Below are 113577 nucleotides of genomic sequence, written 5' to 3'. Positions count from 1 at the left end.
GGCAGGTTCACCTCGACCGACCCGATGCCCCAGGGCGGGGCGGCCACCTCGGCCTACACGTACGGGGACAACAACCCGACCTCGTACGCCGACCCGACCGGGGCGACGCCGGAAGCGGCGGCCACCGCGGCGGGAGAGGCCGGCCCGAGTCCAGAGGAAGTGGCCAAGGCCCAGCAGTTGCAGAGCAAGAGTGTGTTGGACATCGTCCTGGAGGCCGGTGGCCAGATCCTGATGGAGTTCCTCGGGATCAACGACATTCTCAACTGCATCAAGGGTGACCTGGGCGCCTGCGTATCGATGGTGATCGGCGCGTTGCCCTGGGGCAAGATCTTCAAGGCGAAGAAGATCGCCGAAGCCATCTTCCGGGCCGGCAAGGCCGTCGTCACCTTCTTCCAGGAACTCAAGTGGGCCCGCGCCATTCTTCAGGGCGCGGAGCAGGCGGCTCAGGCCGCAAAAGCGGCTGCGGCGAGGGCGGCGGCAGAGGCTGCGGCGAAGGCGGCAGCGGCCAAGGCTGCCGCTGAGACGGCAGCCAGACGAGCCGCCGCAGCCGCAGCGGCCAAGGCAAAAGCAGCGGCGGCGAAGGCCAAGGCCGCGACGAAGAAAAAGCCGGACTGCAAGGACAGCTTCCTCGCCGGCACACCCGTCGTGCTCGCCGACGGCAGCCGCGTGCCGATCGAGCGGGTGCGGCCTGGCGACACCGTGCTCGCCACCGACCCGGGGACCGGCCGAACCGAGGCGCGGCAGGTGACCCACACCATCCGTACCGACGACGACAAGGCGTACGTCGAGGTCACCGTCAAGGGCGAGGACGGCAAGGGGCAGGCGCTCACCACCACCGACCACCATCCGTTCTGGTCGGTGAACCAGGGCCGCTGGGTGGAGGCCGGAGATCTCCAACCCGGGGATCTCCTGCGTACCTCCGCCGGCACCTACGCGCAGGTCGGTGCGGTCCGGCATTACCAGGCAGACCAGGTCACCTACAACCTGACCGTCGACGGCATCCACACGTACTACGTGGTCGCGGGCGACACGTCGGTCCTGGTGCACAACGTCGGCGGCCTGCCGTCCGTGCCAGGGCTCATCGACGTGGGCGTGAGTGGGCCGTCCTGCCCGGTGTCGACCCGCGGTGAGTACTACAACATGAGCACGGCACAGAAAAAGGGAAAGCCCGCCTTGACGTCGGACGAGGTCCAGAACCTGCACGACTACGCGCGAGGTTCGAATGCGTGGTTGGAGGCGAACGGCCCGCAGGTCGTGCAGTCGACCAGGTTGCTCCAGGCGGATATGCGCGCTGCCATCGAGGCGGAGCGGAGGGCCAACCCTGGGAAGTATCCGGCGGGATGGGTGCCGGGCCACATGCCGGACACGGGTGTGACCGGTATGGCGAATCCGCCGTCGTGGTTGCCCTCCCCGTCGAGGGCAAATAGCATCGCTGGCGGCGGCCTCAGTTCTCGGATCGGGAAGACCATTCGAGGCTTCCTCGTCGACGGCGTATACATTACGTGATGTGGTGAGAGGGATGCGATGAGCGGAAACGATCTCCGGCGTCTGCGTGAGTTGGATCTCGCAGACGTGGGACAGGCTCTGGACGAGTCTGATCGAACGGAGAAGCTCCTGGGAGAGCTGCCGAGTGCTTACGCAGCAGCTCTCCGCATCGCAAACGGGTTCACGGTTCACAGTGGCATGAACCGCGTCTTCGGGATTCGGGAGGACCGACACATGGATCTCCGGTCCTGGAACGAGGAGGAAGGATGGCGATTCGCCTGGAACGGAAAGGCGGATCCCTCCTTTCTCATGTTCGGCGAGACCGCGTTCGGAGATCAGTACGCGCTGCGTTGGACTGGAGGTTCCTACGAGGACACTGTCTACCTTCTCGACGTGAACCTCCTGAGTGTGCGGCCCATCTTCGATTCATTCGAACGCTTCTTGGACCAAGAGATCGTGCAGAATGCGCTAAGTCCATCGCACCCGGTGGCGGTGGCCTGCGTCGACAAATTCGGCCGCCTGTCTCCTCGCGAGAATGTGGTCCTCACTCCTTCCCTCCTGTTGGGCGGATACGAGGATGTCTCGAACATGGTGAAGATCGAGAGTTACACCGCGATGATCTATGGAGGCGACATCTACACGGCGGTGGTGTCGACGCCCGACGAGGCCGCTGTCGTGGGTGTGGAGCCCTGGGTCGACGACGTCGGCCGGCAGAGATTGCGTGTCGTGTTCGCGGAGTAAGGCGGAGGCAGGCGAGGGGTGCCGCGGCGGGTTGGTGCTGCGGGTCGGTCAGTCGAGCTTCCACGGCTTGAACCCGGCCTCAGCGCCGACCCGCTCGATTTCGTCGGCCGGGTACGGCGTGGTCCGGCTCTCCCCGTGCATGCTCCAGTAGAAGTCGTTGAGCACGGCCGCGACCGGCGCGTACCGCATGATGACCGACGCGACGGCCGGCGGTACGTTGACCGGCTCCTCGCCCTTCGCGCAGCGGCGGATGTACTCGTTGCGCTCCCGGGGGCGCAACGGCACCCGGGAGGCCAGATTGGCCACCAGCCAGTTGACCAGCAGTGTCACCGCGTAACACGGGTCGTGGCTCCGGTTCGTCCGCAGAAAGTCCCGCTCGACCGGCGACAGGTCGAACCGGGGCGAGGTCGCCAGGCCCAGATCCGCGTAGTAGAGCCGGCGACCGTCGGTGAGGATGTTCCGGAAGTGCGCGTCGAAGTGCAGCAGCCCGTTCGCGTTCATGAAGGCGACGTCGGTGGTGATGCTCCGCTCCACCATCGCACACGCCGCCTCGACCGCCTCGGGACCGGCCGACACCCGTTCGGTCAGCCAGACGTCGAGCGTCTGCGGCAGGTGTTCGAGGAAGAGCACGACGGTGGCGGTCGACCGGGCGACCGCCCTGAGCCGTTCCCGTACGGCCGGCGAACCGTCCCAGTACGCGACCGCGCTTTCCACGTCCGCGTGCTCCTCCGGTGTCGGCAACACCCCCGGCAGCACCCGCCAGTGGTACATCAGCGGGAAGCTCTCGTTGCGCCCGCTCAGCACCCAGTTGGTGGTCATCACGTTCGCGGCCAGCTCCCGCCACGCCCCGAAGCCCGGACCGCCGACGCCGTACTGACACTCGGTCGGGAGCTGGAACAGGTTCGCCGTCGACCGTACGTTCTCCGGGCGGCGTTCCAGGTCGGTCAGGGGCACCCGCTTGGCGAAGACGCGTACGCCCTCGATCTCCAGCGAGACCGCCGAGCCCCCGATGCCGGTGGCGATCGGCGGCGCGGTCTCCACCAGCCGGCCGAGTTGCCGGTCACTGTGCAGGGCCAGGGCGGTGGAGACGACGGCGTGATCGCGCGAGCGAGTGGCATGGGACATGCCGGCAGCATATGAATCCCAGCCGTCCGCCGCGCACCGCCGTTGGTGTAAGGAAGGGCCCCTTGTTAACGCTATGCGTTAACAAGGGGCCCTTCCTTACCTGAGTGTGGCCTTGCGTGTCCGGGCGCCGGAGGAGTGGAGGCGGGTTAGCCTGCGGGTGTAAGTCCAGGTCACGGCCCGAGGAGGAGTCGATGGTCTCCCGTCTCAACCCGTACATCAGCTTCGACGGCAACGCGCGGCAGGCGATGGAGTTCTACCAGAGCGTCTTCGGCGGCGAGTTGAACCTGACCACCTTCGGACAGTTCGACGCGGCCCCGCCCGAGTACGCCGACAAGATCATGCACGGCCAGTTGGAGACGCCCAGCGGTTACACCATCATGGGCGCCGACACCCCGCCGGGGATGGCCCACAACCTGGGCGACAACATCGTGGTGAGCCTGAGTGGCGACGACTCCGCCGAACTGCACGGCTACTGGGAGCAGCTCTCCGCCAGTGGCACCGTGTCGGTGCCACTGGAGAAGCAGATGTGGGGCGACGAGTACGGCGCCTGCAAGGACAGCTTCGGTGTCGCGTGGATGGTCAACATCGGCCAGGAATCCGGCTGACCGGCTGCTCAATCCGGCGGCGGAGAGCGGTCAGCGGGTCTTGACGGTGGCGACGAACGTCTGCCACGCCCGGGGCGCGAAGGTCAGGACCGGACCCTGGCGGTCCTTGCTGTCGCGTACGCCGACGATGCCGGAGACGTTGTCGGCCACCTCGACGCAGGTGTCCCCGCCGTTGGACGAGCGGGTGGACTTGCGCCAGATCGCGCCGGTCAGCTCCATGTCTGCGCCACTTCCTTGATCAGGTCGATGGACTGCCGGTGGGGCAACGCCTCACTCCGAATACGCTCCCATGTCTCCTGCAGAGTCGCAATGTCCCCGTGGTGGCTGACGACCTGACCACGAAGCTGGTTGTCCAGGTAGGCCACCCAGCCGCCGCCGTCGAATCCGGCGAGCACGAAGGGGCCGTTCAAGCCGACGTGTACGCCGACCTCGAACGGCACCACGTGGATGTCGACGTGCGGCAGCTCGGCGAGCGCGACCAGGTGTTCGAGTTGCTCGACCATCACGGCCGCGCTGCCGACCCGTCGGCGCAGGGTCGCCTCGTCCAGCACGGCGATGAGCTGCGCGGGCTCCTCGCGGGTGAGTATGGACTGCCGGTCCAGCCGCTCGGCAACCCGGCGGTCCACCTCCTCCGGGCTCAGCCGGCGGCCGGAGAGGATGACGGCACGGGCGTACGCCTCGGTCTGGAGCAGGCCGGGCACCAGGCTCGGCTCGAACGTCCGGAAGAGTTTTGCCTCCTGCTCGGCCTCCCGCCAGGGGCGGAACCACCTCCACCGAGCTGACCAGTGATCCGGAATAATTGATCTTCTTGCCGAAGTCCTCCTGGTTCAATCCGGCGGCGGTCCGCAGGCGGCGTACCTGGAATCGGATCAGGTCCATCATCGGGGTACCGGTCATGACATTGCCTCCTGTGATTGTTTGTGGAGGAGCCCGACCCTAATGAATCGGTGTTTGTGTGGCGGGCTGACTGGCCGGTGGTTGACCGGGAATGTGGTGGGTTGTGGAGGTGGGCGGCCGGACCCTGGCGTGGTTGTGGGGGCGGGCGGCCGGACCCTGGCGTGGTTGTGGGGGTGGGCGGCCGGACCCTGGCGTGGTTGTGGAACGCCGGCCCTGGACTCGGTTGGCGGTGGCACGATCCAGGGGGCGGCACCACACCCCGGTGAACCTGACTCACGTTTGGTCCACGCCCGCGCTGGGCAAAGCTGGCCGGACCAAACGTGAAGGAAAGGTGGCCCGGTGGTGTCCAAGGAGACCGAGAAGCAGCGCTGGCAACGCAACTTCGCCGATCTGCTCCAGGAGCTGCGGGTCGCGCAGACCGGTGTACAGATCCTCTTCGCGTTCCTGCTCACGCTCCCGTTCAGCAACGGCTTCCCGGACACCAGCCAGTTCCAAAAGGACGTGTACGTGGTGGCGCTGCTCGCCGCCGCCGCCGCGACCGCGCTGATCATCTCGCCGGTCGCGTTCCACCGGGCGCTGTTCCGCCAGGGCCGCAAGCCCGAGTTGGTGCTCTTCGCACACAGCATGGCCACCGGCGGGCTCGCTTTCATGCTGATCGCGATGGTCAGCTCGGTGCTCCTGATCACCGACTTCGTGCTGCCACGCCCGATCGCGTTTGTCCTCAGCGGGCTGACGGCGGTCTGGTTCCTGACCTTCTGGGCCGGGCTGCCGTACCTGCGTCGCAAGTGGGGCGAGGACGACGACGACGAGGACGTGGAGACGGACGCCGCCGAGGACGGCGTGCCACCGGTGATCCCGGGTAGCTGAGGCGGGGACGGAGGGCGGCCGGTCGGAGAGGCCGATCGGAAGGAGTGGCTGGTCGGGAAGTTGACGCGGGATCGGGCGTGGTCGAGGCTACCGCTGGGTAACAGGGCGCAGTAGCGTTGTCCGGGCAGGGCATCGCGGACTTTCGCCGTACCTCGTCCAGGGGGTTGCCGTGACCACGACGCAGAATGACCGGCCCGGGGCGGACGACGCCGACGGACCCGGGCCCACCACCTCCACCGAGGGCATCGGGCCGCTGCCGATGGAGGCCGGTCAGGTCTCCGAGCGGGAGGCGCGCCAGGTTGCCGAGGCCGCCCGGGAGACGAGCTGGGGCAAACCGAGCTTCGGCAAGGAACTTTTCCTCGGCCGGCTCCGGCTCGACCTGATCGACCCGTGGCCGCGCACCGACCCGGTCGCGGCGAGCAGGGCGGGGGAGTGGCTCGGCCGGCTCGACACCTACCTCCGAACCGAGGTCGACGGGGCACTGATCGAACGTGACGCGCGGATCCCGGACGAGGTGTTCCACGGCCTGGCCCGGCTCGGCGCCTTCGGCATGAAGATCGACCGGAAGTACGGCGGCCTCGGCCTGTCGAATCTGCACTACTGCCGGGCGCTGATGCTCGCCGGTTCGGCCAGCCCGGCGATCGGCGCGCTGCTCTCCGCGCACCAGTCGATCGGCGTGCCACAACCGCTGAAGATGTTCGGCACCGACGAGCAGAAGCAGCGGTTCCTGCCCCGGCTCGCCGCCGGTGAGGTCTCCGCGTTCCTGCTCACCGAGCCGGACGTCGGCTCCGACCCGGCCCGGCTCGCGACCAGCGCCGAGCCGACCGAGGACGGCACCGGCTACCGGCTCAACGGGATCAAGCTCTGGGCCACCAACGGCACCGTGGCCACCCTGCTGGTGGTGATGGCCCGGGTGCCGGCCGGCGACGGGCGGCGCGGTGGGATCACCGCGTTCGTGGTGGAGGGCGACTCGCCCGGGATCACGGTGGAGCGGCGCAACGCCTTCCTCGGCCTGCGCGGGCTGGAGAACAGCGTCACCCGGTTCCACGACGTGGTGGTGCCGGCGGAGAACGTGATCGGGGGCGAGGGCAAGGGACTGAAGATCGCCCTGAGCACGCTGAACACCGGTCGGCTCTCGCTGCCCGCGATGTGCGTCGGCGCGGCCAAGTGGTCGCTGAACGTGGCCCGCGAATGGTCCGCCGAGCGGGTCCAGTGGGGGCGGCCGGTCGGCGAGCACGAGGCGGTGGCGACCAAGCTCTCGTTCATCGCCGCGACCACGTACGGCATGGAGACCATGCTCGAACTCTGCTGCCTGCTCGCCGACGACGACCGCAACGATATCCGGATCGAGGCCGCGCTGGTCAAGCTCTACGCCAGCGAGATGGCCTGGAAGGTCGCCGACGAACTGGTACAGATCAGGGGTGGGCGCGGCTACGAGACCGCCGACTCGCTCGCCGCCCGGGGCGAACGCCCGGCCGCCGTCGAACAGCTCCTGCGCGACCTGCGGATCAACCGGATCTTCGAGGGTTCCACCGAGATCATGCACCTGCTGATCGCCCGGGAGGCGGTCGACGCCCACCTCTCCGTCGCCGGTGACATCGTCGACCCCGACGTGCGCCTGAGTCGCAAGGCCCGCGCCGCCGCCGCGGCGAGCGCCTTCTACGCCAAGTGGCTGCCGACGCTCGCCGTCGGTCGGGGACAACAACCCGGGGCGTACGGCGAGTTCGGCCCGTTGGCCCAGCACCTGCGCTACGTGGAGCGCTCCTCCCGCAAGCTCGCCCGCTCGACCTTCTACGCGATGTCCCGCTGGCAGGGCAAACTCGAACGCAAGCAGGCGTTTCTCGGCCGGATCGTGGACATCGGTGCGGAACTCTTCGCGATGGCGGCGGTCTCGGTCCGGGCCCAGGCCGAGCGGGACGGCCGCCCCGAGGGGGTGGAGTTGGCCGACCTGTTCTGCCGGCAGTCCCGCAACCGGGTCGAGGCGCTGTTCCAGGCGCTCTGGGAGAACACCGACCCGATCGACGTGACCGCAGCCCGGCGAATCCTGGCCGGACGGTACGCGTTTGTCGAGGAGGGCGTGCTCACCCCGGCCGGTGAGCAGGAGTGGGTGGCCGCCTGGGAACCGGGTCCGGCGACCGTGCCGGACGTACGCCGCCGGATCCCGCCCGATCCCCAGCGCGGGACGGAGAACGCGGACCGGCGGCTACCAGACGACCAGGATGACCAGGATGAGCACGGCCAGGTTGAGCGGGATCAGCAGCAGGTACGCCGGCCGGGGGATGCCCCGACCCCGCTGGGCCGCCCAGAGCAGGAAGGCCGCGTAGAGGAGCAGGAGGACGCTCAGTAGGCCCAGCAGGATACGCACAGTGGCGACTCTATCGACTCACGCGCAGTCCCAGGCGCCGTAACTCCAGCGCGGCCAGGGCGTCCACGGTGGAATCGTCGCCGCGCCGCCACGCCTGGGCCACGTCCGGGCCGATCCGGTCGAGCTGGCGCAGCGGCTGGTTCGCCAGCGCCCGCAGGGCGAGCAGGTCACGCCCGGCCGGGGCGGCCCGCATCGCCCGCGCCGCGCTGGCCCGACGGATCCAGCGCAGCCGCAGCGGCAGCCACCCGACCAGCACCAGGCCCAGCGGGAGGACCAGCGCCAGCAGGGCCAGCGCGAGGGCCAGGTCACCGACCTGCTCCTGCTGGTTCTGGCCCGCCTCGGCAAGCGACCGGGCGGCGTCGGCGGCCCGGTCGAACGGAGCGGTCAGCTCGTCACCGACCAGCGGCGTACGCCCGATCTTGTCGCTCGTCTCGGCGAAGTTCCGGGCGAGATCGTTCCCCGCGCCCTCCAGTTTCTGCCCCGGTACGGCGAGTTTCTCGATCAGGTCGTGGAGCCACATCGAGAACCGGATCGACAGGTACACCCAGGCGACGACGAGTAGGTCGGTGAGAACCTGTCGGGCGGCTCTCGGAAAACGGTCGGCGTAAATTCTCACGCCGGACAGGGTTGCACGTCCGGGCCGAGCGCACGAGGCCCGTCAGGACCCGTGAGATCTTCGAACCGTCGCCCGTTCAGCGGGCGCAGTCGGGGCAGGTGCCGAAGATCTCCAGGGTGTGGCTGACGTCGGCGTAGCCGTGCTTGGCCGCGACCCGGTCGGCCCAGCTCTCCACCGCCGGCCCCTCGATCTCCACCGTACGGCCGCAGCCCCGGCAGACCAGGTGGTGGTGGTGCCCGTCGCTGCACCGGCGGTAGAGGTGCTCGCCGCCGGCCGGGCGCATCACGTCGATCTCGCCCGCGTCGGCGAGCGCCTGGAGGGTCCGGTAGACCGTGGTCAGCCCGACCCGTTCGCCCCGGTCACGCAACATGCCGTGCAGATCCTGGGCGCTGTGGAAGCCGGCCACCTCGGCCAGCAGGGCGCTGACCGCGCCGCGCTGCCGGGTGTGGCGTACGGCGCCGCCGCTCTCCGTCTCCGCGTTGGTCATCTCGCCTCCTCGCCGGTCAGCTCGCGTTGAGCCGGGCCGGGGCCGCCTCGCCCGCGTGGCTGACCGCGTCCGCGACGATGTGCGCGATGTGCTCGTCAACCAGCGCGTACGCGATCTCGCGGCCACGGCGGGAGCCCCGGACCACTCCCGCGCCCCGCAGCACCCGCAGGTGCTGGGAGACCAGCGGCTGCGCCGCGCCGAGCTTCTCGACCAGCTCGTGCACGCAGCGCTCGCCGTCGGCCAGCTCGGTGACGATGGCGACCCGGATCGGAGCGGAGAGCGCCCGCAGGAGTTCACCGGCACTCTCGTAGACCTCGTACCCGCTTCCGCTCGTCACCCCGTAACGGTAACCACTATCGCCGGGGTTCGACCAACGGGGCGACGTGTTCCAGGGGTGACCCGGACGACTCCGCGGCCGTGGCGGAGGCGGACCGGCGCCGGAACCCCCGCCACCCGGCGCCGCCGAGGGCGACGAGCAGGAAGCCGGCGATCGAGACCACCACGATCGTCGCACCGGGGGCGGTGTCGGCCGTTCCGGCCAGCCAGACCCCGACCGCCGCGGCGAGCACGCCCAGCGCCATGGCCGCCGCCATGGTGCTCCGGAAGCCCCGGGTGACCTGCTGGGCGGTGGCGACCGGAATCACCATCAGCGCGCTGATCAACAGGAGTCCGACCGTACGCATGGCGATGGTGACCGTCATCGCGGTGGTCGCGGCGAGCAGCAGGTTGAGCGCGCGGACCGGCAGACCGGAGACGCGGGCGTACTCCTCGTCATGACAGATCGCGAAGAGCGCCGGGCGCAGGCCGAGCATGGCGACCAGCACCACCGCCGCGATCACCACGATCACCACCAGGTCCTCCGGCGCCGTCGTGGTCAGCGCGCCGAAGAGGTACGAGGTCAGGTTCGCGTTGCCCCGGTTCGAGGAGAGGCCGACCAGCATCACCCCACCGGCGATGCCGCCGTAGAACAGCAGTGCCAGCGCCAGGTCGCCGGAGGTGCGGCCCCGTTCCCGGACTAGTTCGATGGCGACCGCGCCGACCGCCGAGACGATCACGGCGGTGAGCACGGGTGAGGTGTTCAGCAGCAGGCCGATCCCGACCCCGGTCAAGGCGACGTGCCCGACCCCGTCACCGATCAGCGACATCCGCCGCTGCACCAGGTAGATGCCGAGAGCCGGGGCGGAGAGCCCGATCACCAGCGCGCCGGCCAGCGCGCGGAGCATGAAATCGTACTGGAAGAGGCTCATTTGATACACAAACCCGGTAGCTCCTCGGGACCGTGCGGATGGACGTGGTCGTGGTCGTCGTCGGCGTGGTGCCCCGCCGGCTCCGGCACCGCGCCGTCGTGCACGATCCCGCCCTCCGCCACCACCACGGCCCGGCTGATCAGCGGCGCCAGCGGGCCGAGTTCGTGGGCGACCAGCAGCACCGTGCCGCCGTCGGCGACAAAATCGCGCAGCGCCCCGGCGAACGCCTCCTGGCTGGCCGCGTCGACGCCCGCCGTCGGCTCGTCCAGGATCAGCAGCTCCGGCTGACCGGCCAGGGCGCGGGCGATCAGGGTCCGCTGCTGCTGCCCGCCGGAGAGGGTGGCGACCGGGTCGCCGGCACGGTCGCTCAGCCCGACCGCGCGCAGCGCGTTCGCCACCGCCGTACGGTCGGCCGCCCGCGCCGGACGCAGGAAGCCCCGCCGGGCCAACCTGCCGGCGGCGACCACCTCGGCCACGGTGGCCGGTACGCCGCTGCCGGCTCCGAGCCGCTGCGGCACGTAACCGAGCCGGGCCCACTGCCGGAACCGGCGTTGCGGGGTGCCGAAGAGCTCGACCGATCCGCCACTGAGCGGAACCAGCCCGAGTACGGCCCGGATCAGTGTCGACTTGCCCGAACCGTTCGCCCCGAGTACGGCGACCACCTCACCGGCGCGCACCCGCAGCGAAACTCCCCGCAGCACCGGCCGGTCCCCGTAGTTGACCTTCACCTGGTCGACCCCGACCACCACCCGGTCGGACCGGTCGCCGGCCGACGCCTGCTCGGTCGTCGATGCCTGTTCGGCCGACGCCCGAGGGGCCGTGCCGGTGTCGGCACGGCCCTCATCGGTCGACGTCTGGCGGTCCGTCCCGACCAGCGTCGGACGTTCTGCTCCGCTCACCAGTAGATGTTCGCTCATGAGCAGCTCAACGCGGCCTTCAGGGCGGTGAGGTTGGTACGCATCACCGAAAGGTAGTCCCCGCCCCCGCCCTCGGGCAGCCCCTCGATCGGGTCGAGGACCGCCGTCTTCGCCCCCACCTCGCGGGCGATCGTCTCGGCGACCTTGGGGCTGACCAGGGTCTCGAAGAAGATCGTGGTGGCGCCGTGCTCCCGCGCCTCGTCGGCCACCTCGGCGAGCCGCTTGGGCGAGGGCTCGTCCTCCGGGGTGATGCCGGCGATGCCCACCTGCTCGAGCTGGTAGCGGGCGGCCAGGTAGCCGAAGGCGGAGTGCGCGGTCACCAGTTCCCGGCGCTGGCAGGTGGCCAGCCCCTGGGCGTACTCCTGGTCGAGCGTGGTCAGCTCGGTCCGCAGCGCCTGGGCGCGGGCGGTGTAGTCGTCGCCCCGCTCCGGGTCGGCCTTGCCGAACCGCTCGGCGACCTTGTCCGCGATGGTGGCGAGCCGGGTGGGGTCCAGCCAGACATGCGGGTCCTTACCGGACGACTCCTCTGCCGCCGCCTCCTCGCCCTCGTGTGCGTGCGCGTCGGCGGCGGCGTCGCGCAGCGGCTCCACCCCGGCCACGTCGAAGGCCCGGTCACCGCCGGACTGCTCGACCGCCTCGTCCACGGCCGGCTGGAAGCCGTTCAGGTAGACGATCACGTCGGCCTCGCTGATCCGGCCGACCTGACCCGGGTTCAGCTCCAGGTCGTGCGGCTCGGCGCCGGGCTTGGCCAGGTTGGTCACCCGGACGGCGTCCCCGCCGATTCGCTCGGCGACGTACTGCAACGGGTAGAAGGCCGCGACCACGTCCAGCTTCCCGTCCGCACCGCCGCCTCCGCCGGAGTCGGCGCCGCAGGCGGCGGTGAGGCCGACGGCCAGGAGAGCGGTCGACGTGACGGCCAGGGTACGGGCGGCGGAGCGGATCACCATGCCGTCTACTCTCCGCGCGAATGAGAATGATTGTCAAAAACGCATGCTTGCATGTGAGCAAGACGGCTGCCCACGCCCCGCCGGACGGCGCTCGCCGTGCCCCTTCGAGGCGGTGGGGCCGGTCAGAGGATCTTGACCAGGGCTACGGTCACCAGCAGGACCAGCATCAACAGCCGGAACAGCCGGGTCGCTGCGGGCTGCACCGGCCAGGTGAGCCGGAGCAGCCAGACCAGCCCGGCGGCGAGCGCCAGCAGCACCGCCCCGCCGACGATCCCCGGCGCGAGAAGTCCCACCAGTGTCACGGCCACCGTGGCGAGCAACACCACAATCGGGTTCACCCGGGCCAGTCGGGTCAGCACAACGCTCTGCGTACGCTGCATCCCACAGACTCTACGAGGAGGCACCGGGTGCTGGTGACAAACCGGTTCGTGGTCGACGAGGACGCCGCCGGGTCCTTCACCGAACGGGCGCACGCCGCGCTGGTGGCGCTGGCCGCCCGGCCGGGCTACCTGCGCGGGCAACTCCTCCGGGCGCTGGACGACCCCCGGCACTGGTCGCTGGTCACCGAGTGGGAGTCCGTCGGGACCTACCGCCGGGCGCTCGGCGCGTTCGACGTGAAGGTGTACGCGACCCCGCTGCTAGCCGAGTCGCTGGACGAGCCGTCGGCGTACGAGGCGTTGGCCAGCGCCGAACCGGGCGGCCAGGTCGAGATCACGGCGAGTGACCGGGCCACTGATCCGCGACGATGAGATCGCGGGCACTACCCTTGCGTCCATGACCACTCCGGGGCCGGCCGGCCCGCCGCTGCCGTACCCGGTGACGCCCGGATCGGAGGGCACCCCGGTGCCCTTGCCAGCGCCCGCTCCGGCCCTGCTGCCCGGCGCGGTGCCGGCGCCGCCGCCGGGACCGGGGGTGACGCCCCCGTTCGCCGCACCGCCGACCGAGGGCCGGACCATCCGGATGTGGCTCGGCCTGGGCGCGGCCGGGCTGGCGGTGCTGCTCTGCTGCGGCGGCGGCGCGGTGGCCGTGGTCGGTCTGGGGGTGGCCGGCGGGCAGGCGATCAACGAGCAGGCCCGGGTGGTGGCCGGGGACTACTTCGAGGCGATCGCCGACAAGGAGTACGGCAAGGCGTACGACGTGCTCTGCGACGCCGCCCAGCGACGCGAGTCGCCGCGCGAGTTCGAGGAGCGGGTGGCCGAGGAGCCAGAGATCGATTCGTACCGGATCGGCGAGGTGAGCACCACCGTCGACCTGGTCGTCCCGGTGGGCGTGACCTACGCCAGCGGCAACTCCGACGACCTGCGGGTACGCCTGGCACAGGACGGCCGGACCGGTCAGCTCGAGGTCTGCGGCATCAGTTGACCAGGCGGCTCCGGACGCCGGGGGCGGAACATCGGGCTCGGAAGGCTGGGGTCGGACGCCTGGCTCGGAGGGCCGGTGTCGGAAGACCGGGATTGGACGAGCGGTCGGAGGCGCCGGTCGGGTCGGCGGACCGGCGGAGTAATCTGCTGGGCTCGAACCATCGGTGCCCGTACCGTTGTCCCGCCGTCGTCCCGTTCCGGACACGTCTCCGCCGGATACGTCTCCGCCGAACACGTCCCCGCCGACCGCCAGTCGGCGTAGGAGGAGAGAAATGCCTGCCGACCGTATCGATGCCGTGGTCAGTCTCGCCAAGCGTCGAGGCTTCGTCTTTCCCTCGAGTGAGATCTACGGGGGCACCCGGTCGGCGTGGGACTACGGTCCGCTCGGCGTCGAGCTGAAGGAGAACGTCCGGCGCCAGTGGTGGCGCACCATGGTCCAGCAGCGCGACGACATTGTCGGCCTCGACTCCGCCGTGATTCTCTCCCGGGACGTCTGGACGGCATCCGGGCACATCGAGGCGTTCGTCGACCCGCTGACCGAGTGCCAGTCCTGCCACAAGCGGTTCCGCGCAGACCACCTGGAGGAGGCGTTCGAGGCCCGCAACGGCCGCCCGCCGACCTCGCTGGCCGAGATCAACTGCTCGAACTGCGGCAACAAGGGCACCTTCACCGAGCCGAGGATGTTCAACGGCCTGATGAAGACCTACCTCGGCCCGGTGGAGAGCGACGAGGGCCTGCACTACCTGCGCCCCGAGACGGCCCAGGGCATCTTCGTCAATTTTGCCAACGTGATGACCTCGGCGCGGAAGAAGCCGCCGTTCGGCATCGCCCAGGTCGGCAAGTCATTCCGAAACGAGATCACCCCGGGCAACTTCATCTTCCGTACGCGGGAGTTCGAGCAGATGGAGATGGAGTTCTTCGTCGAGCCGGGCCAGGACGAGCAGTGGCACGAGTACTGGCTCCAGGAGCGCTGGAACTGGTACCGCGACCTCGGGCTCAGTGAGGCGAACCTGCGCCTGTTCGAGCACCCTCGGGAGAAGCTCTCGCACTACTCGAAGCGAACCGTGGACATCGAGTACAAGTTCATGTTCGGCGGGACCGAGTTCTCCGAGTTGGAGGGCATCGCCAACCGGACCGACTTCGACCTCACCACGCACAGCAAGCACTCCGGCGTCGACCTCTCCTACTTCGACCAGGAGCGGGGCGAGCGCTGGATGCCGTACGTGATCGAGCCGGCCGCCGGCCTCACCCGGGCGGTGCTGGCCTTCCTGCTCGAGGCGTACGACGAGGACGAGGCGCCGAACACCAAGGGCGGGGTGGACAAGCGGACCGTGCTCCGCTTCGACCCCCGGCTCTCGCCGGTGAAGGTGGCCGTGCTGCCGTTGTCGCGCAACCCGGAACTCTCCCCGAAGGCGCGGGACCTGAGCGCCGCCCTGCGCAAGCGCTGGGTGGTCGAGTTCGACGACTCGCAGGCGATCGGTCGGCGTTACCGCCGGCAGGACGAGATCGGCACCCCGTTCTGCGTGACCGTCGACTTCGAGACGCTGAACGACAACGCGGTCACCGTACGGAACCGGGACACCATGGCCCAGGAGCGCATCTCCCTCGACCAGGTCGAGTCCTACCTGATCGAGCGCCTCCCCGGCTGCTGACACGTAAGGAAGGGCCCCTTCCTATCGTTTTTTGTATAGGAAGGGGCCCTTCCTAACCCGGTCTACTCGCGGGAGATCGGCGGCGGTGGGCCGGGCGTGGTGGTGGTGCGGGGCGGGGGTGCCGTTGCGCCGCTGGCGATGTCGAGCAGGAATGCGGTGCATCGGGGGCGGGCTCCACGGCGGGAGCGGTAGGCGTCCTCGACCGTACGGCGTACCAGATTTGGGTCCTGGCGAATTTGAGCCGGCGTGAAATGCAGCACCAGGGCGCCGTGTCGCGCGAGTTCGTTGTGCCTGCGCAACGTCTTGGCCCAGTCGGTCGGCGTGAAGTGAAACTCGCGCGAGTCGACTTCGAGCGCGATGGCGGCGTCGTCGATCCACCCGTCCGGACTCGGCAAATGGGCACCGGTACTATCGCCGAGCCGCGGGTTCCACCGAATCTCCGGCAACACCCGACTGCCGGCCAGGCACTCCCGCAGCTCGGCCTCGGGCGACGAACGTACGCCGTCGATCACCTCGGCGAAGGCCTTCCGGATCAGCGCCGTCCGGCTGCGGCGGGCTCGCCGGATCTCTTCGTCGAGCGTCGGCAGGTCGGTGAAGTCGCGCTGGATCGCCTCCGCGAGGATCGCCCGGACGGTACGCAGTTCGAGTAGCTCCCTGCCGGCGTCGACAACCGCCCGCGCGGGCGAACATACCTGGTACAAACCGTTGTCACGAGCATGCGCGTCGAGCGTCAGCGCACGGGCGACGTGCACGTGACCGGTGGATTTTCGGCGGTTGTGGTGCGGCACGACCAACTGGACCCGATCGGTCTTGGGGGCGTACCGGAAGCCGTACCAGTGCAATGCGGCCAGACCGGTGACCTGTCCGTTCCGCCCGGTGTAGAGCACGGCCGCGATCCGGCGCTGTTCATCGGTCAGGGTGCCGGTGACAAGTGAATAGACACCGGGCAGTGGACGTTGCCAGCGGCCCTGCCGGACGCGTCGATACATTTGCATATCCTCGATGCCTGCGAGCAGTAGCTGCGCCCGCGACACGATCTGCTGCTGACGTACCGCGGTCGACTCCAGGTCGAAGATTGCCTCAATGGTGCCGAAACCGGCACCGTCACCATTTCCCGGAACGGCTGCCGTCTCGGGTCCAACCTCCAGTCCAACCTCCGCACTGGCCATGGTCTCCGCGCGGGGCGCGGTCCCCGTGCTGGCGATGGTCCCCGCTTTGGCCGCGATCCTTGTTCCAGATGTGCTCTTTATCCCAATCGTCGGCCTTGGGGTTGATTCCAGGGTCGATTCCGGGTTCATCGCTCCGGTCATTCGCCCAGCCTGGAGCGGTTGTGACCACTTAGGTGGTTGCGGTCGCCGAACTGTGGACAACCGAGCCGGCTGTGGACAACGTCCCGGCCGGCGGCGGTCTGTGCTATCGCCCTCGTTAATAGGGGGCCCTTCCTCTACCAAAAGCGATAACAAGGGGCCCTTCCTTACCCCAGGCGTGCAGGTGGGATGCTTGGAGGATGATGTCTACCGGTGTTGGTTCGGGGGTGCCGGGTTCGCTGGCCCTCGGCGGGCACCGGGTCTGGCCGCCGGTGGTGCTCGCGCCGATGGCCGGTATCACCAATGTCGCGTTTCGCCGGCTCTGTCGGGAACAGGGCGGCGGGCTCTACGTCTGTGAGATGGTCACCACCCGGGCGCTGGTGGAGCGGAACCCGAAGACCCTGCGCATGGTCGCCTTCGGGGGCGACGAGTCCCCGCGCAGCCTCCAGCTTTACGGCGTGGACCCGCAGACCACGGCGGCGGCGGTGCGGATGGTGGTCGAGGAGGACCTGGCCGACCACATCGACCTCAACTTCGGCTGCCCGGTGCCGAAGGTCACCCGCAAGGGCGGCGGTGCCGCGCTGCCGTGGCGACGGCGGCTCTTCGCCCGGCTGGTCCGGGCGGCGGTGGAGGCGGCGGCACCGGCCGGGGTGCCGGTCACGGTGAAGATGCGCAAGGGCATCGACGACGACCACCTGACGTACGTCGAGGCCGGTCTCGCCGCGCAGGAGGCCGGGGTCGCGGCGGTGGCGCTGCACGCGCGTACGGCTGAGCAGCGCTATTCCGGCAGTGCCGACTGGGACGCGATCGCCACCCTCAAGCAGGCGCTGGACGTGCCGGTGCTGGGTAACGGTGACATCTGGGAGGCGGACGACGCGCTCCGGATGCTCGAGCAGACCGGGGCGGACGGGGTGGTGGTCGGCCGGGGCTGCCTGGGGCGGCCGTGGCTCTTCGCGGACCTGGCGGCGGCGTTCGAGGATCGCGACGACCGGGTCCTGCCCGACCTGGGCCGGGTGGCCGCGACCATGCGCCGGCACGCCGAACTGCTCACCGAGTGGCTGGGCACCGAGCGGGACGGCTGCACCGACTTCCGCAAGCACGTGGCGTGGTACCTGAAGGGCTTCCCGGTCGGCGGTGAGCTGCGCCGGGCGCTGGCGATGATCAACAGCTTGGCCGAGCTGGACGACCTGCTCGGCAAGCTCGACCCGGCCGAGCCCTTCCCGACCCACACTCTCGGGCAGCCGCGTGGCCGGACGAACGCGCCGGGCAAGGTCTACCTGCCGGACGGGTGGTTGTCCGACCGGGACAGCGACGACGTGCCGGCGGGTGCGGAGATGGAGGACTCCGGCGGCTGAGCGCCGCCGTCGGCGGTCTGGGCGTCGGCGGTCGGGGTGTCGGTGGTCAGGTCGTCGGTGGTCAGGTCGTCGGTGGTCAGGGCGTCCCGGGTTGGGACGTCACCGTCGGAGCGTCCCCGATCGGGATGCCGGTGGTCGGGGTGTCGGCCGGTGCCAGCTCGCGGCGGGGTGCCGGGACGGTGGGGTGGCCGGCGGCGGTGCTGGGCCACGGGACCTCGGGGGACGGGTGGTAGGCGATCCCGGCGAGGTCCCAGCGCGGGGCGTGTGCGGCCAGCCGGAGTCGGAACGACTCCCAGTCCCGGGCGGCCTCGGTGGACCAGCCCAGCTCCGCGACGGCGACCAGGCGCGGAAAGGTCATGTACTCCACCTCGGCCACGGTACGGATCGTCTCCGTCCACAGTGGCGCCTCGATGCCGAGCACCGCCTCCTCGGGTACTCCGTCGAGGGAGCTGCCCGGATCCCAGTCGTACGCCGTGCGTACCTCGATCAGCCCGGCCCAGTCCAGGCCGAGCGGGGTCGCGTCGTCGTACTTCATGTCCAGGTAGGTGCGGTTGCCCGGCGACATGATCACGCGGGCACCCCGGGCCACCGCCTCCGACACCTTCTCGTCGGCGGCGGCCGTGCCCCAGTACTGGAGCACCCGTCCGGGCAGGTGCTCCACCGGTGCGAGCTGGTGCCAGCCGACCACCGTCTTGCCCTTGCCGGCGGCGATCCGCTGCACCCGGCTCATCACCGTGTTGTAGTCCTCCGGGTTGACCTTGTACGCCTCGTCCCCGCCCACGTGCAGGTACGCGCCGGGCGTCAGCGCGGCCAGCTCGCCCAGCACGTCGTCGACGAAGTCGTACGTCCGCTCGCTGTGCACCGCCACGTAGCTGAACCCGACCTCGGTGCCGGTGTACGGCGGCGGCGCGATCCCGTCCGGCGCGAGTTCGCCGTAGGCGCTGAGCGCGGCGTTGGTGTGGCCGGGTAGGTCGATCTCCGGCACCACGGTGACCCCGCGGTCCTGCGCGTACGCGACGATCGTCCGGTAGTCGTCCTGGGTGTAGTGGCCCCCGGCCCCGCCGTCGACCTCGGTCGCGCCGCCGATCTCGGCCAGCTTCGGCCAGGAGTCGATGGCGATCCGCCAGCCCTGGTCGTCGGTGAGGTGCAGGTGCAGGTGGTTGAGCTTGTACCGGGCCAACTGGTCGACCAGGCGGAGCACGTCCGGGACGCCGAAGAAGTGCCGGGCGACGTCGAGCATGGCACCCCGGTAGGCGAACCGGGGCGCGTCGACGATCTGCCCGCCCGGCACCAGCCAGGGGCCGGGCCGGACCTCGTCGCTCTCGACTTCCACCGGCAGGAGCTGCCGGAGCGTCTGTACGCCGTGCAGGAGACCGGCCCGGGTCCGGGCCCGGACGACCACCCCGTCCCCGGTCACGTCGAGTCGGTAGCCCTCCTCGTCCGACCGCGTGCCGGCTGGCCGCCCCGCCTGCGCCTCGTCCGGGTTCGCGGTTGGTTCGAGGAGCAGGGTGATGGTGTCGGGTGGGGGAGTGTCGCCGTCGAGCGCGCTCACCGGCAGCGGGTAGCCGGTGGCCGGGCGGAGCAGTTCGGCGAGGTAGTTGCCGACCGTGTCGGCCGCCGGTCCGCCGCCGGTCCGGACGGCCGTGTCGGCGGTGAGTTGGTAACGCTCGCCGGGCGCGGGCCGCACGCTCGTGGGCGCGGGGAGCACCGAGGCCAGCCGCGCGGCGGTCGCCCGCTCGCGGTCGGCAGCGACCCCGTCCGGTTCCGGCGTACGCGGGCGCGGCGGTGCCGGGCGCGGCGGTGCCGGGTGCGGCGGTGCCGGGTGCGCGGGGGCGTGCTCCTGGGGGCCGTGCTCCTGGGGGCCACTGCTCATCGTCGATTCGCTTCCTTGCCGCGATCCGGGGGGATGGGGGTGCCGTTCGGGTGCCGTACCCAGGTTAGCGCCGGGGCGCGGTGCGTGCTCGTGCACGTGGAAACGCTCCCACAAACGGGCCTGAACACGTACAGGGACGACGCCTGTGCCGATTGTCACCCATTACTGACGGGTCGCCGTAGGGTGGCTTAACCTTCGCGGACCAATGGCCATTGGTTCTTCCCGGTACGGAACTCCGTCCCCGGGGTATGCAAACCAACTAAACCTTCGTTCAGCGTCGTACGTGGGAGGCTTCTGGTGGCATCGAGGGAAACAGCGGCAGACGAGACGGCAGCACGGGCAGCGGTCGGACACAAGTGGGTGTACGACTTCGCCGAGGGCAACATGGGGCTCAAGGACCTGCTCGGCGGCAAGGGCGCCAACCTGGCCGAGATGACCAATCTCGGTCTGCCGGTGCCGCCCGGTTTCACCATCACCACCGAGGCGTGCCAGGCATACCTGGCCACCGGCGCCGCCCCCGCCGACCTGGCCGAGCAGATCGACGCCCACCTGGCCGCACTGGAGCGGGAGATGGGCAAGCGGCTCGGCGACCCGGCGGACCCGCTGCTGGTCTCGGTCCGCTCCGGGGCGAAGTTCTCCATGCCGGGCATGATGGAGACCGTCCTCAACGTCGGGCTCAACGACGCCAGCGTGGCCGGGCTCGCCGCCCAGGCCGGCGGCAACGAGCGGTTCGCCTGGGATTCTTACCGGCGGCTGATCCAGATGTTCGGCAAGACCGTCTGCGAGGTGCCCGGGGAGGAGTTCGAGCACGCGTTGGACGAGGCCAAGCGGGCCAAGGGCAGCACCGACGACCTGGACCTCGACGCAACCGACCTGCGGCGGCTGGTCGACACGTACAAGACGATTTTCCGCAAGCACACCGGGCGCGACTTCCCGCAGGCCCCGCGCGAGCAGCTCGACCTGGCGATCTTCGCGGTCTTCGGCTCGTGGAACGCCGAGCGCGCGGTGCTCTACCGCCGGCAGGAGCGGATCCCGGCCGACCTCGGCACCGCCGTCAACGTGGTGGCGATGGTCTTCGGCAACCTCGGGCCGGATTCCGGCACCGGGGTCGCCTTCACCCGGGACCCGGCCAGCGGGGCGCAGGGCATCTACGGCGACTACCTGGCCAACGCCCAGGGTGAGGACGTGGTCGCCGGAATCCGCAGCACCGTCCCGCTCCAGGAGCTGGAAAAGCTGGACACCCGGTCGTACGGCGAACTGCTCGGCATCATGGCCCGGCTGGAGGAGCACTACCTCGACCTCTGCGACATCGAGTTCACCATCGAGCGGGGCAAGCTCTGGATGCTCCAGACCCGGGTCGGCAAGCGGACCGCGGCGGCGGCGTTCGTGATCGCCGGCCAACTCGTCGACGAGGGGCTGATCGACCTGGACGAGGCGTTGCACCGGGTCAACGGCGCCCAGCTCGCCCAGCTCATGTTCCCGAGGTTCCGGCTGGAGCACGACGTCGCGCCGCTGGCCGCCGGGATCGGCGCCTCGCCCGGTGCCGCGGTCGGCAAGGTGGTCTTCGACGCGGCCCGCGCGGTGGAGTTGGCCGGTCAGGGCGAGTCGGTCATCCTGGTCCGGCGGGAGACCAGCCCGGACGACCTGCCCGGCATGATCGCGGCCCAGGGCATCCTCACCTCGCGCGGCGGCAAGACCAGCCACGCCGCCGTGGTGGCCCGGGGGATGGGCAAGACCTGCGTCTGCGGTGCCGACGCGCTGGACGTGAACGTACGCTCCCGGCAGTTCACCGTGGACGGCCAGACCGTACGCGAGGGCGACGTCGTCTCGATCGACGGCACCACCGGGAAGATCTACCTGGGCGAGGTGCCGGTCTCGCCGTCCGAGGTGGTGCGTTACTTCGAGGGCAGTCTCGACCCGGCCGAGTCCGGCGACCAGCTCGTGCAGGCGGTGCACCGGATCATCGGGCACGCCGACGAGCGGCGTCGGCTGCGGGTCCGGACCAATGCCGACACCGGCGAGGACGCGGCCCGCGCCCGCCGGTTCGGGGCCGAGGGGATCGGGCTGTGCCGGACCGAGCACATGTTCCTCGGTGACCGGCGCGAGCTGGTCGAACGGCTGATTCTGGCCCGTACCGAGGCGGATCGGCAGGAGGCGCTGGCGGCGCTGCTGCCGATGCAGCGGGACGACTTCGTGGAGATCTTCCGCGAGATGGACGGGCAGCCGGTGACCGTACGCCTGATCGACCCGCCGCTGCACGAGTTCCTGCCGCCGCTGGAGGAGTTGGCGGTGAACGTCGCGGTGGCCCAGGAGCGTGGCCAGGACGCGGCGAGGGAGGAGGCCCTGCTGGCGGCGGTACGCCGGATGCACGAGCAGAACCCGATGCTCGGGCTGCGCGGGGTCCGGCTCGGCCTGGTCATCCCCGGCCTGTTCGCGATGCAGGTACGGGCGATCGTCGAGGCGGCGGTGGCCTGTGCGCGCGACGGTCGGGTGGCCCGACCCGAGATCATGGTCCCGCTGGTCGGCGCGGTGCAGGAGTTGGAAACCGTCCGGGCCGAGGCAGAGAAGATCATCACCGAGGTGGTCGGCGACAGCGGGGTCGAGGTGCTGGTCGGCACGATGATCGAGGTGCCCCGGGCGGCGCTGACCGCCGGCCAGATCGCCGAGGCGGCCGAGTTCTTCTCCTTCGGCACCAACGACCTGACCCAGATGGGCTGGGGTTTCTCCCGGGACGACGTGGAGGGCGCGTTCTTCTGGCGTTACCTGGAGTTGGGCATCTTCGGCATCTCCCCGTTCGAGTCGATCGACCGGGACGGCGTGGGCCGGCTGGTCCGGATCGCCACCGAGGAGGGCCGGGCGGCCCGTCCGGGGCTGAAGCTCGGGGTCTGCGGCGAGCACGGCGGCGACCCCGAGTCGGTGCACTTCTTCCACGAGGTCGGTCTGGACTACGTCTCCTGCTCGCCGTTCCGGGTGCCGGTGGCGCGGCTGGAGGCGGGTCGCGCGGCCATCTCCTCGACCGGGTCGGACAGCCGCTGACCGGATCAGAGTTGGGACCAGCGGCCGACGGCCACGAAAACGGAACCTCCACCGGGGACCGCGCGATCGGCGCGGCCTCCGGCGGACGTCGGTGCCCGGAGGCGGGTGGGCCCGGGAGCGGGTGTGAGACCGGAGCGGCGGTGACCGGGGTCAGCGCAGACCCGGCGGGCGCAGACCACCGGTCTCGGCCCAGAGATCGGCCGGCAGGGTGGCCATCGGCGTGCGTACGTCGAGCGGGGCGTGCGGGTCCGCGGCCGAGGTGCTGGCCATCGTCACCGCGAGGCGCAGCGAGTCGACCATCGTGCCGAGCCGGTGCGCGGTCGCCCGCGCCTCGGGGTGGATCCCTTCGACGTCACTGTCCGGATAGGTCACCAGGGTCAGCAGTCCCCATGCGCCGGCCGGGTACGTGATCACGCAACCGCCGGCACTGCGTACCACCGACTCGTGCAGCGCGCCGTGCCCCGCCGACTGGGCGAAGCGGTGACCCAGGCCGAGCGTCGCGGCGGAGAGCGCGGCGAGATGGTGCGGGTCGCCGTCGGTCAGGTCGGAGGCGACCAGCAGGCCGTCCACTCCGCCGAGCACCGCGCCCGAGAGGTCGGGTAGCCGGCGGCGCAGCCGGTACAGCTCGGCCCGGATGGCGGCGTCAGCGTCCACGGGAAACTCTCCTTAACTGTGCTGACGGTGGAAACTGTCCTGTGGGGGCGCGGAACGTCGGGTCGGTCCGGGGTGGGGATGAGATGGCCCGCCCCTGGTGTGTCCCGTCGGTTCGGCGCCGGCCGGCAACGCGGATGGTCGCGCGGGCTCGCGGGTGGGACATCGGGCTGGTCGGACTGCGCGGACTGATCGAGTTGCGCGGACCGGGCCGGTATCGCCGCCGGCTGTGACCTTCTGTTTACGGCACGCTACACCTGGCCATCCCTAGATGTGATCCCGTGACGGTCGGCAATTGGACAGCAACTCTAACCTGATCGGTGGTTGTGAGGGATCACCGTACGGCTGCGAGAAGTGTTTGCCTTTGTGGTATCGGTGATCGGGATTTCTCCTTTCGACCGCTCGGCGGCGCGCTCCGCCCGGACGGGCGGGCGTAACCTGGGCGTCACTCGAATTTCGTCACCTGATCGCGACGGAGGTGTCTGCCATGGGCAGTCTCTGGGAGAACCTGGTGGTCGACGCCCAGGACCCGGCGCGCCTCGCCCGCTGGTGGGCCGAGGCACTCGGCTACCGGATCACCTACGAGAAGCCCGACGAGGTGGAGATCCGGCGGTCGAGCGACGAACTGCCCGGCCTCGTCTTCGTACCGGTGCCGGAGGGCAAGGAGACCAAGAACCGGCTCCACATCGACCTGCGCCCGGCCGACCAGGAGGCCGAGGTGGAGCGACTGGTCAACATGGGCGCCCGGCACGTCGACGTCGGACAGCGGGAGACCGACTCCTGGATCGTGCTGGCCGACCCGGAGGGAAACGAGTTCTGCGTGTTGCGGGCGGCCTCCACGCCGTCCTGACCGGGTGACAGGATGAGCCGGTGAACCGCGACGGCGACGCCGAGCGGCTGGTTGTCGAGCAGCCGAAGGACACCGGTCACGGGCGGAGTCCGTACCAGCGGGACCGGGCCCGGGTGCTGCACTCCGCCGCCTTCCGCCGGTTGGCGGCCAAGACCCAGGTGCACACCGCCGGCACCGACGACTCCCTGCGGACCAGGCTGACCCACTCGTTGGAGGTCGCGCAGATCGCCCGGGAGATGGGGCAGCGGCTCGGCGCGGACCCGGACGTGGTCGACGTGGCCGGGCTCGCGCACGACCTCGGGCACCCGCCGTTCGGGCACAACGGCGAGGAGGTGCTGAACACGCTGGCCCAGTCCTGCGGCGGCTTCGAGGGCAACGCGCAGACGCTGCGCGTACTGTCCCGGTTGGAGGCCAAGGTGCTGCGGCCCGACGGTGCCTCCGTCGGCCTCAACCTGACCCGCGCCGCGCTCGACGCGACCGGCAAGTATCCGTGGTTCCGGGAGCCCGGAGGGCGCAAGTTCGGCGTGTACGCGGACGACGCCGAGGTCTTCGGCTGGCTGCGCCGGGGCGCCCCGGAGCGGGCACGTTGCCTGGAGGCACAGGTGATGGACTGGGCCGACGACGTGGCCTACTCGGTGCACGACGTGGAGGACGGCGTCTACCGGGGACACCTGCGGCTGCCGCAGCTCTTCGACGACCAGGACGAACGGGCCGCGCTCTGCGCCGACGTCGCGGACACCTACTCCACCGAGTCCGCCGACGCGCTCGCCCCGGTGCTGGTCGGCCTCCTGGCCGACCCGCTGCTCCGGCCGCTGGCCGGTTACGACGGCAGCCACCGGGCGCAGGTCGCGCTGAAGAGCACGACCAGCGCGTTGACCGGGCGGTTCGTCTCGGCCGCGGTCGAGGCGACCCAGGAGCGGTACGGTCCCGAGCCGGTGCGCCGCTACGCCGCCGATCTCGTGGTGCCCCGACTGGTCCGGGCCCAGTGCGCACTGCTCAAGGGGATGGCCCTGCGGTACGTGATGCGCCGCCCCGGCGCCGACCGGTGGTACGCCCGCCAGCGTCAGGTGATCACCGAGCTGGTGCACGCGCTGACCGTACGGGCACCGGACGCGCTCGATCCGGTCTTCGCCCCGCTGTGGCGTACCGCCGGCACCGACGCCGCCCGGCTGCGTGTGGTGATCGACCAGGTCGCGTCGCTCACCGACCCGGCGGCGGTCGCCTGGCACCACCGCCTCTCCGCCGGCTGAGCGTAAGGAAGGGCCCCTTGTTAACGCTATAGCGTTAACAAGGGGCCCTTCCTTACAGCATGGCGCGGGCGTCCATCAGGGCGAAGCCGAGCAGGTTGAGCCCGCGCCACCGCCGGGGGTCGAGCGCGTCCGGATCGGTGCCGGCCAACCCGATGCCCCAGATCCGGTCGAGCGGACTCGCCTCCACCAGCACCCGGTCCCCGGTGCCGAGCAGGAACTCGCGCAGCGCCTCGTGCTGGCCGAACTTCGCCACGCTGGCGTCCCGCACGATGTCGTACCGTGCGGCCTCCCAGACCCGCTGGTCGAAGCCGGCGACCCGACGGCCCAGCGTCTGAACCAGGTGTGGGTGCCCGGCGGCGAGGATCCGCTCGGCGATGTCCCGGTCACCGAAGAGGGTCGCCTTGCGCCACATCATGTAGTGCTCGGCGGTGGCGAAGCTGAGTCCGTCCACGGTGAACGGTGACGGCGCCCACTGGCTCAGGCACCCCGCGTCGACCACACCGTCCGAGCGGTGCTTCCAGAAGAAGACGAACTTCGTCCGTACGCCGTCGGCGATCGCGCGGGTCACCTGCTCGGCGTCACGGGGGTGGGTGGAGTGGCGGGGAGAGGTCGACACGCGCCCAGTATGGCGTGGCCCGCCCCGACCGGCCGAGCGATTATGCCGGCGGCGGGGGGTGATCGGAGTGGATGGATCGTGGTTGACTCGCTGGATGCTGCCCTGGGACACCGAGCTGGCCGGCCGGCTCGACCGCCATGTCGTCTCCTCCGAGCTGTTGCGGGGCAACCCGCTGGGTGACCCGCACGAGCGACCGCTCTGGGTCTACCTGCCGCCGGGGTACGACGACGACCCGGGACGGCGTTACCCGACGGTCTACCAGATCCAGGGCTACACCGGTCACCTGTCGATGTGGGAGAACCGGAGCCCGTACCGGCAGCCGTTCATCGAGACGGCGGACCAGGTCTTCGCCTCCGGCGAGGCGCCCGGCTGCGTGGTCGTGTACGTCGACGCCTGGACCGCCTACGGCGGCTCGCAGTTCGTCGACTCGCCGGGCACCGGCGCCTACCACTCGTACCTCTGCGACGAGGTGGTGCCGTGGGTGGACGCGCGCTACCGGACGATCGCCGACCGGGAGTCCCGGGCGATCGCCGGCAAGTCGTCCGGCGGCTTCGGCGCGATGATCACTCCGATGCTCCGGCCGGACCTGTTCGGGGCGCTCGCCACCCACGCCGGGGACACCCTCTACGAGCTGTGCTACCTGCCCGAGTTCGGCAAGGCGGTCCGCTACCTGCGCGAGTACGACCAGGACATCTTCCGCTGGTGGGCGGACTTCCAGTCCCGACCCTCGTTCACCAAGCCGGCCGACCAGACCCTGCTGATGGTGCTCGGCTGCACCGCCTGCTTCTCGGCCGGGCCGGACGGCACCCCGGAGTTGCCGTTCGACCCCCGGACCGGGGTGCTGCGTCCGGAGGTGTGGCAGCGCTGGCTGGACTGGGATCCGGTCCGGATGGTCGAGCGTTACCGAGAGTCCCTCGGTTCGCTGCGGGCGGTCTGGATCGACGCGGGCACCCGGGACGAGTGGTTCCTCGACCTCGGTGCCGAGGCGTTCCGGGCCGAACTCGCCCGGATCGGACTGCCGGAGGACCGGGTGCGCTTCGAACTGTTCGACGCGGGGCACGGCGGGATCGACTACCGCTACCCGCTGGCCCTGTCCTGGCTGGCGAAGCGCCTGGCCCGCTGACGGCCCGGACCGGTGTGACGTGGGTCGCGATCGGGGCCTCGACCGGCCGGGGGCAGCCAGTTAGGTTAACCTAACCTCATGACGGATCGTCAGGCTCGTGCCCGCGTCACCCGGTCCACCGTGCGCCGCAAGGAACAGCTCACGCCGCACATGATCCGGATCGTGCTCGGCGGTCCGGAGCTGGCCGGGCTGGAGATCGGCGCCTGCACCGACCACTACGTCAAGCTGATCTTCCCTCGGCCGGAGGTGACGTACCCGGAGCCGTTCGACCTGGCGGCGATCCGTCGTGACCTGCCGCAGGAGCAGTGGCCGAGGTTGCGCTCCTACACCGTCCGGGCCTGGGACCCGACCGCGCTGGAGTTGAGCATCGACTTCGTGCACCACGGCGACGAGGGGCTGGCCGGTCCGTGGGCGGCGCAGGCCCGCCCCGGTGACCCGATGATGTTCCTCGGTCCCGGTGGCGGTTACGCGCCCAACCAGGAGGCCGACTGGCACCTGCTGGTCGGGGACGAGAGCGCGTTGCCGGCCATCGGTGCCACCCTGGAGCGGCTGCCGGTCGACGCCACCGCCCGGGTCTTCGTCGAGGTGGCCGGTCCGGACGAGGAGCAGAAGCTGCCCACCGACGCCGACTGCGAGATCGTCTGGCTGCACCGGGGCGCCGACGCGGTCGGAGCGAACCTGGTCGCCGCCGTCCGGCGGGCGGACCTCCCCACCGGTACGCCGCACGCGTTCGTCCACGGCGAGGCGACCTTCGTACGCGAACTTCGGCACCTGCTCCGGGTCGAGCGCGGCCTGGCCCGGGAGCAGCTCTCCATCTCGGGTTACTGGCGGCTCGGTGCCGACGACGAGAGCTGGCGCGCGGCCAAGGCCGACTGGAACCGCCGCATCGAGGAGCAGGAAGCCCGCGAGCTCGCCTGATCCGACGCAGATGGCGCGAGCCGGTCAGGGGCCGGGGGTGCGGGCTGCGTTGCCGAGTTGGACGATGTGCCGGCTGATCGCGATCGCGTACCCGATCAGCACGGCGGCGACCAGCGACAGCAGGGTCAGCGGCTCGGCCACCAGCAGCGCGACGAGCACGACCGGGCCGATGCCGCAGGCGGCGACGACCAGTCGGTAGCGCGACACGTAGCCCAGCGAGATCCACTGCAACCCCAACCCGCAGAGCATCCAGGTGCCGATCGCCACGGCGAGCAGCACGCGGAGGCGGTGTGGCAGTTCCGTGACGTGGTGGCTCGCCTGCCCGACGATCTCCCCGAGCGCCCAGCCGAGCAGCAGCAGGGCCGCGCCGAGGATCGCGTGCACGTACGAGTAGGCGAGTCCCGCGCTGAGTCGGGGCAGGGCCAGCCCGGTGGTCACGAACGTGGTGTAGACCCACCAGACCGCCACCGGCACGACCAGTGCGATCGCCGCCGCGACGACGACCTCCGCGTCGGGGCGGGGAGAGATCGCGTCGCGCAAATCGGTGAGCGTGGTGCCGAGCAGGATGATGGTGAACTGCCCGATCCGTTCGGGCAGGTGGGACGTGTCCACCGGGATCCGGGACACCCAGGGCCGCCCCAGCCACGGGGTGAGGAACTCGATCGCGAGCCCGATCGTCCAGAGCATCGGCCGCAGGTGTACCGGCGCCGCCAGCGAGCCGACCCAGAAGAGCACCCCGAGGCCGAACCCGATCAGGTAGACCGTGGTGAGCCGGTGGGTGGCCGGGGAGCTGTGACGTACCCGCAGGTAGAGCATGATCAGCATGGCGCGTACGACGATGTAGCCGACCGGCAGGATCAGGGTGTGCGGGGCGCTGGAGACGCCCACCGCCATCGCCCCCGCGCCCAGCATCCCGACCAGCACGGCGAGCCGGTGCGGCACGTCGTCCGGGTCGAACCGGGTGTCGTAGAACGCCTGACCGGCCCAGGCCAGCCAGACCACCAGGTAGAGGCCGAAGGTGGCGACCAGGTCGCCGAGGTGCGGCGTCGGTACGTCCAGCCGGTTCTGCACCGTCGCCAGGGCGAGTACGAACACCAGGTCGAAGAAGAGTTCCAGCCAGGTGGCGTGCCGTTCACTCTGGTCCAGTGGCAGTTCGGACTCGCGCAGCCGCAGCCGCAGCCACCCGATTCCCCCGCGCCGGACGTTCTCCGGATGCCACCAGGTCACGCCCGCCGCCGGTCAGATCCGGCGGGCGTAGGAACCGGTCTCGATCTCGTCGAGCAACGACGGGCCGATCGGCTCCCAACCGAGATCCCTGCGCGCCTTCTCGCCGCTGGCCTGCTGGTCCATCCGGAAGGCGCTCTCCAACGGGCCGAGCCGTCGCCGGGTCGCCTCCGGCGGTTCCGGGGCGATCCGGCCGCCGAGGCCGAGGGTGCGGCTGGCGGCCGTGGCGATCTCGCGCATGGTCGGGTTCTGCCCGCTCGCCGCGATGTAGTACGAGCCCGGCGCGGCCCGGACCAGTGCGGCGGCGTACAGGGTGGCGACGTCGTCGATGTGGATGCTGGTCCAGTGCTGGTCCCCGCTGCCGGGGAAGAGCAGGGTCGGTTCCGGGTCGGTGACCTGCGGACCGTCGAGGATCATCCGGACCAGCCCGGAGCCGTGGCCGTAGACGACCGCCGGGGAGATGAGGATGTTGCGGATGCCCGTGGCGGACAGGATCCGTCTGGCGACCCCGGGCCGCCAGGCGGTGAGTTCCGGCGGGTCGAAGGGGGACTGCTCGTCGATCACCCCCTCGCCGTGGGTCCAGATGCCGGCGCTGTGGATGTACGGCTTGCCGCTCCCCTCGATGCCGGCGAGCACGCCGTTGACCACGGCGTTGTCCACCGCGTCGGTGATCTGCCCACCCGGCGTGACCAGGTGGATCACCGCGTCGGCCTCGCTGGCGGCCTGGCGGAGCAGGGCGGTGTCGGTGACGTCGCCGGGCAGCGCGGTGGCGCCGGTCGCGGTGACGGTGGCCACCGCGTCCTCGCTGCGGGCGATCGCGGTCACCTGGTGGCCGTCGAGGAGCAGGGCGGGCAGTACGGCGGAGCCGATGTAGCCGGTCGCGCCCGTGAGCAGGATGCGCATGTTACGACGATGCCATGTGATTGGTAACGCTATAGGCGATTCATCGAGGCCGTGCCGTGGGCGGACCACCCAAAGCCGGAGCGAGGACCACCCGGAGCCGGCCGGATCGGTCCGACAGGGCAGGATGTACGCCGAGGGGGTGGCGGTAATGGCTGGGCGGATTCGGGACGAGGACATCACACTCGTCCGTGAGCGCACCTCGATCGCCGACGTGATCTCCGAGACGGTCACGCTCAAGTCGGCGGGCGGTGGCAACCTCAAGGGCCTCTGCCCGTTCCATGACGAGAAGACCCCCTCGTTCACCGTCTCGCCGGCCCGGAACGTCTATTTCTGCCACGGCTGCGGCGCCGGCGGCGACGCGATCAAGTTCCTGATGGACGCCGAGCACCTGTCGTTCCTGGAGTCGGTCGAGCGGCTCGCCGGCCGGGCCGGCATCCAACTGCGCTACATCGAGGCCGGTCCCGCCCCGGCACGGCAGCAGCAGGGTCAGAAGCAGCGACTGGTCGCCGCGCACGCCGCGGCGGTCGAGTTCTACGCCGGGCAGCTCGGCACCGCCGGGGCCCGTCCGGCCCGTGAGTTCCTGGCCCAGCGCGGCTTCGACAAGGCCGCCGCCGAGCGGTACGGCTGCGGCTTCGCCCCTGACGGCTGGGACCTGCTCACCAAGCACCTCCGACAGCGCGGCTTCACCGGCCAGGAGCTGGTCACCGCCGGGCTGGCCCGGGAGGCGCGCTCCGGCTCGCTGATCGACCGGTTCCGCCGCCGGCTGCTCTGGCCGATCAGGGAGCTGACCGGCGACGTGATCGGGTTCGGCGCGCGCAAGCTCTTCGACTCCGACGACGGCCCGAAGTACCTGAACACCCCAGAGACCCCGATCTACAAGAAGTCGCACGTGCTCTACGGCATCGACCAGGCCAAGCGGGAGATCGCCAAGCAGGGGCGGGCGGTGATCGTCGAGGGCTACACCGACGTGATGGCCTGCCACCTGGCCGGCGTACCGACGGCGGTGGCGACCTGCGGGACCGCGTTCGGGGCCGACCACATCGGCGTACTGCGCCGGCTGCTGCTGGACACCGACGCGGTGGCCGGCGAGATCATCTTCACCTTCGACGGGGACGCCGCCGGGCAGAAGGCGGCGCTGCGGGCGTTCGAGGACGACCAGCGGTTCGTCGGGCGTACCTTCATCGCGGTCAGCCCGGACAACATGGACCCGTGCGACCTGCGCCTGGCAAAGGGCGACATGGCCGTACGCGACCTGGTCGCCCGCCGCGAGCCGTTGGTCGACTTCGCGCTGCGGCACGTGCTCAACCGCTACGACCTGGACACCGTCGACGGCCGGGTGGAGGCGATGCGGCAGGCGGCGCCGCTGGTGGCCAAGCTCAAGGACCGGGAGAAGCGACCGGAGTACGTCCGCAAGCTCGCCGGTGACCTCGGTATGGAGATCGAACCGGTGCAGCGCGCCGTGCTCGCCGCCGGCAACGCGCCCGCCAAGGCCACCCCCGGCGGTACGACGCCAGCCGCCCCGCCCCGCCCCGCCGCTCCCGCCGTAGACAACCCGCAGACGATGGTGGAGCGGGAGGCGCTGAAGCTCGCCATCCAGGAGCCGGTGCTGGCCGGGCCGATGTTCGACGCGCTGGGCGGCGAGGTTTACCTGCACCCGGTGCACCGGGCGGTCCGGGAGGCGCTCGCCGAGGCCGGTGGCGCGGCGGGCGCGACCGGCGGTGCGGTCTGGATCGAACAGGTCCGCGACGCCTGCGCCGACCTGGGGGGCAGGGCGCTGGTCGGCGAGCTGGCGGTGGAGCCGCTGCGGATCGACGGCGAGCCGGACCCGCGTTACGTCTCGATCACCCTCGCCCGGCTGGAGTGGGGTTCGGTCACCACCCGGATCCGGGACCTGAAGTCGAAGGTGCAGCGGGTCAACCCGGTGGCCAACAAGGACGAGTACTTCGCGCTCTTCGGTGAGCTGCTCTCGCTGGAGCAGCACGCCCGGGCGCTGCGTGAGCAGGCTGCTGGGGGGTTGTGAGATGGGACTGTTCAACCGCAAGCCGAAGCTGCCGGCCGACCGGCGTCCACCGTTGGACCGGGACGAGCGGATGCTCGCCTGGGCGACGGTGGCCGACGGCGACGGCGTGGTGGTGGTGAGCAACCGGGGGCTCTGGTTGCCCGGCCGGGCACACCGGCTGGGCTGGCACGACATCAACAAGGCGGTCTGGTCCGGGCGCGAGCTGGCGGTCACCCCGGCCGAGACGGTGGTCGAACGGGACGGTTACCTGGTCGTCACGGACCTGCCGGTGGAGACGTACCTGCTGCTCGAACCGGGGGACGTGCCGCACCAGGTGCGGGCCAGGGTGACCAGCTCGGTCTCGTACACCGCGCACTACAAGCTGCCGGCGGGCGGCGCGGTACGCGTGGTCGGGCGCCGGGTCAGCGGGGTCGACGGCCTGCGTTGGACGGTCCGCTACGACCCGGGTACGGCAACCGACGACCAGGCCGTGGTGGAGCAGACGGACGCGTTGGTGGCGGCGGCCCGGGGCACGGGCGAGTCGGAAACCACCGCCTGACCGGTCCGCCGGCCGGGAAGGTCGCTCCCCGGCCGACGTACCGGCAACGGATCAGAAGCGCGTCGCCTTCATGTTGTTGACGCTCCGCTCGGCCGCACCCCAGACGCCGCCCTGCTCGGGCGGGGTCGAGCCGGCGTTGTCGTGCTCCCAGATGTAGTGGTGCTGGTCGAGCGACTTCAGGCTGGCGAAGAAGTCCTCGAACGGCACGTAACCGCCGGGGACGCCGTACTCGGTCATCGAGAGGCTGGTGCCCTCGGCGTTGAGCACGCCGTCCTTGACGTGGAACAGCGGGAACCGCTCCTGCTGCTTGCTGATCGTCTTGATCGGGTCGAGGTTCTTGCGCCGGGTCACGCCGAACTCGTCCAGGTACGTCTTGAACCGCACCTGGGCCTGGTACGCCCAGTAGATGTCCATCTCGAAGTAGACCAGCTCCGGGTCGGTGAGACCGAAGAAGTACTCCAGTCCACGTTGTCCGGTGGAGCGGGTCGGCCGACCGTTGGCGTCCAGCGGCCCGGTGTCGAGCAGGAAGTTGTACTCCCCGTCGTGGTTGTGCTGGTAGAACTTCAGCCCGCGCGCCTTGGCCGCACCACCGACCGCGTTGTACGCGTCGGCGGCGGCCCGCCAGTCCGACTTGTACCGGCTGCCGGTCGGCGCGTTCGCCGTGCCGACGAACTTCATGCCGAGCATCTGGGCGATGTCGAGCTGCCGGGTCAGGTCGCTCTGGAACGAACCGAAGCCGACGTGCGAGCCGACCGCCTTGAGGCCGTTGTCGTCCAGCAGCTTGCGGATGGCCAGGATGTCGGCGTCGGTCGGGTTGGTCCCGTACCCGGCGAACTCGATTTCCTTGAACCCGAGCTGGGCCAGCTTCGGCAGCTTGTCGGCGAAGGGCGCCGGGTCGCTACGGACGGAGTAGAGCTGGATGCCGATCTTGCCGACGGGCAGCCGGTGACCCTGGCTGTCGCGTACCTCGCCGCCGTCGGCGGCCTGGGCCATCCCGGTGAACGGGCCGGCGACGGCGATCGCGCTGGCCGCCGCGCAGGCGGAGAGACCGAGGAATCCTCGACGGCTCCACGGCCCGGTGGTGGTGTCTGGTGAGCCCATAGTTGACGTCCCTTTCAGCTCTCGGTGGGCAGGTGTGGTGCTGGCGTGCGCCGATTCGCCGAAGTGCGGAGCCGACCCGGGGCTCTGTGCCAAGAGAGCCGAGACTCTGTGCCAAGAGAGTCGGGATTCCGGGCAGGTCGATCTCCTGTTGCGGACCGTACCCGCCGCCAAGGTCAAAAAGAAAGGGTCATCCGACGGGAAACTTTCTCTCGCCAGTGGAACGACGTCGCGCTCCTGAAAACGAAAATCGTAACCTGCCGGAAACTCGCTGGGAGGGTGTCGTACCGGGCGGCTAGGGTCGTCGCCGTGGCCACGGAACAACCTCTGATCCAAGCTCGCGGACTGGTCAAGCGGTTCGGAGATTTTACCGCCGTCGATGGAATCGATGTCGAGGTGCGCCCCGGGGAGGCGTTCGGCTTTCTCGGGCCGAACGGCGCGGGCAAGAGTTCGACCATGCGCATGGTCGGCTGCGTCTCCCCGCCCACCGGTGGTGAGCTGCGCATTCTCGGTATGGACCCGATGTCCGACGGCCCGGCCATCCGGGCCCGGCTCGGCGTCTGCCCGCAGACCGACAACCTCGACCCCGAGCTGACCGTGCGGGAGAACCTCACCACGTACGCCCGCTACTTCGGCATCCCACGCCGGGTGGCCCGGGAACGGGCCACCGAGTTGCTCGAATTCGTCCAGCTCAGCGAGCGGGCCAACAGCAAGGTCGAGCCGCTCTCCGGCGGCATGAAGCGTCGGTTGACCATCGCCCGCGCGCTGGTCAACGAGCCGGAGATCGTGCTGTTGGACGAGCCGACCACCGGGCTCGACCCGCAGGCCCGGCACCTGGTCTGGGAGCGGTTGTTCCGGCTCAAGCAGCAGGGCGTGACGCTGGTGCTGACCACCCACTACATGGACGAGGCGGAGCAGCTCTGCGACCGTCTGGTGGTGATGGACGGCGGCCGGATCGCCGCCGAGGGGTCGCCCCGCGACCTGATCGAGCGCTACTCGACCCGGGAGGTGGTCGAGCTGCGCTTTCCCACCGAGTCGCAGGAGGAGTTCGCCGGCAAGCTCGACGGCATCGCCGAGCGGCTGGAGATCCTGCCGGACCGCATCCTGCTCTACGTCGACAACGGTGACGCCGCCCTGGCCGAGGTGCACGCCCGCGCCCTGGCCCCGGCCAGCTCCCTGGTCCGCCGCAGCAGCCTGGAGGACGTCTTCCTCCACCTGACCGGCCGCACCCTGGTCGACTGACCCCCTATCCCGCCGAAGCGGGCGCGCGGGCGCCCCACTGCTCCAGGTTTCGCAGCACCGGCTCCAGTTCGCGGCCCCATTCGCTCAGCTCGTAGACCCGTACGCTCTCCGGCGCGCTCAGGTCGCGATACTCGACCACGCCGTACTCGACCAACTCGCGCAGCCGTTTGCTCAGCACGTTCGGACTGATCCCGGGCAGGCCGGCGAGCAGTTGCCTGAACTGCCTGGGCCCGGGCAGCAGGTCACGTACGACCAGCAGTGCCCAGCGTTCACCCACCACGTCGAGACTCCGGGCGACACCGGACGGATCTCCATAACTACGGCTACCGGTCACGTCGGCAGGCTACCCGGCCCACCTCCCACCCCGCCCCCGGTCTCGGAAGGGGGCCCGGGGGAGTCGACGGGCCGGCTGTCGGTGGACGGCCGCCGGGTCGCTCACCGAGGACGCGACGGCCGGCTGAAGCGGTCAGCTCAGCGACTGATTCTGTATTGGTTGAACGAAGCGCCACCGCAGACCCAGTTTGTCTGCTGGGAGATGACCACCCGACCCGCTGGGATCGGTTGACCGATACAGATGTTGACCGGATTGGCGGTTGCCGCGCCGGGCGCGACCAGGGCGACGGCCGCCGCCGTGAGGAGCATGGAAACGATCAAAGATCGCAACAGGGTACGCATATAGCTATGCTGGGGAGCAATTTGCGCTGATCGGGATGCTCGACAATGGATTGATAGCCGACTCGGACGGCCACCGTTCCGTACACTCTGCCCCGTGCACTAGCGTCGGGAGCGTGGAGCCGACCTACCGACCCGCCGTACGCGTGATCTGCCTCGACGCCGCCGAACGGGTGCTGCTGTTGCGTTGGCGGGACCCGTACGACGGGGCGTTGCTCTGGGAACCACCAGGTGGCGGGGTGGAGTCGGGCGAGACCCCGTTCGACGCCGCCCGGCGGGAGTTGGCCGAGGAGACCGGGTTCGACCCGGCCGGCGTCGTCGACGCCCCGGTGCCGGTCGAGCGGGACGTACGGTGGAACGGCAGGCGCTTTGTCGGCCCGGAGGACTTCTTCCCGGCCCGTCTCGCGGGGCAGCGACCCGCCCTGACCCGGGCCGGTCTCCTCCCCGACGAGCAGGTCAATCTCGACTCCTACGCATGGGTCGCGGTAACCGAGTTGGATTCGCTTTCGGACCGGCTGGAGCCGCCACGGTTGCGTACGGTCGTCGCGACCCTGTTTCCGGCCAGTGCCTGGGCTGAGCGGGGCGACTGAACCGTCATATCGGCCTGACCCGGGTCCTCGCCGTGGTACGAATATCGGCGGCGGAAAAGGTGAGGCGGCTGGATCGGTGGCGGGAAACCAGGGGACCAGGCTACTGCGCAAACGCGAGCACTCTCGCCAGGCGTCGACCCTCGAACTCTTCTTCGACCTGGCTTTCATCTTCGCGCTGAACCTGCTGTCGATGCGATTCTTCGACGACCTCTCCTGGACCAATTTCCTCCAGACGATGATCCTGTTCGCGGGCATCTACTGGATCTGGATCGCGACGGCCTGGTCGACGGACTGGTACAACCCGAACGAGCCGGTGATCCGGTGGCTCGTCCTCGGCATCATGTTCGTGGGCCTGTTGATGTCGGCCGCGGTCCCGGCCGCCTTCGGGGCACACGGGATCCTCTTCGCCGGAGCGTACGTCTTCGTGCACCTCGGCCGAGCCGCCCTGCTGCTGCCGTTGCTGCGGGGACACCCCCTGCAACGTCGTACGCTGCTGGTCGCGATCTGGTTCGCCGTCTCCGGCGTGCCCTGGATCGTCGGCGCGTTCCAGCCGGAGTCCACCCGGATCGTGCTCTGGCTGATCGCGCTCGCGATCGACTACGGGATCGCCTGGCTCGGCTGGCCCACGCCGGGTCTCGGGCGGGTGCCCGAGGAGAACCTGCGCACCGTCGGCGAGCACCTTTCCGAGCGGTACCAGCAGGTGTTCATCATCGCCCTGGGTGAGGTCGTGCTGGTGAGCGGGCTGGCCTTCATAAGCGTGGACATCGACCTGCTGACCGGCGTCGCCTTCGGCCTCGCCTTCCTCACCGTGGTGCTGCTCTGGCGCGGTTACCTGATCCCCAGCGGGGGGATGCGGATCGGCACCATCCTCGACCAGAACCGGCCCCGGATGGCGGTCTCGGTCGCGTTCTGTCACGCGGTGGTCCTGGCGGGCACCCTGCTGACCGCGGTCGGGAACGAGGTGCTGATCACCCGTCCGCTCGCCGAGCCCCGCCCGGAGTGGGTGATGCTGATCGTGGGCGGCAAGGCGCTCTTCCTCATCGGCCGGGTCATGTTCCACATCGTGGTGTTCCACCGCCTGCCGTGGCCGGGAATCCTCGGGCTGCTCCTGCTCGGCGGCCTGGTCCCCGTCCTGCTCGTGCTGCCGCCGATCGGGGTCGCGTCGGTGACCTGCCTCGCGCTGCTCGCGGCCATCGCCGTCGACATCTACCTGAGCCGGCGCTCCGGCTGGTTCGCGCAGGCCGGCGAGACGCCCCCGCTGGACTGACCCTAAGTTTTGACTTATATAAGCTGCCCCTGTTAGCTTCGTCGGGTGCACGCGTTCGACGTACTCGGGGATCCGGTCCGACGGCGGATCCTCGAACTACTCGCCGAGGGCGAGCTGACCTCCGGCGCGGTCACCGCCGTGATCCAGGAGGAGTTCGGGATCAGCCAGCCGGCGGTCTCGCAGCATCTCAGGGTGCTCCGGGAGAGCGGCTTCGCGACCGTACGGCCGCAGGGTGCCCGCCGCCTCTACGCGGTGAACTCCGAGCCACTGCGGGACGTGGACGTCTGGCTCGACCGTTTCCGGCGCTTCTGGACCCCGCACCTGGACGCGCTCGCGACCGAGATCGCGCGGGGCAAGCGCGACCGTCGTCTCCGCGAGGCGGCCAACCCGACCTCCGGGCCAGCCCGGACCTCCGGAACAGCCCGGACCGCCCGAGCGGACAGGTCCGACAGCGAAGAACAGCCGAGGAGAGATACATGATCGACGTCAACGAGCAGATCAGCGCCGTACGGCGACACATCGGCAGCCGGGTGCTGGAGGCGGGCGAGGCCCGGGTCCAGACCATCAGCCGGGTCTACGACACCACGCCCGAGGACCTCTGGGACGCGTGCACCAACGCCGAGCGGATTCCCCGCTGGTTCCTGCCCGTCACCGGGGAGCTGCGGCTGGGCGGTCGCTACCAACTCCAGGGCAACGCCGGGGGCGTGGTCGAGCGCTGCGACCCGCCGAAGAGCTTCGCCGCCACCTGGGAGTTCGCCGACACGGTGAGCTGGATCGAGGTCCGGCTGACCGCCGAGCCGACCGGCGGCACCCGGTTCGAACTGGAACACGTCGCCCACGTCAGCGAGGAGCTGTGGGAGCAGTACGGGCCGGGCGCCACCGGGGTCGGCTGGGAACTCGGGCTGATGGGCCTCGCTCTGCACCTCGCCGGTGCCGGCGCCACGGTGGACCCGGCCGCGATCGAGGCGTGGTCGCTGTCCGACGAGGGCCGGGACTTCGTCGCGCGCAGCAGCGCGGGCTGGTGCGACGCGAGCATCGCCGCCGGCACCGATCCGGCGCTGGCGCGGGCCGCCGCCGACGCGACGACCGCCTTCTACACCACCGTGCCGGAGCCGTCACCGGGGTCCTGAGCCGGACCGGCACAGCGACGAGCAGGGCTTACGGGCCAGGCGGCGGCGGATAATCCGGCGAAAACGTCGGCCGGGCGCCGTACAGTACCCCGCGGCACGACACCAGGGGTCGTGCCGCGGGACTGTGCGGAGGCTGAGCTGATGCGGTGGGCGGAAACATCGCGGTGCGAGCGCGCGACCGGCCGGGGCGGGGTGCCCCGGTGGTGACGGTCGGCGGGGCGGAAGCGAGGCGTGCGCCCGTGCGCCCGACGGGCGGGTTCGCACCGACGCTGGCCGTACTCGAATATCACCTGGCCGACTACCGGCGGACCTGGCGGTCCAGTGCGGTGTCGTCGTTCGTGCTGCCGCTGCTGACCATGGTCGGCTTCGGGCTCGGCGTCGGTGCCTACGTCACCCAGGGTGTCGACGGGGTCGACTACCTCGACTTCCTGGTGCCCGGACTGATCGCCTCCACCGCGCTCCAGGTCGCCGTCAGTGAGTCCACCTGGCCGGTGCTGAGCAGTTTCAACTGGGTCCGGAGCTACTTCGCGCAGGTCGCCGCGCCGTTGCGGATAACCGACATCCTCGGCGGCCACCTGGCCTTCGTCGCCTTCCGGGTGTTCACCAGCAGTGTGGCGTTCCTGCTGGTGGCGGCGGCCTTCGGCACGCTGCGTTCGGTCTGGGCGCTGGCCACCCTGCCGCTGGTGGTGCTGATCGGGCTCGCCCTGGCCACCCCGGTCTTCGCCTACTCCGCCTGGGTGCGCACCGACAGCTACCTGGCGATCCTGTTCCGCTTCGCGATCATCCCGATGACGTTGTTCGCCGGGGTCTTCTTCCCGGTCGAGTCACTCCCGGTGGGGCTGCGCTGGGCGGCGTACCTCTCACCGCTCTGGCACGGCGTCGACCTGTGCCGGGCCGCCACGCTCGGCGTCGCGCCGCAGTGGTCGGTCGCCGGTCATCTGCTCTACCTCGGCGCCTGGGCGGTCGGTGGCTGGCTGCTGGCCCGGGTCGCGTTCCGTCGCCGGCTCGTGGTCTAGGAAGGGATACCCGTGGTCAGCCTGCTCCTGCCCCGGTTGGTCAACCTTGAGGGCGCCCGCCGTTCGGTCTCGGTGGCCGAACGCAACGTCGCCGCGCTCAAGTCCGCCTACTGGGTGGTGCTGGTCTCCGGCTTCTTCGAGCCGCTGCTCTACCTGCTCTCGATCGGGGTCGGGGTGGGCGCGCTGATCGGCGACCTCACCCTGCCCGGGGGAGCGGTGGTGACGTACGCGGCGTTTGTCGCCCCGGCGATGCTCGCCTCGTCGGCGATGAGCGGGGCGCTCTCGGAGACCACCTTCAACTTCTTCGGCAAGATGAAGTACATGAAGCTGTACGACGGGATCCTCGCGACCCCCGTACGGCCGTTCGAGATCGCCCTCGGCGAGCTGGGCTGGGCGATGATGCGCGGCACCCTCTACTCGGCCGCGTTCCTCGCCATCATGGTCGCGATGGAGCTGACCAGCGCGGTCCGGGCCGTCGCCGCCTTCCCGGCGGCGGTGCTGGTGGGCTTCGCCTTCGGCGCGCTCGGCATGGCGCTGTCCACCTTCATGCGCAGTTGGCAGGACTTCGACCTGATGGGCTCGGCCCAGTTCGCCCTCTTCCTCTTCTCCGGCACCTTCGTGCCGGCGCAGAGCTACCCGGTGGTGCTGCGCTGGCTGGTCGAGGTGACCCCGCTCTACCGGGCGGTCGACCTGATCCGGGGCATCACCACCGGCACCGGCGGCCTGGTCCGGCTGGTGGACGTGCTCTACCTGCTCGCCGCCACCGGGCTCGGTCTGCTGGTCGCCTCCCGCCGGATGGGTCGCCTGCTGTACAAGTGACCTGACCAGGTGGGTTATCCCGGCTGCCGACAGGGCATCAGGTGGTGACCGGCACGCCGTGCGAAGAGGAGGGTCGTGATGGCCTCGGACCAACCGTCGGACCGACCGACGCCGGACCGGCCCGCCGCTCCACCGGCGCCGGACGAGGGGCCGTCGAGTCCGGTCCGGCTCCCCGGCACCTCCTGGTGGGCGGCGCTGCGGCGTACGGTCGCCGAGTTCCAGAAGGACAACCTGACCGACCTGGCGGCGGCGCTGACGTACTACAGCGTGCTCTCGATCTTTCCCGGCGTGCTGGTGCTGGTGTCGCTGCTGGGCCTGCTCGGCAAGCGGACCACCGACGACGTGCAGGGGACCGTCCGGGACGTGGTGCCGGCGGGTGACATCCAGGACATCCTGGACGCCGCGATCACCCAGGTACGCGAAAGTGCCGGCACGGCCAGCCTCGCGGCGGCCCTCGGTCTGCTGGCCGCTTTCTGGTCCGCCTCGGGTTACGTCGGCGCGTTCATGCGTGCCTCGAACGCCATCTACGACGTGCCCGAGGGGCGGCCGATCTGGAAGACGCTGCCGATCCGGCTCGGCGTCACCGCCGTGATCGGGGTGATGCTGCTGGCCAGCGCCCTGATCGTGGTCTTCACCGGGCGGCTGGCGGAGGTCGCCGGTGACGTGCTGGGGATCGGATCGCTCGCCGTGACGGTCTGGGACATCGCCAAGTGGCCGGTGCTGTTGCTGCTGGTCAGCCTGATGTTCGCGATCCTCTACTGGGCGTCGCCGAACGCCCGGCAGGGCGGCTTCCGCTGGATCACCCCGGGCGGGGTGGTGGCGGTCGTGGTGTGGCTGCTCGCCTCCGCCGGGCTCGCGCTCTACGTGGTCAACTTCGGTTCGTACAACAAGACGTACGGCACGTTGGCGGGTGTGGTGGTGTTCCTGATCTGGCTCTGGCTGACCAACGTGGCGATCCTGATCGGCGCCGAACTCAACGCCGAGCTCGAGCGTGGACGGGCGATCGCGGCGGGTTACCCGCCGGATCGAGAGCCGTACCTGGAGCTCCGGGACGATCGCACACTGCGCAAGTCGGCGCGTCCGCCAAACGAATGAGTTTTCTTGATCGCGACGCTGCTTTTGCTGAAGAAGACAAAAGTTCGTTCCAGATCTCCTGAAGCTCTAGACAGCCGCGCCGGAAGGCTCCTACTGTGTCGGGCACAACACCTCGACGTTGCGTCGATGTGAACAGACCCGACCGGGAGGTGAGTCCACGTGCGTACGGCGGAACCACTCCACCTCCGGTTGCTGCGACTCCTCCGTGACCAGGGCGCGGTCTCCCGCGCCGAACTCGCCGACCGGTTGGAGATGCCCCGACCCCGGCTCCTCGCCGAACTGGACCGTTTGGTGAACGCCGGATACGTCGCGGAGGCGGGACTCGCCGCCAGCCGTGGCGGTCGTCGCTCCACACTGGTCGAGCTCAACCCGGCCCTGCGGTTCGCCGCGGTAGACCTCGGTGCCAGCTCGATCGACGTCGAGGTGGTCAACGGGCGCCTCGAGCCGGTCATCGCGTACGCCGAGGCGAGCGACATCCGTTCCGGCCCGAAGGTGATCCTGCAACGGGTCAACGAGCTGTTGCACAAGGCCAAGGTGGAGGGCGCGTACGAGCGGCTCGACGCGGTCGGCATCGGCGTGCCCGGTCCGGTGAGCTTCCGCGACGGGGTGCCGGTGTCACCGCCGATCATGCCGGGCTGGGACCGGTTCCCGGTGCGTGAGCTGCTCACCCGCGAGCACAAGTGCCCCGCGGTGGTGGACAACGACGTCAACATAATGGCGATCGGTGAACGGCACGGGGGCGTCGCCCACTCGGTGGACGACTTCCTCTTCGTCAAGATCGGCACCGGCATCGGGTGCGGGATCTACCTGACCGGTGAGGTCTACCGGGGCACCGACGGATGCGCCGGCGACATCGGCCACATCCAGGTCGACTCGCACGGTCCGATGTGTTCATGTGGCAACGTCGGCTGTCTGGAGGCGCTGTTCAGCGGCGCAGCCATGGCCAAGGACGCCACGGTCGCGGCTCGCAGTGGCGCATCACCGGTGCTGGCCGAGCGGCTCGCGGCGAGCGGTGCGGTCACCGCCCTGGACGTCGCCGAGGGCGCCGTCGAGGGGGACGTGACCTGCATCCGGCTCATTCGTGACGGCGGGCGGCGGGTGGGCGGAGTTCTCGCCGGCCTGGTCAGCTTCGCCAATCCATCGATGATTGTCATCGGAGGGGGGCTGGCCCAGTTGGGTCACATCCTGCTCGCGGAAATACGCAGCGTGGTCTACCGGCGGTCGCTGCCGCTGGCCACCGGCAACCTGCCGGTGGTGCTTTCCGAACTCGGCCCCCGCGCGGGGGTCACCGGCGCCGCGGTACTCGCCAGCGACGTCGCCTTCGGGGAGGCATTGTGAGCGAGCAAGCCATTACCGAACAACCAGATAACCAGGTCGAGTCGCCGGTCGTGCTGCGGCTCACCGACGTGGTGAAGACCTTCCCCGGCGTACGCGCGCTCGACGGCGTGCAGCTCGAGGTGCGGGCCGGCGAGGTGCACTGCCTGCTCGGGCAGAACGGGGCCGGCAAGTCCACCCTGATCAAGGTGCTCTCCGGCGCCCACCAACCGGACTCCGGCCAGGTCGAGTGGTTGGGTGAGCCGGTCAGCTTCGCCAACCCGCAGGCCGCGATGAAGGCCGGGATCGCCACCATCTACCAGGAGCTCGACCTGGTCGAGGACCTGTCGGTGGCGGAGAACGCCTTCCTCGGCCACGAGCCGCGCAGCCTCGGCTTCGTCCACCGTGGTCGGATGGAACGCCAGGCCAACGGCATCCTCGCCCGCCTCGGCCACGGCGAGATCCCGTCCAGCACGATGGTCCGGTCGCTGCCGGCCGCCGGCAAGCAGATCGTCAGCATGGCCCGCGCGCTCTCGCACGAGGCTCGGCTGATCATCATGGACGAGCCGAGCGCGGTGCTCGCCCACGACGAGGTCGGCAACCTGTTCCGGATCATCCGCGAGCTGACCGCACAGGGCATCGCGGTCATCTACATCTCGCACCGGATGGACGAGATCCGCGAGATCGGCGACCGGGTGACCGTACTCAAGGACGGTCGGACCACGGCGGCGAACCTGCCCGCCCGGACCACCCCGACCAAGGATCTGGTCAGCCGGATGACCGGCCGCAACATCGAGTACGTCTTCCCGGACCGGCCGGCGGCGACCGACGCCGACTCCGCCGAACTGCTCCGGGTGGACGGGCTCAGCCGTGACGGCGAGTTCGCCGACATCTCGTTGACCGTCCGCGCGGGTGAGATCGTCGGCATCGCCGGTCTGGTCGGCTCCGGCCGGTCGGAGGTGCTGGAGTGCATCTACGGCGCCCGGCGGGCACAGGCCGGCACGGTCACCATGAACGGGCGCACCCTGCGTCCGGGCAGCGTGGGCGCGGCGGTGAAGGCCGGCATGGGAATGGCCCCGGAGGAGCGCAAGAGCCAGGCGTTGCTGCTCGGTGAGCCGATCTACCGCAACGTCACGCTGGCCACGTTCAGTCGGTACGCCAAGCTCGGCTTCACCGACGCCGGCAAGGAACGGACCGAGGCGGAGGGTATCGCCGACGCGCTGGAACTGCGTCCGCGTGACGTGCGCCGGGCCGTACGCACCCTCTCCGGTGGCAACCAGCAGAAGGTGGTGGTCGGTCGCTGGCTGCTCGGCGACACCCGGCTGCTGCTGCTCGACGAGCCGACCCGGGGCGTCGACGTCGGCGCCCGCGCCGAGCTCTACCAGGTGATCCGCGACCTTGCCGCACGTGGTGTGGGAGTGCTGCTGGTCTCCAGCGAGGTGCCCGAGGTGCTGGGCCTGGCCGACCGTGTGCTGGTCATGCGGGAGGGACGGGTGGTACGCGAGGCGCCGGCTGGCGAACTTGACGAAGACACGGTGCTCGACCTCGTCATGTCGGGGTCGCTGATGGAAGGTGCGCCAGCATGAGTGACGCGACCGCGACCGCGGTGGCCGAGACCCCGCAGCACGGCGGCGCCACGCCTCCGGCCAAGGGTGGCAAGTTTCGTGGCGACCTGGGCGAGTCGATCACCCGTAACCTGGGTCTGGTCGGCGTACTGGCGCTGCTGATCATCATCGGTGCGGTCACCCAGCCGAACCTGTACGGCGACTCCACCTGGGTCTGGAACAACGTCCTGTCGATCCTCCAGTTGGCCTCCGTGGTCGGTGTGGTCACCGTCGGGATGACGTTCGTGATCATCGGTGGCGGCATCGACCTCTCGGCCGGCGCGATCGTCGCGCTCGCCGGGGTCTGGGCCACCACCGTCGCCACCCAGAGCTACGGCGCGGCCGGCATGATCTTCACCGCCATCATCGTCGGCACGATCGTCGGTCTGGTGAACGGCGTGTTGATCTCGTACGGCAAGTTGGTGCCGTTCATCGCCACCCTGGCCATGCTGGTCGCCGCCCGGGGGCTGGCGGCCCAGATCTCGAACAAGCAGACCCAGGTCTCGAGCAACACCTTCATCAACGGGATCGCGGCGAACAAGTTCCTCGGCATCCCGATCCTGGTCTACATCTTCGCCGGGGTGGTGATCGTCGGCTGGGTGCTGCTCAACCGCACCACCTTCGGTCGCCGTACGGTCGCGGTCGGCGGCAACCCCGAGGCGGCCCGGCTCGCCGGCATCAACGTCAGGTGGCACAGCCTGCTGCTCTACGCGCTCTCCGGGCTCTGCTGCGGGATCGCCGCGATCATGCTGACCGCCCAGGCCAACTCGGCCCAGGCGGCCATGGGCAACCTCTACGAACTCGACGCGATCGCCGCCGCGATCATCGGCGGGACGCTGCTCAGCGGCGGCCGGGGAACCATCATCGGCTCCGTGCTCGGCGTGATCATCTTTGCCACGATCACCAACCTGTTCGCGATCAACGGTCTTCCGGTCGAGATCCAGAACATGGTCAAGGGCGGCATCATCGTCGCCGCCGTACTGATCCAGCAATTCCGGTTCAAGTCGGTCACCCAGTTCTTCGCGCGGAACAAGGTCACCACGACCTGAGGCACCGCAACCCTCCAGGTGACGCCGCAGCCAGGCGCTCGCCGGACCCAACATATCCGCACACCCCCACCCTTCAAGGAAAACAGGAGGTCGTTATGACCCAGCAAGCGCGCGACCTGTCGCGCCGCCGGCTGATGTTCGGCGGGGCCGCGCTCGGCGCCGGTGCCCTGCTCACCGCCTGCACCAGTAACGAAGCTTCCGCGCCGGAGGGCCAGACCAAGGTCGCCGACGCCTCCGCCGCCGCCCCGGGCAAGCCGGTCACCATCGGTTTCTCCGCCCCGGCCGCCGACCACGGCTGGCTCGCGGCCATCACCACCAACGCCAAGGCGCAGGCCGGGCTCTACTCGGACGTCACCTTCAAGACGGTCGAGGCCGGTGCCGACGCCCCCGCCCAGCTCGCCGCGCTCCGTACGCTGATCGCGCAGAAGCCGGACGTCATCGTCCTGCTGCCGCACGACGGCAAGGAGCTGAACGCGTTCGGCCTGGAGGCCATGAAGGCCGGCATCCCGGTGGTCAACCTGGACCGCGCGTTCCCGGACGCGCTCGCCTACCGGCTCCAGATCAAGGGCGACAACTACGGCATGGGCGTCTCCGCCGGCAAGTACATCGGCGAGCAGATGAAGGCCAAGGGGATCGCCAACCCGATCATCGGTGAGATCCCGGGCATCGACTCGCTGGAGCTGACCTCGGAGCGCTCGGCCGGCTTCAAGGCCGAGCTGGCCACCTTCGGCTTCACCGTGGCCCGGCGGATCCCGGCGGAGTTCACCGCCGACACCGGCCGGGTGGCGGCGTCGCAGCTCCTCCAGGCGCTGCCGAAGATCGACGCGGTCTGGAACCACGACGACGACCAGGGCATCGGCGTGCTGGCCGCGATCACCCAGGCGAACCGGAGCGAGTTCATCATGGTCGGCGGCGCCGGCTCGAAGGCCGCGATCGACGCGATCGGGGCCGACAACAGCGTGCTGAAGGCGACGGTCACGTACAGCCCCTCGATGGCATCCTCGGCGATCACGCTGGCTCGCCTGATCGGTCAGGGCAAGGGCATGTCCGACCTGGTCGAGCTGCAGGTCCCGAAGGAGATCACTCTCACTTCGGAGACCATCACCAAGGAGAACGCGAGCACTTACAGCAAGCTCGGGTTCTGATCTAGGGGGAGGCCCACCTTGTCCACTGTAGAAAGCGAGCTGCGGGTCGGCATGGTCGGCTACGCGTTCATGGGCGCCGCGCACTCACAGGCGTGGCGCACCGTGAACCGCGTGTTCGACCTGCCGACACGAGCCCGGATGGCCCTGATCTGCGGCCGGGACGAGTCGAAGGTGGCCACGGCCGCCAACCGGCTCGGCTGGGACGGGCACACCACCGACTGGCGTGACCTGATCAACCGGGACGACATCGACGTGGTCGACGTCTGCACCCCCGGCGACAGCCACGCCGAGATCACCATCGCGGCGTTGGCGGCGGGCAAGCACGTACTGTGCGAGAAGCCGCTGGCCAACACCGTGGAGGAGGCTCGGGCCATGGTCGCCGCGGCGACCAAGGCGCAGGCGGCTGGCGTGCGGTCCATGTGCGGGTTCAACTACCGCCGGGTCCCCGCGGTCACCCTCATGCGCAAGCTGGTCGAATCCGGCCGGCTCGGCGTGATCCGGCACGTGCGTGCGGTCTACCTGCAGGACTGGATTGTCGACCCGCAGTTCCCGCTGGTCTGGCGGTTGCAGCGGGACAGGGCGGGTTCCGGTGCGCTGGGCGACATCGGCGCGCACATCATCGATCTGACCCAGTACGTGACCGGACAGCGGATCACGGGGGTCAGCGCGATCACCGAGACGTTCGTCAAGGAGCGCCCGTTGCCGGCGGAGTCCAGCGGACTCGCCGCGTCCACCGGCAACGGCTCCGTCGAGGCGATCGCCACCGGTGAGGTCACCGTCGACGACGCCGCCGTCTTCGTGGCGCGGCTCGACGGCGGGGCCCTGGCCACGTACGAGGCGAGCCGGTTCGCGACCGGGCGCAAGAACGCGCTGCGGGTCGAGATAAACGGATCGCTCGGCTCGGTCGTGTTCGACCTCGAACGCCTCAACGAGCTGGAGTTCTACGAGGCCAGCGGCCCCACGGCCGAGCAGGGCTTCAACCGGATCCTGGTGACCGAGGGCGACCACCCGTACATGTCCGCGTGGTGGCCGCCGGGACACATCATCGGCTACGAGCACTCGTTCACCCACGAGATGCGTGACTTCCTGGAGGCGATCGCCACCGGGACCGACCCCACCCCGTCGTTCGCCGACGCCCTCCAGGTCCAGCTCGTGCTGGACGCGGTGGTGCGCTCGGCGGAGCTGGGCTCGTCGTGGACCGAGGTCGAGCCCACGCTCGTCACGGTCGCCGCCTGACCCGGCACCACCGCGGCACCGACCGGTCGCGCCGCCCGGCGCACCGGTAGGTCCGCCCACCGGTTCCAGTACGTCCATCCCGTGGGGTTGCGTGCCAACAACCCCACCCGAGCGGCTTTCCGGGCCGATCAGCGAGGGTCCGGTCGCGGTTGCGCCCCGCGCCCGGAGCAGGGTCGACCCGGAGGGCGTACGTCTCGCGAGTCCAGCCGGACCGTGCCGGACGTACGGAGGTAACGCGGTCGTCCGGTACGGCCGGACCGGGATTCCCCGGTCGTACCGGACGCCCGAGCAGCACGGCCACCCCGACCCCCTCGGGGCACCCGACCGGCCCCAACCCCCGGGGCCGCCCGTTCCACGGTTCCACCCGGACCCTGACCCCCAGGGCCGGTCATCCGATCCGGACCCCAACACGGTCCGGACACCTTCGCAGAGGGCTACGCCGTAGCCCGGGGTACGGCCCGGGGCCCCCGTCCCGGACCGCATCCGACAACTACATCAGGGAAGGACTCCGGCTGGCGCGGCGCTGCGGTACCGCCGCCGTACCAGCCGGCACGACGCGGGGGAGGCAAGGTCGCGACGCCGACCGACCTTGCCTGCCAGCCCCGTCCGCCCGTACCTGTCGGGTTCCACGAACAACGCCGTTGCCGCCGACTCCGGCGCTGTTCGTGGGACGTCATCCGCGCAGGTCGGGCGGGCGGGGTGCTCTTCCACCACGCCGTTGACTTTCCAGCACGCCAGTATTTATACCGGCGGATCTGTCCGACCCCCCGGGCAGGTGCCGTCGCGCAGTTCCCCGCGCGAGGAAGGAGCACAACATGCGTACGGGAATCTGGCTGGTGGGCGCACGCGGCTCGGTCGCCGTCACCAGCGTGGTCGGGGCACTCGCCCTACGTGCCGGGCTCGTCGAGCCGACCGGCTGCGTCACCGAACTACCCGCGTTGCGCAGCCCGGCCCTGCCCGGCTACGCCGACCTGGTCTTCGGCGGTCACGACATCGCCCCCACCCCCATCCTCAAGAAAGCGGAGTCGCTCGCCGCCGCCGGTGTGCTGCCGGCCCGACTGGTGGCCGCACTCCCCGACGAACTGGCCTCGGTCGAGGACGAGATCCGTCCGGTGCCGGCGGCGCAGCGGCAGGCCGACGTGATCGCCGCACTCGTCACCGACCTCAACAACTTCCGCGAGCGGCACCGGCTGGACCGGGTGGTGGTGGTGAACGTCTCGGCCACCGAACCGGCACCGGAACCGCACCCCGGGCACGCCGACCTGGCCGCGCTGGAGCGGGCGCTCGCCACCGAGGCGGTGGTGCTGCCGCACAGCTCCGCGTACGCGTACGCGGCGTTCACCGCCGGCTGCTCCTTTGTCGACTTCACCCCGTCCACCGGTGCCCGGCTGCCGGCCCTGGCCGAACTGGCCGAGCGGGAGCGGTTGCCCTACGCCGGGCACGATGGCAAGACCGGGGAGACCCTGGTCAAGTCGGTGCTGGCGCCGATGTTCGCGCTGCGCAACCTGAAGGTGCGTACCTGGTCCGGGGTGAACCTGCTCGGCGGCGGCGACGGCGCCAACCTGGCCGAACCGGCCGCGAACGCCGCGAAGGCGGCGAGCAAGCAGCGGGTGCTCGGCGAGACGCTGGGTTACGTGCCCCAGGGCAACACCCGGATCGAGTACGTCGACGACATCGGCGACTTCAAGACAGCCTGGGACCTGATCACCTTCTCCGGGTTCCTCGGCACCGCGATGCGGATGGAGTTCACCTGGCACGGCTGTGACTCGGCGCTCGCCGCGCCGCTGGTGCTCGACCTGGCCCGGCTGACCGCCACCGCGCACCACACCGGACGCAGCGGCCCCCTCGGCGAGCTGGCGTTCTTCTTCAAGGACCCGCTCGGTGAAGGACCGCACTCGCTGCCGGAGCAGTGGGCCACCCTCTGCGCCTTCGTCCGCCGGCTCGACGCCGACGCGGCCGGCGTCGGGCGGGACCGGGCCGCCGTCGGGGGTGACCCGGACGGTGTCGGGCACGACCCGGACGGCCGACCCGCCGACGGTGTCGGACAGTCCGCCGCGGAACAGGGCTGAGGTGCGCCGACATGCCCCCCTCGCTGGCTGATCTCGCCGAGCTGGTCCGGGCGCCGGCGGCGCTCTCCGTACCCGGTGACGTGGTGGCCGGTGCCGCCGCCGCGAATGCCCTGGACCGTCGGGTGCCGGCCCTGGCCGGTGCCTCGGTGCTGCTCTACTGGGCCGGGATGGCGGCCAACGACTGGGCCGACCGCGACCTCGACGCGGTGGAACGGCCGGAGCGGCCGATCCCGAGCGGCCGGGTCAGCCCGAACACCGCGCTCGGCATCTCGGCCGGGCTGACCGCCGCCGGGCTGGCCGTCGCCGGGCTCACCGGTGGCCGGCGGGCGCTCGCCGTCGCGGTGCCGCTGGCCGGCGCGATCTGGGCGTACGACGTGAAGGCCAAGAACACCGCCGCCGGTCCCGCCGTGATGGCCGCCTGCCGGGGGCTGGACGTGCTGCTCGGCGCGAGCGGTGGCCGGGCACTGCGGGCGGTGCCGGCGGCGGTGACGGTGGCCGCGCACACGTACACCGTGACCGAACTCTCCCGCCGCGAGGTCAGCGGCGCCGACCGTACCCTGCCCCGGGTGACCATGGCCGGCACCGCCGCGGTGGCCGCCTCGGCGGTGGTCGGCCCCCGCCGCACCGGCTGGCGGGCCTGGGTGCCCGCCGCGCTGACCGCCTGGTACGTCGGCCAGTACGGCACCGCCCAGGCCCGGGTCGCCACCGACCCGGCCGCTCCCCAGGTACGGGCGGCGGTCGGGGCCGGCATCATGGGCCTGCCCGCGTTGCAGGGCGCGCTGGTCGCCCGGACCGGTGCCGGCCTGCTCGGTCTCGCGGTCGCGGCGGCGGCGCCGATCGGCCGGCTGCTGGCCCGGAAGCTGTCTCCGACATGAGCGGCGGGGATGCGGTGCCGACCGGAGCACCGACGGCGCCCGGCCTCCGGTTCGGGTACGGCACCAACGGGTTCGCCAACCACCGGCTGGACGACGCCCTGCGGGTCATCGCCGACCTCGGCTACCAGGGGGTCGCGCTCACCCTCGACCACGACCACCTGGACCCGTTCGCCCCCGGCCTGGCCGGTCGGGTGAGCGCGCTCGGCAACCGGCTCGCCGAACTGGACCTCGGCCTGGTGATCGAGACCGGCGCACGCTACCTGCTCGACCCGTGGCGCAAGCACGCGCCGACCCTGCTCGACGACGACCCGGCGGTGCGGATCGAGTTCCTCCGCCGGGCCGTGGCGATCGGCGCCGACCTGGGTGCCGAGGCGGTCTCGTTCTGGTCCGGGGTCCGCCCGACCCGGGTCGACCAGACCAGCGCGTGGGACCGACTGGTCGCCGGCTGCGCCGAGGTGGTCGACGTCGCCGACGCGGCCGGCGTCACGCTCGGGTTCGAACCGGAGCCGGGCATGCTGGTGCCGGACATCGCCGCCTGGTGGCGACTGCGCGGCGCGCTCGGCGCGCCGCCCGGCTTCGGCATCACCCTCGACATCGGACACTGCCGGTGCCTCGAACCGCAGCCCGTGCCGGAGTGCGTGGTCGAGGTGGCCGAGCACCTGGTCAACGTACAGATCGACGACATGCGGCGGGGGGTGCACGAGCACCTGGAGTTCGGCACCGGCGAGATCGACTTCCCGCCGGTGCTGCGGGCCCTGGCCGACGCCGGATACGCCGGGCTGGTCGCGGTCGAGTTGCCCCGCGACTCGCACGCCGCGCCGGCCGTCGCCGCCCGCTCGGTCGACTTCCTGCACGCCTCGGCCAAGCAGGCCGGGGTGGCCGTGACCCGGACGGGTCGGCTCGGCGGCGGATCCGACGGTGCCGGTGGGGTTCCACCGGCCGTCGTCGCGACCGGTATCCCGGCCGGCGGCGTTACCAGCGAGCCGGCCGGAACGGTCACCACCGTGGCCCGCCCGGTCGGCGCAGAAGGGGAGGCGTAATGGAACCGGACGAACTACGGGCCGCGCTGGCCGCCCTACCCGACCCGGACTGGCTGGACCAGGCGCTGGAGCGGGTCCGGACCGAACCGGACGCGCTCGGGCGACTCTTCGCCGCCGCCGGTCGCCGCTGCGGCCGGGCGCCGCTGACCCGGGCACCCGGCTGGACCGCCGACGACGCGGCCCGGGTGCTGCTGCTGACCGCGCTACCGGCCGACCGGGTGGTCGGCCAGGTCGAAACCCTCTACCGGTACGGCGACGCGGCGGAGAAACGCGCCGTCCTGCGCGCCCTGCCGTGGCTGCCGGTCGGGGCGAGCGCCGTGCCGCTGCTGCACGACGCGATCCGGACCAACGACACCCGGCTGGTCGCCGCCGCGCTCGGCCCGTACGCCGCCCACCTCGACCCGGCGAGCTGGCGCCAGGCGGTGCTGAAGTGCGTCTTCATGGAGGTGCCGCTGGCCGTGGTGGACCGGCTCGACGAACGGGCCGACGGCGAACTGGAGATCATGCTCGCCGGTCTGGACGAGGAGCGCCGCGCCGCCGGTCGCACCATCCCCGCCGACGCCTCCGCCCTGCTGGCCCGGCTCCGCGACCCGGCGTCGTCGCCCCGACCGACCACGAAGGAGGCGTGACATGCGCATCTTCGACCCGCACATCCACATGACCTCACGCACCACCGACGACTACGAGCGGATGGCCGCCGCCGGGGTCCGGGCCCTGGTCGAGCCGGCGTTCTGGCTGGGCCAGCCGCGTACCGGCGCGGGTTCGTTCGCGGACTACTTCGACTCGCTGGTCGGCTGGGAGCCGTTCCGGGCCAGCCAGTTCGGCATCCGGCACTACGCCACCATCGCGCTCAACCCGAAGGAGGCGAACGACCCGCGCTGCCGGGAGGTGCTGGACCTGCTGCCGCGCTACCTGGACAAGGACAACGTGGTCGCGGTCGGCGAGATCGGGTACGACTCGACCACGCCGGAGGAGGACGAGGTCTTCGCGGCCCAACTCGCCCTGGCGGTCGCGTACGACCTGCCGGCGATGGTGCACACCCCGCACCGGGACAAGGCGCGCGGCACCCAGCGGAGCCTCGCGGTGATCGCCGAGTCGGGCATCGCACCCGGTCGGGTGGTGATCGACCACCTGAACGAGGTCACCGTCGAGGCGGTCCGCGACTCCGGCTGCTGGGCCGGCTTCTCCATCTACCCGGACACCAAGATGTCGCCGCCCCGGATGGTCGAGATCCTGCGCAGGTACGGCACCGAGCGGATGCTGGTGAACTCGGCCGCCGACTGGGGCCGGTCCGACCCGCTGCTGACCCGGGTCACCGGTGACGCGATGCTCGCCGCCGGTTTCGCTCCGGACGACGTCGACCAGGTGCTCTGGCGCAACCCGATCGAGTTCTTCGGCCAGTCCGGCCGGCTCGACCTGGCCGAGCTGGAGGGCGAGGTGGCCGGACCGGAGCCGACCTTCGAGGGCAACTCGATCCTGCGGGGAGGTAGCTGATGCGGTTGCGACATCCGGACGGGCAGACCGTCCACCTGAGCTACTGCACGAACGTGCACCCGGCCGAGGACCTGGCCGGGGTGATCAGCCAGCTCGACACCTTCGCCGAGCCGATCCGGCGCCGGCTCGACGCCGACGTACTCGGCCTGGGGCTCTGGCTGGCCGCACCGGTCGCCGCCGGACTCGCCGCCGATCCGGCACTGCGCCGCCGGCTGCGTACCGAACTGGACGCGCGCGGGCTGGAGGTGGTGACGCTCAACGGCTTCCCGTACCGGTCGTTCCAGGCGCCGGTGGTGAAGCTGGGCGTCTACCACCCGGACTGGACCGCGCCGGAGCGGCTGGAGTACACCCTCGACCTGGCCCGGGTGCTGGTCGACCTGCTTCCCGACGACGCCGCCCGGGGTTCCATCTCCACCCTGCCGCTGGCCTGGCGTACGCCGTGGACCCCGGCCCAGGCCGGTGCCGCCGCCCGTACGTTGGAACAGCTCGCCGCCGGCCTGGCCTCGATCGCCTGGCAGACCGGCCGGGCGGTCCGGGTCGGGTTCGAGCCGGAGCCCGGTTGCGTGGTGGAGAGCACCGCGCAGGCCGTCGAGCAGCTCTCCCGGGTGGACACCGACCGGCTCGGTGTCTGCCTGGACCTGGCCCACCTCGCCTGCGCCTGGGAGGAGCCGGCCGAGGCGCTGGCGAAGCTGCGCCGGGCCGGACTGCCGGTGGTGAAGGTGCAGGTGTCGGCCGCGCTCCAGGCGGACGACCCGGTGGCCGCCGCCGAGCAGCTCGGCGGGTACGTCGAGCCGCGCTTCCTGCACCAGACCCGGGGCAGCGGCTGCGCCGGAGCGGCCGATCCGGCCGATCCGGCACACGCCACCGACGACCTCGACGAGGCGCTCACCGGTGAGCTGCCCGGCGCCTGGCGGGTGCACTACCACGTGCCGCTGCACGCCGACCCGGAGCCGCCGCTGCGGGCCACCACCCCGGTGCTCCGGGGCGCCCTGGGCGAACTGCTCGGTGGCGAGCGCGCCGGCTGTGACCACTTCGACGTCGAGACGTACACCTGGGGGGTTCTGCCGGCGACCCGGCGGCCGAACTCGGACGCCGAGCTGGTCGGCGGGATCGCGGCCGAACTGGCGTTCGCCCGTGACGAGCTGGTCGACCTCGGCCTGACCCCCGTTTCCGCCCCGGTGACGGCGTGACCGGGCTCATGGCAGGAGAGAACATGGCACCGCTGGTAGTGATCAACGTGGTCGGGTTGACCCCCCGACTGCTCGCCCACATGCCCCGGCTGCGCGCCGTGGCCGAGACCGGGTTCGAGGCGGAGCTGGGCACGGTGCTGCCCGCGGTCACCTGCTCGGCGCAGGCCACCTTCCTCACCGGTGCGCCGCCGAGCGAGCACGGCATCGTCGGCAACGGCTGGTACTTCCGCGACCTGGGCGAGGTGTTCCTCTGGCGCCAGCACCACGCGCTGATGGGTGGGGAGAAGGTGTGGCAGGCGGCCCGGAAGGAGCGGCCGGACTACACCGTGGCGAACATCTGCTGGTGGTACGCGATGGGCGCGGACGTCAACTGGACGGTCACGCCCCGGCCGATCTACTACGCGGACGGGCGCAAGGAGCCGGACTGCTACACCGACCCGCCGGAGCTGCACGACGAACTCACCTCGAAGCTCGGCGGCTTCCCGCTCTTCACCTACTGGGGGCCGGGTGCCGGGCTGCCCTCGTCGCGCTGGATCTGCCAGGCGGCGCAGCAGGTGATGGCGACCCACGACCCGGACCTGACCCTGGTCTACGTGCCGCACCTGGACTACGACCTGCAACGGTTCGGGCCGGGTTCGGCCGAGGCGGTGGCCGCCGCGGCGAAGCTGGACGGGGTGCTCGGCCCGCTGCTCGACGCGGCGCGGGCGCGCAACGCCACGGTGGTGGTGCTCTCGGAGTACGGCATCACCGACGCGAACCGTCCGGTGGACGTGAACCGGCTGCTCCGCCGCGAGGGGCTGCTCCGGGTATACACCCAGGACGGGATGGAGTACCTCGACCCGTGGACGTCGCGGGCGTTCGCGGTCGCCGACCACCAGATCGCCCACGTGTACGTGAAGGACCCGGCCGACGTGGCCGAGGTGGCCAAGCTCTGCGCCGCCCTGCCCGGGGTGGCCGAGGTGCTCGACGCCGAGGGCAAGGCCCGGTACGGGCTCGACCACGAGCGGGCGGGTGAGTTGGTGCTGGTGGCCGAGCCGGACGCCTGGTTCACGTACTACTACTGGCTGGACGACGCGGCGGCGCCGGACTTCGCCCGGTTGGTGGAGATCCACCGCAAGCCCGGTTACGACCCGGCCGAACTCTTCTTCGACCCGGAGGCGCCGGGCGCGGCGAAGCGGCGGGCGGGGGTGGCGCTGGCGCGCAAGAAGATGGGCATGCGATACCTGATGAGCGTGGTCGGGCTGGACGCCGGGGCGCGGGCGGTACGCGGCTCGCACGGCCGGTTGCCGGCCGACCCCGCCGACGGCCCGGTGCTGCTCTGCTCCGCCTCGGACGCCGCCCGGGACAAGGTGGCCGCGACCGAGGTCAAGGGGCTGTTGCTGGAACTCGCCGGCATCGGCTCGCGGGAGCGGTCGTGACCGCGACCGCGCCGCTGACCGACGCGGCGGAGTTGCGGAAGCGGTTCGACGCCCAACTCTCGGCGTTCCTGGAGCGGCAGGACCCGGACTGGCCGGACGGGGCGCCGCGCGGCGTCTTCACCACCCTGCACCGGTTCGTGCTGGCCGGCGGGAAGCGGCTGCGGCCGATGTTCTGCTACTGGGGCTGGCGCGGGGCGGGCGGGCTGGACGACACCCCGATCGTGGTCGCCTCGGCGGCGCTGGAGCTGTTCCACGCGTTCGCGCTGATCCACGACGACATCATGGACGGCAGTGACCGGCGCCGGGGTGAGCCGTCGGTGCACCGGCTCTTCGCCGACCTGCACACCCGCTCGTCCTGGCGCGGCGACCCGGCCTCGTACGGGCGCAGCACCGCGCTGCTCTGCGGTGACCTCTGCGCCGCCTGGGCGGACCAGATGTTCCACGAGTGCGGGCTCAGCGCCGACCAGGTGCACCAGGGCTACGGCGTGTTCGCGAACATGCGTACCGAGGTGATCGCCGGGCAGTACCTGGACCTGGTCTCCGGGGTCGGGGACGGGTCGGTGGCGAGCGCGCTGACGGTGATCCGGATGAAGGGCGCCCGCTACACGGTGACCCGGCCGTTGCAGATCGGCGCGGCGCTGGCCGGTGCCGGTCCGGAGCTGCTGGCCGCGTTCGCCGCCTTCGGTGACCCGCTCGGCGACGCGTTCCAGCTCCGCGACGACGTGCTCGGGGTCTTCGGCGACCCGGCGGTGACCGGCAAGTCGGTGCTGGACGATTTGCGGGAGGGCAAGCCGACGGTGATGATGGCGTTGGCCCGGGGCAGTGCGGACCGGGAGCAGGCGCTGCGGCTGAAGGAGCTGTTCGGCAACCCGGACCTGGATCCGGACGGGGCGGCCGAGCTGCGCGGCATCATCCTCGACACCGGCACCCTGGACCGGATCGAGCAGATGATCAGGGTGCGTACGGACGCGGCGCTCGCGGCCCTGGTGGACGCGCCGGTGGCACCGCAGGCGAAGGCGCAACTGGCGGCGCTGGCCGCCGAGGCGACCGACCGCCGGCACTGAGCCGCCGGGGTGGGTGTCGGACGGCGGCGTTGTCGCGGCGTCGGCACTCACGGCGATCGGCCGGCGACGCTGACGCGAACTTTTCTTCAACTGAGCAAAAGTTTGGTTCCGGAACCAAGAAGCTATGGACACATCTACACATAGAAATTAGTGTCACCCTGAACACGAGGTTGTTACGTCGATGTAACCGGCGGCGCGGTTAGCCCATCGACCGGTGGACCGTCAGGCGCATGGCGCCGAACGGGTCACCACCCGGCGGGAGTGGCATCCCTCCGGGTCGGGTTCAACCGGCTACGGCATCCGGCGCGACGGCGCGCGCCCTGCCTGGCAGTCAACTGCTCAGGAAGGGAAGTCACCCCTATGTCCATATCGGACACAGCAAGAATCCGACCCGGGCGCTGGCAGTCAGCGGGCTCAGCCCTGCTGCTCGTCGCCGCGACCCTCACCACCGTGGTCACCACCACCGCGACCACCGCCGCCCCGGCACAGGCCCACCCGATCAGCGCGGCCGACTTCCAGCAGGTCACCCTGGCCCGGGGCGAGGCCGAGGTCGGCGAGCCGATGACCATCGCCGTGCTGCCGGACCGCTCGGTCCTGCACACCGCGCGTAACGGCACGCTGCGACGTACGGACGCCAACGGCACCACCGCCGTGGTCGGCACCCTGCCGGTCTACACCCACGACGAGGAGGGGCTCCAGGGCGTCGGGGTCGACCCGGGCTTCGCCACCAACCGGTTCATCTACCTCTACTACGCCCCGCCGCTCTCCACCCCGGCCGGCGACGCCCCCGCCACCGGCACGAGCTGGACCGCCTGGCAGGGCGTCAACCGGCTGTCCCGGTTCACCGTCAACGCGAACTGGACGCTGAACATGGCGAGCCAGGTCAACGTGCTCGACGTCGCGGCCGACCGGGGCATGTGCTGCCACGTCGGCGGCGACATCGACTTCGACGCCGCAGGCAACCTCTACCTCTCCACCGGTGACGACTCCAACCCGTTCGACTCCGCCGGCTACTCGCCGATCGACGAGCGGACCAACCGCAACCCGGTGTACGACGCCCAGCGCTCCGCCGGCAACACCAACGACCTGCGCGGCAAGATCCTGCGGATCAAGGTGAACGCGAACGGGACGTACTCCATCCCGGCCGGCAACCTCTTCGCCCCGGGCACCGCGAACACCCGGCCCGAGATCTACGCGATGGGCTTCCGCAACCCGTTCCGGATGAGCGTCGACAAGACCACCGGCCACGTCTACGTCGGCGACTACGGGCCGGACGCCGGCTCCACCAACGCCAACCGGGGACCGAGCGGCCAGGTCGAGTTCAACCGGGTCACCTCGCCCGGCAACTACGGCTGGCCGTACTGCACCGGCACGAACACCACCAGCGAGACGTACAACGAGTGGACCTTCCCGGACGGGCCCGGCAACGCCAAGTACAACTGCACCGGCGGCCCGACCAACAACTCCTTCCGCAACACCGGCCAGACCACCCTGCCGCCGGCCCGCCCGGCCTGGATCCGGTACGCCGGTGACGCCGGCACCCCGCCGGAGTTCGGCGGCGGCTCCGAGTCGCCGATGGGCGGCCCGGTCTACCGCTACAGCGCGTCCAACCCCTCCACCACCAAGTTCCCGCAGTCCTTCGAGGGGCAGTTCTTCGCCGGTGAGCTGGGCCGGGGCTGGATCAAGCCGATCCACGTCAACACCGACGGCTCGGTCGGCACGATCGACACCTTCCCCTGGGTCGGCAAGCAGGTCATGGACATGGCCTTCGGCCCGGACGGCGCGCTCTACGTGCTCGACTACGGCACCGGCTACTTCAACGGCGACGCCAACTCGGCGCTCTACCGGTTCGACTACATCGCCGGCGGCAACCGGGCACCGACCGCGGTCGCCTCGGCCAACCGCACCTCCGGCGCGGCCCCGCTCGCGGTCACGTTCTCCTCGGCCGGCTCGTCCGACCCCGAGGGGAGCGCGTTGACGTACTCCTGGGCGTTCGGCGACGGCACCACCTCCACGGCGGCCAACCCGACCAAGACGTACACCGCCAACGGCACCTACACCGCGACCCTGACCGTACGGGACCCGGCCGGCGCCACCGGCAGCGCGAGCGTGATCATCAGCGTCGGCAACACCGCCCCGACGGTGACCATCAGCGCCCCGGCCAACGGGCAACTGGTCTCCTTCGGCGACGCGGTCCCGTTCCAGATCACGGTGACCGACCCGGAGGACGGGACGATCGACTGCTCGCGGGTCAAGATGACGTACGTGCTCGGCCACGACACCCACGGCCACCAGATCACCTCGGCCAACGGCTGCACCGGCACCATCACCATCCCGACCGACGGTGAGCACGACGAGGCGGCGAACATCTTCCCGATCTTCGACGCCGAGTACACCGACAACGGCGGGCTGACCACCCACACCCAGCACATCCTCCAGCCCAAGCGCCGGCAGGCGGAGCACTTCAAGACCTCCTCCGGGGTCAACACCTTCACCAAGACCCCGGCCGAGGGTGGCCGGACCGTCGGTGACATCAACAACGGCGACTGGATCGCGTTCGAGCCGTACCGGCTGGCGAACGCCACCTCGTTCACCGCCCGGGTCTCCTCGGCCGGCAGCGGTGGCACCCTCCAGGTCCGGGCCGGATCGGCCACCGGCACCGTGCTCGGCTCGGCGACCGTACCGGTCACCGGCGGCTGGGAGACCTTCACCAACGTCACCGGGACCATCAGCAACCCGCCGGCCGGCACCACCACGCTCTACCTGACCTTCGCCGGCACCGGCACCGGGGCGCTCTACGACCTGGACGCCTTCACCTTCACCACCGGCACCGGCGGTGGTGGCGGCGGCACCGGCCCGATCAGGGGCCTGGCCGGCAAGTGCCTGGAGGTCGACGGCGGCGGGACCGCCGACGGCACCCAGATCCAGATCAACACCTGCGCCGGTACGCCCCGCCAGACCTGGACCGTGAACGGCCAGACCCTGCGGGCGCTCGGCAAGTGCCTGGACATCTCCGGTGGCGCCGCCACCAACGGCACGAAGATCCAGCTCTGGACCTGCAACGCCACCGGGGCGCAGAACTGGGTCCCGCAGGCCGACAGCACCCTGCGCAACCCCACCACGGGCAAGTGCCTGGACGTGTCGAACAACAGCTCCGCCGACGGCCAGGACGTACACCTCTGGGACTGCATCACCACCGCCGCCAACCAGAAGTGGACCCTCCCGTAACCGCACCCCCCAATGTAAGGAAGGGCCCCTTCTTATCGCTTTCTGTATAGGAAGGGGCCCTTCCTAACTCGCCCTAGGGAGAGCACCCATGCGCAGACTGCTGCGTCCCGTCCTCGGTACGGCTTTGGCGGCACTCGCCGTCATCGCCTGTACCACCCCCGCCACCCCGGCCAGCGCCGCCGACGCCCCGTACGACGTCCTGGTCTTCTCCAAGACGGCCGGCTTCCGGCACGACTCGATCGCGGTCGGCACCCAGGCGATCCGCGACCTCGGCGCGGCGAACAGCTTCACCGTCACCGCCACCGAGGACGCCAACGCCTTCACCACCGCGAACCTGGCCCAGTACGAGGTGGTGGTCTTCCTCAACACCACCGGCGACGCGCTCAACGCCGCCCAGCAGACCGCCTTCGAGTCCTACATCCGCAGCGGCAAGGGGTACGTCGGCGTGCACGCCGCCGCCGACACCGAGTACGACTGGCCGTTCTACGGCAACCTGGTCGGCGCCTGGTTCGCCTCGCACCCGGCGATCCAGCAGGCCAACGTCAAGGTGGAGAACCGGGCCACGGCCGCCACCGCCACCCTGCCGCAGACCTGGACCCGCACCGACGAGTGGTACAACTACCGGACCAACGTCCGCTCCACCGCCCGGGTGCTGGCCACGCTCGACGAGTCGTCCTACTCCGGCGGCGGGATGGGCGCCGACCACCCGCACTCCTGGTGCAAGGCGTACGAGGGCGGACGGTCGTTCTACACCGGCGCCGGGCACACCCAGTCGACGTACGCGGAGCCGGCGTTCCGGGCGCACCTGCTCGGCGGCATCCGGTACGCGGCCGGCCGGACCAAGGCCGACTGCCGCCCCGAGACCGGCTACACCACCCTCTACAACGGCTCCACCACCGGCTGGTCGCAGGCGGGTCCGGGCAACTTCACCAACACCGACGCCACCCTCACCTCGGTCGGCGGCATGGGACTGTACTGGTACAGCGCGAAGCAGTTCTCGTCGTACTCGTTGAAGCTGGACTGGAAGATGGACGGCGACGACAACTCCGGCATCTTCATCGGCTTCCCGTCCTCGACCGACCCCTGGTCGGCGGTGGACAACGGCTACGAGATCCAGATCGACGCCACCGACGCGGCCGACCGGACCACCGGCGCGGTCTACACCTTCAAGTCGGCCGACATCGCGGCCCGGGACGCGGCGCTCAACCCGCCGGGGGAGTGGAACAACTACGAGCTGCTGGTCGAGGGTGAGCGGCTGCGGATCTACCTCAACGGCGTACAGATCAACGACTTCACCAACACCAACCCGGTCCGGTCGCTCGCCGGCTACATCGGCCTGCAGAACCACGGGACCGGCGACGACGTGTCGTTCCGCAACGTGCGGATCAAGGAACTCGGCACCCAGCCGCCGACCGGCAACACCACCGTCCAGGCCGAGGCGTTCAACTCCACCGGCGGCGTGCAGGTGGTCGGCAAGACCGGCGCCAACGGCGGCTCGACCATCGGCTACATCGACAACGGCGACTGGGCCGCGTACAACGGGCTGGACCTGACCGGGGTCACCTCGTTCCGCTCCCGGGTCGTCTCCGGCGGTGCCGGCGGTGCCATCCAGGTTCGTACCGGTTCCACCACCGGCCCGGTCCTCGGCACGGTCACGGTGCCGAACACCGGCGGCTGGAACACCTTCGCCGACGTCACCACCAACCTGGCCAACGTGCCGAGCGGCAACCAGAACCTGTACCTGACCTTCACCGGCAGCGGCACCGGCCTGTTCGACGTCGACGACCTCACCCTGGTCCGAGGCGGTGGCGGCCCCGGCCCGACCCCGGGCACCGGCCCGGTCGTCGGCCTGGCCAACAAGTGCCTCGAGGTCGACGGCGGCGGCACCGCCGACGGCACCCAGATCCAGATCAACACCTGCAACGGTACGCCGAGGCAGAGCTGGACCCGGCAGGGTCAGACCCTGCGGGCGCTGGGCAAGTGCCTGGACGTCTCGGGCAGCGGCACCGTCAACGGCACCAAGATCCAGCTCTGGACCTGCAACGGCACCGGGGCGCAGAACTGGACCCTGAACGCCGCCGACAGCTCGCTGCGCAACGCCACCTCCGGCAAGTGCCTGGACGTGTCGAACAACAGCTCGGCCGACGGCCAGGACGTACACCTGTGGGACTGCCTCGGCGCGGCCAACCAACGCTGGACCCTGCCCGCCTAAACGCCCCCTGGTGCAAGGAAGGGCCCCTTGTTAACGCATAGCGTTAACAAGGGGCCCTTCCTTGCCTGTGGGGGCGGGGCCTAGAGTGGGTCTTGGCAACCCTGGAGACCACCGGTGAGCAGCGGGAGGCGCAACCCGCTCGCCCGGGTGCGTACGCATGCGCCGGTCCCGCCTCCTCCGGTCTGCCGTACGGCCGGACCGGCCTCCCTCGCGCCTGTCAACGAACACCGCCGCCGCGGTGCCCGTCGGGGATCCCAGTTAGCCAACAGGGAGAAGAAATGGCGCGACCCATCACGCTCTTCACCGGCCAGTGGGCCGACCTACCGTTCGAGGAGGTCTGCCGGCTCGCCTCCGAATGGGGCTACGACGGCCTGGAGATCGCCTGCTGGGGCGATCACTTCGAGGTCGACAAGGCCATCGCCGACGAGTCGTACGTCGAGCGGAAGAAGGAGACCCTGGCCAAGTACAACCTCCAGGTCTTCACCATCTCCAACCACCTGCTCAGCCAGGCGGTCTGCGACCACCCGATCGACGAGCGGCACCAGGGCATCCTGCCCGCCCGGATCTGGGGCGACGGCGAGCCCGAGGGGGTCCGGCAGCGGGCCGCCGAGGAGCTCAAGGACACCGCCCGCGCGGCCGCGAAGCTCGGGGTCAACACGGTCGTCGGCTTCACCGGCTCGTCCATCTGGCACACCCTGGCCATGTTCCCGCCGGTCCCGCCGTCGATGATCGAGAAGGGGTACGAGGACTTCGCCAACCGCTTCAACCCGATCCTCGACGTCTTCGACGAGGTCGGCGTACGGTTCGCGCACGAGGTCCACCCGAGCGAGATCGCGTACGACTACTGGACCACCAAGAAGACCCTCGAGGCGATCGGCAACCGGCCGGCGTTCGGGCTCAACTGGGACCCGTCGCACTTCGTCTGGCAGGAACTCGACCCGGTGAACTTCATCTTCGACTTCGCCGACCGGATCTACCACGTCGACTGCAAGGACGCCAAGGTACGCACCGGCGACGGCCGGCGTGGCCGGCTCGCCTCCCACCTGCCCTGGGCCGACATGCGCCGGGGCTGGGACTTCGTCTCCACCGGCCACGGCGACGTGCCCTGGGAGGACTGCTTCCGCGCGCTGAACGCGATCGGCTACGACGGCCCGATCTCGATCGAGTGGGAGGACGCCGGCATGGACCGCCTCGTCGGCGCCCCGGAGGCGCTCCAGTTCGTCCGCCGGCTCGCCTTCGACGCACCGGCCGCCGCGTTCGACGCCGCCTTCGCCAGCAAGGACTGACCCGCCCTGGCCGGCGCGGACTCACCCCGTTTAGCCAGCAAGGACTGAGCCGCCTCGGGCCGGCGCGGACTCGGCCCGCTTAGCCAGCAGGGAGTGACCCGTACCGTTCCGCGACGAGGACACGGCGGCGGGCCGGTCGCCCGGTGGCGACCGGCCCGTGCCGTACCGCACGCGCGCGAGCGCATGGGCGACCGTGCCGTAACTCAGGCGCCGGAGCGCGTCAGCCAAGCGCCGGAGGGCGTTTGGAAGGGGCCCTTCCTATCCGTATCCGTTAACAAGGGGCCCTTCCTTACCCTCGGTCAGAAGGAGGCGGTGCCGGTGCCGGGTGGGGTGGTGCCACGGGTTGTCGAGGTCGAGGTCGACCCGGCACCCGTGGAGGTCAGCTCGGTGGTGTTGCCGTTGGCCGTCGTACCGGCACCGAGCTTCTCGCCCAGCCGGGTGTGGCTCAGCCGGTCCTTGCCCTCGGCGTAGAGCCGGTTGGCCTGCGCCTGGGCCACGCCGGCCGCCTCCTGCACCGTCGGGTGGTCGAGCACCTTGCGGCCACGGACGACCAGTTCCTCGTACTTCTCCCGGCCGGCGCGGGCGCCTAGGACAAAACCCGCGGCCAGTCCGCCGATGAACCACAGCTTTCCGCGCATGGCGGCTCCTTTCGTGCCTGACGCGCCGTTGCGCCCTCCGAGGCCCGGATGGGCAACCGCGTCGCGCCTGCGTCGTCTGTGCTCATGTACCTACCCATACTCCTCGAAGGTCATGCCTGTCCGTGGCAGGCACGACATTTTGCCTGCACAACCGTGTGGGCTGTTTCGCCGATAACCCCGTAGCGCGTACCCCCGGGGAGTCCTGTACTCTTATGCCGTCGCAAGGGCGCTGGAAGATCCTTCAACCGGCAACCAAACGATCCCCCGTAGCTCAATTGGCAGAGCAGCCGGCTGTTAACCGGCAGGTTTTTGGTTCGAGTCCAAACGGGGGAGCTTTCCCCACAACCCAGCCCGTCGGCCCCGCCGGCGGGCATCGTCGTATCCGAGGACGATTCGGCGGGGGCCGGGGGTGACGATGCGGGGGATCCGGGACCGGGCCGCCGGCACACTGGTCGCCGTCGCCGTCGCCGTCGCCGTCGCCGTGTTGCTGGGCGCCGTATTGCTGGGCGCCGTGTCGCTGGGCGCCGGTGGACCCGACCGGCCCGACCACCGCCTCGACCAGCGTGTCCGCCATGCCCGCTGACACCGAGGTGGTGATCGTCGGCGGCGGCCTGGCCGGTCTCGCCGCCGCCCGCCGGCTGCACCGCTCCGGCGTGCCCTGGCTCCTGGTCGAGGCGACCGACCGGCTCGGCGGGCGGGTGGCCACCGACAACGTCGACGGCTACCTGCTCGACCGTGGCTTCCAGGTGCTCAACACCGGCTACCCCCGGCTCGGCACCCTGCTCGACGTCGGCATCCTGGACCTCGGCTACTTCACCTCGGGCGTGCTGGTCCGCCGCAACGGCACGCTGCACCGGCTCACCCACCCGCTGCGCGATCCGATCGCCGCACCCCTGTCGGCCTCGGCCGGCGTCGGCACCCTCCGCGACCGGCTCCGGCTCGCCGCGCTCGCCGCCACCTGCGCCGCCACCGGGGTACGTCGACTGCTCGACGCACCCGAGCTGACCACCGAGCAGGCGCTGCGCCGGGCCGGGCTCTCCAACCGCATCATCGAGGAACTGCTCCGGCCGTTCCTCTCCGGCGTACTCGCCGACCGGGCGCTGGAGACCTCCAGTCACGTCACCGCGCTGATCGCCCGCTCCTTCGTGCGGGGAAGAATCGGCGTGCCGGCCGGCGGGATGGCAGAGTTGCCGGCGGCGGTGGCCGGGCCGCTGCCGCGTACCCTGCTGCGACTCGGCACCCCGGTCACGGCGGTCAACCCCGGCCGGGTCCGCACCCCCGACGGGGACATCCGCTGCCGGGCCGTCCTCGTCGCCACCGACCCGGGTACGGCAACCCGGCTGCTGCCCTCGCTCGGCCCGGTACGCACCCGAGCCCTGACCACCTACTACCACTCGGTGGCCCATCCACCGCTGGACGAGCCGATCCTGCTGCTCGACGGCGACCGTCGGGAGATCGTGGCGAACACTGTGGTGATCAGCCGGGCCGCGCCCACGTACGCCCCACCCGGCCGGCACCTGGTCTCCACCTCCGTGGCCGGCCACACGCCGCCACCCGAGACGGTCGTCCGCGCCGAACTCGGCCGGCTGTACGGCTGCCGGACCGACGACTGGGAGCACCTGACCACGGTCAACCTGCCCGCCGCGCTGCCGGCCGCCCCGCCGGGCCAGGGACGACTGCGTCAGCCGGTCGATCTCGGTGACGGGGTGTTCGTCGCCGGTGACCACCGGGACAGCCCGTCGATCCAGGGCGCGCTGGCCAGCGGTTGGCGTACGGGCGGCGCGATCGCACGGCACCTGACGCCGAGGACCTGACGTGTCGGTCGGCGCTGTTATCCTCGGCGGTGCCGGCCCGTCCCGGGTCGCTGCGGGCGCTCGCGGGCGCCGGTCAGCGGTCGGTGGGCGAGCGGGCACGCGGGTTACCATTCCCGCACCACAAGGGGTGGTAGCTCAGCAGGTTAGAGCAGAGGACTCATAATCCTTCGGTCGCGGGTTCGAGTCCCGCCCGCCCCACTTGTTGATCTTCGGTGCGAACCTGGCCAGGCCACCCGCTTGAGGTACAATTTTCTGTACCTGCCCTGGAGGTGATCATGCGGACCGTAAACTTTACCCAGCTACGGCAGAACCTGGCCGCCGAACTCGACAGCGTGATCAACGACGCGGAGGAAGTGGTGGTGACCCGGTCGGGCCACGATCCCGTGGTGATCGTGCCGCTTGCGGAGTACGAGTCGATGAAGGAGACCGAGTACCTCCTGCGCAGCCCGAGCAACGCCGCCGCTCTGCGCCGATCGATGGCGGAGCTTGAAAAGGGCGACGCGGCGGAGAGGGATCTGATCGACCCGGCCACCGTGCGGGACGTCGCATGAGGCTGGTCTTCACCGCGACGGCGTGGAGCCAGTATCTCAGCCATACAGACCGTAAGTTGGTCAAGCGCATCAATGACCTCATCGCGGACGTGATGCGCAACGAATACGAGGGCATCGGCAAGCCGGAGCACCTTCGGGGGGAGCTGTCCGGCTTCTGGTCCCGGCGGATCGATCGCGAGCACCGGCTGGTGTATCGGATCACCAAGGACGACGTCGAGATCGTCGCCTGCCGTTACCACTACGTTGACCGGTAGCGGACTGGACTGGAACCAGGAGCATCGGTCGTCTGGCCACCGAACCTCGGGACGCGGGAACTGAGGCTTCGCAGCGGCACACCGGCGATGGTCGCCGGTTGGTTCGCCTGGTGGTGCCTCCGGCCCACCGAACGGATACCCGAACGGTGGGGTTCGCGAGCCGCGAAATCGCAGGCCACTGTGGGTATCTTGGCCGCGATGCCGGGCCGGGACCTGACTCCGCGTGCGGGGCGGTCCGGTGGGGATCTCCGCAGTGTCGTCATGCGGCTCCACCACATTCACCTTGACAGCCGGCGGAGACGCGGCGGGTGAGGGTCCGGGCGGGTTCACCGGCACGCCGGGAATCGGCAGCGGTCAAGCGTCGTAGACGTGGCGCGCTTGGTGAAGGAGACGGCGACGCTGGAGCCACGGAACAAGGCCGACAGGTGCGAGGGTGCGACGCCGGACGGCCATGGGTCTTCCGAGGCGGCGATTGCTGGTTCAGACCGGTCGACGAGCGGCGGATGACGCGAACGACGAGCCGAAAATCCTCTGGCAAGAGAGTTTAGGCCGAGCTATACCCAATCCGTGCCCCAGGAGCTACCGCGCCGGGCGTCCGCTCGCGGACACGCTGCGTTCCTCGATCATCAACTCAAGGAACTGCGTCCGAGGCCAGGGCGGGACGTCGCGATCCGCATCCTGTTTGTCTTCGATCCCTGGTCGCAGGCGGTGCCGTTGGTGGCCGGCAACAAGGCTGGCGACTGGACGCGGTGGTACGAGCAAGCGATTGCGGTCGCTGAAATCGCGTACGAAGGCTGGCTCGCTGTGGAGGGAAACGGAGGCAGGGCTGATGGGCGACTTCCACGACCGGAACGACATCCGCGCCGAGTTGCATGACGGGGACGACGATGCGCTCGATGCGGAACGTGCCCGAACCGAGGCGTGGATCGGTGCGTTCCACCTGGCCGAGGAGCGCAAGCGGCTTGGGCTCCCCCGGCGGCAGGTGGCCGAACTGATGGGGGTCACCCCCGGCCGGGTCAGCCAGATCGAGAACGGTGATCCAGCCGCCAACGAGGTGGCTACGCCCAGCCGGTACGCACGCGCCCTCGGTGCCCGTATGCGGATCATCTTTGACTACGGCAACGACCTTCGCCAGTCGCCTGAGCTGTGGGCGGCGGCAAATGGCTGCCTGCGACGAGTTCCAGGAAGCGTAGGGGCAACGGGTCGCCAACCGGACATGTGCGGCGGCCGGACACCCGCGTGGGCCGACGCGGGTGAGGCCGTGGCGGGCGCTGCTGGAGGCGGGTCGGCGACAGATGAGATAGGCGTACGGCAATCTATGGTGCGTTGGCGTCGGGTCGTCTCCGATCACGTGAATGATTTGTTGGGGCAACGGGCACGCGTCAGCGGGGCGGAGAGGCCTGCTCTAGTGGGCGTCCGTGAGCTCGGATCGCGTCCGAAACGGCGACGCCCATCAGGACGGCGGCGGCTGCTGCGGCGACCCCGAGTGGCGGCAGGCTGATCATTACCGGCACCATGGCCGCGAGGACGAGGATCCCGATCGGCCGTGGCCAGGACACGCGGGTGAAGGCCACGTGCTCGAATATTGAGCGCCCGGCGAGGTAGAGCGCGGGCCCACCGAGGATGGCGCCGACCCAGGCGGGTTTGGCGTGTCCCGTTGGATCTATGAGGACGAGTTCGGAACCGGCTGAGGTGGCGACGATGCCGGACACCATGAGCAGGTGGGAGAGCTCGACCGACCGACCGAGCCTGCCTGGATTGGCGGATGCCGCGATGGCCTCGCCCAAGATCTGCCCGGCTCGGTAGAAGTAGATTCGCCACAGCAACACCGTGGTGAGGAACGACAGTGCAAGGGCCAATGTTCGTTCGGCCACGATCGGACCGCGCAGAAGACTCGATCCGGAGGTCAGGATCGTCTCACCAAGCGCGACGATGACGAGCTGCCAGTAGCGTTCAGCCAGGTGCTCGCCCGCGACGGCCCACGGGGACACCTGCGAGCGACCCAGCCGCGGTACCGGCCAGCCGAGTCTGCCCCCCAGGTAGTCGATCACCAGGGCCAGCGTCCACAGTGAGTTCCGCGCCACCTCCGATGCGAAAAGAGCCCCGGTAAGCCACGGCACGGCCGACATGCCGAACCAGACGAGCGCCAGCATGTTGACGCGCCGCAGATCGTGACCCCGCAGGGTGAGTACGAAGAAGAGGGTACGGCCCACCTGGATCGCGACGTACGTACTCGCGAAGAGCAGGCCGGTCTCGGCGAGCGCCCCGGATATCGCGACCGCCAGTAACAGGCTCCCGAACATCGTCGCGAGGACAACGAACTGGATCGCCGGCTGGAACGGGTCGTATCTGCTGGTCGTCCACGCCGTCTGGGCCCAGATCCACCAGAGGGCCAGGAACAGCAGCAGAGTCTCGCCGTTTTCCGAGAGGGAAGTAGTCAACGTCTCAGCGACGTGACCCCTGGTGTAGTCCAGCACCAACTCGTGCACGATCCGGGTGAGCGCGAAGACGTACACCAGATCGAAGAACAGTTCCAGGAAGGTCGGCCGCTGCGGACTCTCACGCTTGCGCAGCAGATTGGCCACTCTGTTCGTTGTCACCGGTCCGCCCGCTTCGCCCGCTTCGTCTGCTTGTCGCTGAAGCAGTCGTACCACGTCGCCGCGCCGCCGTCGCATAAGACGAACCTCCCGGGCGGCCCGCGTGTCAGGTTGGGGTCGGGCCTCTCGTCGGCTTCAGGCGTTGCTGGAGCCCGTCCGATCACACCTCGAGAACGTCCACGTCGTACGGCGCTATCGACGGGTCGCGGGAGGCCAGGGTCAGACTCTCGGTGATCGCTTGGGCCACCAGCATGCGGTCGAAGGGATCGCGGTGATGCGGTGGCAGGCAGCCGGCGGCGATGGCGTGGGCGTGGGTCACCGGGAGTTCGGGGAAGCCCATGTCTCTTACCCGGCCTGCGAGGTCAGAGGGTCCGGCGAGTTTCCCCGTACTCGGTTTGATGGTGATCTCTCTGTCGCCGGTGATGGCCCAGAGCGCGACGTGGGTGTCCAGCAGCAGGGTCATGCGCCGATGTCGAAGTCGGCGGTGATCTCGGCGTTGGTCTGTGGTCGGTCCCAGTCGCCGGAGAGGCCCAGTTGCCCGGCGAGGGAGCCGACTGCGGTGCGGTTGGCCCGCCGGACCAAGGGCTTGGTCTAGCCTGCTTGGCCCCATGCGCCGGCGGTTCTGCTGCTCGGGTCGGAGTCACCAGACGCCGTGCGAGCCCGTAATCTGGGCAAGGTCAGGGTCGACGGGCCCGCAGGTGCGGCCGGTGTGCCGGCAGCGGATCACCGGTGATCGTGGCGGTGTGGTTCGCATGGTGATGCCTCCGGCCTACCCATGGCAGGTGCGCGAACCGCTCGTCGAGGACGGGCGGTTTTGTCCGGGTATCAAGGCTCAGGACGCGTCGCTCGCCCCTATCCGGCCGCGCTGACCTGCACAGACGATGCGGCGTGTTTACGTTCGGCTGTGTGCCTGTTCGGCAGCGCGATACCTTCGGCGACCAAGATCGTGCCGTTAACCATGGCGTCGCCCTGACGGCCAGCGACGCCTGTCACTCACGGCAACCCTGGTGCGGACGGGAGACCGCCGCCGCGTCGCTACGCGGGACATCGCACTCGGCGGGTACGCCGAGCATCTGGGAGTTGTTCAGTGACAGTGAGTTCATCACGCCTGCGGAGCAGGATTCCAACCGCGCCGGGGCGGGCTCGTACGGCCGATCGCGGGCGCAACCGGTGGCGGACCACCGCGGTGACCGTGCTCACCGCAGTGGTGGCCACGGCGTCCACCGGGCTTGTCGTCACGCCCGCCGCCGCCAAGCCGACCGAGGACAAGAGCAAGCCGGTCGACTACACGTCGTTCGTCAACCCGTTCGTCTCGACGGCGGGTGACGACGGCAACGACCTGCCCGGCGCCCAGGCACCGAACGGCATCGTGAAGGTCAATCCTCTCACCATGCCGGGGCGCAACCACTCGGGCTACGACTACAACCAGACCCACATCGCGGGGTTCACGCAGACGAACCTCGACGGGGTCGGCGGCTCCGGCGGCGGCGGCGACATCCTGGTGGTGCCGACCCAGGTCGAGTACGGTGCCCGGCCGTCGACCGGTTCGTACTCCCACCCGTTCACGCACGACAACGAGACCGCCACCCCCGGGTACTACCAGGTGCGCCTGGGCGAGATCTCGGGCCGCGACGGTGCCGTGCAGAACGGGCCGGGCGCGATCAACGCCGAGGTGACCGCGACAACCCGTACCGCGCTGCACCGCTACAGCTTTCCCGACGGCGCCAAGCCCGAACTCGTCGTCGATCTGAACAACAACTTCACCAGCCGTACCGGCTCGTCGGTCGACGTCGAGCGGCTCGGCGACGGCCGGGTCGCGTTGTCGGGCGACATCAGCGGGAACTTCAACGGAGCGTCCTACGCGCTCCACTACCACGCCGAGACCGAGCAGCCGGTCGTGTCGTTCAAGACATGGGGATCGGGCGAGTTCGGCGACGCGGTATCCCGGCGCGGCACCGACACCGGTGCCGTTCTCACCTTCGCGCCCGAGGACGCGGGCAAGATCGGCCTCCGGATCACGGTCTCGCCGATCAGCGCGGACCAGGCGCGCGTCGACCAGGACGCCGAGGTCGGGGACCTCTCGTTCGACGACGTACGGGCCGGGACGAAGGCCGTCTGGAACGAGCGGCTTGGCAAGGTCGACGTCTCGGCCTCGGTGAAGGCCGACTCCGACGGTACGTTGCGCCGCCTGTTCTACACCCACCTGTACCGCATGTTCGCGCTCCCGATGAACGCGACGAGCACCTCCGGCACCTACCGAGGGGTCGACGGGGTGGTGCACAAGGTCGACGACTTCACCTACTACGACGCGTGGTCGTCGTGGGACGACTTCCGTAAGTACTCGGTGTTCGCGTACGTCGATCCCGAGATGTACCGCGACATGATCCAGTCGCTCGTCTACCTCTTCGCCGACGTGCAGAGCACCGGCAAGGGCATCGGCGGGCTCACCCACTCCGTGCCCACCGTACGCTGGGAACGCTCCGCGGTGATCATCGCCGACGCGCTCTCCAAGGGTTTCACCGGCTTCGACCGCCTGGACCAGGCGTACCCGGCGCTGAAGAGCTACGTCGGCTTCTACAACGGCAACCAGCTCCGCCAGGGGTACATCGAGAATCGCCCCGGTGACTCGGTGCAGCGCGGGTACGACCAGTGGGCGCTGGCGATCGTCGCCGACACCCTCGGCCGGGCCGACGACGCGAAGCAGTTGCGCGCACAGGCCGCGCTGCCGATCGCGAACCTGTACAAGCCGGGCGCGTGGACGGCGGCCGACGGTGCCAAGGTCGGACTGCTCACCCCGCGCGACGCGGCCGGTAACTGGGGCGACGTCGACTACGCACGCTTCGAGGCGGCGAACCTCTACCAGGGCACGCTCTGGCAGTACAACTGGTACCCGGCGTACGACATGGACGGCGTCGTGAAGGCGATGGGCGGCCCGGAGGCGGCCCGCCGCGCGGTCACGCACTTCATGGGCGAGGACGATCCCGACAACGGCCTCGCCATGCTGCACTCGAACGCGAACGAGATCGACCTGCAGGCGCCGTACCTGTTCAACTACGTGGGGCTGCCGAGCCTGACCCAGAAATCGGTACGCACGATCTACACGAAGGAGAGCTGGAACCGCTACATCGCCACGGGCAGCACCGACGAGTACCCGAGCGGTAGCGGCGAGCTCCGCCCGCCGCTCAAGACCAAGGTCTACAAGCTCGACCCGCGCGGCTTCCTGCCGACCATGGACAACGACGCCGGCACGATGTCGACGATGTTCGTCGCCGCGGCCATCGGCCTGTTCCCGGTGACCGCCGGCTCGGCGCAGTACCAGATCGGCTCGCCGTTCTTCGACCGTACGACGATCTCGTACGCCGACGGGCGCAAGTTCACCGTCTCGGCCGACGGCGTCTCCGGTGACTCGTACTACATCCAGTCGGCCTCGCTCAACGGTGCCAGCTTCGGCAACACCTGGCTCGACTACCGCACCCTCGTCAACGGCGGTTCGCTGGACGTACGGATGGGCGCGAAGCCGTCGAACTGGGGCACCCACGGCAAGCCGGCGTACTCGATGAGCACCGCGGGCGACGACAACGGTGGCGGCACCCCGGGCGGCTCCACCGTGCACGCGTCGACCATGACGATCGCGGCTCGTGCCGACGGTCGGGTCAACGACACGATCGAGCTCTCGCTGCGCGGGGCCGCGAAGTTCCGTGGCGCTCGCGGCAAGAGCTACCTCGCGAGTGGCGCCGCCGCGATCCACGGCCTGCCGGCCGGCGTGTCGGGGGACGTCGTGGGCGTCGACGCGTCGACGGTCCGCGTGACGCTGTCGGGTTCGACCACGACGGGTGGTCGCTTCTACGTCACCTTCGCCGACTCGGCGTTCACCGGTCGCGTCTCCGCCCAGCAGGTGACCGGCGACGGCCTGTCGTCGCGCGACGCGCTGTCGATCTCGGTCGCCGAGGCGGAGCGCGCGAAGCTGCGCAAGCTCGTCGACGAGGGCCTGCTGGTACGTCAGGGGAACCTTTCCTACGCGTCGTACCACGCCTTCCGGAGTGCGCTCGAACGCGCCCAGACGGTGCTCGCCGACAACTCGTCGACCACCTCGGCGCTGCGCAACGCGACCGAGTCGCTCAACGGCGCGATCGCCACGCTCACCCTTGACCAGGGCGGCTACCGCAAGCTGGAGGCCGAGCAGTCCGACGAGTGGTCGGGCGGCGACCTCAAGAACGAGGCGAACTCCTCCAACGGCAACCTCGGCGGCGTACGTGACGGATCGTGGATCCGTTACCGGAACCTCGACTTCGCCGGTGTCGCCCCGAAGGCGCTGACGATCCGGTACGCGAGCTCGTACCCGCCCAGCGGCGCGCCGAGCTCGATCGAGGTGCACGCCGGGACGCAGGACGGTCCGCTCGTCGGTAAGGCTTCGCTGCCCGGTACCGGAAGCTGGGGTAACTGGGTCACCATCCACGCGGAGATCACCGATCCCGGGGCGCTCATGCAGGCCCGCGACGTGACGCTCGTCTTCCACGCCCCGGCCGGGCAGGACTGGGTGTCGAACTTCGACTGGTTCCAGTTCCTCTCGACCGCGCCCGGCGAGGAGCCCGAGAACCCGGGTACCACGCTCAAGCCGCTCACCGCGACGAACACCTCCCAGACCGGCAACGGCCGGCTGCCGCTGAACCTGTCGCGCGGGCTGTTCGAGAACGTGACCGACGGTGCGTGGGCCCGGTGGAGCGGCGTCGACCTCAGTGGGAACGGCGTGGAGAGCGTCACCGTGTCGTACGACAAGCCACGCTCGCGCGCGGCGTCGGACTCGCACATCGAGCTGCACCTCGGCGCGGCCGACGACAAGCGCGTGGTCGACATCCAGTTGCCGTACACCGCCGACGGCTGGGGCACCGAGGGCAAGGTCACGGCCGAGGTCCCCGCGTCGGTGTTCACGGGCGTGCAGGACGTCGTCGCGGTGTTCCGCTCCACCAACCACACCGACGCGCAGCCGTACGTCGCGAACGTCACGTCGTTGACGTTCACGACGGCCGCGCCCACGCCGAGCAGTGTGGTGATCGAGGCCGAGAAATGGGCCGGCAACAGCGGCAACGGTCTCAAGAGCGAGCAGAACACCTGGGACGACGGAACGCAGGTCACGAACCTGGCCGCCACCTACAACGGTGCCTGGCTCGACTACGGCACGATCGACTTCGGGTCCAAGGCGCTCGACCAGGCTTCGGTGCACTACGTGAACAACTCCTCGCGGTGCGGCCAGAACTCGGCGGTCGACATCTACCTCGACCACTTCGACCCGGCCTCGCCCGGTGACCCGTACGTCGCCATCCCGCTCCCGGTGACGGGCTCGGCGTGGCAGAACGCCGCGACCACGACGGTCTCGCTCCCCGCTGGCCTGACCGGATCACACCGGGTCTACCTGCGGCTGCGGACCACCCCCGACGGCAACCACCCGTACGTCGCGAACATCGACAACCTGACCATCGCGACGGCTCCGGAGGGTGAGGACCCGTCGGACGGGGACGACGGTCCCGTCGACAGGTCGGCCCTCGACAGCGCGATCACCGAGGCGACGACGTACGTCGGTGCCAAGGCCCGCTACGGGAGCATCGCCTTCGGGGTGTTCGAGCGTGAGCTCGAGAAGGCCCGCGCGGTCGCCGGATCCGAGACCGCGACCCAGTCCGAGGTCGACGCCCAGGCGCGGGCACTGCGACTGGCGTTCGGCCAGCTCGTCCCACGGGCACGGCTGTCGCTCGAGAACACCGTCGAGCGGGCCGGGTCGGTCGAGCAGCGTCGGTACACCGACTCCTCGTGGAAGGCGTTGACCACCGCACTCGCGGCGGCCAGGGCCAGGCTCGCGGATGCCGGGGCGAGCGATGCGGCGTTGGGCAACGCGGAGGCGGCGCTCACGAAGGCGCTCTCCGGCCTGAAGGTCAAGCCGAACGAGGTCCCGGCGGTCCCGGCGGCCGTCTCGATCGAGAGCGACGCGAGCAGCGTCACGGTGCGCTGGTCGGCTCCCGAGGACGACGGCGGTACGCCGGTGAAGGGCTTCGTGGTCGCGCTCAAGGACGGGCACGAGATCGCCGTCGACGATGCCGGGCAGACGTCGGCCGTTTTCACCTGGCTCAAGCGCGGCAGCACGGAACGTGCCCGGGTGCGCGCCGTGAACGCGGTCGGGGCATCGGCCTGGTCCTCGTTCACCGAGCCGGTCAACGTGGGCGCGAGCGCACCGCACCCGCCGAAGATGGCCTCGGCCAGGACGGTGGGCACGGACGTCCGCGTCTCGTGGACCCCGGACGATGACGGTGGCGCGGAGATCCTAGCCTACCGGGTGACCCTCGACCAGAAGCGCACGCAGGTCGTCACGGGGAGCGCCCGCGAGGTCGTGTTCCCCGGCGCCGGCGGTGGCTCCCACACGGCACGGGTGGTCGCGGTCAACGCCGTGGGCACCTCGGCCGTGCCCGCTTCCGTGGCCGCGGCGCAGGCGTCGGCCGGCGCGTCGACCTCGGCGGCACCCGGGCCGTTCCCGCCGGAGGTGTTGTCGGCGCACTACGACTCGGACTCGTGGCCGGCGACGCCGGACGGCAGCCCGTACTTCGTCAACCTGCTGCGCGGTGTCACGCAGCTCGGCCCCGACGTGCGTGGCGCGAACGAGAAGGTCGCGAACCTCGACAAGGTGTCGGCGTACAACGACACCAAGGCGCTGGAGATCAACCGCTCCGCATCGAGCGACCAGGTCAAGCGGGCCGAGAACGACGCGGACCACGGCTCGGACACCACGATGGCGGACGGGCTCGGCTCGCGGCTGGGCGACCTGTACCTGAAGGCGCGCGGCGACGGCAAGCTGCCGAAGACCGACGCGTTGTTCGGCCGGATCACGTCGGGGCTCGACGGCACCGGGACGGCGAAGAACACGTACGCCTACAAGCGCCCGTACGTGCGTATGGGGCTCGTCGGCGAGGGCGGTCTGGTCCGCGATTCGAGCAACGGCTCGTACGGTGGGCTCGCCGGCGACGGGTCGTTCCCGAGTGGCCACACCTACGGCGGCTACACGGCGGGCACCTTCCTCGCCACCCTGCTGCCGGAGCTCGCGCCGCAGATCCTCGCCCGGACCTCGGAGTACGGGGACAACCGGATCGTGCTCGGGTTCCACTACCCGCTCGACGTGATGGGCTCCCGGATGACCGGGCAGGCCACCGTCGCGCACCGCTGGGCGGATCCGGCGTTCGAGGACCTGCTGATGCAGACGCACGACGAGATCGAGTCCGTGTTGCTCGACGAGTGCCGCGAGGAGGGCTTCGACTCCCTGCTCGCCTGTTCCGGGGAGCCGTACCGGGGGCTCGACGCCGACCGGGCCGAGTCGCTGTACACGGAGCGGATGTCGTACGGCTTCCCGCGCGTGGGGCAGCCGAGCGTTCCGGCGAACATCCCGGACGAGGCCGGCGCGCTGCTGACGACCGCGTTCCCCGAGCTGACAAACGCGCAGCGGGTGCAGGTCCTGGAGCAGACGGCGCTCGACTCCGGCTACCCGCTCGACCTGACCGCCGCGGGCGATCCGAGCTGGCAGCGCATCAACCTCGTGCGGGCGATGATCGCGCGGGTCAAGGTGAACCAAGACGGTACGGTCACCGTCACGAACTACCCCGACGACACGAAGGCGAGCGTGGCTACCGCGTCGGCGCTGACGGTCGACGGGGTGGCGGTCGACGGGTTCGACGCGGGCACGCAGACGTACATGGTCGACTGGCCGAAGAACCGGCGCATGCCGACTGTCGCCGCCCGGCCGACCGAGCGCGGTGCGAAGGTGTCGACTTCGACCGGCAAGGACGGCACGCGTGTGCTGACCGTGACCTCGTCGAACGGCCAGATCAGTCGCAGGTACACGGTGGCCTTCTTCCTGACGGGGGACGACCACCGGCCGGGCACGGGTCAGCCGGGCCACCCGGATCACCCGGGCCACCCGGGGAAGCCGGGTGGGCACGGACCGTGGGCGGCGATGTCGTACACGCCCGTCGACGGACTGCGGCTCTGGTGGCAGGTCGCACTGCTCCTGGCCGCGTGGGGAATCGCCGCCGGCACGACCCGGTGGCTGCGGAGGCGTACCGCCTCCAGGCGTTGATCCTGAATAGGTAGCTGAAGCACGACGGTGGCTGTCACCCCTGGGTGGCAGCCACCGTCGTACGTACCAGCCGGCTGTGCCCACCGCCCGACAACACCGGGCGTACCTGCCCTTGTACGTCTGCCGGGGTCGCATCGATCGGCCGGGGTTGCATTGATCAATTAGTGTGCTGCCGTGCACCGGGACATCGAGGTTGGCGAGGTGTTGCCGGTGCGCACCACGCCGATGACCAGCTCCCGAGGAGATTCCATGCCCCGCCTGGCCGAAGACCTCGTCCTGCTCCTGCTCGACGACACCAGCGGTCGCAGCACCGTCGACCTGGGGCGCCGCCACCGCGCGGTGGGCAGCGCCGTGCTGCTGGAACTGGTCCGGGCCGGCCGCGTCACCATCGTGTCGGCCCCGGACGTGGCGGAGGCTCGGGTCCACGTCACGGACAACAGCCCCACCGGTGACCAGATCCTGGACGTCGCCCTGGGCAAGCTGGCCCCGAAGCCGCTGAAGGTCGGCTGGGCGGCGGAGAACCTCGGCCATGACTGCTGGCTGCCGCTGCTGGACCTGCTGGCGGCCGATGGCGCGGTCCGGCTCGAACAGCAGCGGGTGCTCGGCGTGATCAGGACCAGGACCTGGCCGGCGGTGGACGGCACCCGGGAAACGCTGGTCCGCGACGCCATCGCGGCTGCTCTGCGAGGAGCAAAGCCGGACGAGGAGACCGCGACGTTGATCACTATCCTGCACGGTGTCGGCGCCGTTCCCGGTGTCGCCGACCGGCCCACCCGGGGGCGTGCCGAGGAGATCGCCCGCGCCGGCTGGGCGGCGGGCCCCCTCAGGGATGCGTTCCACGGCCTCGACCCGGCGCAGATCTTCGTCCTCCTCGCGGCGAGCTGACGGCGTCGGTGTCGCGGTAGGACGGTCCTCGCGCGGTGGCCGCCCGTACCGGTCGGGGTGAAGGGTGACGGGCGGCGGGCGGCGGCTGCGACGGATGCCGTGCGCATAGATGGACATCCATCGGGCTGTGGATCATAATCGACCCGGCGCGACGTCGAGAGGCGGTACCGCTACCTGACCGGAGGACGCTGACCGACCACCCACCGACCCGTCAGTCAGAACGGAGCGACCCCGCGTGCGCATTCCAACCCGACCCGTCCGAGGATCCCGAACGACGGCCGCGCTCACGGCCGCCGCACTGGTGCTGTCCACCCTGGTCGCGGCGGCCCCGGCCCGGGCCGCCGGCGCGGTCTACGATCCCGTACCGGAACAGCAGATCCAGTCGCGGCTCGGCCTCGTCCTCACCGAGTACGCGGCCTTCCCCAAGTCCGAACCCATCCCGGCACCGACCGACGCCCGCCTGATGCGGCAGGCCCGGATCAACACGATCATGGAGGTGCCGGACGGCTCCGGGCGGCGGGCCGTACCCGACCTGAACGGCAGCCTCTACCTGGTCCGGGACGGCGTGCCACACGTCTACCTCGACCTGGCCGCCACCTTCGCGCCGAAGTTCTTCTCCGGTCGCGGACTCGGCCAGGGCTTCGGGTACGTCGCCTTCCACCCCGACTTCCGGCGCAACGGCAAGCTCTACACCGTGCACACCGAGGCCGCCTCGGCCGCGACCGACGCCCCCGACTACGTCCAGAGCGGCGTTGTCTACCACGGTGTCATCACCGAGTGGACCGCGACCGACCCGGCCGCCCAGACCTTCGCCGGCACCCGCCGCGAGGTCCTGCGGATCGGCTTCGGCGGGCAGGTGCACGGCATCCAGGAGATCAACTTCGACCCGACCACCCGACGCGGCGACCCGGACCACGGGCTGCTCTATGTCGCGGCCGGGGACGGCGGCCTCGGGGTCCGCAACACCGACCCGCAGAACCTGGGCATGCCGCACGGCAAGCTGCTGCGGATCGACCCCGCCGGCACGAACGCCCCCAACGGGCGGTACGGCATCCCGCCGGCCAACCCGTTTGTCGGACGGGCCGGAGCACTCGGCGAGATCTACGCGTACGGCATGCGTGACCCGCACCGGTTCAGTTGGGACCGGGCCACCGGCCGGATGTACCTCGGCCACATCGGCGAACACGCCGTCGAGGCGATCTACGAGGTACGGGCCGGCGACAACCTCGGCTGGAGCGAGCGGGAAGGCGCGTACGTCTTCGACAGGACGTCGACCAGCGCCTGCGACAAGCTCCTCCCGCTGCCGGCCGACGACGCCCAGTACGGCTACACGTACCCGGTCGCCGCCTACGACCACGAGCCGGCGCCGGGCTGGAACTGCACCGCGGACGTCGGCGTCGCGGTGGCCGGCGGCTTTGTCTACCGGGGCCGGGACGTGCCGACGCTGCGCGGCAAGTACGTCTTCGGCGACCTCGTCGACGGGCGGGTGCTCTACACCGAGGTCGACCGGATGCGGCGCGGCCACGACCCGGCACCCGTCCACCGCCTCGCGCTGTTCGATGCCAGCGGCAACCCGGTACGGATGCAGGACCTCTCCGGTCCCGGGGCACCGGGTGACCCGAGCCGGGTCGACCTGCGGTTCGGCACCGACGCCCAAGGTGAGCTGTACCTCCTGGCCAAGGCGAACGGCAAGATCTGGAAGGTCACCGGTACGAAGGTGTTCGCCGCCGCCCCGGTCGGCGACACCAGGGTCCGGGACACCGTGCGCCCGAGCAACTGGGCCCCGGTCACCCCGGCCAAGTGGCGCTTCACCGGCGAGAAGGTGATCCTCGCCGAGGCGGGGGAGCAGCGCCCGGGTCCGCGCCGCCCGTTCGAGTACGCGGTGCTGACCGCCGGCCCCGAACTCGGCGCGGTCGAGGTCCGGGCGCAGGTCCGGCTCGACACCCCGGTCGAGGTGACCAACCGGGACGTGATCATCGTCTTCGGCTGGAAGTCCGACACGCAGTTCTACTACGCACACCTCTCCACCGACAACACCATCTATCCGCACAACGGCATCTTCAAGGTCGACAACGCCGACCGGGAGCGGCTCGACCACCAGTGGAACGGGCGCTCCGAGGGCGCCGCACCGGCCGTCACCGACGCCGCCTGGCACGAGGTACGGGTGAAGCACCTGCCCACCACCGGCGAGATCGCGGTGTACGTCGACGGGAACAAGGACCCGCTGATGACCGCCCGGGACACCACGTTCCGGTCCGGGCGCGTCGGGTTCGGCTCCTTCGACAACGTTGGCAGCCTGCGCGACCTGAAGGTACGCGGCACCCCGGCCTGACACGGCCGACGCCGCCCGTCGAGCGTACGGGGGGACCGGGGGCAAGCCGCCCCGGTCCCCCCGTACGACGGGTTGATCGGCCCGGGACGAGGACCCCGGCGTTCGGGACCCGCGACGTACCCCGGTGGTCACTGCCCGAACGGGCCTCGCCGAGCCGGTCGAGATCCGTTACGGTGATCGAATCGTCCTCTCGTCGCGTCACCGAATCCTGGCCGCCGTGGCGGCCGTCGCCGTCGCCCTCGGCCTGGCGCTCTTCGTCGTTTTGCGCTCCACCGGGGACAGTCCGGACGACCGGGTGGCCCAGTCCGTCCCACCCACCGCCAACCAGGTGGTCCAGCCCGGCGCACCGGGTCAGCCCGGCCGTACCCTCTCACCGGTCGAGCAGTCCCAACTGCCGGCGCCGCCGGCACACAACCCGGCCGACACGCAGTTCATGCAAAGGATGATCGGGCACCACCGGCAGGCGCTGGAGATGACCGCACTCGTCGCGGACCGCGCGCAGAGCCCGGAGTTGTCGCTGGTCGCACGTCGGATCGACACCTCACAGCGGGACGAGATAGCGCAGATGGAGCGTTGGCTCACCGAGCGCCGCGAGGCTCTTCCCGGTCCGCACGCGCACCACGCCGAACACGACGCCGTGATGCCGGGCATGCTCACCCCGGAACAGTTCGGCCAGTTGGAACGTGCGCGGGGAGCGGAGTTCGACCGGACCTTCCTCGAACTCATGATCCGGCACCACGAGGGCGCGTTGACCATGGTCCAGCAGCTCTACGCGGCCAACGGCGGGCTGGAGCCGGCGAGTGACCGGTTTGCCCGCGAGGTCAACGCCGACCAGGGTATCGAGATCAAGAGCATGCGGGAGTTGCTGGCCCGACTCCCGCGCTGAGCGGCTGGTACGGACCCGGGGGAGGTGCCCGGCCGGAGAACCGGACCGGACACCTCCCCCGGGTGACGCCGTTACCGCAGGTCAGTCAAGGTTCGCGCACTGGCCGGCAGCCGGCCCGTGCACCGTGTTCGCCGCACCGAGGTTGATCGGGGTGGGGGTGTTGCCGGTGCAGGAGAGCGGACCGCGCACCGTGCTGTCGGCCACGATCGGCTCGACCGTACCGGAGCCGCCGTTCAGCACCACCGGCCCGTGGATCTCGGAATCCACGATCGCGGCGCTGCCCTTCGTGCCGTTCACACTGACCGGTCCGCGTACGGTGCTCTTGTAGAGCTGCACGGCCGCCGCGTTCGACGCGGACACCGGGCCGCTGACCGTCGAGTTGATCGCCAGCAGCGAGGCACCCGGCCGGACCGTCACCGGACCGTTGACCGTCGCGCCGGTCAGGCAGGTGACACCCGACACCGTCAACGGCCCGTTGTGCCGGGCCGAGATGGTCGACGTGCAGGTACGGCTCAACTGGTCGAACCGGGCCCGGGCCACCGCGAAACTCGGCGCCCAGGTGACCTTGGCCTGGTGCTGGGCGTTGAACTCCGGCAGCCGTACCTCACGGGCCGCGGCGATCTCCGCCTCGGTCAGGTGCTGGCTCGGACGCAGGCCGAAGACGTCGAAGCCCCGGGCGATCTCGCTGCCGTAGACCTGGCCGTTGTACCAGTACGCCGACCAGAAACCGCCGAGCGTGAGCGCGGTGGGGCTGATCGCGCCCCGGTCGAAGAAGCCGATCTCGCGCGGGTTGGCCGAGTCGGTGAAGTCCAACAGCGAGATGCCACCCTGGTACCAGGCCTGGGCCAGGATGTCCCGACCCGGTACGGGGATCAGCGAACCGTTGTGCGCGACGCAGTTCTCGGTCAGGGTCTGCGGCACCGGCAGCTTGTAGTAGCTGGCGAACCGCATCTTGCCGCCGACGATGTCGAAGATCGCGTTCGCGCCCCACTGCGGCTGGTCCGTCGTCCGGCACCGGGCACCGGTGCCACCGCCCCACTCGTCGGTGAAGATGACCTTCTTGCCGTCGTTGCTGAGCGTGGCCGAGTGCCAGTACGCGAAGTTCGGGTCGGAGACCTCGTCGATCCGTACCGGGTTGGCCGGATCGGAGATGTCGATCAGGATCCCGTTGCCCTCACAGGCACCCGCGGCCAAGCCCAACGCCGGGTACGCGGTGATGTCGTGACAGGCATCGGTGACCGGCGACGGGCTCCAGCCCCCGCCGGACGGGTGCGTCGGCGCGGGCGGCGTGTTCTGTAGGCCGTCGATCGCACCCGTCTGCGGGTTGGCGAACAGCCTCGGCCCACTCACGACCGCCGCCTGCTCGGGCGCGGCCACCGGAACCTTGATCACGTCGATCCGCCACCGCGCCGGATCCTCACCGGCCGCCGGAGTGTTGTTGCACCCGGCCAGCGTGCTCGCCGGGCGTACCCCGGCGGTGCCGGAGACGTAGACGTACAGGTTCGCGCTGTCGTCCGGGTCGGTCACCAGCGTGTGGGTGTGCGAGCCACGACAGGTCTGTACGGCGGCGACCTGCACCGGGCTCGTCACGTCGCTGATGTCGAAGATCCGTACGCCCTGGAAGCGGGTGCCGACCGTGGGGTCCGCGCCGCAGTCGAGCCGACCACGGGTCTCCTCGACCGACATGAACAGCAGATCCCCGTGAACACTGAGATCACCCTGGCCGCCCGGACAGACCACGCTCGTGACGAGCGTCGGGTCGGCCGGCCGTGAGATGTCGTAGATGTTGAAACCGTTGAAGTTGCCCATGAAGGCGTGGTCGCCGCCGAAGGCGAGATCCGATCCGGCGTAACCGAAGTCGCCAGGATTGGCGGGATTGACGAAGCCGGCCGGCTTGTCGTGGTGCGCCAGGAGTTCGAGGTTGCTGCTCGCGCTCTGCGCGTCCAACCACCCCGAGCCCAGCCCGATCCGTGGATCCGGCTCGGGCTCCTGACCCGACGCCGTACCCGGGAGCAGGGCCATGAGGAGAAGCGCTCCGGCTGTCGCGCCGACGAGCCGACGTCTCCCGCGTGCCCCGCGATCCGATTGATTACCCATACGTGTGTCCTCCGTGCACAGTGGCCAGGCGGGTGACGGCGTGCGTCGGGCGCGTGCACGCCGCAGTAGTAAGGACCGTACCGCCTATCGACCGCTGCGGATCATGGAAATATTGACGAGGGACGCAAAAACCGTCGACAGCCGGTCACGAACCCGACAGCACCCCGGCGTGTCGCACCGGACGGCCGCCGGCAGCCGCCGTCGCCGTACCCCATCCAAGATCGTTATTGGTACGTTTCCGGGTGGTACGACGTGGGGTAATGGGCTGATCAAGACGCGAGCGACATCCAGCTCGTGGAACTGGAAGGGTCAGCGAACATGCGTGGTAACAGCCGGTACGACACCGTCCCACCCGTGCCCACCGAGAGCGGGGTACGGCGATGAGCGTCCAGACGACCCCGGCCACCGTCGCCGACTGCCTACGCGTCGGCACCGGCTTCTCCCAGGGGGACCGGAACTGGATCGCCGAGCAGTTCGGCACCCTCGACGCGCGACTGGCCACCTACTCCGCCGACACGACCGCACTCGAGGTCTCGGTGAAGGACCGCGCCGCCCGGGGACAGAAGGTCACCCTGGAGTGCTGGGTCGCCGGCCAGCAGAAAATCGTCACGACCTCCTCGGAGGAGGACCTGCGCGCCGCGCTCAACGACGTACGCGACGACCTGCGGCGGCGGCTCAACGACGCGAAGACCCGGCAGGAACCCCGCCACAACCGCCACCTGCGCGACACCGCCTCGCAGCACGTGACCGTGCCCGACGAGCACGGGGCTCACCCAGCGGATGACATGGAGAGCAAACCGGGAATCGAACCCGGGTAGACCGCTTTGCAGGCGGCTCCCTCACCACTCGGGCATTTGCTCGTGGTGCCCGCACCAGGATTCGAACCCGGGACCCTCGCTTTGTAAGAGCGACGCTCTCCCACTGAGCTATACGGGCTCACCTCCGCGATCGTGCGTGCCCTGGGCAGGACTCGAACCTGCGTCCTCCGTCTTATCAGGACGGCGCTCCACCGACTGAGCTACCGGGGCGGGAGCGGGACCGGGAGTCGAACCCGGGACCTCTGGATTATGAGCCCAGCGCGCTTCCACTGCGCCATCCCGCAAGTACGCCGCCAGGGGGTCGAACCCTGAACCCGTGCATTAAAAGTGCACTGCTCTGCCATTGAGCTAGCGGCGCATCACCTACGTGCCCCTGGACCGGTTCGAACGGCCGCCCTTCCGGTTCGTAGCCGGACGCTCTATCCGCTGAGCTACAGGGGCGTGAGAATCTGGTGGACCCGACAGGGATCGAACCTGCTGCCTCCTGGGTGCAAACCAGGCGCTCTACCAAGTGAGCTACGAGCCCGAGTTGGTGCTGGTACCCGGGGCGGGACTCGAACCCGCACAACTCCGCAGTCTGAGTGCGGCGACTTTGCCAATTTGCCCACCCGGGCAGGTGGTGCGTTGCGTGCCCTCGGTGCGACTCGAACGCACCCTGTACGGCCCCTCAGACCGTTGCCTCTACCGCTGGGCTACGAGGGCATTGCCGCTCCCGAAGGAGGATTCGAACCTGAGATTCGCCGTCCAGAGCGGCGCGTCCGGCCGGTTGGACGATTCGGGAAGGTGACCCCAAGAGGTCCGCCCCGGCGTGGCTGTGCACGCCGCAGGCTCGTGGTGCGAGAGAGCGGACGACGGGACTCGAACCCGCGACCCTCACCTTGGCAAGGTGATGCGCTACCAACTGCGCTACGTCCGCACAAACGCCGTCGGTACGTCTCAACGGCGTGCCGCCAACCCTACCAGGGCGGCCCCTGGTCCACTCGAACGGGTGCTCCGGGTGCGATTCGAACGCACACTGTGCGCGTTTTGAAGGCGCCGCCTCCTGCCGGTTGGGCTACCGGAGCGTGGCCGGGGAAGCTGGATTCGAACCAGCAACGAGCGTGACCGTCTCCCGGTCCGAAGCCGGGTCGGGTGCTATGTGCCATCCGCTGTGGAGTTCTCAACCATCGGTCCCGCCGGCCGGAGTCGGGGGAGTTGCAGGGGCGACAGGATTCGAACCCGCAGCCTTCGGTGTTGGAAACCGCTGCGCTACCAGTTGCGCCACACCCCTGTGTGCTGTGCTGTTTCCGTACAACAAAAACGCCGCCCGTTCCCGAAGCTGGGAGGGCGGCGTAGGCGCTTGTCGAGCGCTACGTCCGCCGCCTGCCGAGGGCTCGCTGGCATTGAGGCATGACATCGTTGTGGGCTGGCCAGACGGGAAGCAGCACGACACCGCCGCGCGGCATCAACCGCGTGGTTTCGGTGTGGAGGTGCTGTGACACGGCGGGCTCCTTGTCCGGGTGGTGTTTCTCGGAGTGGTGTTCGGCTTGCTTTTATAAGGTAAGCGTCGCTCGGGTTCGTGGCAATCGCATTTCCCGATGCGCTTTGGCGGCGTCGGTGGGCGTACGGGCGGGGCCGCCGGGTGCGGCCCCGCCCGACTACTACGTCAGGGAGTGCTCAGCGCAGGCCGAAGGCCCGGGTGAGGGTCTGCGCGACGGTGTTGCCGGCGCTGTCCGTGGCGCTGGTGCGCAGCGTGACGAACTGTGCCGTGGCCGGCGCCTTCAGGGTGGTGGACCAGCCGCCCTGGCCCTGGGTCAGCTTGGCTCGCTGCCAGGTCGACCCGTCGTCGTAGGAGACCTCCAGGGCGAGTTGCCGGATGCCGGCGGTGACACCGGGCAGGTGCGACGCGGCGACGGTCAGCTCCGTACGCCGGGTCGCCTTGCCGGCGTTGTCGGTCTGCACGCCGTAGTCGAGCTGGATCAGCGGCAGCGGCTCCTCCTTCTCCGCCCCGGTGGCGGCCGAGGTGAAGCTCCACTCGGTCAACGTGTGGGTGGAGTACGGGTTCGGCCAGTCGGCCCGGTCGTTGTCGACCACCAGCCGGTACGGCAGCCGTTCCGGGGCGAGCCCGCTGACCGGCAGGTATTCGGCGTTGCCCCACCTGAGTTGCCGGTCGCCCTGGTAGAGCGCGGCCCAGTTCCGGACGTCGTAGTTGCCCCGGGCCTCGCCGACGTAACCGGCGCCGGAGGCGCCCCAGCCCGGCACCGGGATGTAGACGGCGTCGAGGTAGCGGATCGGCTGGTAGCCGATCGGGCCCATCCGGGGGCGCTGGATCGGGCCGAACCAGCTCACCCTGCTGGTCGGGCCGACGGGGTAGCGGGCGACCCCGATCAGGTGCTGGCCGGTCTCGCCGAGAATGTGGGCGTCGTCGAGCCAGTCGACGTCGGCGGTGACCCAGTCGGTCCGGTCGCCCTGGGCGGGCGCGGTGACCTGGTTGCCGACCGCCCAGCCGCGCCAGACGTCGGGGCGGAACTCCATCGCCTTGCCCGGCCGGAAGTTGCGGAACTGCACGTCGACCCGGGCCAGGTCCTTAGCGGTGGAGCGCCAGGTCGGGTTCGCCGGGACCGAGCCGGTCCAGTGGTGCACCACGTCGTAGAGGTAGTCGGTGGTGGGGTTGGAGGTGACGGTCAGCGGGACCGGGCCCCGGCGCAACCGGCCGATCAGCTCCGCGCCCTCGTCGGCGGTGAGGGTGGCCACGGTCACCGGGGCGGGGCTCTCCGGGGTCCACGGGTTCTCGTCCCACGGGTCGAGCCGGCCGACACCGTCGTTCACGACCAGGAGCAGTTTCGCCCCGGCGGTCGCGGCGCCCGCCGCCTGCTCGGCGATGGTGATGCCGTCGCTGCGGCGGACCACGGCCACCTTGCCGCGTACGTCGCGTTTGTCCAGGTCGGCGGCGGTTCCGTCGGCGGCGAAGACGGCCGGCAGCTCGGTGGTGCCGGTGGGCAGCGGCGTCGCCGCCCGCTTCACCCGCAGGTCGTCATAGGTACGCGACCCGGTGCCGACAACCAGCGCCGGCTGTTCCAGGCGGAAGCGGGCGCCGATCTCGAACGCGCCGTCGGTCACCTTCTTCCCGGTGGGCAGCGCCCAGATGCTGTCGTACCCGTCGCCGGGCAGGCCCGAGCTTTCGACCAGGCTGTCGGCGAACGAGCGGTGGATGTCGAGCCGCACGGCGGACGGGGTGGCGTCCTTCGGTACGTACGCCTGGATTCGGCGCAGTTGGGTGCCGTCCAGGGTGACGGTCCGGTCCCGGTCGAGTTTGACGTCGTTGAAGGGGAGCACCGCCGCACCGAGCGAGTGCGGACCGTTGGCGCCCTGTACGTCCGCGCCGAGCCAGCCGCTGTAGCTGCCGACCGGGAGCCGGAGCGTGCCGGTGCCGGAGGCGTCGAGGTCGATCGCGGTGAAGAGGTTCTTGGCGGTGACGATGACCTTGCCGGAGAGGGGTTTGCCGGAGCGGTCGGTGGCGACCACGGTCAGGTTCTGCCGCTGTCCCTCGCGTACCGCGCCGACGAGGGTGCGGGCGCGGAGCGTACCGGTGTTGTCCCTGGCCTGGATCGTGCCGCTGATCGCCCGGTCGACCGGGAGCAGGTCGAGGGTGGCGGTGAGGGTGACCGTCCCGGTGCCGTGCGCGGGCACGGTGACCCGGTTGGTGGAGAGGGTGAAGAGCCCGGCCGGGGCGGTGCCGTCGACGGTCAGGTCGAGGGTGACCGCCGCGTCGCCGACGTTGGTGTACGTCACCTGCCTGACGTCGGTGTCGCCGGGCTTCGGCGGCCAGGGGTGGAAGCCGGAGGAGGCGCTGGCGGTGGCGAAGACGGTGGCGCGGACCGCCGCGTCCACGTCGACCCGCCCGCCACCGGCCTGGTACGGGCTGTACGCCGGGGTGGCCTTGGCGCTGCTCACCAGGGCCTGCTTGACCTGTTGGCCGGTCCAGTCCGGGTGGGCGGCGAGCACCAGCGCGGCGGCCCCGGCGACGTGCGGGGTGGCCATCGAGGTGCCGCTCATGGTGGTGTAGTAACCGGAGCCGCGTACGTGGTGGGAGCGGGCGGCGAGGATGTCGACGCCGGGTGCGGTGATCTCCGGCTTGAGCCCGCCGTCACCGACGCTCGGACCCTGGCTGGAGAAGTCGGCGAGCTGGTCGGTGGAATCGACCGCGCCGACGGTGAGCGCGGAGTCGGCCGTGCCGGGGCTGCCGATGCTCTGCGGGCCGCTGTTGCCGGCGGCGACCACGAAGAGGGCGCCGGTCTCGGCGCTGAGCCGTTCGACCGCCTCGGTCATCGGGTCGGTGTCGCCGGTCGCGCCGCCGCCCAGGCTCATGCTGACGATTCTGGCCTTCTCCTGGCGGGCGGCCCACTCCATGCCGGCGATGATCCAGGAGTCCTGGCCCCGGCCCTCGCCGTCGAGGACCTTGCCGACGTGCAGTCTGGCGCCGGGGGCGACGCCCTTCTCCTGCCCGTCGGCGGCGGCGCCGCTGCCGGCGATGGTGGAGGCGACGTGCGTACCGTGGCCGTTGTAGTCGGTCACCTCCTCGTACGGCACGAAGCTGGTGCTGTTCGCGATCTGTCCGGCCAGGTCCGGGTGCTCGGTGTCAACCCCGGTGTCGAGCACCGCGACCGGGACCCCGGTGGCGGTGTTGCCGCCGGCCCAGACCTTCTGGGCGCCGATCTGCGCGGTCGAGTCGGCCAGGTCGGCGGTGACCCGCCCGTCGAGCCACACCTTCGCGATGCCGCTGGTGAACGACGCGTCGCTCGCCGTACGTCGGGTGGTGTCGCCGGTCGGTGAGCCGGTCAGCGCGGACCAGAAGGCGGGTGCCTGGTCCCGTTCCTGTGCCAGAGCGGCACCCTGGACGCTGGTCAGCGGGCGTAGCACGGTGGAGCCGGCCACGGGTGCGGTGGTCCGGGCGCGGGCGGCGGCGTCGGTGTAGCGCACGATCAGCGGTAGCCGGTCGGTGTGCGCGTCGTCGTAGCCGTCGGCGATCAGTTGGGTCACGTTGAACAGTCGCCGGTCGAGCAGCCCCGACGTGACGTACGGCAGCGCGGCGTCCGGGTAGACGTAGAGCGCGCCGTCCACGACCGCCCGATGGAAGCTGGCCGTCCGGCCGCCGGGACCTTCGACCGAGCGCAGGGCGCTGCCGTCGGCGGCGGTGCCGACGGTGACCCGGTCGCCGGTGATCAGTGTGACGCTGTGCGAGTTTCCGCCGGCCGGGGGCGGTGCGGTTACCGGGCCGTGTGGTGGGACCGGGCCGGCGGGTGCGGCTGCGGCGGGCGGGGTGACGCCCACGGCCAGGGCCGCGACCGCACCGAGGGCGATCAGCCCTGGCCTGCGGGTACGTGTCAGACGAGGCAACGGATTTTTCCCTTTGGTCAGTGGATGTTGGCAAAGAGCATCCGACCGATCTGTTACACCGGCATCAAGATCGAGTGGCGTCGTTGCGACATGGCGCAGTCTGGCCACCGCGGGTTCCGCCGAGGGCGGTGTCGGCGGGTGTCCCCGGGATGGCCGCCGGTCGTCCACCGAGGGGCAACCCGTGCCTCACCCGTACTCCGAAGGATCGGGGTTGATCTTCGTATGTCTGACCGAAGGAGCAACTCCTCATGTCCTTCCTCGATCGACGCGGATTCCTCGGCCTCACCGGAGCCGCCGGCGCCGGGCTCGCGGCGGCGGTGGCCGGTCTCTCCGCCGCCCCGGCCCAGGCCACCGGCAAGCTTCCCGCCGACCTGTTCACCCTGGGTGTCGCCTCGGGCGACCCACTGCCGGACGGCGTTGTCCTCTGGACCCGGCTGGCGCCGGACGCACTCGCCGCCGACGGCCTCGGCGGAATGCCCCGCCGGGTCGTGCCGGTGTGGTGGGAGGTCGCCGAGGACCCGCGCTTCCGTCGGATCGCGCGGCGGGGCCTGGAACTGGCCACCCCCGAACTGGGGCACTCGGTGCACGCGGAGGTGGACGGACTGCGCGCCGACCGCGAGTACTTCTACCGCTTCCGGGCCGGTGACGAGATCAGCCCGGTCGGCCGGACCAGGACCGCCCCCGACTTCCGGGCCCGGCCGAACAGCATGGCCTTTGCCTTCGTCTCCTGCCAGAACTACCCGACCGGCCACTTCACCCCGTACCGGCACATGTTGGAGGAGGACCTCGACCTGGTCGTACACCTCGGCGACTACATCTACGAGGGTCCGGCGGCCGGCACCATCGGGCGGGCGCACCTGCCGGCGGCGGAGATCTTCTCGCTCGCCGACTACCGGGTACGGCACGCCCAGTACAAGACCGATCCCGACCTCCAGGCCGCGCACGGCCGGTTCCCGTGGGCGGTCACCTGGGACGACCACGAGGTGGAGAACAACTACGCCGACGAGATCTCCGAGGACGCGAACCAGTCGCCGGAGAGCTTCCGGCAGCGCCGGGCCGCCGCGTACCAGGCGTACTACGAGCACCTGCCGCTGCGTCGGGCGGCCCTGCCGCGCGGTGCCGACATGCGGCTCTACCGGCGGCTCCGGTACGGCCAGCTCGCCGAGTTCAACGTGCTCGACGGCCGGCAGTACCGCGACGACCAGGTCTGTGGCGGTGGCTCCTCCACCGGCTGTGCCGACGCGCTCGACCCGTCCCGCTCGATGCTCGGCGCGGAGCAGGAGAAGTGGCTGCTCGACGGCCTCACCAACTCGCGGGCGACCTGGAACGTCCTGGCCCAGCAGACCGTGATGGCCCGCGCCGACCGGGACCCCGGTCCGGGGCTGCTGCTGCCGATGGACAACTGGAACGGGTACGAGCCGGCCCGGCAGCGGATCTTCGACCGGGTGGCCCAGCGGCGGATCGACAACATGGTGGTGGTGACCGGGGACGCCCACTGCAGCATGGTGGCCGACCTCAAGCAGGACTTCGACGACCCGGCGTCGCGTACGGTCGGCGTCGAGTTCCTCGGCACCTCGATCACCTCCGGTGCCGACGGCGCCGACATGGACGCCCGGGGCACCGAGTGGCTCGCCTCGAACCCGCACATGAAGTACTACAACCAGCGGCGCGGCTACGTGCGCTGCACCCTCGACCGGCAGGAGTGGCGCAGCGACTACCGGGTGGTCCCGTACGTCACCACGGCGGGTGCGCCGGTGAGCACCCACGCCAGCTTCGTGGTCGAGAGTGGTCGACCGGGCGTACAGGTGGACCGGCTCTCCTGAACCGAGCGGTTCCCGAACCACGGCGCCGCCGTACCCGAGGGTGCGGCGGCGCCGGCCGACCGGCCGGAGCCGGACGGTTGCCGTACGTCCGGGACGGAAGCCCCGCCCCGGACGTAGCGGTTCAGCCGACGACCTGTCGGATCCAGCCGGTGATGACGTCCACCCGGGCCGTGGTCTCGGCCGACGAGTGCGGGCAGTCCGGACCGGTGCTCTCCACCGAGAACAGAATGGCCCGACCCCGGTACTCGCTGAAGTACGGCCCGCCCGAGTCCCACGGGCACGCGCTGGTGTCGGGGGCCGGTGCCAGCCCGGTCACGCCGATCGTCGTCGGGTCGACCGTCGCGACGGTGAACCGTCCGGTCTTGAGCCGGTCGGAGGGCACCTGGTTGGTGCCCGACGTGGCGCCGTAACCGGTGAGCCGCAGGACGTCGCCGACCTTCGGTGCCACCGTGGTCAGCCGGATCGGGGCGACGTCGGTGATCGGCGTCTCGAGTTTGGCCAGGGCGACGTCGTTGCTGGGCGACTGGCGGACCGCGACCACCTTGACCACGTGGCCCGCTCCGCTGGACAGGATCGCCCGGCCGACCGTCGCGGTGGTCAGGTCGGCCACCGGATACTCGACCGGTACGCCGTTCAGGTCACGGAAGCAGTGGCCCGCGGTGATCACCCACTGCGGCGCGATCAGGGCGCCGGAGCAGGCACTGTCCCGGCGTCCTCCGTCCGGGGTCGGGATGCCGGTGGCGGTCAACTTCACCGAGAACTCGTACTGGCCCTGGTACACGTCGAGCCCGTTGACGATGGCGCTGGCCGGACCGGCGTGGGCCACCGCCAGAATGGCCACGACCAGCGGCACCAGCGCCGAGGCGGCCCGTGAGAGCCTGGTCTTGCGGGACAGGGACACCACATCCTCCATCGAGGTCGGTGGCAGGGAGATCACCCGCCGTTGCTGGCGGGTGCCGGAACGTGCCTGTCTCGACAGAGGTCCCGTCACCCGCACCAGGCAGACGTTACCCATGCCGGGCGGATCACCAACACGTGGACAAAGAGTGGTGACGCGCGGACGACGGGCGGTGCGGTGACGCGCGGACGACGGACGGCGGCGCGGTGGTCAGGAGGCGGAACCGGGCTGCCGGGAGCGCCGCAGGCCGGCACTGCCGGCCTGCGGCGCCCGGCGCGCGGAGAAGGAGCTCCGCGTCGACCGGCGGTGATAGTCGTCCCTGTGGGTGAACTCGACGACCATCGCCCCGGGAAGACTGATGCCCCGGCGGGGATCGGACAGTCCCTCGGAGAGCTGCCCCGAGGAGGCCCGAGAGGTGAGGATGTCCCGCTCCTGTGGCGACATCTCCGGCGTACCGGGGTGGGCGAGCCGGAACTGGGCGACCGCCCGGCGGACGAGCTGGATCAGCTCCCGGGCGGCGCCGGGTCGGCCCAGGTCACCACCGGCACCGAGGGCGAGCGCCGGCTGACGGATCGTCCGCAGGCTGTCGCAGACCAGCAACAGCCGTTCCGGCCGCTGCGGCCGGTGCTCGGTGGCCGGCTCGGCCGGCATCAGGTGCAACCTGCCCGGCCACTGCCAACGGATCTGGCCGGTGCTGATCCGGCCGGCGGCGCGGTCGCGACGACGGTGCCGGGGGCGACCGGGCGGCGGGCCGCCGACGGTCACCTCCTCGAAGTCCCAGTCGTCGCAGACAAACGCCAGCCGCCGGTCGGTGACCGTCAACTCCACCGGTCGGGGCAGGGACCAGTGCAGGGTGCCGTTGCCCAGCGACGGGCCGAGCAGGTAGCCGGCCGCGTTCACCCGACCGTGCCAGAGGGACCGTTCACCCGGGTCAAGTACCACCCGGTGTTCCCGGTCGAGCTGTGGATAGCCCCGGTCGTCGTGGTCGGGCTGGTCGAAACGGTGCGGCCGGACGAAGTACGGGGATGCGTCGTCGCTCATCGGCGAAGGGCCTCCTGTTGACGAACTTCCTCCCGATCAGGTTCGCCGACCCGGTGGGCTGAGTCATGACAGCCGTTAGGGGGTCGGCTGATCGGGTGAGGCGTATGACCGGTAGTCGGTGATCTCCTCTGCCCGTACGAGGCCGTCCTCGATCGCGCGGGCGAGCAGAGCGGCCTTGGTGGCGGCCGGCCGTCCGGCCCGGGCGTACTTGATCCGGGCGCGGTCGACGTACTGCTTGACGGTGTGCTCGCTGATGTTCATCCGGCGGGCCACCGATGCCTTCGACATGGACTGGAACCAGAGCAGCAGCGCCTCCCGCTCCTTCTCCGACAGCACCGGTCGGCCGGAGCGCCGGTCGCCGACGATGGCGCCGGCGAGCGCCGGTGGTACGTAGCCCCGGTCGCTGGCGGCGGCGAGCACCGTCGCGACGCAGTGCTCCCGACCCTCGTGCTTGGCCAGGAACGCCACCGCCCCGGCGTCGAGCACGGCCAGGATGACGTCCGCCTCGGTGTGTTCGGAGTAGACCACCACCCGGCGGCCGGCGGCACCGAGCTCGGCGACCTTGTCCAGCACCAGGTGTCCGTGCAGCCGCAGGTCCAGCATGATCACGTCGGCCACCGGCTGGTCCGGGGCGAGCACCACGTCCGGGTCCTCGCCGGTGGCGACCACGGTCAGCCGTGGTTCGTGCGCGAGCCAGGAGCGTACGCCCTCGACGACGACCGGGTGGTCGTCGACGATGGCGACGGTGAAGCGCTTCGCCGGATCGCTCACGAGGCCCGCCACCGGGTCTGCGCCCATACCTGATCCCCATCCCGCTCGTAGACGTACTCGACTTCGTCGTCCGGGTCGCCGGGGGCGGCCGAGCCGCCCGGATCGGTGCCGGTGGCCGAGGTGACCAGACTGACCACCACCTCGTCCGGCTGCGCGACCACGGTCAGCCGGGCCGAACGCCGGGCCGAGGCGAGCGTCGCGGTCAACGGTTCGGCCAGCCTGCGGCGTACGTGCACGGGCAGCGCCGGCAGCGTGCCCACGGCGACGAGTTCGACCGGCAGACCGTTGCGTTCGGCGATGTCCACGGCGGCGCGCAGTTCGTGCAGCAGCGGGTCGGGCACGTCGTCGGACTCGGCGATCAGTCGCCGCAACCGGGCCGCCTCCAGCGCGCAGCGGCGCTGCACCGCCGGGTCGGTCGGGTCGGCCCGCCCGTCGGCCAGCTCGGCGAGGACGGCGCCGGCCGTCCGGCTGACCAGCGCCAGCCGTTCCTGCCGATCGGCCTGGGCACGCTGGGCGGCGACCCGTTCGGCGTCCAGCGCGGCCCGTGCGGTGGCCGTACGCGCGGTCCGGGCGGCCAGGGTGCGCAGCACGCTCGCCGCCACGCTGAAGGCGATCGGCAGGGTCGCGGTGCCGTAGGTGTACATCACGTACCGGCTCAGGCCGGCGGCGTCGCCGAGCCCGTTGAGGTGGACCGCCACCAGTGCGATCGTCGCCTCGACGGCGAAGACCGCGACCAGGGCGATCACCCGTCGTCCCCAGAGCACCAGGACGACGAACCAGCCGAGCGTGCCCCAGCCCCAGTTCGCCGGCTGGAAGACCAGCGGGGCCGGCGTGTTGACGAACACCACCGCCTCGACCAGCAGCAGGACGGCGATCAGGCGCCAGGTCGGGCTCGGTGTGCCGGTCAGCAGGTTGCCGGCGGAGACCGCGCCCACGGCGACAAAAACCAGCCAGCCCGCCGCGACCACCCAGGGGAACCGGTACGCCGACCAGCCCTCGAACACCGCCGGTACGTTGATCACCAGGTGCCAGCCGAAGGCGATCAGCACCGCCGCGACCCGGCTGCCCCGGTCGGCGGTGGCGGCCACGTCGGCGACCACGTCCCGTACCGGGGTGACGGTCCGGGGCGGCGTGGGGCTGTGTCCCTCGTCGAGGAGGTACGGCTCAGTGCGCACTCGGCCACTCCAGCCGTACCCGGGTGCCGTGCCCGAGGGTGGACTCGACCTCGGCCCGACCACCGACCGCCGCCATCCGTCCCCGGATCGACTCGCGCAGGCCGAACCGGTGCAGCGGGACGGCCAGCGGATCGAAGCCCGGACCGTCGTCGGTCACCTCGACCCGGACCGCGCCGCCGTCGGCACCGCGCAGCCGGACCGAGACCATCGCCCCCGGCGCGTGTCGTGCCACGTTCGACAGTGCCTCGGCCAGACTGTCGGCGAGAGCGTCGGCGACCTCCGTCGGCACCGCGCACGGGTGCAGGTCGACCGAGACGTCCGGCGCAGCGGCGGCGGTGACGGTGTTCCGGAGCCGGTCGTCGAGCGCCACCGGAGCGGTGGGGAGCGGCGGTGACCGGTCGCGGGAGGTGGCCAGCGCGGTCAGCGTACGCAGGTCGGCCGCCGCGCGTACGCGGAGCATCGGTGATCCGGCGGCGACCGCGCCGAGCCCGACCACGGTGAGCGTCGACAACACGGTGTCGTGCAGGTCGCGGTTGTGCTGGCGTTCCGCCTCGCGGGCGGCGCGGGCGATCAGCACTTCGCGGGAGGCACGCTGGTAGTCGGTGAACGCCGCGTCGGCCGCGCGGCTGCTGCGCCGGGTGAGGGCCGCCAGTCCCGCCCCGAAGACGGTCTGCATGATCAGCGTCAGCGAGTGGGCGACCGCCTCGGTGTCGTTGCCGGCGAGGTGGGCGCCGAAGGCGTACGCCGAGGTGACGACCAGCCCGGCCGGGATCGACTGGTACGCGGGCAGTCCGAAGTGGGCGACGACGATCGAGGTGCTGGCGAGGATGGCGAGCCAGCTCCCCTCGCCGGGCAGCACCTCGGCGGCGACCAGCCGGTTGATCAGCAGGCAGGCGGTGATGGTGAGGGCGAGGTCGACCAGGATGACCGGAGCGGTCAGACCGCGTCCCAGGGTCAAGCCGGTGAAGACCAGTGACCAGCCGGTCAGCACGATCGTCGTGACGACCAGCAGTGGGGTGTCGACCGGCGGGGTCCGTACCGCCAGCGCCACACTCGCGCCGGCCAGGCCGCAGGTCAGCCTCAGCAGGGCCGGAAAGAACGCGAAGACCTGGTTCAACGCGTCTCCGGCCGGCTTCTCCCCGTTTGCCGGGGCGCCGGTCACGTAGCCGAGGGCAGTGGCTATCGTCAATGCCTGTCCTCCCCGGTGACTGGCTGACCACTGGACGGGCGTCCATTACATCGACGGGGGAGAATAGCACAAATCCCCCCTCGACCACCGTAGCGCCCGGCCCACGAAAGTTGTTCGGACGAAGGAAGTCGGTCGGACCAGAATCGGCCCGGCGGTTTCGGTCTGTCCGGGATGGAGAACAACAGGGCATGAGCGAGATACGGGTAGGAACGTCCTCCTGGGCGGACCGGCTGCTGCTCTCCTCGGGCTGGTATCCGCGCGAGGTGAACACCCCGGCCGGCCGACTGGCCTACTACGCCGACCGGTTCGACCTGGTCGAAGTGGACACCACCTACTACGCACTGCCGACCGAGTCGACGGCCGCCGCCTGGGTGGAGCGGACCCCGCCGGACTTCAGGTTCGACGTCAAGGCGTTCAGCCTCTTCACCGGGCACCCGACCGCCGTCTCCGCACTGCCCCGGGACCTGCGCCCACCCGGCGACCCGGACGGTCGGGTACGCCGCCGCGACCTGCCCGAGGCGACGTACGAGCAGTTGTGGGCCAGGTTCCGGGCGGTCCTGCGACCGCTCGCCGACGCCGGCAAGCTCGGCGTCGTACTGTTGCAGTTCCCGCCCTGGCTGCGCTACGGCGAGGCGGCCAAGCGGCGGATCGTCGAGGTGGCGCGGCGGTGCCGTCCGGCCAGGGTCGCGGTGGAATTCCGGCACGGCTCCTGGCTCGACAACAACAACGCCCGCTACACCGTCGGCTTCCTGGCCCGCAACGACCTCTCCATGGTCGCCGTCGACATGCCACAGGGGCACACGTCCTCCGTACCGCCGGTCCTGCTCGCCACCGCCGACCCGGCGGTGGTGCGGTTCCACGGCCACAGCCCGGCCTGGGGCAGCGGCGACAAACAGGAGAAGTTCCGGTACGCGTACGCCGACGGCGAGCTGACCCGGTGGGCGGACCGGCTGCGCGAGTTCGCCAGGGAAACCGACGAACTGCACGTGCTGATGAACAACTGCTGCGGTGACCAGGCACAGCGCGACGCCGCCCGGCTCGCGTCACTGCTGCCTCCACGCGACGACGGCCGGTACGGGCGACCGAGGACGCTGGTGCCGCAGCGTTCCTAGAAGCCGCCCCGGTCACCCGGCAGCGGTGCCTGGATGGCGAGGAACGCGTCGATGTTGCGCAGGTGCTTCGGGGTCAACCCGGTGTGCGCCGGTGGGGACACGATCAGCGTCGGTGCCAGCCGGGCCAACTCCTCGCCGTTGTCGTGACCACGAAGCTCCCAGGTCGCGTCGTCGTCGGTCCAGACCAGCGGACGGCGCTCGTCGCGCACCACCCGCTCGGCCGCCGGATACTTCCACCAGCCCCGGCCCACCGAGACCGGTGCGGCGCCGGCCAGCCCCTGCTCGCGCTCGGCGAACTCGGGCGCCTCCTGGGTGGCGAAGGTCGGCAGCCCGAGCAACTCGGCCAGGTGCAGGGCGTCGTGCTGCCAGGTGGTGTGCCAGCGGACCTCGGCCCGGCCCCGTTCGTGCACCTCCCGGATGAAGTCGAGCACCGGCTGGGCGGCGAGGATCGGCCACTCGATCCCGGCCGAGACCGCGGTGCCGCTGACCCAGCGGTCGCGGGGCCAGACGCTCCGGTCCGGCCTCCGGCTGATCGCGTTGACCACGCCGTCGACGTCGAGCAACCACACCGGGGAGCGGTCGACGGTCTCCATGGCCCAAGTTGTACGCGTCCCGGTTGATCCCGACCAGCAATTTGAGGTAGGCGTAAGAAAGGATCTTCGGTCACGACATGTCCCGGGTCGGCCGTTGACCAGCCGGACGGCGAGTGAACCGTTCGTGGCCCTCGGATCGATGAGGGAGTGTGACCGTACCGCCGGGGAAACCACCGACCGACGCCGAGCTGCTGGCGTCGGTCGGCGCCGGTGACCGGTCCGCGTTCGAGCTGTTCTACCGGCGCTACGCGGGCTGGCTGCGGCTGCGGCTGCGCTACCGCTGCGCGGATCCCTCCCTGGTGGACGACGTGGTCCAGGAAACCTTCCTGGCGATCTGGCGGGGGAGTGCGAACTACCGCGAGCAGCCGACCGGGGACGTCGCCGGCTGGCTCTGGCGGATCGGCTCCCGCCGCCTGGTCGACGCGCTGCGGGGCCACGGTGCCCGGGAGCGGCTGGCCCGGCTGCTGACCCGGTACCGGTTCCGGGACGCCCCGTCGGCGGAGGAACAGGTGCTGCTCGCGGTCGAGCACGGTGACCTCGCCGGGGCGCTGGACCGGCTCTCACCCGAACTGCGGGCGGTGCTCCAGGCGACCGTGCTCGACGGGCTGAGCACCGGGGAGGCGGCGGTGCTGCTCGGCATCCCGGCCGGCACGGTGAAGACCAGGGCGATGCGGGCCCGGCGGCAGCTACGGCAGGAGCTGGCATGAGCGCGGGGGCCGGCATGGGCGCCGGAGCCGGCGAGGATCGGGGGGAGGCGGCGATGGGCGACGCGTTGTGGCACGTACCCGACGACGAGCTCGGGCGGTACGCCGACGGCGGGTTGCCGCCGCCGCTGTTCTGGTCGGCCGACGCGCACCTGCTGGTCTGTGCCGACTGTCGGTCGCGGCTGTCGGCGGTCGGCGACCCGGAACCGGTACGCGAGGGCTGGGCCCGGCTCGACGCCGCGCTCGACGCACCGGTCCCCGGGCCGGTCGAACGCCTGCTGCTCCGGCTCGCGGTGCCGGACCACACCGCCCGCCTGCTCGCCGCCACCCCGGTGCTGCGGCTGTCCTGGCTGATCGCGGTGGCGGTGACCCTGCTGCTCACCATCACCCTGGCGAACCTGGCCCACCCGCTGGTCTTCCTCGCGGTGGCGCCGCTGCTGCCGCTGGTCGGCGTCGCCGCCTCGTACGGGCCGCGCGTCGACCCGACGTACGAGATCACGGTGGTGGCGCCGACGCACTCGTTCCGCCTGCTGTTGCTGCGTACCGCGGCGGTGTTGACCGCGACCACCGGCCTGAGCGCGCTGGCCAGCCTCGGCCTGCCCGACTACGGCCTGCGGATGCTCGGCTGGTTCCTGCCGGCGCTGGCGCTGACGCTGCTCAGCCTCGCGTTGACGCCCCGACTCGGTCCGGTCGGCGGCGCCGTCGCGGTCGGGCTCGGCTGGGCCGTGCTGCTCGCCGGCACGATCCGACCGGACCCCACCGACCCGCTGGTCTTCGCGCCCGGCGGGCAGGTCGCGCTCGCGGTCACCGCCGCGCTGGCGGCGGCCACGCTCGCCCGGCTCCGGCCGGCCTTCGACACCCCACGCCGACTCGACCGCGCCCCGCGCACTGGAGCCTGGAGGAAACCATGACCACCGCCCCGACCACCGAGGTCGCGGTCCGCGCCACCGATCTGACCCTGCGGTACGGCCGGAACCTCGCCCTGCGACAGGTGTCGTTGACCCTGCGCGACGGGGTGACCGGACTGCTCGGGCCGAACGGTGCCGGCAAGACCACCCTGCTGCGGATCCTGGCCACCGCGTTGCTGCCGGACGACGGCGAGCTGACGATGTTCGGTCACGACCCGAGGACCGGGCCGGGGCGGCTGGCCGTACGGCGCCGGATCGGGTACCTGCCGCAGAGTCCGGGCTACCACCCGAACTTCACCGCCTTCGAGTTCGTCGACTACGTGGCGATCCTGAAGGAGTTGACCCGCCGCCGCGACCGGCACGAGGAGGTACGGCGGGTGCTGGCCACGGTCGGCCTGGACGCCGAGCGGGGCAAGAAGATCAAGGCGCTCTCCGGCGGCACGCGGCAGCGCGTCGCGGTCGCGGCGGCCCTGGTCGGTGACCCGGACCTGCTGATCCTGGACGAGCCGACGGTCGGTCTCGACCCCGAGCGGCGGCTACGGTTCCGCGAACTCGTGGCCGAACTGGGTGAGGGGCGGGCGGTCCTGCTCTCCACCCACCAGACCGAGGACGTGCTGACGCTCTGCCAGCAGGTGCTCGTACTCGACCGGGGGGCGACGAAGTTCGAGGGCACCCCGACCGAGCTCGCCGCGCTGGCGATCGGCCGGGTCTGGAGCAGCGCCGACCGGGCCGGGGGCACGCTCGCCTCGTGGCGTACGGGCACCGGCCGCTACCGGCACATCGGTGCCCCGCCACCCGGCGCCGAACTGCTCGAACCGACACTGGAGGACGGTTATCTCATGCTGGTCGACGCCTCGGCCGCCGCCGTTACCGGCGAGGGGATCCGATCGTGACCACCACCCTGAACACCCGGCCGGTGCGGGGGGCCGGCCGGGCCACGTCGACCAGTGCCGCCCGACGGGCCGCCATGCTGGCGCTCGCCCGGGTCGAGGCCGCCCGTTCGTTGCGTCACCCGGTCACCGTCGCCGCCGTGCTGATCTTCCTCGGTCCCTGGCTGTACGGGTGGCTGGCCGGCACCGCCAACCGGTACCCGGTGCTCCAGGACGAGGACCGGTCGGTGCAGTTGCTGGCCGTACTCGTGCTCGGCGGTGCCGCGCTGGTGATCGGAAATTTCGCCGTGCTGCGCCCACGTCGCCACAACACCGCCGCCCTGTACGACACCCTCGTCCTGCCGCCCGCCTGGCGTACCGCCGCGCACCTGCTCGCCTGTGCCGCCTTCGGGCTGTTCAGCGCGGTCCTGGTGGCCGTACGGCTGACCGTGACGGCGGTGCTGCCCGGTGCCGCCGGCCGGCTCGACCCGGACGAGCTGCTGACCGTACCGGTGGCGGTGGTGCTGCTCGGCGCGGTCGGCGTACTGCTGGCCCGGCTGGTCGGGTCGGTCGTCGTGGCGCCGCTCGCGGTCCTCGTACTCGCCGTCGCCAGCCTCGCTCCCGACCTGGCCGGCACGTCCGAGCGGAACCCGCTGCGCTGGCTCCCGCCGGTGGCGGTGGCGCAGCGGTCGATCGCCCTCCCGGTGGACCTGGTCGCCCGCCCGGCCGGTGCGCACCTGGTCTACCTGACCGGCCTGCTCACGCTGGTCGCCGTCGCGGCGATGGTCCGGGCCGGTGCCGGCCGGCGGGCCGTCACCGCGGGACTGCTCGGGCTCGCGTTGCTGGTCGGTGGCGGTGCGCTTCAGTCCCGCCCGGTCCCGGACGAGGTACGGGCCGCCCGGGTCGTCGCCGTCGAAGATCCCGCCGACCAGCAGACCTGCCGGGTGCGCGACGGGGTCACCTACTGCGCCTTCCCGGACTTCGTGCCCTGGATCGACTCCTGGGACGAGGTCCTGCGGGGTGTGCTGCGGCGGGTCCCGGAGGCGCCGGCCAATCCACCCCTCGCGGTACGGCAGCGGATGTGGCTGACCGAGATCCCGGCCGGCGGCTTGCTGACAACCGCCGAGGAGCAGCAGGCGCGGGCCGACTCGTGGCGGCGCGCCGACGTCGAGGCGGGCACCCCGAGCACGATCAGCGTCGGCACCCGGTGGGGGGACGGCCAGGCGGAGGCCGGCTTCGCCGGACTGGTCGCGTACGAGATCCTGACCCGGGCCGGCGCCGGCAGCCACGGCTCGCTCTGCGGCTCCCGGGCGGTCCTGGTCGCCTGGCTGGCCGGGCAGGCCACCCCGGAGACCGCCGCCGGCCTGCGGTTGGCCGACGAAAAAAGCTGGGGCGGGGTCCGGTTCGGCGAACTGTCCTTCGGGTCCGGGGTGGGCGTGCCCGACCGCGAGATGACGGTGGCCTGGGAGTTGCTGCGCCGACCCGCCGACGAGGTGGCGGCCCTGGTCCGACGTGACTGGGCGGAACTGGCCGCGAAGGACACCCCGACCGAGCGGGTCGGTGAGATCTTCGGCGTGCCGGTGCCGCCGGAGCTGCCCGAGCACGAGCGTTCCGTATGCAGCGCGTGAGCGGGGGTGTGACAACCGTGCCGCCGACGCCGGCCGTGCTGCCGACGCTGGCCGCGTTGGCCAGACCCACCGCGTACGCGATCAACTGGACCCCGCTGTTCGCCGGTGGCACGGTCGGGCTGCTGCTCGTCACGGTTTCCGCCGTCCTGCCGGTGGTGCTGTCGCTGGCCGACCTGACCACCCTGCTCCGGTTCGCCATGGTCGCCGGGGCGCTCGGTGCCGCGTTCCTGCTCGACGACCCGGCCGCGTACGGCACCGAGGTGGTGCCGACCGGTCGGCCGCTGCGGTGGCTGCTCCGGGTGCTGGTCGCGCTGCCGGGACTGGTCATTTGGTGGGCCGCCCTGGTCGCGGTGACGGTTCGCGGCGCCGAGGCGGGCGTCGGGCAGGCGCTGCCGGTGGCGGACCTCACCGTGGAGGCGGCGGCGATCGTCGCCCTCGCCGTCGGCCTGGCCGCCCTGGCCCGGCGCCGTGGGGGCACCGGCGGCACCGGCGTCGGCGGTGTCGGCGGTGTCGGCAGCGTGGTCGCCGGGCCGGGCCTGCTGGTCGGACTGGTGACGCTGTACCTGCTGCCGGCCCGGCTGGTGTTCTTCGTCGAACCGGACGACCCTCGCTGGGGGCCCGCCCACGACCGCTGGGCGGCCCTGCTGGTCGTCGCGCTGGTCTGCCTCGCCTGGGCGGCCAGGGAGCCGGTCCGGCGGTTCGGCCCGGCCCTGGCCCGGCGCATCAGCGGTTGAACTGGAAGCCCTGTCAGCGGTTGAACGAGAAGTAGCGGGAGCCCGGGACGATCGGCGTCGGCGGGGTGGTCAGTTGGTGCAGGCCGACGCTGAACCGGTGCTCGTCGGGGGCGGTGAAGGCTAACTCGCGCCAACCGGACTCGGCGAACCACCGGCGCAGGGTCGGGGTCAGGTCCGGCTCGCCCCGGTGCCGGGTCCAGATCACGAAGGCGTCCGGCGCGCAGAGCTGGGACAGGGCGGCCACGGTGGCCCGTACGTCGGCGTCCGGGATGTTGCCGAAGACCCCGCACATCAGCACGATCTCCGCCGGTACGGCACCCACGTACGGGTCGGCGAGTCCGGCGTCCGCCTCGACCACCTCGATCTGTCCGTCGAGTCCGGCCGCCCCGGCGTCCGCCCGTGCTCGGGCGGCGTTCTCCGGGTCCAGCTCGACCAGCCGGGCCCGTACGTCGGTCCGACGTGGATGGTCGGCGAGCACCCCGATCACGTCCCGTCCCTGGCCGGCGCAGGCGCTGACCAGCCGGATCGGTCCCGGTACGGCCGACGCGAGCGCCCGCCGCAGCTCGTCCCGAACCAGTCGCAGCCGGTGCGACAGCGGCGAGCCCGTCCGGTCGTACTCGTCGTGCCAACCGGTCCCGTAGCGGTTCGCGCCAGCGTCCTGCATCCCGATCTCCTTCCGAGGGTCGATCCGAGATCCGTGCCTATCATCGACGATCGTCGGCCCGGTGGTGTGGCACCCTCGTTCCAGTACCGTGCGCCGCTGTTCGGCGGCGGGCACCGGCACCACGACCTGGGGAGCATGATGACCGACCAGCATGGCCCGGACGGCCAGCCGCTGCCGACCGCCGCACCGGACCAGCCGCACCCGGCCCCAACTCAGCCGCACCCGGCCCCAACTCAGCCGCACCCGGTCTCTGCCCAGCCGCACCCGGTCCCTGCTCAGTCGCACCCGGCCCAGTCGCATCCGGCTCCGGACCAATCACACCTGAATCCGGACCGGTCGTACGTGAATCCGGGAGGCGAGCAGCCGTACCCGGGTCCGACCGGTCAGCCGGGGTGGGGCGGGCCGGGGACCGGGTACACGTACCCGGTGCCGGTGGCCGGGCAGCCGTACCCGGCGGGGGAGCCGGGGCAGGTTGCTCCGACCCGTAACCGGGCGAAGCCGTACGTGATCGCCGGTGCGGGCCTGCTGGCGCTCTTCGTGCTGGTGCTCGGCGGACTCGCGGTCTGGGACGTGGTCCGGGAGGACGCCGGGATCGTCGCGTGCGAGTCGCTTGCCGCCCGCAGCGGCAGCGCCAACCAGGAGCAGTTGACCGAGGCCGAGTACCGGGAGCTGCGCGACGGGTTCGCCGACTCCGACCTCGCGGCCCTGCGCGAGCACGGTACGCGGACAATGGACCTGGTCTGGCAGGTGACCCGGATGGTCGACGGCGACGAGGTGAACGTGCTGCCGCTGCTGCCGGAGCTCTCCGACCGGGCGCTGGCCCTGCAACGGGCCTGCGCCGCACAGGGCGTGGTGATCAACCTCGACGTCAACGAGTGACCCGACCGGCTGCTCACCGCCCGCGTACCCGGCTCGCCTGCGGCGTACCCGGCTCGCCTGCGGCGTCCCGGGCTCGGCCCGGTCCGTAAGCTGCAAGTGATCGGCCGTGTGCCGCCGGCCCCGCCGGCCGGCACGAGGGTCGGTCGGCGGCGACGGAGGAGAGACAGAAGCATGGAGCGCAAGCGGATCGGCCTGGTGACACACACCGGCCGGGAGGCGGCGATCGAGGCGGCGGAGATCGTCCGCCGGTGGGCGGGCGCGCATGATGTCACGGTCAGTGACATCGACGTCTGGGACCCGGACTGGTCACACTGCCACCGGCGCAACGCGGTCGACGAGGCCGAGGCCGCCGGCCACCCGGCCCTGGTCGTCACGGTCGGTGGCGACGGTACGTTCCTGCGGGGCGCCCGGATCGCGGCCGAGGACGGCGTTCCGGTGCTCGGCATCAACGTCGGCCGGGTGGGTTTCCTGACCGAGGTCGAGCCGGCCGAGATCGACGCGGCGCTCGACGCGTTCTTCTCCGGGCAGGTGGCGCTCGACGAGCGGTTGATGCTGACGCTCTGTGCCTCCCGCCCGCTGGAGATCCCGAAGGGTATGCAGGACCTGCTCCGGTACGGGCGCGGTCCGCTGCTGCCCCCACCGCCGCTGCGGGAGCCGGGGGAGCCGATCAACCGGGCCGGGGTGGCGCTGGACATCACCGCGCTCAACGACATCGTCTTCGAGAAGCTGGCCCGGGACCGGCAGGCGAGCCTCGGGGTCTACCTGGACGAGAGCCTGTTCACGTCCTACTCCGCCGACGCGCTGGTGGTGGCGAGCCCGACCGGTTCGACCGCGTACAGTTTCGCCGCCGGGGGACCGGTCCTGTCGCCCCGGCTGCGCGCCCTGGTGCTGACCCCGGTCGCGGCACACATGGTCTTCAACCGGAGCATGGTGGTGGCCGCCGACGAGGCCGTCTCGGTACGGGTGCTCGACCACTCCGGCGCGGTCGCGGTGAGCGTGGACGGGCAGCTACGCGGCGTGCTGAACCCGGGGGACTGGGTGACCGTGCAGCCTGCGGCGACCCCGGCCAAGCTGGTCCGGATCCGCCCGTCGCACTTCTACTCCCGGCTGCGGGAGAAGTTCTCCCTGGCCGGCGCCCCGGCCGCGATCGCGGACAGCGGATCGACGGGTCAGGAGCCTCGCTGACGGCCAACGCTCGAACGCCGGTGGAACTCGTACGGCGACGTACTCCCGGACGACTACGTCGGCTTCGAGGCGGAGGCGTCATCCATCAGTTCGTACGAGAGCATCTACGTGCCTGGGTTGCTCAGCACAGGTGAATCGTCTCGTTGAGGCGTGCGTCAATCCCGCCATCGTGGTGCAGGTGCTGCCCCTCGACGCGGGTGCGCACGCGGCGATGGGCGGTCCGTTCACGATCCTGGACTACGCGGACCCGGTGCTCGATCCGACGGTGGTCTACCTCGGCAACGACACCAGCACTCTGTTGCTGGAAAAGGAGATGCAGGTCGAGCGCTATTGGCTCATGTTCGACCACCTGCGGGCCAAGGCGCTTGATCCTGATGAGTCCGGAGACTTCCTTGCTCGGGTGGCCGACGACTACCCGAAGTGAGTGCAGCCCGAGGAGACGTGCCATGAAGGCCCCTGACCCGGCCCGCGCTGTCTGGCGCAAGAGCAGCCGCAGCGGTGCCAACGACTCAAACTGTGTCGAGGTCGCCGGGTTGGCCGAGGTGGTGGGCGTACGGGACTCGAAGGATGTGGTGGGACCCGTGCTTGTCTTTGCCCCGTCGTCCTGGTCGCGGTTCCTGAGCGGGCTGCGAGTGGTCAGTGTGGACGTGCGCCGGGGGCTCAGGTCGTAGCCGTCGGGCCGCTGTTGCGCGTACCCGTGCCTGAACCCGTGCCGGTCGTCGGACCGGCACGGGTCGCGGGTGCGTGGCGGGCGGTCCCGGCGTCGCGGCTCAGACGTCGGCGCGGAACGCGGCGACCAGGTTCGGCAGGACCAGGGCGAGGTGGAACGGCACCACGATCGCGGCGGTGACCAGGCCCGGACCGGGCGTGGGCAGGTCGATCATTCCCCAGAGCGCGACCGTGGCCAGGCCGGCGGTGAGCAGGGCGAACCCGATCCGGTACGCCTCGGCGTAGACCCGGCCGCGCACCTGCGCCTGCCGCTCGTCGAGCGCGTGTTCTGGCAACTCCTCCAGCCCCCGGGTGGCGGCCTTGAGGGTGCCGAGGAAGCCGACCCCACCGATGACCACCAGCGCGCAGATGCCGATGGAGAGCCAGGTGGGCAGTTGTGGCAGCAGGAGGAGCAGCCCCGCCTCCACCGCCAGGGTGCCGAGCAGCCCGGCGGCGAGCAGGCGGCGGGAGCGGGGGTTGCGGAACCGCTCGAAGCGAGGGTCGTCCAGTACGCGGGCGCGACGCTCGGCGTGGGTCAGGGTGGTCACGACGACTCCTTGGTATTGCCGTAGAGCTGCTCGGACAGGGGACGGAACGGCGTCAGCGAGAAGATCGCCTCGATCGGCAGGCCGAACACCTCGGCGATGCGCAGGGAGAGCACCAGACTCGGGCTGTATTCGCCGCGCTCCAGGTAGCCGATGGTCTGGTAGTGGACCCCGACCGCCTCGGCGAGTTGCTTGCGACTCAGGCCCCGCTCGGACCGCAGCACCGTCAGGCGGTTGTAGAACTGAGGCTCACTACTGTCGCTCGTTGACCTCGACATGTTGTAAATATACAACAGGTACGAGCAAGTGTCATCGCTTGGATCGGGTACGAGCGGCGAGCCACTGTCGGATCTCCTCCTTCAGGTTCTCCGCCACACCGTCCGCCTCGATGAGTCGGGGCAGCAGTTCCGGCTCCAACATCCAGGCCCGGAACCCCTCCGCGATCGTCACACCCCGTACCGGGCGGTCGGTGACGCGTACCTCGTCACCGGCGCGGACCTCGCCCGGCTCGACCACCCGCAGGTACGCACCGGGCCGCCCCTCGCGGGTGAAGCGCTTCACCCAGTGCGGCTCGGCCATCTTGAGCTGGAAGGTGGCACACGGGATCCGGCCGAAGGTGGTTTCCAACACCAGGTCCGCGCCGATCCGCCAGCGTTCACCGATGTACGCGCCGTTGACGTCGAGCCCGACCGTGGTCAGGTTCTCGCCGAAGACACCACCGGGCAGCGACCGCCCCAACTCCACCTCCCACCAGTCGTAGTCCTCCCGGGCGTACGCGTACACCGCCTGGTCGTCGCCGCCGTGGTTCTTCACGTCGAAGATCTGGTCGCCGACCAGCCCGCTGCCCAGTCCGGTGGTCTTCGGACCGGGCGCGCGCACCGGCACCGGACCCGGCACCGGACGCTTGTTGATCCCGGTGACGCCGACCGACTTGGCGCTGTTCGGCTCCGGCACGGCAAGGTTGACCGAAAGAATGATCCCCATGCATTCGACCCTAGGCGGACGCGCTACTCATATTCCTGGCCACATCTCGCCAACTCGGCGAGGTCACCCCAGTTCAGCGACGCGGTTTCGCGTACCTCCGGTCCTGGCTCGGCGGTGAGCGACACCACCGGCCCCGGCACCGCTACCCGGGCGCCTCCCGCCTTGCCCGCGCATTCCGTCTCGCCTGCGTTGCCCGTCTCGCCCGTCTCGCCCGTGTCGGCTGCGTCGTCCCAACCGCCGAGTGAGCCGGCCGCCCCGCATTCGAGGTAGCTCTGGGGGTCGTGGTTGTACCAGCGCCAGTAGGTCGCCCGTACGCGGTCGGGTGGGCGCGGCGCGTTCACCCCGCCGTACGCGTACTGGTCGAGCGGCCCCTCGTCGGCGAAGTCGGCCAGGTCGGCGATCTGGGAGAGCACGATCGCCTCCCAGTCGGCGTAGCTCGTGGGTTCCTCCTTCCCGGGGAACTGTCCCGTGCGCCAGCCCGGTCGGGTCGGTGGTGGTGTGACGGTCGCCGCTGCGGTGATCATCACGGCCAGGGTGTCGAGGTCGAGCCTGTCCCGGTCGGCCAGCGGGCGGCTCACCAGCCACCAGGCGCGTAGGAACTCGTCCAGGCTCCGCCCGCTGGCGTTCATCCGCCGTCCCTGGGTGACCAGGCGACCGTAGAGATCCCCGTTGGTCCGGCAGGTCGGCCCGGGTGGCCCCGAAACCCAGTAGGTCTGCTTGTGTACCGGTCCCGCCTCGAAGGTCAGCACCCGTGCCAACGCTTCGATCCGGTCCTCGTGGTCGCTCATCCGGAACCGGTTGCCGTTGTCGTCCTGTCGCCACACTGTCCACATTGGTGTCACCCGCTCCACGCTAACCCCTCCATCACCCACCCACCGCGTCGCGCCGTCGCGCCGCCGCGCACCGCGACGGGTGTTAATAGGGGGCCCTTGTACTACCGAAAGCGATAACAGGGGGCCCTTCCTTCTGCTGGGGGAGGGGGCGGTTGAATGGGCGCATGGTTGTCAGGATCGACGTGGACGCGGTGCGGGGTGCGGTGGAGCCGGCGGTCTTCCGCGAGGCGGAGGCGCTGCTCGCCGCCGGCAGGCTGGGCCGGGTCGTCGAGGTGAACGGGGGCGCGGTCGCGGCCGTGCACACCGACGGCGGGGCGACCGCGTACGAGGTGTGGGTCGGCGTGGTCGACCGGGCCTTCAGCAGCGAGTGCGACTGCGCCGGACCGGAGACCGACCCGGACGAGCTCTGCGCGCACGCCGTCGCGGTGACGCTCGTCGCCCTCGGTGAGGGTTTCCACTGGTCACCGACTGCGACGCCGCCGTCGACGGTCGCGGTCGACCCCGAGGTCCGTCGGCTCGCCGACGTCGCCGCCACCCTCCCGGTCCGCCGGTTGGCCATGCTGGTCGCCGAGCACGCGGTCACCGACCGCCGGCTGGAGGCCCGACTGTTGACGTACGCCGGAGAGCTGGCCGCGCCGACCGACGCCGAACTGCACGAGTTGCGTAAGACGGTCGACTCGCTGGCGACGGAGGCGACCAGCGGCCGGTGGGACGCGTACGACGTGCTCAAAGCCGGCGAGCAGATCGTCGAGGAGTTGGAGGTGGTGGCCCAGCGCCCGGCGACCGAGGAGACCCTGTCGACCGTCGAGTACGCCGCCCGCCGCTTCGACGGTCTGCTCGGATCGCTCGGCGAGGCGGGCGACGACGAGGACTTCGAGGAGATCGGCTCGGCCCTGCGGGCGGTGCACGTACGGCTCTGTCTGGAACTGCGTCCCGACCCGGAGACGCTGGTCGACCGGCTGCTCGACATCATCGAGGCGGCCGAGTCGCCGGTCACCTCCTGCCTCGATCACCCGACCGACTACCTGCCGGTCCTCGGCCCCGACGGCGTCGCCGCCCTGACCGACTAGCCGTCGCCGCCCCGACCCACTAGCCGTCGCCGGTGGCCGACCAGCCGTTGCTGCCCTGGCCGACCAGCCGTCGCCGCGCCGGCCGACCGGCGGATAGGGTTCGCGGATGTTCACGACGACGTTGGCGGACGGGGCGGAGCTGCGCCCGCTGGAACCGTGGCAGGCCGAGGAGTTCCTCGCCCACCTGGACCGGGCGCGCGCCACGGTCGACCCGTGGATTCCGTGGGCGAGCCGGAACACCGACCTCGACTCGGCCCGTGCCACCCTCCAGCGGTACGCCGACCTCGCCGCCCGTGACGCCGGTCGGCTCTACGGCCTCTGGCTCGACGGCACACTCGTCGGCGGGGTCATGTTCGTCTCCTTCGACCTCGGCGCGGGAACGTGCGAGATCGGCTGCTGGTCGGAGCCGGCCGCACGGGGCCGAGGGCTGATCACCCGGGCGGCCGGTCACCTGGTCGACTGGGCGGTACGCGTACGCGGCATCCACCGGGTCGAGTGGCTGACCAGCCCGGAGAACACCGCCAGCAGCAACGTCGCCCGTCGGCTCGGTATGACCCTGGACGGGGTGCTGCGCGAACGGTTCCCGCACCGGGGCGTACGGCACGACACCGAGGTCTGGTCGCTGCTCGCGCCGGAGTGGCTCGCTCGTACCCATCGCTGAGTCACCGCCGCTCCCGCCCGGCTCCGGGCGGGAGATCAGTCGGCCGGCTCCGCCGGGATCAGTCGGCCGGTTCCGGCCGGGAGGCCAGGATCAGTCGGCCGGCGGTCGCCACTGGAACCAGCGCTGGCCGTCCCGGAAACCGGAGCGCAGGTAGAGCGACACCGCACGGGTCCCCGAATGCACGGTCACGTGCTCCAACTCCCGGTCCCGCGCCTCGTGCAGCACGGCGTCGAGCAACGCCGTGCCGATCCCGCGTCCGCGCAGTTCGGGTACGACGTACACGGACTGGACGTCACCGGTGCGCCGGTCCAACCGCATCGGGCTCGGCACCCGCTCGGCCAGCATCAACCAGGCCACGCCGGCCAGCCGGCCGTCCACCTCGGCCACGAACGGCAGGTGGGTGCTGACGTGGTCGGCCATCCAGGAGGCGAAGTAGTCCAGGAAGGTGGCCCGGTCCGTACCGGGCGTGACGGTCTGGTCGCCTTCCTCGACCCGGTGGCGCCAGTTCAGCCGGGCCAGTGCCGGCGCGTCCGTGGCCGTGGCCCGTCGCACAGTCGCTTGCATAATCAGATCCTCGTACGGCCGGTCGGGGAGACCACCGGCGGGATGACCCTCGGTCGGTCACGCTCGAACACCCGACCCCAGGCCTCGGCACTAGTCTCGGCGACCATGGACGAACCCACCTTCCTGACCGACACCCGCGCCGGCTACAACACCATCGCGATTCCGTACGACGAGATGTTCGGCGCCGAGACCGACACCAAGCCGCTGACCCGGGCGATGTTCAACGCCTTCGCCGAGATCGTGGCGGAGAACGGCCCGGTGATCGAGGTGGGCTCCGGACCGGGCCGGGTGACGGCGTACCTGGACGGGCTCGGGCTGGACATCCGAGGTATCGACCTCTCGCCGGAGATGGTCGCCCTGGCCCGCCGGAACTTCCCGAAGCTGCGATTCGAGGAGGGGACGATGACCGCGCTGGACCTGGCCGACGGGACGCTCGCCGGCCTGGTCGCCTGGTACTCGATCATCCATGTCCCGCCGGCCCTGCTGCCCGAGGTGTTCGCCGAGTTTCGCCGGGTGCTGGCCCCGGGCGGCCACCTGCTGCTCGGGTTCCAGGTCGGCGACGAGGCGATGCACCGGACCGAGGCATTCGGGCTGACCTTCTCGCTCGTCTTCCAACGGTTGATGCCGGAGCGGATCGAGGAGCTGCTCGCCGAGGCCGGGTTTGTGGTCGACGCCCGCCTGGTACGGCAGCCGGACGAGGGCGAGAAGGTGGCGCAGGCACACCTACTGGCACACAAGCCGGCGTAACCACGGCAGCCGCCCGTACGGTGCCGGTCGACCGCGGGTCTTGGCCGCCGCCCGGGGTTTACTTCCCGCCCACGGGGGATCCGGCAGGGGCCGACCCAGGGGGGCGGGTGCCGAGTCCGGGGGGTGGAGATGGCCGAGGTCGTGCCCGACTACTTCGAGCCCGAGGGCGGGGCGGTGCTGACCACCCTGCTGATCGTCCGGGACGTCGACCGGTCGCGGGAGTTCTACGAGCGCGTGCTCGGCGCGGTCTGCATCCGGGAACGTCAACCGTGCATCCTGCGCTTCCGCAACAGCTACATCGTGATCAACACCGAGGGTGGGCCGACCGACGACAAGCCGAGCGTGCAGGCGCGGGCACCCCGTGATTCGGACACCCTGGGCTGCGCGATGAACATCCGGGTCAACGACGTGCGAGCGGTGTACGACCAGTGGAGGTCACGCGGCGGCGAGTTCCTCACCGAGCCGAAGGACCACGGGGTGGAGATCCGCTGCTACCTCCGCGACCCCGACAACTACCTGATCGAGGTCGGCCAAGCCACCGGCATCCTCGAATCAATCGGCCGCACCCGCCCCACCCCCGCCCCCACCCGCCCCCCTCCTCCCCCCAGCCCCAGCGCGCGATCTAGGGCGAATCGACGTGATTGAAGATCCGTAAGCGCGGATCTGCCCTAGATCGGCGAGGAGAGGGGCGAGGGGAGGCGGGAGGGGGAGAGGGGGTTAGTCCTTGTCGCCTCTGGCGAGGTGGCCCGTTCCGGGCTGAAAATCGTGTTGGTCGCTCGCTGACGTCGTCGCTCCTTGGTCCTAC

At 70.7% G+C, this 113577-nt stretch carries 101 protein-coding genes, 15 tRNA genes and 2 pseudogenes (1 of these 118 only partly in view); 68 read left to right on the top strand and 50 right to left on the bottom strand.

The window, feature by feature from the left end:
* A protein-coding gene (locus ACI2K4_RS26780) for a polymorphic toxin-type HINT domain-containing protein (protein ID WP_404515229.1) crosses the window boundary here: on the top strand, positions 1-1506 show its 3' end. It extends 5016 nt beyond the left edge of the window; the window shows 1506 of its 6522 coding nt (coding positions 5017-6522); its start codon lies beyond the left edge, outside the window; its stop codon occupies positions 1504-1506.
* Positions 1507-1524: 18 nt separating this feature from the next.
* Complete coding sequence (locus tag ACI2K4_RS26775) at positions 1525-2226, top strand: SMI1/KNR4 family protein (RefSeq protein ID WP_404515227.1); 702 nt, start codon at positions 1525-1527, stop codon at positions 2224-2226.
* A gap of 48 nt (positions 2227-2274) precedes the next feature.
* Here the strand turns inward: ACI2K4_RS26775 and ACI2K4_RS26770 are convergent, their stop codons facing one another.
* Complete coding sequence (locus ACI2K4_RS26770; protein WP_404515225.1) at positions 2275-3351, bottom strand: serine/threonine protein phosphatase; 1077 nt, start codon at positions 3349-3351, stop codon at positions 2275-2277.
* 191 nt (positions 3352-3542) lie between these two features.
* On the opposite strand from ACI2K4_RS26770, the gene ACI2K4_RS26765 reads away from it, so the two are divergent.
* A complete protein-coding gene (locus ACI2K4_RS26765) occupies positions 3543-3956 on the top strand; it encodes a VOC family protein (RefSeq protein ID WP_404515223.1) in 414 nt (137 codons plus the stop codon).
* A 30-nt stretch (positions 3957-3986) separates the two neighbouring features.
* Here ACI2K4_RS26765 and ACI2K4_RS26760 read toward each other — a convergent pair whose 3' ends face one another.
* Positions 3987-4175, bottom strand: a complete 189-nt coding sequence (locus tag ACI2K4_RS26760; protein ID WP_404515221.1) for a DUF397 domain-containing protein — start codon at positions 4173-4175, stop codon at positions 3987-3989.
* Positions 4166-4853, bottom strand: a pseudogene (locus ACI2K4_RS26755) (Scr1 family TA system antitoxin-like transcriptional regulator). Before ACI2K4_RS26755 ends, ACI2K4_RS26760 begins: the two are co-directional and overlap by 10 nt.
* A 342-nt stretch (positions 4854-5195) precedes the next feature.
* On the opposite strand from ACI2K4_RS26755, the gene ACI2K4_RS26750 reads away from it, so the two are divergent.
* Both ACI2K4_RS26750 and ACI2K4_RS26745 read left to right on the top strand, forming a co-directional pair.
* A complete protein-coding gene (locus tag ACI2K4_RS26750) occupies positions 5196-5720 on the top strand; it encodes a DUF6328 family protein (protein WP_404515219.1) in 525 nt (174 codons plus the stop codon).
* A gap of 169 nt (positions 5721-5889) precedes the next feature.
* Entirely contained in the window at positions 5890-8067 is a 2178-nt protein-coding gene (locus tag ACI2K4_RS26745; protein WP_404515217.1) for an acyl-CoA dehydrogenase family protein, read from the top strand.
* Between the two features lie 28 nt (positions 8068-8095).
* Here ACI2K4_RS26745 and ACI2K4_RS26740 read toward each other — a convergent pair whose 3' ends face one another.
* From ACI2K4_RS26740 to ACI2K4_RS26710, 7 genes are all read right to left on the bottom strand, one after another.
* Positions 8096-8701 (bottom strand): hypothetical protein, encoded by a 606-nt coding sequence (locus ACI2K4_RS26740; protein ID WP_404515215.1) that lies wholly within the window; start codon positions 8699-8701, stop codon positions 8096-8098.
* Positions 8702-8777: 76 nt separating this feature from the next.
* Entirely contained in the window at positions 8778-9188 is a 411-nt protein-coding gene (locus ACI2K4_RS26735; RefSeq protein WP_404515213.1) for a Fur family transcriptional regulator, read from the bottom strand.
* Positions 9189-9204: 16 nt separating this feature from the next.
* Positions 9205-9525 (bottom strand): ArsR/SmtB family transcription factor, encoded by a 321-nt coding sequence (locus ACI2K4_RS26730; RefSeq protein WP_404515211.1) that lies wholly within the window; start codon positions 9523-9525, stop codon positions 9205-9207.
* 16 nt (positions 9526-9541) lie between these two features.
* Entirely contained in the window at positions 9542-10435 is an 894-nt protein-coding gene (locus tag ACI2K4_RS26725; RefSeq protein ID WP_404515395.1) for a metal ABC transporter permease, read from the bottom strand.
* On the bottom strand, positions 10432-11184 hold the full coding sequence (locus tag ACI2K4_RS26720) for a metal ABC transporter ATP-binding protein (protein WP_404515393.1): 753 nt from the start codon (positions 11182-11184) through the stop codon (positions 10432-10434). The genes ACI2K4_RS26725 and ACI2K4_RS26720 overlap by 4 nt, the downstream gene beginning before the upstream one ends.
* 164 nt (positions 11185-11348) lie before the next feature.
* Positions 11349-12299, bottom strand: coding sequence for a metal ABC transporter substrate-binding protein (locus ACI2K4_RS26715; protein WP_404515209.1), 951 nt, complete (start codon positions 12297-12299; stop codon positions 11349-11351).
* 122 nt (positions 12300-12421) lie between these two features.
* Positions 12422-12679 (bottom strand): DUF6703 family protein, encoded by a 258-nt coding sequence (locus tag ACI2K4_RS26710; RefSeq protein WP_404515207.1) that lies wholly within the window; start codon positions 12677-12679, stop codon positions 12422-12424.
* Between the two features lie 27 nt (positions 12680-12706).
* On the opposite strand from ACI2K4_RS26710, the gene ACI2K4_RS26705 reads away from it, so the two are divergent.
* The 3 genes from ACI2K4_RS26705 to ACI2K4_RS26695 all read left to right on the top strand — a co-directional run bounded on the left by ACI2K4_RS26705 (position 12707) and on the right by ACI2K4_RS26695 (position 15312).
* Positions 12707-13048: an antibiotic biosynthesis monooxygenase family protein gene (locus ACI2K4_RS26705; protein ID WP_404515205.1), complete on the top strand. Its 342-nt coding sequence runs from the start codon at positions 12707-12709 to the stop codon at positions 13046-13048.
* Positions 13049-13184: 136 nt separating this feature from the next.
* Positions 13185-13661 (top strand): hypothetical protein, encoded by a 477-nt coding sequence (locus ACI2K4_RS26700; RefSeq protein WP_404515392.1) that lies wholly within the window; start codon positions 13185-13187, stop codon positions 13659-13661.
* Positions 13662-13932: 271 nt separating this feature from the next.
* A complete protein-coding gene (locus tag ACI2K4_RS26695; protein ID WP_404515203.1) occupies positions 13933-15312 on the top strand; it encodes a glycine--tRNA ligase in 1380 nt (459 codons plus the stop codon).
* A 62-nt stretch (positions 15313-15374) separates the two neighbouring features.
* On the opposite strand, the gene ACI2K4_RS26690 is transcribed toward ACI2K4_RS26695, so the two are convergent.
* The gene (locus ACI2K4_RS26690; protein WP_404515390.1) at positions 15375-16379 is read right to left on the bottom strand and encodes a type IV toxin-antitoxin system AbiEi family antitoxin domain-containing protein; all 1005 of its coding nucleotides are present in this window, start codon (positions 16377-16379) and stop codon (positions 15375-15377) included.
* 443 nt (positions 16380-16822) lie between these two features.
* Here ACI2K4_RS26690 and dusB point away from each other — a divergent pair, with 443 nt between their 5' ends.
* Positions 16823-17974, top strand: coding sequence for a tRNA dihydrouridine synthase DusB (gene dusB / locus ACI2K4_RS26685; protein WP_404515389.1), 1152 nt, complete (start codon positions 16823-16825; stop codon positions 17972-17974).
* Between the two features lie 76 nt (positions 17975-18050).
* On the opposite strand, the gene ACI2K4_RS26680 is transcribed toward dusB, so the two are convergent.
* The gene (locus ACI2K4_RS26680) at positions 18051-19847 is read right to left on the bottom strand and encodes a beta-N-acetylhexosaminidase (RefSeq protein ID WP_404515201.1); all 1797 of its coding nucleotides are present in this window, start codon (positions 19845-19847) and stop codon (positions 18051-18053) included.
* A gap of 297 nt (positions 19848-20144) precedes the next feature.
* On the opposite strand from ACI2K4_RS26680, the gene ppdK reads away from it, so the two are divergent.
* Entirely contained in the window at positions 20145-22883 is a 2739-nt protein-coding gene (gene ppdK, locus ACI2K4_RS26675) for a pyruvate, phosphate dikinase (protein ID WP_404515199.1), read from the top strand.
* Between the two features lie 150 nt (positions 22884-23033).
* Here ppdK and ACI2K4_RS26670 read toward each other — a convergent pair whose 3' ends face one another.
* On the bottom strand, positions 23034-23537 hold the full coding sequence (locus ACI2K4_RS26670; protein ID WP_404515197.1) for a roadblock/LC7 domain-containing protein: 504 nt from the start codon (positions 23535-23537) through the stop codon (positions 23034-23036).
* A gap of 484 nt (positions 23538-24021) precedes the next feature.
* Between ACI2K4_RS26670 and ACI2K4_RS26665 the strand changes: the two genes are divergently transcribed.
* Both ACI2K4_RS26665 and ACI2K4_RS26660 read left to right on the top strand, forming a co-directional pair.
* Positions 24022-24384: a VOC family protein gene (locus ACI2K4_RS26665; RefSeq protein WP_404515195.1), complete on the top strand. Its 363-nt coding sequence runs from the start codon at positions 24022-24024 to the stop codon at positions 24382-24384.
* Between the two features lie 20 nt (positions 24385-24404).
* Entirely contained in the window at positions 24405-25634 is a 1230-nt protein-coding gene (locus tag ACI2K4_RS26660) for a deoxyguanosinetriphosphate triphosphohydrolase (RefSeq protein ID WP_404515193.1), read from the top strand.
* Between the two features lie 52 nt (positions 25635-25686).
* Here the strand turns inward: ACI2K4_RS26660 and ACI2K4_RS26655 are convergent, their stop codons facing one another.
* Positions 25687-26250: an NADAR family protein gene (locus ACI2K4_RS26655; RefSeq protein ID WP_404515191.1), complete on the bottom strand. Its 564-nt coding sequence runs from the start codon at positions 26248-26250 to the stop codon at positions 25687-25689.
* A gap of 82 nt (positions 26251-26332) precedes the next feature.
* Between ACI2K4_RS26655 and ACI2K4_RS26650 the strand changes: the two genes are divergently transcribed.
* Positions 26333-27373 (top strand): alpha/beta hydrolase, encoded by a 1041-nt coding sequence (locus tag ACI2K4_RS26650; protein WP_404515189.1) that lies wholly within the window; start codon positions 26333-26335, stop codon positions 27371-27373.
* Positions 27374-27451: 78 nt separating this feature from the next.
* Positions 27452-28291: a siderophore-interacting protein gene (locus ACI2K4_RS26645; protein ID WP_404515187.1), complete on the top strand. Its 840-nt coding sequence runs from the start codon at positions 27452-27454 to the stop codon at positions 28289-28291.
* Positions 28292-28315: 24 nt separating this feature from the next.
* Here the strand turns inward: ACI2K4_RS26645 and ACI2K4_RS26640 are convergent, their stop codons facing one another.
* A complete protein-coding gene (locus ACI2K4_RS26640) occupies positions 28316-29518 on the bottom strand; it encodes a low temperature requirement protein A (RefSeq protein WP_404515185.1) in 1203 nt (400 codons plus the stop codon).
* 12 nt (positions 29519-29530) lie between these two features.
* Positions 29531-30418: an NAD-dependent epimerase/dehydratase family protein gene (locus tag ACI2K4_RS26635; protein WP_404515183.1), complete on the bottom strand. Its 888-nt coding sequence runs from the start codon at positions 30416-30418 to the stop codon at positions 29531-29533.
* Between the two features lie 124 nt (positions 30419-30542).
* Here ACI2K4_RS26635 and dnaG point away from each other — a divergent pair, with 124 nt between their 5' ends.
* Both dnaG and ACI2K4_RS26625 read left to right on the top strand, forming a co-directional pair.
* On the top strand, positions 30543-32438 hold the full coding sequence (gene dnaG / locus ACI2K4_RS26630; RefSeq protein ID WP_404515181.1) for a DNA primase: 1896 nt from the start codon (positions 30543-30545) through the stop codon (positions 32436-32438).
* 1 nt (position 32439) lies between these two features.
* On the top strand, positions 32440-32976 hold the full coding sequence (locus ACI2K4_RS26625; protein ID WP_404515179.1) for a hypothetical protein: 537 nt from the start codon (positions 32440-32442) through the stop codon (positions 32974-32976).
* A gap of 51 nt (positions 32977-33027) precedes the next feature.
* Here the strand turns inward: ACI2K4_RS26625 and ACI2K4_RS26620 are convergent, their stop codons facing one another.
* Positions 33028-34077, bottom strand: a complete 1050-nt coding sequence (locus ACI2K4_RS26620) for a sugar phosphate isomerase/epimerase family protein (RefSeq protein WP_404515177.1) — start codon at positions 34075-34077, stop codon at positions 33028-33030.
* A gap of 306 nt (positions 34078-34383) precedes the next feature.
* Between ACI2K4_RS26620 and ACI2K4_RS26615 the strand changes: the two genes are divergently transcribed.
* Positions 34384-35316 carry an ABC transporter ATP-binding protein gene (locus ACI2K4_RS26615; RefSeq protein ID WP_404515174.1) on the top strand — a complete coding sequence of 311 codons (933 nt, stop codon included), beginning with the start codon at positions 34384-34386 and terminating at the stop codon, positions 35314-35316.
* A 4-nt stretch (positions 35317-35320) separates the two neighbouring features.
* Here the strand turns inward: ACI2K4_RS26615 and ACI2K4_RS26610 are convergent, their stop codons facing one another.
* Both ACI2K4_RS26610 and ACI2K4_RS26605 read right to left on the bottom strand, forming a co-directional pair.
* Positions 35321-35650 (bottom strand): winged helix-turn-helix transcriptional regulator, encoded by a 330-nt coding sequence (locus tag ACI2K4_RS26610; protein WP_404515172.1) that lies wholly within the window; start codon positions 35648-35650, stop codon positions 35321-35323.
* A 137-nt stretch (positions 35651-35787) separates the two neighbouring features.
* Positions 35788-35991, bottom strand: a complete 204-nt coding sequence (locus tag ACI2K4_RS26605) for a hypothetical protein (protein WP_404515170.1) — start codon at positions 35989-35991, stop codon at positions 35788-35790.
* A 113-nt stretch (positions 35992-36104) separates the two neighbouring features.
* Here ACI2K4_RS26605 and ACI2K4_RS26600 point away from each other — a divergent pair, with 113 nt between their 5' ends.
* The 23 genes from ACI2K4_RS26600 to ACI2K4_RS26490 all read left to right on the top strand — a co-directional run bounded on the left by ACI2K4_RS26600 (position 36105) and on the right by ACI2K4_RS26490 (position 64129).
* Entirely contained in the window at positions 36105-36578 is a 474-nt protein-coding gene (locus ACI2K4_RS26600) for an NUDIX domain-containing protein (protein ID WP_404515168.1), read from the top strand.
* 76 nt (positions 36579-36654) lie between these two features.
* A complete protein-coding gene (locus ACI2K4_RS26595; RefSeq protein ID WP_404515166.1) occupies positions 36655-37845 on the top strand; it encodes a low temperature requirement protein A in 1191 nt (396 codons plus the stop codon).
* 45 nt (positions 37846-37890) lie between these two features.
* Positions 37891-38325 (top strand): ArsR/SmtB family transcription factor, encoded by a 435-nt coding sequence (locus ACI2K4_RS26590; RefSeq protein ID WP_404515164.1) that lies wholly within the window; start codon positions 37891-37893, stop codon positions 38323-38325.
* Positions 38322-38975 (top strand): SRPBCC family protein, encoded by a 654-nt coding sequence (locus tag ACI2K4_RS26585; protein ID WP_404515162.1) that lies wholly within the window; start codon positions 38322-38324, stop codon positions 38973-38975. The genes ACI2K4_RS26590 and ACI2K4_RS26585 overlap by 4 nt, the downstream gene beginning before the upstream one ends.
* 239 nt (positions 38976-39214) lie before the next feature.
* The gene (locus tag ACI2K4_RS26580; protein ID WP_404515160.1) at positions 39215-39991 is read left to right on the top strand and encodes an ABC transporter permease; all 777 of its coding nucleotides are present in this window, start codon (positions 39215-39217) and stop codon (positions 39989-39991) included.
* Positions 39992-40003: 12 nt separating this feature from the next.
* Positions 40004-40810, top strand: coding sequence for an ABC transporter permease (locus tag ACI2K4_RS26575; RefSeq protein WP_404515158.1), 807 nt, complete (start codon positions 40004-40006; stop codon positions 40808-40810).
* A 78-nt stretch (positions 40811-40888) separates the two neighbouring features.
* A complete protein-coding gene (locus ACI2K4_RS26570; RefSeq protein ID WP_404515156.1) occupies positions 40889-41905 on the top strand; it encodes a YihY/virulence factor BrkB family protein in 1017 nt (338 codons plus the stop codon).
* A gap of 159 nt (positions 41906-42064) precedes the next feature.
* On the top strand, positions 42065-43243 hold the full coding sequence (locus tag ACI2K4_RS26565; RefSeq protein ID WP_404515154.1) for an ROK family protein: 1179 nt from the start codon (positions 42065-42067) through the stop codon (positions 43241-43243).
* Complete coding sequence (locus ACI2K4_RS26560) at positions 43240-44805, top strand: sugar ABC transporter ATP-binding protein (RefSeq protein ID WP_404515152.1); 1566 nt, start codon at positions 43240-43242, stop codon at positions 44803-44805. The genes ACI2K4_RS26565 and ACI2K4_RS26560 overlap by 4 nt, the downstream gene beginning before the upstream one ends.
* The gene (locus ACI2K4_RS26555; protein ID WP_404515150.1) at positions 44802-45872 is read left to right on the top strand and encodes an ABC transporter permease; all 1071 of its coding nucleotides are present in this window, start codon (positions 44802-44804) and stop codon (positions 45870-45872) included. Before ACI2K4_RS26560 ends, ACI2K4_RS26555 begins: the two co-directional genes overlap by 4 nt.
* A gap of 95 nt (positions 45873-45967) precedes the next feature.
* On the top strand, positions 45968-47017 hold the full coding sequence (locus ACI2K4_RS26550) for a substrate-binding domain-containing protein (RefSeq protein WP_404515148.1): 1050 nt from the start codon (positions 45968-45970) through the stop codon (positions 47015-47017).
* A gap of 51 nt (positions 47018-47068) precedes the next feature.
* Positions 47069-48253, top strand: coding sequence for a Gfo/Idh/MocA family protein (locus ACI2K4_RS26545; RefSeq protein ID WP_404515388.1), 1185 nt, complete (start codon positions 47069-47071; stop codon positions 48251-48253).
* 815 nt (positions 48254-49068) lie between these two features.
* Positions 49069-50322 (top strand): inositol-3-phosphate synthase, encoded by a 1254-nt coding sequence (locus ACI2K4_RS26540; RefSeq protein ID WP_404515146.1) that lies wholly within the window; start codon positions 49069-49071, stop codon positions 50320-50322.
* A gap of 11 nt (positions 50323-50333) precedes the next feature.
* Complete coding sequence (locus tag ACI2K4_RS26535; protein ID WP_404515144.1) at positions 50334-51197, top strand: SCO3242 family prenyltransferase; 864 nt, start codon at positions 50334-50336, stop codon at positions 51195-51197.
* Positions 51194-52237 (top strand): sugar phosphate isomerase/epimerase family protein, encoded by a 1044-nt coding sequence (locus ACI2K4_RS26530; protein ID WP_404515142.1) that lies wholly within the window; start codon positions 51194-51196, stop codon positions 52235-52237. The genes ACI2K4_RS26535 and ACI2K4_RS26530 overlap by 4 nt, the downstream gene beginning before the upstream one ends.
* The gene (locus ACI2K4_RS26525; protein WP_404515140.1) at positions 52237-52866 is read left to right on the top strand and encodes an EboA domain-containing protein; all 630 of its coding nucleotides are present in this window, start codon (positions 52237-52239) and stop codon (positions 52864-52866) included. The genes ACI2K4_RS26530 and ACI2K4_RS26525 overlap by 1 nt, the downstream gene beginning before the upstream one ends.
* Before the next feature lies 1 nt (position 52867).
* A complete protein-coding gene (locus ACI2K4_RS26520) occupies positions 52868-53731 on the top strand; it encodes a TatD family hydrolase (RefSeq protein WP_404515138.1) in 864 nt (287 codons plus the stop codon).
* Entirely contained in the window at positions 53731-54921 is a 1191-nt protein-coding gene (gene eboE / locus ACI2K4_RS26515) for a metabolite traffic protein EboE (protein ID WP_404515136.1), read from the top strand. The genes ACI2K4_RS26520 and eboE overlap by 1 nt, the downstream gene beginning before the upstream one ends.
* A 23-nt stretch (positions 54922-54944) precedes the next feature.
* Entirely contained in the window at positions 54945-56339 is a 1395-nt protein-coding gene (locus ACI2K4_RS26510; RefSeq protein ID WP_404515134.1) for an alkaline phosphatase family protein, read from the top strand.
* Positions 56336-57403 carry a polyprenyl synthetase family protein gene (locus tag ACI2K4_RS26505; protein WP_404515131.1) on the top strand — a complete coding sequence of 356 codons (1068 nt, stop codon included), beginning with the start codon at positions 56336-56338 and terminating at the stop codon, positions 57401-57403. The genes ACI2K4_RS26510 and ACI2K4_RS26505 overlap by 4 nt, the downstream gene beginning before the upstream one ends.
* Positions 57404-57763: 360 nt before the next feature.
* Complete coding sequence (locus ACI2K4_RS26500) at positions 57764-60631, top strand: PQQ-dependent sugar dehydrogenase (protein WP_404515129.1); 2868 nt, start codon at positions 57764-57766, stop codon at positions 60629-60631.
* Positions 60632-60719: 88 nt separating this feature from the next.
* Complete coding sequence (locus tag ACI2K4_RS26495; RefSeq protein WP_404515127.1) at positions 60720-62843, top strand: ThuA domain-containing protein; 2124 nt, start codon at positions 60720-60722, stop codon at positions 62841-62843.
* Positions 62844-63121: 278 nt separating this feature from the next.
* Positions 63122-64129 (top strand): sugar phosphate isomerase/epimerase family protein, encoded by a 1008-nt coding sequence (locus ACI2K4_RS26490; RefSeq protein WP_404515125.1) that lies wholly within the window; start codon positions 63122-63124, stop codon positions 64127-64129.
* Between the two features lie 299 nt (positions 64130-64428).
* On the opposite strand, the gene ACI2K4_RS26485 is transcribed toward ACI2K4_RS26490, so the two are convergent.
* Positions 64429-64767, bottom strand: coding sequence for a hypothetical protein (locus tag ACI2K4_RS26485; protein ID WP_404515123.1), 339 nt, complete (start codon positions 64765-64767; stop codon positions 64429-64431).
* Positions 64768-65027: 260 nt separating this feature from the next.
* Here ACI2K4_RS26485 and ACI2K4_RS26480 point away from each other — a divergent pair.
* The 8 genes from ACI2K4_RS26480 (at position 65028) to ACI2K4_RS26445 (ending at position 68887) form a co-directional block, all read left to right on the top strand.
* Positions 65028-65100, top strand: a tRNA-Asn gene (locus ACI2K4_RS26480).
* A 76-nt stretch (positions 65101-65176) separates the two neighbouring features.
* Entirely contained in the window at positions 65177-65350 is a 174-nt protein-coding gene (locus ACI2K4_RS26475) for a hypothetical protein (protein WP_404515121.1), read from the top strand.
* Entirely contained in the window at positions 65340-66581 is a 1242-nt protein-coding gene (locus ACI2K4_RS26470) for an NAD(P)/FAD-dependent oxidoreductase (protein WP_404515119.1), read from the top strand. Before ACI2K4_RS26475 ends, ACI2K4_RS26470 begins: the two co-directional genes overlap by 11 nt.
* Before the next feature lie 124 nt (positions 66582-66705).
* Positions 66706-66779: transfer RNA gene (locus tag ACI2K4_RS26465), tRNA-Ile, on the top strand.
* A 77-nt stretch (positions 66780-66856) separates the two neighbouring features.
* Positions 66857-67132, top strand: a complete 276-nt coding sequence (locus tag ACI2K4_RS26460) for a type II toxin-antitoxin system Phd/YefM family antitoxin (protein WP_199757668.1) — start codon at positions 66857-66859, stop codon at positions 67130-67132.
* Positions 67129-67386, top strand: coding sequence for a Txe/YoeB family addiction module toxin (locus ACI2K4_RS26455; RefSeq protein WP_404515116.1), 258 nt, complete (start codon positions 67129-67131; stop codon positions 67384-67386). Before ACI2K4_RS26460 ends, ACI2K4_RS26455 begins: the two co-directional genes overlap by 4 nt.
* 567 nt (positions 67387-67953) lie before the next feature.
* Entirely contained in the window at positions 67954-68262 is a 309-nt protein-coding gene (locus ACI2K4_RS26450; protein WP_404515114.1) for a type II toxin-antitoxin system RelE/ParE family toxin, read from the top strand.
* Positions 68216-68887, top strand: coding sequence for a helix-turn-helix domain-containing protein (locus tag ACI2K4_RS26445; RefSeq protein WP_404515112.1), 672 nt, complete (start codon positions 68216-68218; stop codon positions 68885-68887). Before ACI2K4_RS26450 ends, ACI2K4_RS26445 begins: the two co-directional genes overlap by 47 nt.
* Here the strand turns inward: ACI2K4_RS26445 and ACI2K4_RS26440 are convergent.
* The 3 genes and pseudogenes from ACI2K4_RS26440 to ACI2K4_RS26430 form a co-directional block, all read right to left on the bottom strand.
* On the bottom strand, positions 68769-69971 hold the full coding sequence (locus ACI2K4_RS26440) for a low temperature requirement protein A (RefSeq protein ID WP_404515110.1): 1203 nt from the start codon (positions 69969-69971) through the stop codon (positions 68769-68771). The two genes, ACI2K4_RS26445 and ACI2K4_RS26440, sit on opposite strands and share 119 nt — an antisense overlap.
* A gap of 172 nt (positions 69972-70143) precedes the next feature.
* Complete coding sequence (locus ACI2K4_RS26435; protein WP_404515108.1) at positions 70144-70446, bottom strand: type II toxin-antitoxin system VapC family toxin; 303 nt, start codon at positions 70444-70446, stop codon at positions 70144-70146.
* Positions 70443-70568: pseudogene (locus ACI2K4_RS26430) on the bottom strand (prevent-host-death protein); the annotation flags it as partial. The pseudogene ACI2K4_RS26430 and the gene ACI2K4_RS26435, both read right to left, overlap by 4 nt.
* A gap of 601 nt (positions 70569-71169) precedes the next feature.
* Here ACI2K4_RS26430 and ACI2K4_RS26425 point away from each other — a divergent pair.
* The 4 genes from ACI2K4_RS26425 to ACI2K4_RS26410 all read left to right on the top strand — a co-directional run bounded on the left by ACI2K4_RS26425 (position 71170) and on the right by ACI2K4_RS26410 (position 82196).
* Entirely contained in the window at positions 71170-78093 is a 6924-nt protein-coding gene (locus ACI2K4_RS26425) for a glycoside hydrolase domain-containing protein (protein ID WP_404515106.1), read from the top strand.
* A gap of 174 nt (positions 78094-78267) precedes the next feature.
* Positions 78268-78978 (top strand): GPP34 family phosphoprotein, encoded by a 711-nt coding sequence (locus ACI2K4_RS26420; protein WP_404515104.1) that lies wholly within the window; start codon positions 78268-78270, stop codon positions 78976-78978.
* 235 nt (positions 78979-79213) lie between these two features.
* A complete protein-coding gene (locus ACI2K4_RS26415) occupies positions 79214-81310 on the top strand; it encodes a PQQ-dependent sugar dehydrogenase (protein WP_404515102.1) in 2097 nt (698 codons plus the stop codon).
* A 124-nt stretch (positions 81311-81434) separates the two neighbouring features.
* Positions 81435-82196: a DUF305 domain-containing protein gene (locus ACI2K4_RS26410; protein WP_404515100.1), complete on the top strand. Its 762-nt coding sequence runs from the start codon at positions 81435-81437 to the stop codon at positions 82194-82196.
* Between the two features lie 81 nt (positions 82197-82277).
* On the opposite strand, the gene ACI2K4_RS26405 is transcribed toward ACI2K4_RS26410, so the two are convergent.
* The gene (locus tag ACI2K4_RS26405) at positions 82278-84218 is read right to left on the bottom strand and encodes an LVIVD repeat-containing protein (RefSeq protein ID WP_404515098.1); all 1941 of its coding nucleotides are present in this window, start codon (positions 84216-84218) and stop codon (positions 82278-82280) included.
* 455 nt (positions 84219-84673) lie between these two features.
* On the opposite strand from ACI2K4_RS26405, the gene ACI2K4_RS26400 reads away from it, so the two are divergent.
* The gene (locus tag ACI2K4_RS26400; protein WP_404515096.1) at positions 84674-85111 is read left to right on the top strand and encodes an HPF/RaiA family ribosome-associated protein; all 438 of its coding nucleotides are present in this window, start codon (positions 84674-84676) and stop codon (positions 85109-85111) included.
* Here ACI2K4_RS26400 and ACI2K4_RS26395 read toward each other — a convergent pair.
* The 14 genes from ACI2K4_RS26395 to ACI2K4_RS26330 all read right to left on the bottom strand — a co-directional run bounded on the left by ACI2K4_RS26395 (position 85080) and on the right by ACI2K4_RS26330 (position 90487).
* Positions 85080-85153: transfer RNA gene (locus ACI2K4_RS26395), tRNA-Cys, on the bottom strand. The genes ACI2K4_RS26400 and ACI2K4_RS26395 overlap by 32 nt on opposite strands.
* A 1-nt stretch (position 85154) precedes the next feature.
* Positions 85155-85229 (bottom strand) — tRNA-Val (locus ACI2K4_RS26390).
* A gap of 19 nt (positions 85230-85248) precedes the next feature.
* Positions 85249-85321: transfer RNA gene (locus tag ACI2K4_RS26385), tRNA-Ile, on the bottom strand.
* A 2-nt stretch (positions 85322-85323) separates the two neighbouring features.
* Positions 85324-85395 (bottom strand) — tRNA-Met (locus ACI2K4_RS26380).
* A 2-nt stretch (positions 85396-85397) separates the two neighbouring features.
* Positions 85398-85469: transfer RNA gene (locus tag ACI2K4_RS26375), tRNA-Lys, on the bottom strand.
* A 10-nt stretch (positions 85470-85479) separates the two neighbouring features.
* A tRNA-Arg gene (locus ACI2K4_RS26370) sits at positions 85480-85552 on the bottom strand.
* A 9-nt stretch (positions 85553-85561) separates the two neighbouring features.
* Positions 85562-85637 (bottom strand) — tRNA-Ala (locus tag ACI2K4_RS26365).
* A gap of 10 nt (positions 85638-85647) precedes the next feature.
* Positions 85648-85725: transfer RNA gene (locus ACI2K4_RS26360), tRNA-Leu, on the bottom strand.
* 15 nt (positions 85726-85740) lie between these two features.
* A tRNA-Leu gene (locus ACI2K4_RS26355) sits at positions 85741-85813 on the bottom strand.
* Between the two features lie 7 nt (positions 85814-85820).
* Positions 85821-85892: transfer RNA gene (locus ACI2K4_RS26350), tRNA-Gln, on the bottom strand.
* A 62-nt stretch (positions 85893-85954) separates the two neighbouring features.
* A tRNA-Gly gene (locus tag ACI2K4_RS26345) sits at positions 85955-86027 on the bottom strand.
* Positions 86028-86100: 73 nt separating this feature from the next.
* A tRNA-Leu gene (locus tag ACI2K4_RS26340) sits at positions 86101-86175 on the bottom strand.
* Between the two features lie 133 nt (positions 86176-86308).
* A tRNA-Trp gene (locus ACI2K4_RS26335) sits at positions 86309-86381 on the bottom strand.
* A 386-nt stretch (positions 86382-86767) separates the two neighbouring features.
* Positions 86768-90487: a S8 family serine peptidase gene (locus ACI2K4_RS26330; RefSeq protein WP_404515094.1), complete on the bottom strand. Its 3720-nt coding sequence runs from the start codon at positions 90485-90487 to the stop codon at positions 86768-86770.
* 248 nt (positions 90488-90735) lie between these two features.
* Between ACI2K4_RS26330 and ACI2K4_RS26325 the strand changes: the two genes are divergently transcribed.
* Positions 90736-92310 (top strand): alkaline phosphatase D family protein, encoded by a 1575-nt coding sequence (locus ACI2K4_RS26325; RefSeq protein ID WP_404515092.1) that lies wholly within the window; start codon positions 90736-90738, stop codon positions 92308-92310.
* A 121-nt stretch (positions 92311-92431) separates the two neighbouring features.
* On the opposite strand, the gene ACI2K4_RS26320 is transcribed toward ACI2K4_RS26325, so the two are convergent.
* The 5 genes from ACI2K4_RS26320 to ACI2K4_RS26300 all read right to left on the bottom strand — a co-directional run bounded on the left by ACI2K4_RS26320 (position 92432) and on the right by ACI2K4_RS26300 (position 97384).
* Positions 92432-93247 (bottom strand): S1 family peptidase, encoded by an 816-nt coding sequence (locus tag ACI2K4_RS26320; protein ID WP_404515090.1) that lies wholly within the window; start codon positions 93245-93247, stop codon positions 92432-92434.
* A 171-nt stretch (positions 93248-93418) separates the two neighbouring features.
* Positions 93419-94249: a hypothetical protein gene (locus ACI2K4_RS26315; protein ID WP_404515088.1), complete on the bottom strand. Its 831-nt coding sequence runs from the start codon at positions 94247-94249 to the stop codon at positions 93419-93421.
* A gap of 75 nt (positions 94250-94324) precedes the next feature.
* Positions 94325-95047: a response regulator gene (locus ACI2K4_RS26310; protein ID WP_404515086.1), complete on the bottom strand. Its 723-nt coding sequence runs from the start codon at positions 95045-95047 to the stop codon at positions 94325-94327.
* Positions 95017-96195 carry a hypothetical protein gene (locus ACI2K4_RS26305; RefSeq protein WP_404515084.1) on the bottom strand — a complete coding sequence of 393 codons (1179 nt, stop codon included), beginning with the start codon at positions 96193-96195 and terminating at the stop codon, positions 95017-95019. Before ACI2K4_RS26305 ends, ACI2K4_RS26310 begins: the two co-directional genes overlap by 31 nt.
* Positions 96185-97384, bottom strand: coding sequence for a sensor histidine kinase (locus ACI2K4_RS26300; RefSeq protein WP_404515082.1), 1200 nt, complete (start codon positions 97382-97384; stop codon positions 96185-96187). The genes ACI2K4_RS26305 and ACI2K4_RS26300 overlap by 11 nt, the downstream gene beginning before the upstream one ends.
* A 188-nt stretch (positions 97385-97572) precedes the next feature.
* Between ACI2K4_RS26300 and ACI2K4_RS26295 the strand changes: the two genes are divergently transcribed.
* Complete coding sequence (locus ACI2K4_RS26295; RefSeq protein ID WP_404515080.1) at positions 97573-98496, top strand: DUF72 domain-containing protein; 924 nt, start codon at positions 97573-97575, stop codon at positions 98494-98496.
* Here ACI2K4_RS26295 and ACI2K4_RS26290 read toward each other — a convergent pair.
* On the bottom strand, positions 98493-99089 hold the full coding sequence (locus ACI2K4_RS26290) for a hypothetical protein (protein ID WP_404515078.1): 597 nt from the start codon (positions 99087-99089) through the stop codon (positions 98493-98495). The two genes, ACI2K4_RS26295 and ACI2K4_RS26290, sit on opposite strands and share 4 nt — an antisense overlap.
* A gap of 149 nt (positions 99090-99238) precedes the next feature.
* Between ACI2K4_RS26290 and ACI2K4_RS26285 the strand changes: the two genes are divergently transcribed.
* The 5 genes from ACI2K4_RS26285 to ACI2K4_RS26265 are packed head-to-tail and all read left to right on the top strand — an operon-like array spanning position 99239 to position 103932.
* Complete coding sequence (locus ACI2K4_RS26285) at positions 99239-99796, top strand: RNA polymerase sigma factor (protein WP_404515076.1); 558 nt, start codon at positions 99239-99241, stop codon at positions 99794-99796.
* The gene (locus tag ACI2K4_RS26280) at positions 99793-100704 is read left to right on the top strand and encodes a hypothetical protein (protein ID WP_404515074.1); all 912 of its coding nucleotides are present in this window, start codon (positions 99793-99795) and stop codon (positions 100702-100704) included. The genes ACI2K4_RS26285 and ACI2K4_RS26280 overlap by 4 nt, the downstream gene beginning before the upstream one ends.
* Positions 100701-101594, top strand: coding sequence for an ATP-binding cassette domain-containing protein (locus ACI2K4_RS26275; protein WP_404515072.1), 894 nt, complete (start codon positions 100701-100703; stop codon positions 101592-101594). The genes ACI2K4_RS26280 and ACI2K4_RS26275 overlap by 4 nt, the downstream gene beginning before the upstream one ends.
* On the top strand, positions 101591-103198 hold the full coding sequence (locus ACI2K4_RS26270; RefSeq protein WP_404515070.1) for a hypothetical protein: 1608 nt from the start codon (positions 101591-101593) through the stop codon (positions 103196-103198). The genes ACI2K4_RS26275 and ACI2K4_RS26270 overlap by 4 nt, the downstream gene beginning before the upstream one ends.
* 17 nt (positions 103199-103215) lie before the next feature.
* Positions 103216-103932: a hypothetical protein gene (locus ACI2K4_RS26265; protein WP_404515068.1), complete on the top strand. Its 717-nt coding sequence runs from the start codon at positions 103216-103218 to the stop codon at positions 103930-103932.
* A 13-nt stretch (positions 103933-103945) separates the two neighbouring features.
* On the opposite strand, the gene ACI2K4_RS26260 is transcribed toward ACI2K4_RS26265, so the two are convergent.
* A complete protein-coding gene (locus ACI2K4_RS26260; RefSeq protein ID WP_404515066.1) occupies positions 103946-104860 on the bottom strand; it encodes a hypothetical protein in 915 nt (304 codons plus the stop codon).
* A gap of 78 nt (positions 104861-104938) precedes the next feature.
* On the opposite strand from ACI2K4_RS26260, the gene ACI2K4_RS26255 reads away from it, so the two are divergent.
* The 4 genes from ACI2K4_RS26255 (at position 104939) to ACI2K4_RS26240 (ending at position 107331) form a co-directional block, all read left to right on the top strand.
* Positions 104939-105475: a hypothetical protein gene (locus ACI2K4_RS26255; protein WP_404515064.1), complete on the top strand. Its 537-nt coding sequence runs from the start codon at positions 104939-104941 to the stop codon at positions 105473-105475.
* Between the two features lie 171 nt (positions 105476-105646).
* Positions 105647-106660: an NAD(+)/NADH kinase gene (locus ACI2K4_RS26250; protein WP_404515062.1), complete on the top strand. Its 1014-nt coding sequence runs from the start codon at positions 105647-105649 to the stop codon at positions 106658-106660.
* 130 nt (positions 106661-106790) lie between these two features.
* Positions 106791-107084, top strand: coding sequence for a Scr1 family TA system antitoxin-like transcriptional regulator (locus tag ACI2K4_RS26245; protein ID WP_404515060.1), 294 nt, complete (start codon positions 106791-106793; stop codon positions 107082-107084).
* A 22-nt stretch (positions 107085-107106) separates the two neighbouring features.
* On the top strand, positions 107107-107331 hold the full coding sequence (locus ACI2K4_RS26240) for a DUF397 domain-containing protein (protein WP_404515058.1): 225 nt from the start codon (positions 107107-107109) through the stop codon (positions 107329-107331).
* A 99-nt stretch (positions 107332-107430) separates the two neighbouring features.
* Here the strand turns inward: ACI2K4_RS26240 and ACI2K4_RS26235 are convergent, their stop codons facing one another.
* Genes ACI2K4_RS26235 through ACI2K4_RS26220 form a run of 4 tightly spaced genes read right to left on the bottom strand, consistent with a single transcriptional unit; the run spans position 107431 to position 109739 of the window.
* Positions 107431-107916: a hypothetical protein gene (locus ACI2K4_RS26235; protein WP_404515056.1), complete on the bottom strand. Its 486-nt coding sequence runs from the start codon at positions 107914-107916 to the stop codon at positions 107431-107433.
* Complete coding sequence (locus ACI2K4_RS26230; RefSeq protein WP_404515054.1) at positions 107913-108191, bottom strand: helix-turn-helix transcriptional regulator; 279 nt, start codon at positions 108189-108191, stop codon at positions 107913-107915. The genes ACI2K4_RS26235 and ACI2K4_RS26230 overlap by 4 nt, the downstream gene beginning before the upstream one ends.
* A gap of 31 nt (positions 108192-108222) precedes the next feature.
* The gene (locus ACI2K4_RS26225; RefSeq protein ID WP_404515052.1) at positions 108223-108897 is read right to left on the bottom strand and encodes an MOSC domain-containing protein; all 675 of its coding nucleotides are present in this window, start codon (positions 108895-108897) and stop codon (positions 108223-108225) included.
* Positions 108898-108920: 23 nt separating this feature from the next.
* Entirely contained in the window at positions 108921-109739 is an 819-nt protein-coding gene (locus ACI2K4_RS26220) for a hypothetical protein (RefSeq protein WP_404515050.1), read from the bottom strand.
* A 155-nt stretch (positions 109740-109894) separates the two neighbouring features.
* Here ACI2K4_RS26220 and ACI2K4_RS26215 point away from each other — a divergent pair, with 155 nt between their 5' ends.
* Together ACI2K4_RS26215 and ACI2K4_RS26210 are read left to right on the top strand one after the other, a co-directional pair.
* A complete protein-coding gene (locus ACI2K4_RS26215; RefSeq protein WP_404515048.1) occupies positions 109895-110800 on the top strand; it encodes a hypothetical protein in 906 nt (301 codons plus the stop codon).
* 106 nt (positions 110801-110906) lie between these two features.
* On the top strand, positions 110907-111461 hold the full coding sequence (locus tag ACI2K4_RS26210; protein WP_404515046.1) for a GNAT family N-acetyltransferase: 555 nt from the start codon (positions 110907-110909) through the stop codon (positions 111459-111461).
* A gap of 90 nt (positions 111462-111551) precedes the next feature.
* Here ACI2K4_RS26210 and ACI2K4_RS26205 read toward each other — a convergent pair whose 3' ends face one another.
* Positions 111552-112025 carry a GNAT family N-acetyltransferase gene (locus ACI2K4_RS26205; RefSeq protein WP_404515044.1) on the bottom strand — a complete coding sequence of 158 codons (474 nt, stop codon included), beginning with the start codon at positions 112023-112025 and terminating at the stop codon, positions 111552-111554.
* 105 nt (positions 112026-112130) lie between these two features.
* Between ACI2K4_RS26205 and ACI2K4_RS26200 the strand changes: the two genes are divergently transcribed.
* Positions 112131-112772, top strand: a complete 642-nt coding sequence (locus ACI2K4_RS26200; protein WP_404515042.1) for a class I SAM-dependent DNA methyltransferase — start codon at positions 112131-112133, stop codon at positions 112770-112772.
* 129 nt (positions 112773-112901) lie between these two features.
* Positions 112902-113417 (top strand): VOC family protein, encoded by a 516-nt coding sequence (locus ACI2K4_RS26195; protein WP_404515040.1) that lies wholly within the window; start codon positions 112902-112904, stop codon positions 113415-113417.
* Positions 113418-113577: the final 160 nt, after the last annotated feature.

This window comes from Micromonospora sp. NPDC050397, from assembly GCF_044901685.1.
Classification (GTDB): Bacteria; Actinomycetota; Actinomycetes; order Mycobacteriales; family Micromonosporaceae; genus Micromonospora_G.
Note: the sequence above shows the minus strand (reverse complement) of the source record. Positions and strands in the feature narration are given on the sequence as shown.

Excerpts from the sequence above, each read along its gene's own strand:
- ACI2K4_RS26735 (WP_404515213.1), bottom strand. The coding sequence starts at position 9,188 with ATGACCAACGCGGAGACGGAGAGCGGCGGCGCCGTACGCCACACCCGG.
- ACI2K4_RS26435 (WP_404515108.1), bottom strand. The coding sequence starts at position 70,446 with ATGACCCTGCTGCTGGACACCCACGTCGCGCTCTGGGCCATCACCGGC.
- ACI2K4_RS26530 (WP_404515142.1), top strand. The coding sequence starts at position 51,194 with ATGAGCGGCGGGGATGCGGTGCCGACCGGAGCACCGACGGCGCCCGGC.
- ACI2K4_RS26315 (WP_404515088.1), bottom strand. The coding sequence starts at position 94,249 with ATGAGCGACGACGCATCCCCGTACTTCGTCCGGCCGCACCGTTTCGAC.
- ACI2K4_RS26225 (WP_404515052.1), bottom strand. The coding sequence starts at position 108,897 with ATGGGGATCATTCTTTCGGTCAACCTTGCCGTGCCGGAGCCGAACAGC.
- ACI2K4_RS26215 (WP_404515048.1), top strand. The coding sequence starts at position 109,895 with ATGGTTGTCAGGATCGACGTGGACGCGGTGCGGGGTGCGGTGGAGCCG.
- ACI2K4_RS26725 (WP_404515395.1), bottom strand. The coding sequence starts at position 10,435 with ATGAGCCTCTTCCAGTACGATTTCATGCTCCGCGCGCTGGCCGGCGCG.
- ACI2K4_RS26295 (WP_404515080.1), top strand. The coding sequence starts at position 97,573 with ATGAGCGAGATACGGGTAGGAACGTCCTCCTGGGCGGACCGGCTGCTG.
- ACI2K4_RS26200 (WP_404515042.1), top strand. The coding sequence starts at position 112,131 with ATGGACGAACCCACCTTCCTGACCGACACCCGCGCCGGCTACAACACC.
- ACI2K4_RS26495 (WP_404515127.1), top strand. The coding sequence starts at position 60,720 with ATGCGCAGACTGCTGCGTCCCGTCCTCGGTACGGCTTTGGCGGCACTC.
- dnaG (WP_404515181.1), top strand. The coding sequence starts at position 30,543 with ATGTACGCCGAGGGGGTGGCGGTAATGGCTGGGCGGATTCGGGACGAG.
- ACI2K4_RS26770 (WP_404515225.1), bottom strand. The coding sequence starts at position 3,351 with ATGTCCCATGCCACTCGCTCGCGCGATCACGCCGTCGTCTCCACCGCC.
- ACI2K4_RS26455 (WP_404515116.1), top strand. The coding sequence starts at position 67,129 with ATGAGGCTGGTCTTCACCGCGACGGCGTGGAGCCAGTATCTCAGCCAT.
- ACI2K4_RS26555 (WP_404515150.1), top strand. The coding sequence starts at position 44,802 with ATGAGTGACGCGACCGCGACCGCGGTGGCCGAGACCCCGCAGCACGGC.
- ACI2K4_RS26230 (WP_404515054.1), bottom strand. The coding sequence starts at position 108,191 with ATGTCGAGGTCAACGAGCGACAGTAGTGAGCCTCAGTTCTACAACCGC.
- ACI2K4_RS26715 (WP_404515209.1), bottom strand. The coding sequence starts at position 12,299 with ATGGTGATCCGCTCCGCCGCCCGTACCCTGGCCGTCACGTCGACCGCT.
- ACI2K4_RS26760 (WP_404515221.1), bottom strand. The coding sequence starts at position 4,175 with ATGGAGCTGACCGGCGCGATCTGGCGCAAGTCCACCCGCTCGTCCAAC.
- ACI2K4_RS26645 (WP_404515187.1), top strand. The coding sequence starts at position 27,452 with ATGACGGATCGTCAGGCTCGTGCCCGCGTCACCCGGTCCACCGTGCGC.
- ACI2K4_RS26445 (WP_404515112.1), top strand. The coding sequence starts at position 68,216 with ATGGGCGACTTCCACGACCGGAACGACATCCGCGCCGAGTTGCATGAC.
- ACI2K4_RS26710 (WP_404515207.1), bottom strand. The coding sequence starts at position 12,679 with ATGCAGCGTACGCAGAGCGTTGTGCTGACCCGACTGGCCCGGGTGAAC.
- ACI2K4_RS26535 (WP_404515144.1), top strand. The coding sequence starts at position 50,334 with ATGCCCCCCTCGCTGGCTGATCTCGCCGAGCTGGTCCGGGCGCCGGCG.
- ACI2K4_RS26635 (WP_404515183.1), bottom strand. The coding sequence starts at position 30,418 with ATGCGCATCCTGCTCACGGGCGCGACCGGCTACATCGGCTCCGCCGTA.
- ACI2K4_RS26525 (WP_404515140.1), top strand. The coding sequence starts at position 52,237 with ATGGAACCGGACGAACTACGGGCCGCGCTGGCCGCCCTACCCGACCCG.
- ACI2K4_RS26205 (WP_404515044.1), bottom strand. The coding sequence starts at position 112,025 with ATGCAAGCGACTGTGCGACGGGCCACGGCCACGGACGCGCCGGCACTG.
- ACI2K4_RS26250 (WP_404515062.1), top strand. The coding sequence starts at position 105,647 with ATGGAGCGCAAGCGGATCGGCCTGGTGACACACACCGGCCGGGAGGCG.
- ACI2K4_RS26500 (WP_404515129.1), top strand. The coding sequence starts at position 57,764 with ATGTCCATATCGGACACAGCAAGAATCCGACCCGGGCGCTGGCAGTCA.
- ACI2K4_RS26325 (WP_404515092.1), top strand. The coding sequence starts at position 90,736 with ATGTCCTTCCTCGATCGACGCGGATTCCTCGGCCTCACCGGAGCCGCC.
- ACI2K4_RS26210 (WP_404515046.1), top strand. The coding sequence starts at position 110,907 with ATGTTCACGACGACGTTGGCGGACGGGGCGGAGCTGCGCCCGCTGGAA.
- ACI2K4_RS26510 (WP_404515134.1), top strand. The coding sequence starts at position 54,945 with ATGGCACCGCTGGTAGTGATCAACGTGGTCGGGTTGACCCCCCGACTG.
- ACI2K4_RS26775 (WP_404515227.1), top strand. The coding sequence starts at position 1,525 with ATGAGCGGAAACGATCTCCGGCGTCTGCGTGAGTTGGATCTCGCAGAC.
- ACI2K4_RS26470 (WP_404515119.1), top strand. The coding sequence starts at position 65,340 with ATGCCCGCTGACACCGAGGTGGTGATCGTCGGCGGCGGCCTGGCCGGT.
- ACI2K4_RS26240 (WP_404515058.1), top strand. The coding sequence starts at position 107,107 with ATGAAGGCCCCTGACCCGGCCCGCGCTGTCTGGCGCAAGAGCAGCCGC.
- ACI2K4_RS26290 (WP_404515078.1), bottom strand. The coding sequence starts at position 99,089 with ATGGAGACCGTCGACCGCTCCCCGGTGTGGTTGCTCGACGTCGACGGC.
- ACI2K4_RS26620 (WP_404515177.1), bottom strand. The coding sequence starts at position 34,077 with ATGGGCTCACCAGACACCACCACCGGGCCGTGGAGCCGTCGAGGATTC.
- ACI2K4_RS26625 (WP_404515179.1), top strand. The coding sequence starts at position 32,440 with ATGGGACTGTTCAACCGCAAGCCGAAGCTGCCGGCCGACCGGCGTCCA.
- ACI2K4_RS26695 (WP_404515203.1), top strand. The coding sequence starts at position 13,933 with ATGCCTGCCGACCGTATCGATGCCGTGGTCAGTCTCGCCAAGCGTCGA.
- ACI2K4_RS26680 (WP_404515201.1), bottom strand. The coding sequence starts at position 19,847 with ATGAGCAGTGGCCCCCAGGAGCACGGCCCCCAGGAGCACGCCCCCGCG.
- ACI2K4_RS26400 (WP_404515096.1), top strand. The coding sequence starts at position 84,674 with ATGAGCGTCCAGACGACCCCGGCCACCGTCGCCGACTGCCTACGCGTC.
- eboE (WP_404515136.1), top strand. The coding sequence starts at position 53,731 with ATGCGGTTGCGACATCCGGACGGGCAGACCGTCCACCTGAGCTACTGC.
- ACI2K4_RS26490 (WP_404515125.1), top strand. The coding sequence starts at position 63,122 with ATGGCGCGACCCATCACGCTCTTCACCGGCCAGTGGGCCGACCTACCG.
- ACI2K4_RS26275 (WP_404515072.1), top strand. The coding sequence starts at position 100,701 with ATGACCACCGCCCCGACCACCGAGGTCGCGGTCCGCGCCACCGATCTG.
- ACI2K4_RS26460 (WP_199757668.1), top strand. The coding sequence starts at position 66,857 with ATGCGGACCGTAAACTTTACCCAGCTACGGCAGAACCTGGCCGCCGAA.
- ACI2K4_RS26405 (WP_404515098.1), bottom strand. The coding sequence starts at position 84,218 with ATGGCCCTGCTCCCGGGTACGGCGTCGGGTCAGGAGCCCGAGCCGGAT.
- ACI2K4_RS26280 (WP_404515074.1), top strand. The coding sequence starts at position 99,793 with ATGAGCGCGGGGGCCGGCATGGGCGCCGGAGCCGGCGAGGATCGGGGG.
- ACI2K4_RS26605 (WP_404515170.1), bottom strand. The coding sequence starts at position 35,991 with ATGCGTACCCTGTTGCGATCTTTGATCGTTTCCATGCTCCTCACGGCG.
- dusB (WP_404515389.1), top strand. The coding sequence starts at position 16,823 with ATGTCTACCGGTGTTGGTTCGGGGGTGCCGGGTTCGCTGGCCCTCGGC.
- ACI2K4_RS26550 (WP_404515148.1), top strand. The coding sequence starts at position 45,968 with ATGACCCAGCAAGCGCGCGACCTGTCGCGCCGCCGGCTGATGTTCGGC.
- ACI2K4_RS26520 (WP_404515138.1), top strand. The coding sequence starts at position 52,868 with ATGCGCATCTTCGACCCGCACATCCACATGACCTCACGCACCACCGAC.
- ACI2K4_RS26310 (WP_404515086.1), bottom strand. The coding sequence starts at position 95,047 with ATGGGCGCAGACCCGGTGGCGGGCCTCGTGAGCGATCCGGCGAAGCGC.
- ACI2K4_RS26485 (WP_404515123.1), bottom strand. The coding sequence starts at position 64,767 with ATGCGCGGAAAGCTGTGGTTCATCGGCGGACTGGCCGCGGGTTTTGTC.
- ACI2K4_RS26585 (WP_404515162.1), top strand. The coding sequence starts at position 38,322 with ATGATCGACGTCAACGAGCAGATCAGCGCCGTACGGCGACACATCGGC.
- ACI2K4_RS26195 (WP_404515040.1), top strand. The coding sequence starts at position 112,902 with ATGGCCGAGGTCGTGCCCGACTACTTCGAGCCCGAGGGCGGGGCGGTG.
- ACI2K4_RS26540 (WP_404515146.1), top strand. The coding sequence starts at position 49,069 with ATGCGTACGGGAATCTGGCTGGTGGGCGCACGCGGCTCGGTCGCCGTC.
- ACI2K4_RS26545 (WP_404515388.1), top strand. The coding sequence starts at position 47,069 with ATGGTCGGCTACGCGTTCATGGGCGCCGCGCACTCACAGGCGTGGCGC.
- ACI2K4_RS26665 (WP_404515195.1), top strand. The coding sequence starts at position 24,022 with ATGGGCAGTCTCTGGGAGAACCTGGTGGTCGACGCCCAGGACCCGGCG.
- ACI2K4_RS26765 (WP_404515223.1), top strand. The coding sequence starts at position 3,543 with ATGGTCTCCCGTCTCAACCCGTACATCAGCTTCGACGGCAACGCGCGG.
- ACI2K4_RS26570 (WP_404515156.1), top strand. The coding sequence starts at position 40,889 with ATGGCCTCGGACCAACCGTCGGACCGACCGACGCCGGACCGGCCCGCC.